Source organism: Pseudomonas sp. WS 5146 (assembly GCF_012985495.1).
Lineage (GTDB): Bacteria > Pseudomonadota > Gammaproteobacteria > Pseudomonadales > Pseudomonadaceae > Aquipseudomonas > Aquipseudomonas edaphica.
This window is the reverse complement of record NZ_JAAQWL010000008.1, coordinates 1-113,831: the sequence shown is the minus strand read 5'-3', so window position 1 is coordinate 113,831 and position 113,831 is coordinate 1. Positions and strand designations below refer to the sequence as shown.

Below are 113,831 nucleotides of genomic sequence, written 5' to 3'. Positions count from 1 at the left end.
ACCGGCGTGTGCCTCACCGTCAACCCGGCCCGTGCCGGTGGCGCTTACGGCTACGTCGACATGGGCGACTGGACCGGCGGCCAGGCCGAATACGTGCTGGTGCCGTATGCCGACTTCAACCTGCTGAAACTGCCGGACCGCGACAAGGCCATGGAGAAAATCCGTGACCTGACCTGCCTCTCCGACATCCTGCCGACCGGCTACCACGGCGCCGTCACTGCCGGCGTTGGCCCAGGCAGCACCGTCTACATCGCAGGCGCCGGCCCTGTTGGCCTGGCCGCTGCCGCCTCCGCCCGTCTGCTCGGCGCAGCGGTAGTGATCATCGGCGACGTCAACCCGATCCGCCTGGCCCACGCCAAGGCCCAGGGTTTTGAAATTGCCGACCTGTCCAAAGACACCCCACTGCACGAACAAATCGCCGCCTTGCTGGGCGAGCCGGAAGTGGACTGCGCGGTAGACGCCGTAGGCTTCGAAGCCCGTGGCCACGGCCATGAAGGCGCCAAGGCCGAAGCACCGGCCACCGTGCTCAACTCGCTGATGGGCGTGGTGCGTGTGGCGGGCAAAATCGGTATCCCTGGGCTGTACGTTACCGAAGACCCAGGTGCTGTTGATGCTGCCGCGAAAATGGGCAGCCTGAGCATTCGCTTTGGGCTGGGCTGGGCCAAATCCCACAGCTTCCACACCGGGCAAACGCCGGTGATGAAGTACAACCGCGCACTGATGCAGGCGATCATGTGGGATCGCATCAACATTGCTGAGATCGTCGGTGTACAGGTGATCAGCCTGGATGACGCGCCGCGTGGGTACGGCGAATTTGATGCGGGCGTGCCGAAGAAGTTTGTGATTGATCCGCATAAGATGTTTAGCGCGGCGTAAGGCGATAGATAAGGGCGGCCCTGGGGTCGCCCTTTTTTTATCGCGAATCAGTCTGTGATAAATAACCAGCTGATAAACATACCGGCAAAGGATAGGTAGGTAACGAGTGTCGGTACGACCATCCAGCACTTGAGGTGCAGGGGGATTTTTTCAACGTCCTCAACAAGCACCATCCCTCGCCACTGAACCACTTTTGGGATAAGGATGACAAGGCCCATGGAAAATACGCGTTGAGGCCTTCCTTCAAAATGAGTATTCCGAAACGTGTGCCTGCATCCGACGATAAAGCTGCTGTACTGCAGGTAACTTTCTGCTGCGTCGAGCCTTGTGTACATGGCGCAAAAGGTGAGTGGAAAACTGAGAAACATCAAGAGGAGTGAGCCCATACCAAGGTAGCCCCAGAACATTTAATTACTCACAGTCTTATAGATAAAGTTGCCTGCGTCTTCGGCTAGCCCGCCCCCCAGCGCGCCCCCGGCAAGCCCGCCTGCGGCACCACCGATGATGGCACATGCCAAGGCTCCGGCGCCTGCCGTCGGTATACCAAAAACAATCATGCAGGAGCCAATCCCGATAGCTGCCCCTGCTTTACCCCCCCAATATGAGCCACCCATGGCACCCACCAGTTTGGCGCCGTCAACATATTTCGCTTTCGTGCACTCCTGTTCACGCCCAGTGGAGCATGCCTCCGTTATTTCCAGCGCTGCCGCCCCTACATCCAGCGCGATGCCAATGTAAGTACCTTTCTTCAATAGCTGGGAGGCCTTGGCTACACGCTTGACGGTCTCCTCGTACTTGCGAATCTCTCCATGATGCCAATAGCTCTTAGTGGAAATTCCCAGCATTTTCTTGATTGAACCTTCACTCTTCAACCCCGTACCAAAGCGCGCCATCCCCGAGAGTTGGGTATCGAGCCTCGCAAACAACGCCCTGCGTTTAACCAGAAAGTCATTCCTCGCACTCGCGGTGCCCTTCCTCAGGTACTGCCTATGCAGCTCATCGACTTCCTTGAGGGTGGCCTCGACTTGCGCCAGATGTTTGCTCCAGGCGCTACTGGCACTGCCAATGCCCAGGGACGCATGGGCCATGATGGCCTGTAACTGATCGTAGTTTTTGATCAGGAAATGATCCGTCGCGGAGTGTGCGAACAAAGCCTGTTTGATGTTCTGCGCCGAGCGCATCAGTTGGGCCTCTTCCGTCGTGCAAGACGCTGTACGAGCATCTGGAATGATCACCAACTGCCCTGGCAGTACCACGACGTTGCGAATGTGTTGGTTGAGGCTGTCGAACTTGGTTTGAATGTGAGGGTTGAGTGAAAGGTCGAGTTTAAGCAGCGGATAAGGCTGCGGTCGTACATTAATAAATGCGTAGGGTCCCTGCATAGCGTGCACCTCCAAGTGACTGAGGCGCACGACTATAAGAAGGCGCTACAGGCGAGGTAAGACGCGTGCAGGGCCGTTTTTGACGTTTCAGAAAGGGACTACGCAAGTCCCGGCAGACGCTGACATGTTTGATTCATTTGAGCTTTGTAAGTCGCAGGTACGGGTCGGCCACTTCGCCGTTTTTTATCACCCGCTTGCCGCCGTAGTCGCAGTGAGTTTTACCGTTGCTTCACATGTAGGAAAGGGCAACAGGGCGCTGCCCTTCTTTGAATCGGGTGTTTAAGCCTGCAAGCGCCGGCTGATCACATCCAGCAGATCACAGCCATCGCGCAATGGAATGGCGCAGAGCAGGGCGAAGTCCTGGAGGACGAGGTTATCGGTGTTCAGGCCTTCGCGAAACGCCAGGTTTTCCATGACTTGGGTGACCGCGCGGATGCGGTAGACGGCGGCGTCGTGGAGCACGTCGAGCGGCACTTGGGTGTCGATGAGCAGGGAGGGAGTGGTGGCGTCGTGGCCGGTGAGCGGCATGTATCGGTTCATGTTCAGAGAGTGAGGCTACCACTCACACGTCGCCAAACGAATGGGTGGCAGCTGTACGCAGGTTGGCGAACCGGTGAAATAAAGCAAAGGCCGGCAGACCCGAAGGTCTCCCGCGCACAGCCGCCATAAAGCAGCCTTACGCGTGCAAAAGCACCAGCAAAGGAGCAGGTGCTTTTGCATGCATTATTTCAATCGAGTCGCCAAACCCGTGTCGCCATATGGACGACCGCCGAACTATAAGCGCCATCCTCCGCCGGGAGCAAGTCGCTCGGCCAATGAAGCTCAAATGTGGGAGCTGGCTTGCCTGCGATAGCGGCGGGCCAGTCAACTTATCCTTGGCTGAGCCACCGCCATCGCAGGCAAGCCAGCTCCCACATTGATTGAGTTGTGTCAGCGAGTGGCCAGGGCACCTTGGTACAGCACGGGGCCGGTGGGTTGTCCGGTGGGTGAGCCGCCTTGTGGCTCCAGGCTGACGGCGAGGGTCGCGGGTGCAGTCAACAGCGCCTGCTGTTCCTTGCTCAGCTGGATTCGGCCTTTACCCGAGCTCGGCACCAAGCCCAGGGAGACGGGTTTGCCACCGGCCGCAATGACCCACAGTTCCAGGGCACGCGTCGGCTCTACAGCCGCCAACGTCAGCGGCTCCACTTGCAGGTGATCGCCAAACGCCTGGACCTGCAACGCCGGTTGCTGGTTGGCCGCGACCAGCGTGGCGTTGTATTCGGCGCCGATATCACGCTGATACAGCACGCCCACCAGCACTGCGACAACTACCGCACAGGCAGCGGCCAGCAGGCGAAAACTCATCCAGAACGGTTTCTTCGCTGGCACGTGCAGCACTTGCGGCTCAATGCGTGCCTTGATGCCTGCCCACACATGATCCGGCACCGGCCGCTCGGGCACGGCGCCAGTCAGGCTGGCGAGGGCATCCTGCCAATGGCCGAGTTCGACGCGCAGCGCGGCATCGTCCAGCAGCAGGTTTTCAAAGCGCCGACGGGCAGTGGCGGGCATCAGCCCGATGGCGTAATCGGCAGCGAGGGCTCGGCGCAGGGTGGTGGTTTGGTAGTTCATGATTCAAGGCACCTGCGCAGGCGCTCCATGCCGCGGCGAATCCAGGATTTGACCGAGCCCAGGGGCGCCGCCAAGTGGTCGGCCAGTTCCGAGCACGACAGGCCCTGGAAGTAAGCCACGCTGATTGATTGGCGCTGCATACCGTCGAGGGTGTCGAGGCAGCGGTTGAGGGCGCGGGCTTCGCGCTCACTGTCGAGCTGTTCGTAGGCGCTGGGGCTGTCGTCGAGCATGGCGTCTTGCTGGCCCTCAGCTAATGGCTGTTCGCGGTGTTTGCGCAATTGGTCGATGGCCAAGTTGCGGGTGATGTTGACCATCCAGGTCATCGGCGCGGCCAAATGGGCCTCGTAGCGCGAAGCGTTGTACCAGATACGCACAAAGGCCTCCTGCAGCACTTCTTCGGCCAGGTCTGCGCGCCCCATGAAACGAAACGCGACACCGTGCAGCCGTGGCGAAACACTGCGGTAAAGGGTCTCGAACGCCTGTCGGTTGCCCAGGGCACATTGGGCCAGCAAGGGCTGCAACGGGTCAGCATCATGAATGGAAATAGGGCTTCTCCAGGCTCTCGTTCGAGGGCGACGGGACTGCGCACGGTAGGCAGAGGGTAGTCCAGCTTGAGCATTCATTCCATCCGACTCCGGGCGGCGCTTGTGGGATATACGCGCGCGGCGAACATTTGGATGCAGATTTTTCTGAACTAATCTGCAGGTGGGAACATTCCTTCGGGACTGTCAGTCAAACGCCTGCTTTTAGCTCCTACATTCAGAGGTTGTCTTGATGAAGATTTCACGCGGTTTTGCCCTGTCCTGCCTGTTGACCGTGGCCGCCAGCCCGGTGTTTGCCGCAGGTTTCAGCCTCGGTGACGTGGCCAATGCCGTCTCCGGTGCCCAGGGCAGCAACAACAAGGCGGCGGCTGCGGCGCCTAGCTCTGAGACCGCCGGCCTGCTGAGCGCCTTGACCTCGCAACTGAACATCACCCCCGAACAAGCCGTGGGCGGTACTGGCGCCATGCTGGGCCTGGCCAAGAACAAACTGAGCGGTACCGACTACTCGCAACTGGGCAAGAGTGTGCCGGGCCTGGATCAACTCTCGGGCAGCAACTCCCTGGGCAGCCTCGGCGCGTTGAGCGGGATGCTCGGCCAGAGCGGCGGCAGCAAGACCAGCGGCCTGGACGGTTTGTTGGGTAACGTGAAGAGCACCAACGACCTGAACACCGCCTTCAGCGCGTTGGGCATGGACAGCGGCATGGTCAGCCAATTTGCCCCGGTGATCCTCAAGTACCTGGGCGGCCAGGGCGCCAGCGAATCGGTGCTGGGCAAACTGGCTTCGGCCTGGGGTACTGGCAGCTAAAGCGACTCTGCGCGCAGTTGTGCGATGCGCGCATCCTTCTCCATCCAGAGCTGGTTCACCCAGTTCTGGACGGTCTGGCGAAACGCCGGATCATTCTCGTAATCCCCTTGCCACAACGCCGGGTCCAGCTCACGGGTGCGGATATCAATGATCACCTTCGGCACTGTGCCGCAGATCAAGTCCCAGAACCCCGGGATCTTCTGCTGCGGGTAGACCACCGTCACGTCGAGGACCGCGTCCAATTGCTCACCCATGGCCGCCAGCACAAACGCCACGCCACCCGCTTTGGGCTTGAGTAAGCGGGCAAATGGCGAATCCTGCTGCTTGCGCTTGGCCTCGCTGAACCGTGTGCCCTCCAGATAATTGACCACCGTCACCGGTTGGCGCTTGAACAGCTCGCACGCCTGCTTGGTGATCTTCAAATCCTGGCCCGCCAGTTCCGGGTGTTTGGCCAGAAAGGCCTTGGTGTAGCGCTTCATGAACGGGTAATCCAGCGCCCACCAGGCCAGGCCCAGGAAGGGCACCCAGATCAGCTCTTTTTTCAGGAAGAATTTGAAGAACGGCGTACGCCGGTTGAGTGCCTGGATCAGTGCGGGAATATCGACCCAGGATTGGTGATTGCTGATCACCAGGTAAGACGTATCGCCGCGCAGTTCGTCGCCGCCACGAATGTCCCATTGGGTGGGGATGCACAGCGCGAAAATCAGTTTGTCGATCTCGGCCCAGGTCTCGGCGATCCACATCACGGCCCAAGAGGCGTAGTCGCGAAAGCGGCCGGGCGCTGCCAGCTTGAGCAGGGCAAACACCATCAACGGGCCGAACAGCACCAGGGTGTTGAGCAATAACAGCAGTGTGACAAAACAGCCGGTGAGCAGGCGGCGCATAAGTAACTCTTGGAGTCGGGTGGACGGGCCATGATAAGCAAGCTGAGTCTAGAGGCCAAATCGCAAATTGCCGCACGAATGTGAGCTGACGCGGAGCGTCCAGAGCTGCATTGCCACGCAGAGCGTGGGAACGATCTAACTAAACAACGCTTTTGCGGTCTAGAATCCGCCTACTTCTTTCCAAGGAAATCACTTCGTGAAACTGCTCCTTGCCTTACTCGCCCTGGCTGCCGTGCCTGTCATGGCCGCCGAACCGACCCTCTACGGTCGCTACGAATACATCCAACTGCCGGAAATCGGCCAAACCTTCAAGGCCAAGATGGACACTGGCGCGCTGACCGCTTCGCTGTCGGCCCGCGATATCGAAACCTTCCAGCGCGATGGCGACGACTGGGTGCGCTTCCGTCTCGGCGGCAAGGACGCCAGCGACAAGGTTTTTGAACACAAAGTCTCGCGCATCAGCAAAATCAAAAGCCGCGCCGATGAAGACGAGGACAAGGACGAAGCCACCGTGGCCAAGCGCCCGGTGATCGACCTGGAAATGTGCCTGGGCAACGTCAAGCGCACCGTCGAGGTCAACCTCACTGACCGCAGCAGTTTCAACTACCCGTTGCTGATCGGCGCCAAGGCCCTGCGTGAGTTCGGCGCAGCGGTGAACCCGGCCCGTCGTTACACTGCCGACAAACCGGACTGCTGATCGAGCCTATGCCGCACATCCTGATTGTCGAAGACGAAGCGGCGATAGCCGACACGCTGATCTTTGCCCTGCAAGGCGAGGGGTTCACCACTACCTGGCTGAGCCTTGGCCAGGAGGCGCTGGCGCATCAACGCCAGACGCCTGCCGACCTGATCATCCTCGACATCGGCCTGCCGGACATCACCGGCTTTGAGACGTGCAAGCAACTGCGCCGCTTCAGTGAAGTGCCGGTGATGTTCCTCAGTGCGCGCGACGGCGAGATTGACCGGGTGGTGGGCCTGGAGATCGGCGCCGACGATTATGTGGTCAAGCCGTTCAGCCCACGGGAAGTGGCGGCGCGGGTTCGGGCGATTCTCAAACGCGTCAGCCCAGGTGCCGCGCCGGCCGTGTTTCAGGTCGACCTGGAGCGCATGCAGATCAGTTATCGCGGCCAGGCTTTGAGCCTTACGCGGCATGAATTTCGCCTGCTGCAAAGCCTGCTGGAGCAGCCCGAACGGGTGTTCAGCCGCGAGCAATTGCTCGACGCGGTGGGCGTGCCGGCCGATGCCGGCTACGAGCGCAATATCGACAGCCATATTAAAAGCCTGCGCAGCAAACTGCGGGGCATTGCGGCGGATGCCGAGCCGATCCAGACCCATCGTGGCCTCGGCTACAGCTACAGCCCGAGCCACAGCTGATGCGCCTGGGGCTGCGGATCTTCCTGGTGTATGCGCTGTTTATCGGCCTCACCGGTTACTTTGTGCTCAACACGGTGATGAAGGAAATCCGCCCCGGCGTGCGCCAGTCCACCGAAGAAACTTTGGTGGACACGGCGAACCTGCTGGCTGAGATCCTGCGCGATGACGTAAAAAATCATACCCTCGGCCAAAGCCACTGGCCTGAGTTGCTCAAGGCCTACGGCAATCGCCAGCCCGGCGCGACCATCTGGGGCCTGCCGAAAAACCAGGTTAACCACCGCATCTACGTGACCGACGCCAACGGCATCGTGCTGCTCGATTCCACGGGCGAAGCGGTGGGGCAGGACTATTCACGGTGGAACGACGTGTACCTCACCTTGCGGGGTGAGTACGGCGCCCGTTCCACCCGCAGCGAGCTGGACGATCCCACTTCGTCGGTGATGCACGTGGGCGCGCCGATCCGCGACAACGGGCAAATCATCGGCGTGGTAACGGTGGCCAAGCCCAACAGCTCGTTGCAGCCTTATGTGGATCGCACCGAGAACCGCTTGCTCTGGTACGGCGCCGGGTTGGTGGTGTTGGGCCTGCTGTTGGGCGCATTGCTGTCGTGGTGGCTGAGTGTGGCGCTGCATCGGCTCACGGCGTATGCGCAGGCGGTGAGCGAAGGGCGCCGGGCCGAGTTGCCGCATTACCGTGGCGGCGAACTCAAACAGCTGTCCACCGCTGTGGAGCACATGCGCACGCAGCTGGAAGGCAAGGCCTACGTCGAGCATTACGTGCACACCCTGACCCACGAATTGAAAAGCCCGCTGGCCGCCATTCGCGGCGCGGCGGAATTGTTGCAGGGCGATATGAGCCGCGAGCAGCAGCAGCGTTTTATCGGCAATATCGACAGCGAAAGTGCGCGCTTGCAGCAGTTGATCGAGCGATTGCTTAACCTTGCCCAGGTGGAGCAGCGCCAGGGTTTGGAAGAACAGACCCGCATGCCGTTGGCGGCCCTGGTCGACGAGGTACTCAAGGCGCAATGTGCGCGAATCGAAGGCGCCGGCCTGCAGGTCGAACAGACGATAGCGGCGGATGTGAAGGTGTTCGGTGAGCCTTTCCTGTTGCGCCAGGCACTGGGCAACCTGCTCGATAACGCCTTGGACTTCACACCGCCCGGCGGCACCTTGCGATTCAGCGCACAGGCGCAGCATAACGACGTGCAGGTCAGCCTGTTCAATCAGGCTGCGCCGATTCCCGACTACGCCTTGCCACGTCTGAGCGAGCGCTTCTACTCGTTGCCGCGCCCGGTCAGTGGGCGCAAAAGCACCGGCCTGGGCCTCAATTTTGTCGAAGAAGTGATGAAGCTGCACGGCGGCGCATTGCAGATCGGCAATGTGCAAGGCGGCGTGCAGGTGGTGCTGCATCTCCACACAGTCTCCACAGTGCCCACATAAATCTCCCACAGGCGCGGTTCACGCTCTGCCCCATCAAAACAGGGAGAGCCCCATGAACCGAAGCCTGCTGTTCAAACTTGGCGCCATTGCGCTGCTGATGCTGCTGTTGCTGATTCCACTGCTGATGATCAACGGCATCATCAGCGACCGCCAGCAACTGCGCGACGGCGTATTGATGGACATCGCCCGCAGCTCCAGCTACAGCCAACGCATTACCGGCCCGGTCATGGTAGTGCCCTATCGCAAGACCGTGCGCGAGTGGAAACTCAATGAAAAGCTCAACAAACGCTACGAGGAAACCCGTGAAGAGCGCGGCCGCCTGTATTTTTTGCCGGACCGCTTTGAACTCGACGGCAAGGTGCAAACCGAACTGCGATCGCGTGGCATCTACCAGGCGCGACTGTTCCATGCAGACAACCGCATCAGTGGGCGTTTCGAGTTGCCAGCGCAGTTGGGCATTACAGAAAACTTTGCCGATTACCGTTTTGAGCCTGCGTTTCTGGCGGTGGGTATCAGCGATATTCGTGGCATCGAAAACGCCCTGAAGCTTGAGCTGGGCAGCCAGCGCCTGGCGTTCTCGCCAGGCTCGCAAGTGGACTGGTTGGGCGAGGGCGTGCATGTGACGCTGCCCGCGCAGGACAGCAAACAACCGAGCGTGGTGGACTTCGCTTTTGACCTGCGCCTGCAGGGCACCGAACAGTTGCAAGTGGTGCCGGTGGGCAAGACCAGCCAGGTGTCACTCGCGTCCAACTGGCCGCACCCCAGTTTTATCGGCAACTTCCTGCCGGCGCAGCGAGAGGTCACTGACAAGGGCTTCAGCGCCAATTGGCAGACTTCGTTTTTCTCCACCAACCTCGAACAAGCCCTGCAAACCTGCCTGGACCGCCAGGGCTGTGAAGACTTCACCAACCGCAGCTTTGGCGTGAACTTCATCGACCCGGTGGACCAGTACCTCAAGAGCGACCGCGCGATCAAATACGCGCTGCTGTTTATCGCCCTGACGTTTGCCGGTTTCTTCCTCTTCGAAGTACTGAAGAACCTCGCGGTACACCCGATTCAGTACGCGTTGGTGGGCTTCGCGTTGGCGTTCTTTTACCTGCTGCTGTTGTCGTTGTCCGAACACCTGGGCTTTGCGTTGGCCTACCTGATCTCGGCGAGTGCCTGTGTATTGTTGATCGGCTTTTATGTGTGCCATGTGCTGCGCAGTGTTGTGCATGGCCTGGGCTTTTCGGCGGGGTTGGCGGCGTTGTATGGCTTGTTGTACGGGCTGCTGAGCGCTGAAGATTACGCGCTGCTGATGGGCTCGCTGCTGCTGTTCGGGCTGCTGGGTACGGTGATGGTGCTGACGCGCAAACTGGATTGGTATGGCGTGGGCAAGCGCAAAGGTCGGGAGGTGGCGCAATGATTGGGTTGCGTGAAGATCAGCAGGTGCGCGCGCAATTGGTGGCCGGGATTGCCACCTTCCTCAGCAACACCACTCTTCAATGTGGGAGCGGGCTTGCCCGCGAATGCGGTGGGTCAGAAACCAATGTGCTGAATGACATGCCGCCATCGCGGGCAAGCCCGCTCCCACACTGGATGGGTGTGAATGTCACACCGGTGGCTGGGTCTCAAGCATCGAAGGCCGTTGGCTGACCCCGGCATACCAGTCGGCAAGCTTGGGGTTGCTGGCGCGCCATTGCAGGTCGGGGTGGCGAAAGTCCAGGTAACCCAGGGCGCAGGCCACGCTGATGGCGGCGATGTCGAAGTGGCTGGCCAGTTCGGCAATCGCATCGCTTTCCAGCTCGGCGAGGGTGCGGTGGATCTTGTTGCGCTGCTCCTCCAGCCATTGGTCCCAGTGTTTTTCTGCCGGGCGCATGGCGGTCTCGTAACGCACCAGCACGGCGGCATCCATGATGCCGTCGGCCATCGAGGCGAGGGTGAGGCGGCGCCAGCGGGCCGAGCCGTCACGCGGGATCAGCGGGTTGCCGACGTGCTGGTGGTCGAAGTAATCGAGGATCACCCGGCTGTCGTGCAGCACCGAGCCATCGGCCAGGCGCAGGGCCGGGATCTTGCCAACGGGGTTGTCCTGCACCACCTGTGCGTCGGGGTTGACCGGCGTCGGCATGCAGCCATGCAGGGCCACGCGGTCCAGTTGGCCAGTCTCGATCAGCAGCACGCGGACTTTGCGAACAAAGGGTGAAGCGGGGTTGTGAAACAAGGTCATGCTGGGCGCGGACATGGGCATTCCTCGGAAATGGCAGGGCTAGCCTAGTAGGATTGTGGTTGTTTTTGAAGGCCCTATCGCAGCGGTGCGACGACTCGACAAGCCAGCTCCCACACTTGACTGCGTACACACATCAACCTGTGGGAGCTGGCTTGCCTGCGATGAGGCCTTCAGCCACGCCGCTTAAGCAAGGCCCAAGCCCCAATGGCAGCAGGAACACCCAGCCCCACCCAACTCAACGAATCCCACAGCCCGTCACCCAACAGCGCCGCAAACAACCCGGCAGCGCTGAGCAGGCCAATCCCCAGCGGAATGCCAAACACCTTCCAGAAACTCGATTGGCGCGGCTTCATGACTTGGCCGCCTTGCGCCGCACAATCCACAGGTAAACACCGCTGCCCAACACGATGATGGTCAGTACATCCAGCACCGCCCAGAGGATCTTCATCGGCAGGCCGCCATAGTCGCCAAAGTGCAGCGGCTGGGACATGCCCATGGCGTCCATGTACCACGGCCGTTCGGCGATGGCGGTGACGGCCAGGGTGCTGGCGTCGATCAGCACCGGCGTGAGCAGGTGTGAGGTCAGATGCGTGCTGCCCTTCATGAACACCGCGTAGTGGTGTTCGCTGGAAAAGCGCGTACCGGGGAAGGCGATAAAGTCCGGCTCCATGCCGGGCGCGGCCTTGGCGGCGATGCTCAGCAGTTCGGTGGCCGGTGCGCGTTGGGTCAGCGGCGGCGCGTTTTTGTACGGCTCGATCATGGCGCTGAGGCTGTCCTGGCGCCAGGCGGCGATGATCAAATCGGCGCAGGCGCTGATCACGCCGGTGACGCCCACCACCAGCGCCCAGGTCAGCGTGACCACGCCGATCAGGTTGTGCAGGTCGAGCCAGCGCAGACGGGTGGATTTGTCTTTACGCACGGTGGCGAACTTCAACCGGCGCATAAACGGCAGGTACAGCACCGTACCCGAGACAATTGCCACCACAAACAGAATGCCCATGAACGCCAGCAGCAACTTGCCTGGCAGCCCGGCGAACATATCCACGTGCAAGCGCAGCAGGAACAGGGTCAACCCGCCATTGGCCGCCGGGGTTTCCACGGTCTCACCGGTGCGCGCATCCAGCATGAAGGTGTGGGACGAGTTGGGCTCGGTGCCGGCCGTGGCAGCCATGATCGCGATCACACCGTTTTTGTCGTCTTCGTCCCACGCCAGGTACTGCATGGCCTCGCCGGGGCGATGAGCCTGGGCTTTGGCCACCAACTGCTCAAGGTTCAGCTGCGGCGTGTCGGCGGTCATCTGTGCCAGTTCCGGCTCGTTGCCCAGCAGGTGGTCGATCTCGTGGTGAAACACCAACGGCAGGCCGGTGAGGGCGAGCAGCAGCAGGAATACCGTGCAGATCAGGCTGGTCCAGGTGTGGATGAAGGACCAGCGGCGGATGGTTTTGCTTTTCATTTTCTAGCCTTCAGACACACCGAAGCCGCCCACAGGGGCGGCCCGGTTGTTAACTCAGCCGATTACCACTGATAGGTGGCGCTGGCGACGACGCTGCGTTGGTCGCCGTAGTAGCAGTAGGACCCGTCACACGTGGAGATGTAGTCCTTGTTGAACAGGTTGGTGGCGTTGAGTTTCACCGAGGCGCCTTTGAGGCTGTTATCAAGCCGGCCAAGGTCGTAATGCACGGCGCCGTCGAACACGGTGTAGGCGTTGGACTTGCCCAGCCACGTGTTGCCTTGGTCACCGTAGGTGTTGCCGGTGTAGCGGGCGCCAAAGCCAATGCCAAAACCATCGAGCACGCCGTTGTGCCAGGTGTAGTCAGTCCACAGCGAGGCTTGCTGGTTGGGCATCAACTGCAGGCGGTTGCCTTCGAAGTTGCCTTTTTGCACTTCGGATTTGGCCAGGGTGTACGCGGCGATCACCTTAAGGTTTTCGGTCACGTCAGACACCGCTTCCAGCTCCAGGCCTTTGACTTTGACTTCACCGGTCTGGTCGGTGACCGACTGGCCGCCTGCGCCGGTGCTGGTGACGAGCACGTTTTTCTGGGTCAGGTCATACACTGCCGCACTCAGCAAGGTGTTGGAGCCGGGCGGTTGGTATTTGATACCCAGTTCCCATTGCTTGCCTTCGGTGGGCTTGTACGACTGGAGTGGGTCGACGCTGGCGTTGCTGGCTGGTTGGAATGACTCGGCGTAGGACAGGTAGGGCACAAAGCCTGAGTCGAACACATAGCTCAGTGCTGCATTGCCACTGAAGTTCTTGCTACGGTCGGTATTGGTCACATCGTTCTTATTGAAGTAGGTTGTGCCTTGATGCACCCAGTCCTCACGCCCGCCCACGGTCAGGCGCCATTTGTCCAAAGCCATCTGGTCTTGTGCATAGAGGCCGGTCTGCACGGTTTTCTGGTTGTAGTCGTAGTACGCGGTGGAGCGGGCCGGACGCACGACCGGCGTGGTGTTGACAGGGTTGAAGATGTTCACGCGCCCCGCGCTATCGTAGATCGACAGGTATGAGGTATCGGTGCGCTGGTGGTCCAGGCCCAGCAGCAAGGTGTGGGTGACGTCACTGGTAGCGAAGTCGGCCTGGAAGTTGTTGTCGACCGCGAATTGGCCAATGTTCTCGTCAACGTTGGTGGAGGTGCGGTCGATATTGCCGGCAGCGTCAACCGGATAGTAGGCATAGGCGCCGACTGTCAATTGCTGGAATGACAACTCCGACTTGGTGTAGCGCAGATTCTGCTTGAACTGCCAGGTATCGTTGAAACGATGCTCGAAGGCATAGCCCAACGCGTAGTAGGTGCGGTCGTAGTACTCGTAATCCGGGTCGCCCAGGTTTTTGTGGTGGGAGACTTTGCCCAGTGGAGAGTCGATTTTGGTGCCAACAATCGGCAAAAACTGGCTGGTGGCACCGGTATCGTCACGGGTGAACTGCGACAGGAAAGTCAGCTTGGTATCCGGGTCGATATTCCAGGTCAGGCTGGGCGCAATGTTGTAGCGCTTGTTGTCGATGTGATCGATCTGAGTGCCGGCATCGCGCACCACGCCACTGAGGCCATACAGAAACTGCCCTTCATCATCGATCTTGCCGGTGCTGGCGAAGTTGATCTGGCGGTAGTTGTCACTGCCGTATTGCACCTGGATGGCGCTGCTTTGTTCTGCGCTGGGACGGCGGCTGACCATGTCCAGCAGGCCGCCCGGCGGCGTTTGGCCGTAGACCGACGAGGCCGGGCCACGCAGCAGGGCGAGGCGGTCGAGGTTCCAGGTTTCGGCTTTGGGGTTGGCGTACACGCCGCGTGGCAGTGGCAGTCCGTCGAGGAATTGCGTGGGTTCGAAGCCGCGCACGCGCATCCAGTCATAGCGGGTGTCGCTGCCGTAGCTGGCGGACACGATGCCGGGCATGTATTTAACCGCGTCATCCAGGTTCTGGACGTTGCGGTCCTGCATCTGCTCACGGGTGGCGACGGAGATCGAGCGCGGGGCTTCGACCAGCGCGGTGTCGGTCTTGGTGCCGGCGGCGGTGCGCTTGGCCAGGTAGCCGTCGATTGGCCCCCAAGCGCTTTCATCGCTGCCCTGGGCAATGATGCTGGTCTCTGGCAACGCCACGACACCTTCCGGGACAGGCACCAGCGTAAACGTCCCGGCACTGCTTTGCTCCAATTGCAACCCGGTGCCACGCAACGCCTCGCGCAACGCGCCCTGGGCATCGAATTGGCCTTTGACCGGTGCTGAGGTCTTGCCCGCTGCCAGCGAAGGGTTCAGCGTCAGCGCCAGGCCCGACTGGCTGGCGATCTGGTTCAGGGTGCTCGCCAATGGCGCAGCCGGCAGGTTGTAGGCGCGCACGTTGCTAGCCTGTTCGGCGGCGATCAGCGCGGTGCTCGTCAGCGGGGCGCTGAGGGCAATGGCCATGGCTAACAGGCTGGGGCGCAACAAGGTGTCTAGCGTGCGGGACATGGGGCGGCTCCTGAATGAAAATATTTCTCAATTGCCTAGGTGCCGGATGAGAATCAGAAAGTGATAGGGCTGGGTGAAAATATTTTTTTGAGGTGGCTTTGAGGGCCTCATCGCAGGCAAGCCAGCTCCCACCTTTAACGGTGTTCACAATTCCAAAGTTGGGAGCTGGCTTGCCTGCGAAGGCGATCGGCCAGGCACTGAAAAACCTAAGGCTTAGCCTTCACGGTCACCCACCACGGCGTGTGCTGCTCGATCTGCACCGGCAAGGTCGGCAGCAGGGCATTCAGCGCCAGGGTGGTGTTGTGCAGCGGGAAGCTGCCGGTGATGCGCAGGTCGGCCACGGTTTTATCCACGCCCAGGTAGCCGGTGCGGTAACGACTCAGCTCGGCAACCACATCGCCCAGGCGCGCGTTGTCGACCACCAGCATGCCGCGTGTCCAGGCGTCTGCGGCGGGCTCGACCACCCGCGCAGGGCCGAGGCCGTCGCTGCGCATCAGCACTTGCTGGCCTTGCTTGAAAATCTGCTCCTGATGCAGCGCCTCAGGCTGGGCGGCCACGGCAGACTGCAGCACGCTCAGGCGCGTGGCGTCGTCTTCGCGCTTGACGATAAACCGCGTACCCAGGGCTCGCAGGCTGCCATCACGGGTTTTCACATAGAACGGTCGGGCATCGTTGTGGCCGGTTTCGACCAGGATTTCGCCTTCCTGCAACACGATCAGCCGGCGTTTTTCATCGAAGCGCACGTCAATGGCGCTGTGGGTGTTGAGGTTGATCAGCGTGCCGTCGGCCAGCTTAAGCGTGCGTTGCTCGCCGGTCGCTGTGCGCTGGTCGGCCAGCCAATAGTGGATCGGCACGTAACGCTCACCGGTAAACAGCGCCAGGCCGATCACCAGCGCGATGCTGGCCAAACCGCCGCCCAACTTGCGCACGCGCTGGCGAATGCCTTGGCGTGACTGCAACAGCGCCGCCCGCGCCGGGCCAGAAGCTACGCTGAAGCGCTGGTCGAGCATGCCCAGCTGACGCCAGGCGCGTGCGTGTTCTTCATCACTGGCCAGCCATTTGGCGAACTCTTCCTGTGCAACCAGGCTGCCGTCGCCTGAGCCCAGCGAGAGTTGCCAGGCAATCGCCGCATCCAGCACACGGGCCGTGACCGGTTTGGAGCCTGTCACAGCGGCTCGCCATACAGTGCGATGTAGCACTGGCGAATGCCTTGGGCCAGGTACTGGCGCACACGTGGCACCGACACACCCAGGCGCTGGGCGATTTCGGCGTGGCCCAGGCCGTCGAGGCGGTTATAGAGGAAGGCAGCGCGGGCCTTGCTCGACAGCTTGCCGAGCAGGCGGTCGATGGCCTTGAGGTCTTCGAGGATCAGTTGCTGTGCTTCGGGCGAGGGGTGTTCGCTTTCCGGGATCAGCATCAGCTCGCTGAGGTACGCCTGCTCCAGCGCCGCGCGGCGGAAGTAGTCGAACAGCAAGCCTTTGGCGATGGCCACCAGAAACGCACGTGGCTCGCGCGGTTCGCGCAGCTCGTCCCGGCCCAGCAGGCGTATGAAGGTGTCCTGGCTCAAGTCTTCGGCGCGGCTCGGGCAGGCCACATTGCGTCGCAGCCACGCCAACAGCCAGCCACGATGGTCGCGATACAACGCGCCAACAAGCTCACTGTGTGGGGTTTGGACCGACGACAAGGCATCACCGAATAAACAAGGGGTTTAAACTAACGAGAATTATTCGCGATTGTGTCAGAGGCAGGGAGTGGGCGCAATTGGCGTCTGTCGGGCGATCGTTCCCACGCTCTGCGTGGTAATGCCTCCTGGGACGCTCAGCGTCCCCTAGAAAGAGGGCGCTTGTTTGCGACGTGTCCATTGGCTCAAGCGCTCTTGCAGCACCTGTGGGCTGTCGATTCCCTGTTGGCGCGCACGGCTGAACAGGATGAGCATCAGCTCTGCCGTGGCCAACGCATCGGCACTGGCGTGATGGCGTTCGCCCACGTGCAGCTTGAAGTGGTTGATCCAGTCGTCGAGCCCGGCCTCGCGAATATTCGCGTCGGGGCACAGCAGCGGGGCGATGTCGGCTACATCGAGGAACGGATGGGCCAGCCGATAGCCCAGGCTGCTCTTAAGCGCCCGGCACAGCATGTGTTGGTCGAACGGCGCATGGAACGCCAGCAACGGGCTGTCGCCGACAAAGGCCATAAAATCCAGCAAGGCTTGCGCCGGGTCGCTGCCGGCGGCAATTGCACTGGGGCCGAGGCCATGGATCAGCACGCTGGGGCTGAGCTTGGTGTTGGGCTGTTGCAGGGTGCGTTCGAACATCTGTGAAAAATCCACCGCGCCATCCTCGATCACCACCGCGCCGATGGACAGCACTTGGTCGCGGTTGAGGTTCAGGCCGCTGGTTTCCAGGTCGACCACCACCCAACGTTGGCTGCGTAACGACCCGTCGCCCAGCAATGCGGGCTTGGGCAATTGTGCCAGTCGCTGCTGCTGAGCCGCGTCGAGCCCGGGCTTGTTCTTGCGCAGCCAACTGAACAGGCTCACAGCTGATACCGCAGCGTCAGGCTGCTTTGCAGGCGTTGGGCCTGGCGCAGGGATTCACGCAGGATGCGCCGGTCCAGGTGGTTGAGGCTGTCGGGGTCGACGCGGTTGGAGTACGGCAGGTTCTCACGGGTTTGCAGCTGATGCTGCTGCATGCGGGTTTGCTGGATAAAGTGATAGGCCTCCTCATAGGCGGCGCCATCCAGCGGCTCAATGACCTCCTTGACCACCAGTTGGCGCAGGCGCTCCAAGGTATTGTTGGCGTGGATACCGTTGGCCAGGGCCAACAGGCGCGCGCCATCGACAAAGGGCGTAAGGCCCTGCACCTTGAGGTCGAGCGTGGCCTTTTCGGCGCCTTTGCGCGTCAGCACAAAGTCGCGGAAACGCCCGACCGGCGGGCGCTGACGCAAGGCGTTCTCGGCCAGCATGCGTTGGAATAAGCGGTTATCGGCCACCTGATCCAGAATGCCCTGGCGCAGTTGCTCGCAACCGCGCTCGTCACCCCACACCACGCGCATATCGAAATAGATGCTCGACCCGAGCAGGTTCTCCGGCGTGGCCTCGCGAATAAATGCACCGAAGCGTCGCGCCCATTCGGCCCGTGACAGGCACAGCTCGGGGTTGCCGGCCATGATATTGCCCTTGCACAGGCTGAAGCCGCACAACGCCAGGCTTTGGTTGATCTGCTGCGCCAGGGGCAGCAGCCGGCCGCGGATCTCGGCGGCTTCGGCGGCGTCCTTGGCTTCAAACAGGATGCCGTTGTCCTGGTCGGTAAACAGTGTTTGCTCGCGGCGCCCTTCGCTGCCGAAACACAGCCAGCTGAAGGGCACGTCAGGGTCACCTTTCTCGGCCAGAGTCAGCTCGATCACTCGGCACACGGTGTGGTCGTTGAGCAGGGTAATGATGTGGGTGATCTGGGTGGACGACGCACCATGGGCCAGCATGCGTTCCACCAGTTGACCGATCTCGCCGCGAATCACCACCAGGTTTTCCACCCGGGGCGCGTTGCGGATGGTGCGGGCCAGGTGCACCAGGTCGACCCGTTGCAGGGAAAACAGGTCGCGCTCGGACACCACGCCACACAGGCGCTGGTCTTTTACCAGGCACACATGGGCGATGTGTCGCTCGGTCATGGCGATGGCGGCGTCGAAGGCGCTGTGGTCCGGGCTTAAAAAGAACGGCGCCTGGGTCATATGGCCGGCGATGGCTTGATTGAAATCGCCGGTGCCATCGGCGACCACCTGGCGCAGGTCGCGCAAGGTGAAAATCCCCAGCGGCGCCTTGTGCTCGTCGACGATCACGATGCTGCCCACTTGTTGCTCATGCATCAGCGTCACCGCTTCGCGCAGCTGCGTGGTCGGGCTGCAGGTGACCGGGTGGCGCATGGCCAATTCACCCAGGCGGGTGTTCAGCGAATACTGGGTGCCGAGGGTTTCCACGGCCTTTTGCTGCACCTGCTGGTTGACCTGATCCAACAGGCTGCTGACTCCGCGCAGGGCAAAATCGCGAAACGGGCTGGAAAGGGCGAACAGCTTGATAAACGCCGGCTTGTTCAGTTGCAGGCAGAAGGTGTCTTCGGCGGCTTTGTGCTCGGTGCGTGTCGCACGCTCACCCAGCAACGCGGCAAGAGGGAAGCACTCGCCGGTGGTGATCTCGAAGGTGGCTTGCGTCGAGTCCGGCCGCTCGCCGACTACGCGGCCCTGCTTGACGATATAGAAGTGCTCCACCGGCCCGCCGGACGGTTTGAGAATGCTGTCGCCGGGGCCGTAGAAACGCAGCTGGCACTGTTCGACCAAGAACGCCAGGTGGGCGTTTTCCATCTGGTTGAACGGTGGGAAGCGTTGCAGGAATTGCAGGGTGCCGTGGATGTTCTGCAACACGGCGGTTTTTCCCGCGTGCGTGAAAGCATCAGCTTTACTCATAACAGTGACCGCAGTTTTTTTGTCGTTATCGTCCTGCATGGTCGACTCCCGCGCGGCGGGTGCCCATTGGACGTAAGTCTAGGTCTGGGCAAAACCATTCACGACTAGGGAAAAACCTTACATGACTATCGTCCAAACCCCGTAGAACGCCCACTAGGCAAACTTTCCGACGAAGTGCACATTGTTCGCCCTTCCGCAGATGTCTGACGAGTGTGCTGGGAGATTGAATAGAACTGCTGAGAAACGTATGTCCGACCACGATATTTTGAGTGATGCCGAGCGCGAGGCGCTGAGCGCCGTAATGCTGGAACCCGATTTGCCGCCACAGCGGGTGTTGATTGTCGACGACGACAAGGACGCTCGTGAATTGCTTGCGGAGATCCTGGGTCTGGACGGCATTCGCTGCATGACCGCCGACAGCGGCGAGACAGCGTGGGATTTGTTGAGCTCCAGCAGTTCCATCGGTTTGCTGATCACCGATTTGCGCATGGCGCCGAGCAACGGCCTGCAATTGATTCGCAAAGTGCGCGAGTCAACCCGGGCGGCGTTGCCGATCATCATCATGTCGGGGGACGCGGAAGCGCCGGATGTGATTGATGCGATGCATTTGAGCGTGGTGGATTTTTTGCTCAAACCGATCGATAGCGTGAAGTTGGCGAAGATGGTCAAGCGGGAATTGGGGATGGCGCAGTAGCTACCGCTGGTCGGACTTCTGTAAGAACTGTCAACTTTGACAGTAGCGGTGGTGTGAGCATCGCTGTTCACTTGGTTTGAGGGCGGTCGGAATCACCGCCTCAACTTACTAGAGAACAGAGGCCAGTCATGAGCACAAATGGAAGTTACACCACTGCCAATTTTATGAAGCTGGAAATCACCAAGAAAGGCAGCGTTTATAAAAGTTTTGATTCTCACGATGTTAAAGTTGAAATTGCGGGCGAAGACTCCGGGCTCTACAGCTATCGGGGGGTTGATACCTTCTCTGTGCTTTTTAAGCCTCAAACTGAGGATGGGGTCGCTACTTATAAATTTGAAAGCAAGGATGAAAAATTTATTTGGACCTTGAAGGACGGTATTAGCAATAAATATTTTTTTATGAGCGGTACTTTGAAGGAAACTGTCACCCACTCCGCGAGCAAACGGTTGTATGAGCTGAATGGGATGTTTGCAGATAAGGGTGGGGTCGACTATAAAGTTGTAGGCACTGCTGAGTGGAATGATGATTTGTAATTGATTGAGTTGTTCTGTAAATATTCCAGGTTTTTTGGAATGCGGGTATCTGCGGTTTTACTGCGATAGACAGCACTTTGTAAGTGCGCGAGAGGGGGCTCATTGTGACGATTGATTAATGAGCCTTGATGAAGATAGATGTCAGACAGTTATGTTTTTTCGAACGGCAGTCCCATCGTTTAACTCATTGCATGAAGTGCAATGGCTAAAACAGTAAAGCCCTGATCTTGCGATCAGGGCTTTTTTTATTTACAGGCCGTTTTTAGCCTTGAACTCACGACGCCGACGATGCAACACCGGCTCCGTATACCCATTCGGCTGCTTAGTCCCTTCAATCACCAACTCCACCGCCGCCTGGAACGCGATGTTGCTGTCGAAATCCGGTGCCAGCGGGCGATACAGCGCATCCCCGGCATTCTGACGGTCCACCACCGGCGCCATGCGCTTGAGGCTTTCCATCACTTGGGCTTCGTTGACGATGCCGTGGCGCAACCAGTTGGCGATGTGCTGGCTGGAGATGCGCAGGGTGGCGCGGTCTTCCATCAGGCCCACATCGTTGATGTCCGGCACTTTCGAGCAGCCGACGCCCTGGTCGATCCAACGGACCACATAGCCGAGGATGCCCTGGGCGTTGTTATCCAGTTCGTTGCGGATTTCTTCGTCAGACCAATCGGTGTTGCTGGCCAGAGGAATGGTCAGGATATCGTCTACCGAAGCGCGCTCGCGCTTGGCCAGTTCGGTCTGGCGGGCGAACACATCAACCTTGTGGTAGTGCAGCGCATGCAGCGCAGCCGCCGTCGGCGATGGCACCCAGGCGGTGTTGGCGCCGGCCAGTGGGTGAGCGATTTTCTGTTCGAGCATCGCCGCCATCAGGTCGGGCATGGCCCACATGCCTTTACCGATCTGTGCACGACCTTGCAGGCCGGTGCTCAAGCCGATATCGACGTTCCAGTTTTCGTAGGCACCGATCCATTTTTCCGCCTTCATGGCGGCCTTGCGCACCATCGCGCCAGCTTCCATGGAGGTGTGGATTTCATCGCCGGTGCGGTCGAGGAAGCCAGTGTTGATAAACACCACGCGCTCGCTGGCCGCCTTGATGCAGGCCTTGAGGTTGACCGTGGTGCGGCGCTCCTCGTCCATGATCCCGACTTTCAGCGTATTACGCGGCAGGTTCAACACGTCTTCGATGCGGCCGAACAGCTCATTGGTAAACGCTGCTTCTTCGGGGCCGTGCATCTTCGGTTTTACGATATAGACGGAACCGGTGCGGCTGTTCTTGCGGCTGCTGTTGCCGTTGAGGCTGTGGATCGCCGCCAGGCTGGTGAGCAGGCCGTCGAGGATACCTTCCGGTACTTCGTTGCCGTCTTTATCCAGGATCGCGTCGATGGTCATCAAGTGGCCAACGTTACGCACGAACAGCAGCGAACGGCCGTGCAGGGTCACGTCCTGGCCATCCACGCCGGTGTAGACGCGGTCGGCGTTCATGGTGCGGGTGAAGGTCTTGCCGCCCTTGGCCACTTCTTCGGCCAGGTCGCCTTTCATCAGGCCGAGCCAGTTGCGGTAGATCACCACTTTGTCATCGGCATCCACGGCGGCGACGGAGTCTTCGCAGTCCATGATGGTGGTCAGCGCGGCTTCCATCAGCACGTCTTTGACGCCGGCGGCGTCGGTCTGGCCGACCGGGGTGCTGGCGTCGATCTGGATTTCGAAGTGCAGGCCGTTGTGTTTAAGCAGGATCGCAATCGGCTCGGCCGCAGGGCCCTGGAAACCGATCAGTTGTGCGTCGTCGCGCAGGCCACTGTTGCTGCCGCCCTTGAGGCTGACGATGAGCTTGCCATCCACCATCTTGTAACCGGTGGAATCGACGTGGCTGCCGGCGGTGAGCGGCGCGGCTTCGTCGAGGAAAGCACGGGCGAAGGCAATTACCTTGTCGCCACGCACTTTGTTGTAACCCTTGCCCTTCTCGGCGCCGTCGGCTTCGCTGATGGCATCGGTGCCATACAGCGCGTCGTACAGCGAGCCCCAGCGTGCATTGGAGGCGTTGAGGGCGAAGCGGGCATTCATGACCGGCACCACCAGCTGCGGGCCGGCCATGCGGGCAATTTCGTCATCGACATTTTGGGTCGAGGCCTGGAAATCTGCAGCTTCTGGCAGCAGGTAGCCGATATCTTGCAGGAAGGCTTTGTAGGCCACTGGGTCGTGGGCTTTGCCTGCGTGGGTCTGGTGCCAGGTGTCGATCCGCGCCTGGAAATCATCGCGTTTGGCGAGTAGGGCTTTGTTCTTCGGTGCCAGGTCGTGGATGACCTTGTCGGCGCCGGCCCAGAACTGGTCGGCAGTGATGCCGGTGCCGGGAATGGCTTCGTTGTTCACGAAGTCGAACAGGACTTTGGCGACCTGCAGGCCACCGACTTGAACGTGTTCAGTCATTGCTTGCCTCACTCTGCGGAGCTTATGCGCTGTTTCAGATTTTCATTATGTAGTGCACGGTTGGGCATACTACATGATGACTTGCGGTTGTGAAAATTAGACTAAATACGTCGTTTAGCGACTCATTTTGGTCGTACGGTCACAGCGGAGAATCGGATGTTCTCAAAAAACTATTGGATTGTTCCAGATAAATATAAAAATGGTACACGATTTGTTTTTGACCACTTCTGTAGGAATTGGCTTTGTGTGGGAGCGGGCTTGCCCGCGATAGCAATACATCGCCCACGGATGTGTAACTGACACGCCCCCCATCGCGGGCAAGCCCGCTCCCACAGGGTGTGTGCCTATAATCGATGATCAACCCACCGAGGGCTTCGCCATGGACCATCTTGTACTCACTATTATCGCCGCCGACAAACCCGGCCTGGTTGAACGCATTGCGCAGAACATTGCCGCCCACGGCGGTAACTGGCTGGAAAGCCGCATGGCGCACATGGCCGGGCAGTTTGCCGGGATTTTGCGGGTTAGCGTGCCGACGGAACAGCGTCAAGCCCTGGTCGGCGCGCTGGAGGACTTATCCACACATGGCATTCGTGTGCTGGTGGGCGAGGGCAGCAGCGGGCAGGCCTCGGCGTCCAAATCGATCATGATGACGTTGGTGGGCAATGACCGCGCAGGCATCGTGCGCGAAATCACGGCGCTATTGAGCAAACAAGGCGTGAACCTGGCGAGCCTGAGCACGGATGTGCGTCCGGCGCCCATGAGCGGTGATCCCTTGTTTAGCGCCGAAGCGTTGTTGCAGGTGCCGGCCGCGTTGTCCCTGGATACCTTGCAGCTGTCCCTGGAAACCTTGGCCGATGATTTGATGGTGGAACTGCACCACGAGGAATAATCGGTCCACAAGGTTATGCATGGAAATCTTGCATGGGCCTGTGGATAACCTGTAGAGACCCGGCGCCAGGCCATGCCGGCCGGGCTTCTTCGTCGATTGAGCAAAAAACGAGCAGTTTCAATGGCTTGTGCACAAATGGCGGGGATCAGGGTGTGGATAACCTTGGGGTGAATGCCTGCAAGCCACGTGCACTGTGGCTTGCAGAGGTTTGTACGTTATTTGATCAGCGTTTGCGCACCGTCAGCCATGCATCCAGGCTGTAAACCACCAGGCCCGCCCAGATAAATGCGAAAGCAATCAGCGTGCTGGTCGCCAGGTGTTCACCGAACAGCAGCACCGCTTCCAACAGCACCAGCGTCGGCGCCACGTATTGCAAAAAGCCCAGTGCGGTGTAGGGCAAATGCCGTGCGGCGGCGTTGAAACACACCAGCGGAATCAGCGTAACCGGGCCTGCGGCCACCAGCCACCAGGCTTCGGAGGTGCTCCAAAATTCAAGCTGCGCACTATGGGCCGATGGGTTGAACAACAACCAGGCGACGGCGATCGGCACCAGCATCCAGGTTTCCACCACCAGCCCTGGCAGCGCCTTGACCGGCGCCTGTTTGCGGATCAAACCGTAAAAGCCGAAGGTCAGTGCCAGCACCAGCGACACCCACGGCAGACTGCCGACTTGCCACACTTGCTGCGCCACACCCACCGCCGCCAGCCCGACGGCGATCCATTGCAGGCGGCGCAGGCGCTCGCCCAGGATCAGCATGCCCAGCAGCACATTCACCAACGGGTTGATGTAGTAACCCAGGCTCGCTTCCAGCATGCGCCCGCTGTTCACCGACCACACATAGGTCAGCCAGTTGGCCGCAATCAACGAACCACTGAGTGCCAGGATCGCCAGGCGCTTGGGGTTGTCGCGCAGTTCACGGAACCAGCCGGGGTGCTTCCACACCATCAACAGCAAACCGCCGAACAGCGCTGACCACAAGACGCGGTGCACGATGATTTCGGCGGCGGGAACACTGGCGATGGCTTTGAAATAAAGTGGGAAAAGACCCCAGATGACATAGGCACTCAGGCCCAGGATGTACCCTTTGCGGGGGTTGGCGGCGTGCATTGCAGAATCCTTGCTCAGGCAGCTTACAAAGCGCGATTGTAAGGATTTTTGTCAGGCAAGGCAGGGGCTTTTCTGTGGGAGCTGGCTTGCCTGCGATGAAATCACCTTAGTACCACTGATACACCGAGTTGTCTGAATCGCAGGCAAGCCAGCTCCCACACCGGTGGTGTACTGCTCTTTAGAAGAGTTTGAGGGGTTCTTCATTGAGCGCCGACAGTTGCTCACGCAACGCCAACACCTGGTCGCCCCAATACCGCTCGCTGCCAAACCACGGAAAGCTGTGGGGGAATGCCGGGTCATCCCAGCGCCGGGCCAGCCAGGCGCTGTAGTGCATCAGGCGCAAGGCGCGCAGGGGTTCGATCAAGGCCAGTTCGCGTGGGTCGAAGTCGTGGAACTCCTGGTAGCCGTCCATCAATTCCGACAGCTGGCCCAGGCATTCCTGACGGTCGCCCGCGAGCATCATCCACAGGTCCTGCACGGCCGGGCCCATGCGGCAGTCGTCCAGGTCGACGATGTGGAACATCTCGTCGCGGCACATCATGTTGCCGGGGTGGCAGTCGCCGTGCATGCGGATGTTCTTGTGCGGTGTGGCCTTGTACACCTCTTCCACGCGCTTGAGCAGGTCGCGCGCGACAGACTCGTAAGCGGGCAGCAGGCTTTTGGGAATGAAATTGCCTTCAAGCAAGGTGTTGAGGGAATCGTGACCGAAGTTCTTCACACCCAAGGCTTCGCGGTGTTCAAACGGGCGGGTGGACCCCACCGCGTGTAAACGGCCGAGCAATTGCCCGAGGCGATACAGCTGATCCAGGTTGCCCGGCTCCGGCGCCCGACCGCCACGGCGTGGGAACAGGGTGAAGCGAAAGCCCGCGTGTTCGAACAGGCTTTCGCCGTTATGCACCAGCGGTGCAACCACCGGCACTTCGCACTCGGCCAGTTCGAAGGTGAAGCGGTGTTCTTCCAGGATCGCTTCGTTGGTCCAGCGCTGCGGGCGGTAGAATTTGGCGATCAGCGGCTCGGAGTCTTCGATGCCCACCTGATACACGCGGTTTTCGTAGCTGTTAAGCGCCAACACGCGCGCGTCGCTGAGAAAGCCGATGCTTTCGACGGCGTCGAGTACTAAATCGGGGGTGAGTGTTTCAAACGGGTGGGCCATGCGAACTCCTGCGCGCAGCAGGGCGCCGCGTCCGGCCGGGTATGGTAACGCACCAACGCTGAGATAGGTGGCGACTGTGCCATTGCCATCGCAGGCAAGCCAGCTCCCACACTTGAGCGTGGAATGCGCTCAAAGGTGGGAGCTGGCTTGCCTGCGATGAGGCCCTGTCAGGCGCCGACTATCCCACCATCATCCCGCCGAATCGCCATCACCGACGAGCGCGGCTTGCCGTTTGGCAGATGCTCCGGCCAGGTCGAACCCCCGGTTTCCCCCGGATGCTGAATCCCCACAAACAGGGTCTTCTGGTCCGGCGAGAAGCTGATGCCTGTAACCTCGCACGCCACCGGCCCGACCATGAAGCGGCGGATTTCCCCGGTGTTGGGGTCGGCGCAGAGCATCTGGTTATTGCCCATGCCGGCGAAGTCGCCCTTGTTGCTGTAGTCGCCGTCGGTGAGGATCCACAGGCGCCCTGCCTTGTCGAACCCCAGGCCGTCGGGACTGTTGAACATGTTTTGCGGGTTGATGTTGGACGAGCCGCCTTTTGGCGTACCGGCATGCACACCGGGGTTGCCGGCCACCACAAACAAATCCCAGGTGAAGGTGTTGGCGCCGTGGTTATCCGCGTCGGCTTTCCAGCGCAGGATCTGGCCATACACGTTTTTCTCACGCGGATTCGGCCCGCCCACCGGCTGGCCGTCTTCACCGCGTTTGGCGTTGTTGGTGAGCGTGCAATACACCTGGCCGTCGGTGGGGCTGACCACGATCCATTCCGGGCGGTCCATGCGTGTGGCTTTCACCACACTGGCGGCCAGGCGCGCGTGGATCAGCACTTCGGCCTGGCTGGCAAACCCCGAGCTGGCGTCGATGCCGTTTTTGCCGTGGGTGAGTTCGACCCATTCGCCTTTGCCCTTGGGGTGGTCGGCATTGCCGTCGCCGGCATCGAAAATCGCCACGTACAGGGTGCCGTGGTCGAGCAGGTTCTTGTTGGCTTTGGGGTTGTGGTGGTTGATCGGATCGCGGCTGACGAACTTGTAGATGAACTCGCCACGCTCGTCGTCGCCCATGTACACCACGGCGCGGCCATCACGGGTTTCTGCCAGTGCGGCGTTTTCGTGTTTGAAGCGGCCCAGGGCAGTGCGCTTGACCGGTGTGGATTGCGGGTCGAACGGGTCGATTTCCACCACCCAGCCGTGGCGATTGAGTTCGTTGGGGTTCTTGGCCATGTCGAAGCGCGGGTCGTGCAGGTGCCAATTGATCTCACGGCTGGCGGCCACCACGCCGTAGCGCTTTTGCCCGGCGTCGAAGCTTTGTTGCGGGTTGCTGCTGCCAAAGCAGTCGGTGAAGTTCTCTTCGCAGGTCAGGTAGGTGCCCCATGGCGTCTTGCCGTTGGCGCAGTTCTGGAAGGTGCCAAGGGCTTTTTTGCCGGTTTTGTCGGCGCTGGTTTTCAGCCAGGCATGGCCGGCAGCGGGGCCACCCAGGCGGATCGGCGAGTTACCGTGGATGCGGCGGTTGTAGCGCGAGTCCTGCACGAACTGCCAGGTGTCGCCCTTGCGCCGCACCTCTATCACCGACACACCTTCGCTGGCCTGGGCCTTGCGCACGTCTTCAGCCGATTGCGGCGCGCCGCCATGGGCGTAGAGGTAGCGGTAGTTGGTGTATTCGTTGTTGATGGCCATCAGCGCACGGTTGTTGTCACCGGGGAAGGCGAACAGGCTCATGCCGTCGTTGTTGTCACCGAACTGCTGTTCCTGGGCCTTGGCAGTGCCATTGCCGGACGGGTCGAAGGCTGGCGCGTTCTTGTGCAGCGGCTGGCCCCAACTGATCAGTACCGAGGCGGAGTAACCCGGCGGCAAGGTGATGGCGTCGCTGGTGGCCGCAGCGATGCTGGCAAAGCCCAGCAAGGGGCTGGCGGTGGCAGCGTTCACGGCCATTGCGCTGCGCGTGAGCAGGTTGCCACCCAGGAACATCGCGGCACCGCACAGGGCGCCGGCGCCGATAAAACGGCGGCGGGTGAGGCCGACCATCTGTTCAAGGTCGGTGGCTTGGTTTTCTTCTAATAGGCTCATTTCAGGCTCCCTGCGGTTTTTGCAGACACCTTAAGGAGCGCTCGTGACGAATTTGTTGCAGCTTAAAGATGGCGGGCGCCTAAACCGGTGTGCCGAGCAGCACATTGTTGGGTGAGAATTGCACCTGGACTTGGCCGCCTTCGACGACACCCAGTACCTGGAGCGCGGCGGGCTGCGCCAGGGCGCATAAAACCTGGCCGTTGGGCAGGGTGATGCGCACTTCGCTGGGGCCGTCATCGGCGTCGAGAATCGTCTCGATCACACCGCTCACGCAATTGTGTCCAGGTGTTGCAGCCTGCCCGATGGCGAGCAATTCCAGCCATCCGGCCTTGATCAAGGCGACCACTTCAACGCCGGTTTCCAGCTCCAGCCGCTGCGTGCTGTCGTGAGTGATCTGCGCACTCAGGCTCAAGCCGCCCGAGAGTTGCAGGCGAATCAAGTCATTGCGGCCCTGGTGTTCGATGGCGCTGACCTGGCCGTGCAGTTGGTTGCGCGCGCTGGTGCGCAACATCAGGCGGCCGAGCAGGTTGAAGTCGCTCGCGTCCTCATCCGAACCCAGCACCTCGGCCTGCAACACTTGCAGGCGTTGGTACAGGCGCAGCACGCGCTCACCTTCGGCCGTCAGCTTGGCGCCGCCGCCGCCTTTGCCGCCGACGCTGCGCTCCACCAGCGGCTTTTTCGCCAGGTTGTTCAACTCGTCGATCGCATCCCACGCGGCCTTGTAACTCAGGCCAGCGCTCTTGGCTGCGCGGGTGATCGAACCCTGCTCGGCAATATGCGCCAACAGGGCGATGCGCTGGGGGCGGCGGATGATGTGTTGGCTGAGGGAGGTCGGCAGAGACATGTGGATACGCTTCGATAAGGTCAGCGGACGTTGCAGGCGCGGCGCACGCGAGTCAAGTCATGAGCCTGGTTTTGGCGTGCGGGCCAGACAGTACACATCGACCTGACGAGCGCCGGCGTCCATCAATAGGCGGGCCAGGCTGTGGGCGGTGGCGCCGGTGGTGAGTACGTCGTCCACCAGCGCAAAGTGGCGGCCCTGCACCTGGGCGCCGGGTGCCAGCGCAAACGCGGTGAGCAGGTTGCGTTGGCGGGTCTTGGCGTCGAGGGCTTGTTGCGCGACGGTTTCATGGGGGCGTAACAACAGGTGTTCATCGTGTGGGAGGTCGAGGTCTTCGCTGAGCCAGCGGGCCAACATCAACGATTGGTTGAAGCCGCGCTCACGCAGACGCTTGCGCGCCATGGGCACCGGCAGCAGGCAGTCGGGGCGGGTGAGTGCGGTGTTGTCGAAACGGTGTTGCAGATACTGGCCCAGCAAGTGTGCGAGCAGATGACCCAGTGGCCAGCGCGACTGGTGTTTGAAGCGGCTGATAAGGGTGTCGACGGGGAAACCGTAGGTCCAGGGTGCGATCACCTGTTTATAGGCAGGCGGCTTTTTTTGACAGGGGCCGCAAATCAAACCCTCCATCGGCAGGGGCAGGGCGCACACCTCGCAATGCTCCAGCAGCCAGGGCAGCTCGGTTTCGCAGGCGTTGCACACAGTGTGGTTGGAGTTTGTTGCTTCATCGCAAATTAAACAGGTCTGGTTGTTTTCTAACCAGATGTAAACCTGATGTTTGTATCTGAGTTGACAGTGCATGAATCTTCCTTAAATATGCCGAGCATCCGTGTCGTGACTGACTGTGGGTATTGCGGGTATTGCCGGTATTGCCCTTCCCACAGCGTAAGCCCAAGCATAATCAAGGAATCGCCCATGAGCGCCAGCACCTCTGCCACCCTGCGTCACGATTGGTCTTTAGCCGAAGTCAAAGCGCTGTTTGTGCAACCCTTCAACGACCTGTTGTTCCAGGCGCAGACCGTGCACCGCGCGCATTTCGACGCCAACCGCGTGCAGGTCTCGACCTTGCTGTCGATCAAAACCGGCGCCTGCCCGGAAGATTGCAAATATTGTCCGCAGTCGGGCCACTACAACACCGGTCTGGAAAAAGAAAAGCTGATGGAGGTGCAGAAGGTCCTCGAAGAGGCCGCTCGCGCCAAAGCCATCGGTTCGACGCGCTTCTGCATGGGCGCCGCCTGGAAGCACCCGTCGGCCAAAGACATGCCCTACGTGCTGCAGATGGTCAAGGGCGTGAAGGCCATGGGCCTGGAAACCTGCATGACCCTCGGCCGTCTCGACCAGGACCAGACCGAAGCCCTGGCCCAGGCCGGCCTGGACTACTACAACCACAACCTCGACACCTCGCCTGAGTTTTACGGCAGCATCATCACCACCCGCACCTACGGAGAGCGCCTGCAAACCCTGGCCTACGTGCGTGATTCGGGGATGAAGATCTGCTCGGGCGGCATCCTCGGCATGGGCGAGTCCCTCGACGACCGCGCCAACCTGCTGATCCAACTGGCCAACCTGCCGGAGCATCCGGAGTCGGTGCCGATCAACATGCTGGTGAAAGTCGCCGGTACGCCGCTGGAAAACGCCGAAGACATCGACCCGTTTGACTTTATCCGCATGCTCGCCGTGGCGCGCATCCTGATGCCGCAATCCCATGTGCGCTTGTCGGCCGGCCGTGAAGCGATGAACGAGCAGATGCAGGCCCTGGCGTTTTTCGCCGGTGCCAACTCGATCTTCTACGGCGACAAGTTGCTGACCACCGCCAACCCGCAGGCCGACAAGGACATGCAACTGTTCTCGCGCCTGGGGATCTTGCCGGAGGCGCGTGAAGAGCACGCCGATGAAGTGCATCAGGCAGCGATTGAGCAGGCGTTGGTGGAGCAAAAGAGCAGCGAGCAGTTCTATAACGCGGTGGTTTAACGCCTCTCTCCACATTTGAAACGCAATCCAACTGTGGGAGCTGGCTTGCCTGCGATAGCGGTCTTCCAGGCATATTGATACTGAATGTGCTGCCGTCATCGCAGGCAAGCCAGCTCCCACATTGGATCGGGTTCAACCTGATCTGCCGAGGCCTGCATGTCTTTTGATCTCGCCGCGCGCCTCGCTGCCCGCCGGGCCGAACACCTTTATCGCCAACGCCCTTTGCTTGAGAGCCCGCAAGGCCCGCAAGTGGTGGTGGATGGCCAACCGCTGCTGGCATTCTGCAATAACGACTACCTGGGCCTGGCCAATCACCCGCAAGTGATCGAAGCCTGGCGCGCCGGGGCGTCCCGCTGGGGCGTGGGCGGTGGCGCTTCGCACCTGGTGATCGGCCATGCCACGCCGCACCATGAACTCGAGGAAGCACTGGCCGACCTCACAGGGCGCCCGCGTGCACTGCTGTTTACGACCGGCTATATGGCCAACCTGGGCGCGGTCACCGCGTTGGTGGGGCAGGGCGATACGGTGCTGGAGGACCGGCTCAACCACGCCTCGCTGCTGGACGCCGGGCTGTTGTCCGGGGCGCGTTTCAACCGCTATCTGCATAACGACGCCAGCAGCCTGGCCAAACGCCTGGAGAAGGCGACCGGCAATACGCTGGTGGTCACCGATGGTGTGTTCAGCATGGACGGCAATCTGGCCGACCTGCCTGCGCTGGCCCGTGAGGCACGCGCCAAAGGCGCCTGGTTGATGGTTGATGACGCCCATGGCTTCGGACCGTTAGGTGCTACGGGCGGCGGCATCGTCGAGCATTTCGGCTTGAGCCAGGAAGACGTGCCGGTATTGGTCGGCACCCTCGGTAAAGCGTTCGGCACCGCCGGAGCGTTTGTGGCGGGCAGTGAAGAGCTGATCGAAAGCCTGATCCAGTTCGCCCGGCCCTACATCTACACCACCAGCCAGCCACCGGCATTGGCCTGCGCCACTTTGAAAAGCCTGGAGCTGCTGCGCACCGAGCACTGGCGGCGTGAGCACCTCAATGGTCTGATCCGCCAGTTCCGCCAGGGCGCCGAGCAGCTTGGCCTGCGGTTGATGGACAGCTTCACGCCGATCCAGCCGATCCTGATTGGCGACAGCGCCACCGCCATGCGCCTGTCGCAGATGCTGCGCGAGCGCGGCCTGATGGTGACAGCCATCCGCCCACCGACTGTGCCGGCCGGCAGTGCGCGTTTGCGCGTGACACTGACAGCGGCCCACAGCGCGGCCCAGGTGCAGCTATTGTTAAGCGCATTGGATGAGTGTTTCCGGTTGTTAAGTATTACGGAGCCCGACCATGCGTGATCGACTGGTATTACTGCCCGGTTGGGGGCTCGGCGTTTCACCGCTGGAGCCTTTGGCTGGCGCCTTGCAGGGTTTGGACGAACACCTGCAAGTGCATATCGAACCGTTGCCGGTGCTGGCTTCCAGCGATCTGGATGAATGGCTCGACGAACTCGACGCCACACTGCCGGACAACGCCTGGTTGGGCGGCTGGTCCCTGGGCGGCATGCTCGCTTCCGAGTTGGCGGCGCGGCGCGGCGAGCGCTGCTGCGGGCTGCTGACATTGGCGAGCAACCCGTGTTTTGTCGCCCATCAAGGCTGGCCCAGTGCGATGCCTGCCGAGACGTTCGATGCGTTCCTCGCGGGTTGCCATGCCGATTCTCAGGTCACGCTCAAACGCTTTGGCCTGCTGTGTGCCAAGGGCGCTGCCGACCCGCGCGGGCTGTCGCGCCTGTTGGTCAGTGGGGCGCCGAATACGTTGTCGAGTGTGTTGATGCCGGGCCTGGAACTGCTTGCTCAACTGGATACCCGCGCCGCTTTGCAAGCGTTTCGTGGCCCGCAACTGCACCTGTTTGCGGGGTTGGACGGTTTAGTGCCCGCTGAAGCCGCGGGTGATCTATTGGCCCTGCTGCCCGATGTAGAAATCGGCCTGATTGAACAGGCCGGTCACGCTTTTCTTCTGGAAGACCCTCACGGTGTAGCGGGGGCCATCCAGGCTTTTTTGCATGAGTGTGTTGATGACTGATTTATCCCAGCCCCCACTGCCGGGCGGTTTGCCGGACAAGCGCCAGGTGGCGGCCTCGTTTTCCCGCGCAGCAGCCAGCTACGACAGCGTCGCCGAGTTGCAGCGCGCAGTCGGGCATGAGCTGTTGTCTCGCTTGCCAGCTGCCATCGCGGCCAGACGTTGGCTGGATGTGGGCTGCGGCACGGGTTATTTCAGCCGTGCACTGGGCGAACTGTTGCCTGCAAGCCAAGGCGTAGCGCTGGATATTGCCGAGGGCATGCTCAACCATGCGCGGCCTTTAGGGGGCGCGCAGCACTTTATTGCGGGGGATGCAGAACGCTTGCCGCTTGCAACTGAGAGCTTCCAGCTGCTGTTCTCCAGCCTGGCGGTGCAGTGGTGCGCGAATTTCGACGCGGTGCTCAGTGAGGCCTGTCGTGTGCTGCAACCCGGGGGCGTCTTCGCATTTGCGAGCCTGTGCGTGGGCACCCTGGACGAGTTGCGCCAAAGCTGGCGTGCGGCGGATGGCCTGGTTCACGTCAACCGCTTTCGCACCTTCGAGGCTTACCAACAGCTGTGTGCTGCCAGCGGTTTGCGGGTGCTGAGCCTGGAGCGCCAGCCTCACGTGTTGCACTACCCGGATGTGCGCAGCCTGACCCACGAACTCAAGGCGTTGGGCGCGCATAACCTCAACCCCGGTCGCCCGGGAGGGTTGACGGGGCGCGCGCGGATTGTTGCACTGGTGCACGCTTACGAGCAGTTCCGCCAGGCCCAGGGCCTGCCCGCCACGTACCAAGTGGTGTATGCCGTACTGGAGAAACCGTTATGAGCGCCGCTTATTTCATCACCGGCACCGACACCGATGTGGGCAAAACCACCATCGCCGCCGGGCTGCTGCATGCCGCGCGGCTGGCGGGTAAAAGCACCGCCGCCGGAAAACCGGTGGCCTCAGGCTGCCAGCTCACCCCAAAAGGTTTGCGCAACGCCGACGCCTTGGCACTGCTGGCCGAATGTTCGCTGCCGTTGACCTATGCCGAGGTCAACCCGGTGGCCTTTGAACCCGCGATTGCGCCGCACCTGGCCGCGCGGGAGGCGGGTGTGGCGCTCACGGTGCAATCACTGTTGAAACCGATGCAGCACATACTCGCGCAACACGCCGATTTCACCTTGATCGAAGGCGCAGGCGGCTGGCGGGTGCCGTTGGCCGATCAGGACAACCTGTCGGACCTGGCCATGGCGCTCAAGCTGCCGGTGATCCTGGTGGTGGGCGTGCGTCTGGGCTGTATCAGCCATGCGCTGCTCACCGCCGAAGCCATCGCGCGGGACGGTTTGCCGTTGGCGGGTTGGGTGGCAAATATCATCGACCCCAAGACCTCTCGTCTGGAAGAGAACCTCGCAACCCTGGCTGAGCGGTTGCCTGCGCCGTGCCTGGGGCGGGTGCCAAAGCTCAAGCAGGCCAGCGCGAAAGTGGTGGCCGAGTACCTGGAATTGGACCTGCTTGACTGATTTTGGCTATCGCTAAGGCATTATGCCATTAGTGTTTTTGACGGGCGTTTTGCCAGGATGTCTGCTTCAATTCAAGTTCACGATTCTCTAAAGGCAGGCTTACGCCATGGAAATCTCTGGAAGCAGCGCGTTTTATTCGGGGCTGAGCACTATTCAGGCCGGGCAGAACCGCGTCGACCAGGCCGCCGGCAAAATTGCCGGCGCCGCGACGACCCAGCCCTCGGATGCACAAAGTGATCGTCTACAAGCCAACGATCGCGCCCAGCCGTCCAACTCGGCGAGCAACATGGTCGAAATGGCCCAAGGCAAGTTTCAAGTGGAGCTGGGCGCGAAAGTTGCCAAGGCTTCGGATGAAATGCTTGGCACGTTGATCGATACCTACGCTTAACTTTCTATCGGCACACGCCGGCTCTTCTGTGGGAGCTGGCTTGCCTGCGATAGCATCGACTCAATCTTCCTGATATACCGCGGCGCCTGTATCGCAGGCAAGCCAGCTCCCACACAAGCCAGCTCCCACATTGTCCTGTGTCATCTCGTTGAACTTCTAAACTCCTTTTAAGCGTGGCATCCCGCCGCAGGCCTTGCCGTGCGTGGCATTGATGCGCGTCATGACAAACGGCTTCGGCGCGATGCTTGACAACCTCAGGTCGTAAACGTATGTTTCAAACACCTGTTTGACCGCCATAACAAATCCACGCGGTTGTTCATCCCAGATACATCAGCAGAGGTTTATCGCTATGCCTGACTACAAGGCCCCCTTGCGTGATATTCGCTTCGTTCGTGACGAACTGCTCGGTTATGAAGCGCACTATCAGAGCCTGCCGGCTTGCCAGGACGCTACTCCGGACATGGTTGACGCCATTCTTGAGGAAGGCGCCAAGTTCTGTGAGCAAGTGCTGGCACCGTTGAACCGCGTGGGTGACATCGAAGGGTGTACCTGGAGCGAGTCAGGCGTAAAAACCCCTACTGGTTTCAAAGAAGCCTACAAGCAGTTCGTCGAAGGCGGCTGGCCAAGCCTGGCCCACGACGTGGAGCACGGTGGCCAAGGCCTGCCGGAATCCCTGGGCCTGGCCGTGAGCGAGATGGTCGGCGCCGCCAACTGGTCGTGGGGCATGTACCCTGGCCTGTCCCACGGTGCGATGAACACCATCTCCGAGCACGGCACCCCGCAACAGCAAGACGCTTACCTGACCAAGCTGGTTTCGGGTGAGTGGACCGGCACCATGTGCCTGACCGAGCCGCACTGCGGCACCGACCTGGGCATGCTGCGCACCAAGGCCGAACCTCAGGCTGATGGTTCCTACAAAGTCTCCGGCACCAAGATCTTCATCTCGGCCGGTGAACACGACATGGCCGACAACATCGTCCATATCGTACTGGCCCGCCTGCCGGACGCACCGGCCGGCACCAAGGGTATTTCGCTGTTCATCGTGCCTAAATTCCTGCCGAACGCAGACGGCTCGATCGGCGAGCGCAACGCGGTGACCTGTGGTTCCCTGGAACACAAGATGGGCATCCACGGTAACGCCACCTGCGTGATGAACTTCGACGCGGCCACCGGTTTCCTGATCGGCCCGGCGAACAAAGGCCTGAACTGCATGTTCACCTTTATGAACACCGCTCGCCTGGGCACCGCGCTGCAAGGCTTGTCCCACGCCGAGATCGGCTTCCAGGGCGGCCTGAAATACGCTCGCGACCGTCTGCAAATGCGCTCGCTGACTGGCCCGAAAGCGCCGGACAAAGCCGCTGACCCGATCATCGTGCACCCTGATGTGCGCCGTATGCTGCTGACCATGAAAGCCTTCGCTGAAGGCAACCGGGCGATGGTGTACTTCACCGCCAAGCAAGTGGACATCGTCAAGTACGGCACCGACGACGAAGCCAAGAAGCAAGCCGACGGCCTGCTGGCGTTCATGACCCCAATCGCCAAGGCGTTCATGACCGAAGTCGGTTTTGAATCGGCCAACCACGGCGTGCAGATCTACGGCGGCCACGGCTTTATCGCCGAGTGGGGTATGGAGCAGAACGTTCGTGACAGCCGCATTTCGATGCTGTACGAAGGCACCACCGGCATCCAGGCACTCGACTTGCTGGGCCGTAAAGTGCTGATGACTCAAGGCGAAGCGCTCAAGGGCTTCACCAAGATCGTGCACAAGTTCTGCCAGGCCAACGAAGGCAACGAAGCCGTCAAAGAATTCGTTGCACCGCTGGCGGCACTGAACAAAGAGTGGGGCGAGTTGACCATGAAGGTCGGTATGGCCGCGATGAAAGACCGTGAAGAAGTCGGTGCCGCCTCGGTGGACTACCTGATGTACTCCGGCTACGCGTGCCTGGCTTACTTCTGGGCCGACATGGCACGCCTGGCTGCTGAAAAACTGGCTGCCGGCACCACCGAAGAGGCGTTCTACACCGCCAAGCTGCAGACGGCGCGCTTCTACTTCCAGCGCATCCTGCCGCGTACCCAGACCCATAAGGTCACCATGCTGTCGGGCGCCAACAACCTGATGGACATGAAAGAAGAAGACTTCGGCCTGGCTTACTAAGCCCTGCCGGTCTCCTGAAAACCGCCGCTTCTTTTGGAAGCGGCGGTTTTTTTATGTGCGGCGATAAAAAACACAGCACAGCACTCAGGGATTGCGCGTGGCTGCCGTTACAGTGATGGCAATGTGATACAGGTCACATTGAATGTGCTTAACTGTGCTCAGTGAAGGCACTGTGCCATCTTTCTGGGCGGGTCGGAGCTTTACCCTTGTCACGCGTGTCCGCTGTACGGTTCAGTCATTTTCTCCCTTCGTTGCTGCTGTTGCTGGCCGGGCTCTCGGCTGCGTATGTCAAAGACCTCAGCGTGTTCTTTACCTCGCTGTTCAATGTGCTGCCGACCTTGGTGCTGTTGCTCGGCGGCGCGTACTGCGCGGTGTATCGGCGCCAGCGTGAGCTGTTTCTGATGATCACGGTGTACGTCGTTTACTTCCTGCTCGACACCCAGACCGATTATTACCGCGATAACGGCCGCGTCCGTGAAGACGCCGCGGTGGTGTTCCATCTGTGTTGCTTGCTGTTGCCGTTGCTGTTCAGCATTTACGCGCTGTGGCAGGAGAAAACCCACCTGTTCCGCGACTTTGTGGCGCGCTGCGCCGTGCTTTTTGCGTTTGGCAGCGTAGCCCTGGCGCTTGAGCAGAGTTTCCCCCAAGCCTTGCTGAACTGGCTGGCGGAGATTCGCTGGCCGGCGCTGCATGGCAGCTGGATGAGCCTGATCCAGCTGTCGTACCCGATGTTCCTGATTGGTTTTGTCACCCTGGCGGCGCAGTACTGGTATCAGCCGCGGCCCTTGCACGCGGCGCAACTGGTGGGTTTGCTGGGGCTGTTCTGGATGTTGCCGCAAACCTTTATCCTGCCGTTCACGCTGAACATCATGTGCAGCCAGGTAATGCTGATGATTGCCGCCGGCGTGGCGCACGAGGCTTATCAGATGGCCTTTCGCGATGAACTCACCGGCTTGCCGGGGCGGCGCGCGCTCAATGAGCGCATGCAACGGTTGGGGCGCAATTATGTGTTGGCAATGAGCGACGTCGATCACTTCAAGCGCTTTAACGACACCCACGGCCACGATGTCGGTGACCAAGTGCTGCGGCTGGTGGCCAGCAAATTGTCGAAGGTCAATGGCGGTGGGCGTGCCTATCGTTATGGCGGGGAAGAGTTTGCCGTGGTGTTCGCCGGCAAGACGTTGGACGAGTGCATGCCGCACCTGGAAGAGATTCGCGAGATCATCGCCAACTACGCCATCAAGCTGCGCAACCCGGACCGTCCCCACGACGACCAGCAGGGCCGCCAACGCCGGGTGGGCAGTGGCGCCTCGAGTGTGTCGGTGACGGTCAGCATCGGCGTGGCCGAGCGCCAGGTCGAGCAGCGCACGCCTGAAGAAGTGCTCAAGTCCGCCGATCAGGCGCTCTACGCGGCCAAGGGCGCGGGGCGTAACTGCGTGGTCGCTGCCGGGCAAACCCGGCGCGGCGCGGTGCGCATGGAGAGCGCTGCCGGTTGAGTGATGGCGGTGTATTCAGCGGTTCTACAGTGATTGTTCGAGGCGATGACCGGCAGTAGGTTGAAAGTATCTGCTGCCGGAGACATTGCCATGCCTGAGTACAAAGCTCCCCTGCGCGACATGCGCTTTCTGATCGACAACGTGTTTGATTTTCACGGCCACTACGCCGCCTTGGGCGCCACCGACGCGAGCCCGGATATGGTCAGCGCGATTCTCGAAGAAGGCGCCAAATTCTGCGAAAACGTGCTGTCGCCGCTCAATCGCAGTGGCGATGAAGAAGGCTGCCACTTCGACAATGGCGTGGTCACCACGCCCAAGGGCTTCAAGGAAGCTTTCGCCCACTACGTGGAAGGCGGCTGGCATGGCGTGGCGGCTGACCCGGCTTACGGGGGCCAGGGCTTGCCGCTGTCCCTGGGCCTGGTGCTCAGCGAAATGATCGGCTCCAGCAACACCTCCTGGGGCATGTACCCGGGTCTCACCCACGGTGCAATGTCGGCGATTCACGCCCACGGCACTGAAGAACAGAAAGCCACCTACCTGACCAAACTCACCGCCGGCGAATGGACCGGCACCATGTGCCTCACCGAAGCCCATTGCGGCACTGACCTGGGGTTGATCAAGACCCGCGCCGTGCTCCAGGCGGACGGCAGTTACGCGGTCACCGGCAGCAAGATCTTTATCTCGGCCGGCGAGCACGACATGAGCGCCAATATCATTCACTTGGTGCTGGCCAAACTGCCGGACGCCCCGGCGGGCACCAAAGGTATCTCGTTGTTTATCGTGCCCAAGTTCCATGCCGATTCAGGCGAGCGCAACGCGGTGCACTGTGGTTCCATCGAGCACAAGATGGGCATCAAGGCCTCGGCCACCTGCGTGCTGAACTTTGACGGCGCCAAGGGCTTTTTGATTGGCGAGGCGAACAAGGGCCTCAATTGCATGTTCACCATGATGAACCACGCGCGCCTGGGCACTGGCATGCAGGGTTTGTGCAATGGTGAGGCGAGTTTCCAGGGCGCGATCAAATACGCCAACGACCGCCTGCAAATGCGCTCGCTGACCGGCGCCAAGGCCCCGGATAAAGCCGCCGACCCGATCATCGTGCACGCCGACGTGCGGCGCATGTTGCTGACCATGAAGGCCTTCAACGAAGGCAATCGGGCGCTGACCTACTTCACTGCCCAACTGCTCGACACCGCGCACTTGAGCAGTGACGCCGCCCAACGCCAGGAGGCCGAAGACCTGTTGGCGTTCCTCACGCCTATCTGCAAAGCCTTTATGACCGAAACCGGGCTGGAGGTGACCAACCACGGTATGCAGGTGTTCGGCGGCCATGGCTACATTCGCGAATGGGGCATGGAGCAACTGGCGCGTGATGCGCGGATTGCGCCGATCTATGAAGGCACTAATGGCATCCAGGCGCTCGACTTGCTGGGCCGTAAGGTCCTGGGCAGCCAGGGCAAGTTGCTGCGCGGGTTTACCAAACTTGTGCATAAGTTCTGCGCGGCGAATGCCGAGCACCCGCAGCTCAAGGCCCAGGTTGAGCAGCTCAACCAACTGAACCAGCAATGGGGCGAGCTGACGATGAAGGTCGGCGTGGCTGCCATGAAAAACCCGGATGAAGTGGGCGCGGCGGCGGTGGATTACTTGATGTACAGCGGTTACATCATTCTGGCGTACCTGTGGTTGCGCATGGCCATTACGGCCCAATCGCATGACGACGCAGCGTTCGCCCAAGCTAAATTGGCCACCTGCGATTTCTACTTCAAGCGCTTGTTGCCGCGCACTGCAACGCACCGCGCCGCTGTGGAGGCGGGCAGTGAGTGCTTGATGAGCTTGCCTGCGCAGTTGTTTGCGCTTTAGGCGCGATTGATTCACTGCGGTCAAAATGTGGGGCTGGCTTGCCTGCGATGGCATCAACTCGGTGTAACTGATAAACCGAGGTGCCGGCATAGCAGGCAAGCCAGCTCCCACAGAAGTCCATATTGGATTCGTGATATGACCATTAAATACCTAATGGTCACTAACGGACCCTATGTGTCTCAAATGTTGTTCGGTTACACTCGAAGCCTGTAAAACCGATCCTATCGAATCACTTTTCCTGTTCTCACGAGGTTTGCCATGGCTGATTACAAAGCGCCGCTGCGTGATATGCGCTTCGTCCTCAACGAAGTTTTTGAGGTCGCCAACACCTGGGCCCAATTGCCGGCATTGGCAGACACCGTAGATGCCGAAACCGTTGAGGCGATCCTTGAAGAAGCCGGCAAGGTCACGGCCAAATCCATCGCGCCGCTCAGCCGTAATGGCGACGAGCAAGGTTGCCGTTGGGCGGACACTGCCGTCAGCACGCCGGATGGTTTCCCACAGGCTTATAAGACCTACGCCGAAGGTGGCTGGGTGGGCGTCGGCGGCGACCCGATCTTCGGCGGCATGGGCATGCCCAAGGCCGTCTCGGCGCAAGTTGAAGAGATGATCAACTCATCGAGCCTGGCGTTTGGCCTTTACCCGATGCTGACCTCCGGCGCCTGCGTCTCCATCAACACCCACGCCAGCGAAGCGCTCAAGGCTACCTACCTGCCGAAAATGTATTCGGGTGAGTGGGCAGGTTCCATGTGCCTGACGGAAGCGCACGCCGGGACTGACCTGGGCATTATCCGCACCAAGGCTGAGCCTCAGGCGGACGGGTCCTACACCATCAGTGGCACCAAGATCTTTATCACCGGCGGCGAGCATGACCTCACCGACAACATCATCCACCTGGTGCTGGCCAAACTGCCGGATGCACCGGCCGGGCCAAAGGGCATTTCGCTGTTTCTGGTGCCGAAGTTCATGGTCAATGCCGACGGCAGCCTGGGCGCGCGCAACCCGGTGAGTTGCGGCTCCATCGAACACAAGATGGGCATCCAGGCATCCGCGACCTGCGTGATGAACTTCGATGCAGCCGTGGGTTACCTGGTGGGCGAGCCGAACCGTGGGTTGGCGGCGATGTTCACCATGATGAACTACGAGCGTTTGGGTGTGGGTATCCAGGGCCTGGCGTCGGGTGAGCGCTCTTATCAAAACGCGATTGAATACGCGCGCGACCGTCTGCAAAGCCGCTCGCCGACCGGCGCCCAGGCCAAGGACAAAGTGGCCGACCCGATCATCGTGCACCCGGATGTGCGCCGCATGTTGCTGACCATGAAAGCCTCGAACGAAGGCGGTCGTGCGTTCTCCACCTATGTGGCCACGCAATTGGACATCGCCAAGTTCAGTGAAGATGCCGCCGCTCGCGAACGTGCAGACAACCTGGTGGCGCTGCTGACACCTGTTGCCAAGGCCTTCCTCAGCGACCTTGGCCTGGAAACCACCGTGCTCGGCCAGCAGATCTTTGGCGGCCACGGCTACATCCGCGAGTGGGGCCAGGAGCAGTTGGTGCGGGATGTGCGCATCACGCAGATCTACGAAGGCACCAACGGCATTCAAGCGCTGGACTTGATGGGGCGCAAGATCGTTGGCAGTGGCGGGGCGTTCTACACCTTGTTCGCTGACGAGATCCGCCAGTTCATCGCGGCTTCAGGCGCCGAGTTGAGCGAGTTCACCCAACCGCTCAGCGCTGCCGTGGATAACCTGGATGAGTTGACCGCCTGGGTGCTGGACCGCGCCAAGACCAACCCGAATGAAATCGGCGCGGCTTCGGTTGAGTACCTGCACGCCTTTGGCTACATGGCCTATGCCTATATGTGGGCGCGCATGGCCAAGGCCGCGCTGGGCAAAGAGGCTGAGGAAGACTTCTACGCCAGCAAGCTGGGTACCGCGCGCTTCTACTTTGCCCGCCTGCTGCCGCGCATTCATTCACTGAGTGCGTCGGTAAAAGCCGGTAGTGAATCATTGTTTTTGCTGGATGAAGCACTGTTCTAAGGGCTTGGAGGGCGTGTAAGCATTCTCTTACATGACGTGCTGCTATTCGTCCTCTATCGCCAAATTGGATCCACGGATAATCTACTTCACATGGACGTCGCGCAGGAAGCGCAAAGCAACAACACGGACACGTAGGATTCTGCCAGGATGGCGGAGTGAAATGGATGTCAGGGAAACAGTCTGCAAAGCCCCGCTTCGGCGGGGTTTTCTTTTGCCCGCGAAAAAGTCAGGCGCCTGCCTGTGGGGCATTCATTACGTCTTCGAGCAGGGTGCGCAATAACGCCACCGTCGCTTGTTGGCGCTGCACATCGCGGCACACCAACCCCACTTTCAGCGGCACCCTGGGTTCACTCAAGGGCTTCCACAGCAGTGCCTTGCTGTTGTGTTCATCCTGGGAGCGCCCCGGCAATACGGTGGCGAGCTGGGTATGAGGCAGGCTATCGAGAATCCCTGCCATCGTATTCAACTCCGCCTGCACTTGTGGCCGTCGTCCTAAATTGGATAACTGGCCTTGCCAGATCTGGCGCACCTGAAACTCTTCCCCCAACAGCAGCATCGGCAACTCCGCCGCCTGTTTCAGCGAGACTTTCTTGAATTCCCGCAATGGGTGGTCTTCGGGGATGACGACCTTCAGTTCATCTTCGTACAGCAACACGCCGGTTAACCCCGGCTGACGGGGAGGCAAGTAGCTGATGCCGATATCCAGCGAACCGTTGAGCAAACGCCGCTCAATTTCAATCCCGGTCAACTCATAGATCTGCACCACCAGATGCGGTTGGGCTTTGCGCACGCGCTCGAGCATCTGCGGGACCAGGCTGGTGTGCACGGTTTGCAGCACGCCAATGGCCAAGGTGCGCATCGCCTGGCCCTTGAAGTTGCGCAAGGCCTCGACGGCTTGCTGCATGCCGTCGATCAGCGGCAAGGCGTGGTTGTACAAGGTGTGTGCCGCCAGTGTCGGCAACAGGCGCTTGCTGCTGCGCTCGAACAGGCTGACATCCAGGTTCTGCTCCAGCTGGCGAATCTGTTGCGACAAGGCCGGTTGCGAGATCGACAAACGCTCGGCGGCACGGCCCACGTGGCCTTCCTCATACACCGCGACGAAATAACGCAGTTGCTTGAAATCCATAAGACTTACTTATCGAAAAAGCTGGAAAATCGAAATGGCCGATGGCCCCTCGGACGCCTAGTCTAGCGCCTATTCGCAGGGCTTACAGGGCCGGATCGGGCAATGAACAGCGTTTATGTTGATAGCATTTACATAGGCAAGGCAAAAAACCTCAAGGGTGTGTTTGTACGGGGCGTCGACCAAGGCCCGGTTGCTATTGGGGGTGAGCTGTGAATCTGTTTCGTCGCCCTGCGCCGAGCCTGGACGATTTGATCGTGAACGCGCGCCATGACGGCTTCAGTAAATCCCTGATGCCGACTGTGGCAAGGCCCGCGCAGGTGTTTGTGCGTGGCCAGGGCTCCTGGCTCTGGGACAGCGACGAGCGCGCCTATCTGGATTTCAGCCAGGGCAGCGCCGCCAACAGCCTCGGTCATAGCCCGCAGGTATTGATCAAAGCCCTGGCCGATCAGACTCATATGCTGATCAACCCTGGCAACGGCCTGCACAACCGCGCCCAACTGAACCTCGTCGATCGGCTGTGCGATCACACCGGCAGCGACCAGGGTTACCTGCTCAACAGCGGCTCGGAAGCCTGTGAAGCCGCGATCAAACTGGCGCGTAAATGGGGCCAGCTGTATCGCGGTGGTGCCTATCGCATTATCAGCGCCAGCGGCGGCTGTCATGGGCGAAGCTTTGCGGCACTGGCAGCCTCGGCGAGTGCCGGCGGCAACCGTTTTGAGCCGCAACTGCCGGGTTTCAGCCATGTGCCCTTCAACGACTTGCCGGCGCTGCACGCCGCCGTCGATGCCCAAACGGTTGCCATCATGTTGGAGCCGATCCAGGGTGAAGCTGGCGTTATTCCTGCTACCGAGCACTATTTGAAGGGCGTCGAGCGCCTGTGCCGCGAACTGGGGATCCTGCTGATCCTCGATGAAGTGCAAACCGGCATTGGCCGTTGCGGCAGCCTGCTGGCTGAACAACAGTACGGCGTGCGTGCCGACATCATCACCCTCGGCAAAGGCTTGGGCGGCGGTGTGCCGTTGGCGGCGTTGCTGGCGCGCGGCAAGGCTTGTTGTTTCGAAGCGGGGGAACTGGAGGGTACGCATCACGGCAATGCTTTGATGGCGTCTGCCGGTACAGCCGTACTCGACGTCGTGTTGGAAAGCGGTTTTCTCGAACAGGTACGCGAATCCGGCCTGTACCTGGGAGAAGGCCTTGCCCGGCTGGCCTATCGATACGGCCATGGGCAACTACGCGGCAACGGACTCCTGTGGGGCCTGACGCTGTCAGATGATTCTGCGGATGCCGTGGTAAAGGCCGCATTGCACGAAGACCTGATCCTTATCGCCCCGCAACCCGACTGTTTGCGTTTTACTCCAGCCTTGAACGTCAGCAAAAGCCACATCGACGAAATGCTCCTGCGCCTGGCGCGCGCGTTCTCCCGCGTGCGTACCGCCCAACTGCAATGTCGCAAGGGCATCGCCGTTTAACCTCTTATTCCTGAACCGTCTCGCGGCATACGCGGCGCCTCCAGCCTGATTCTTTTGGCTGGGGGCGTTTTTTTGTTCGTGAAATTTTTGGATTGAAAACGTTGATTGAGCATCCGTGAAAACAATGGCTTTATCAGTCAAAAAGATTTGATTTGGTTTCGGGCGATGGCAAAAACTTATGAAAGCTTAAACGACACACAAGTCCAGCAATTACTGGATTTAAGGGAGTTTGTGGAGATTCATCATGATCAAAAAATATGAAAGTGAAGCGCTGGAGTCGATTCATAAATCTGCCGTAGCACTTCATTCAATTGGAGCAATCAGCAAAACCACCCTCCGAGAATATGACGAAGCGTGCTTATCGGCCGTCCCTGAACAAATTCCGGCCGAGCAGATCAAGCAGCTGCGTGAAAGCAGTCATGTCAGTCAGCCCGTTTTCGCTCGCTACCTCAACACCAGCGCCTCCACCGTGAAAAAGTGGGAGTCCGGCGAAAAACAACCCAGCGGCATGGCGCTCAAGTTACTGAGCATCGTACAGAAACACGGCCTGGAGATTCTGGCCTGAAGATGGCCCAATGCCAGATCCCACTGAACCCTCACGAACGCCCAAGGTCGATTAGCTACACGGCTCACACGAGCCGATTTTTTGGAGCTTACCCATGGACATCATTCGTATCATCATCGCTATCCTGCTGCCGCCATTGGGTGTGTTCCTGCAAGTGGGTTTCGGCGGCGCGTTCTGGCTGAACATCCTGCTGACCCTGTGCGGTTACTTCCCCGGTATCATCCACGCGGTGTACATCATCGCCAAGCGCTGAGGCCGTCAGCCTTTTGCGATGAGCCGTGAATTGCGCTCGTTGCGAAAGGCCAACTGCTCGATGGTCTGGGTGGCATGCTCGGCTTCTTCCCGCGCCTTGAGGATGATGCCGTGCTGCTCGGACTTGCTGCACACCGGGTCGGCATTGCTCGCATCGCCCGTGAGCATGAACGCCTGGCAACGGCAGCCGCCGAAGTCCTTTTCCTTTTCATCGCATGAACGGCACGGCTCGGGCATCCAGTCGTAGCCGCGAAAGCGGTTGAAGCCAAACGAGTCGTACCAGATGTGCTGCATGCTGTGGTCGCGCACATTGGGAAATTGCACCGGCATCTGTCGGGCGCCGTGGCAAGGCAGGGCGGTGCCGTCCGGCGTCACTGTCAGAAAGATGCTGCCCCAGCCGTTCATGCAGGCTTTCGGGCGTTCCTCGTAGTAATCCGGTGTCACGAATATCAGCTTGCACGGGTGGCCTTCGGCTTCGAGCTTGGCGCGGTATTCGTTGGTGATGCGTTCGGCGCGTACCAGTTGTTCCTGGGTCGGCAGCAAGCCCACACGGTTGAGTTGCGCCCAGCCGTAGAACTGGCAGGTGGCAAGCTCGACGAAATCTGCCTCCAGTGCGATGCACAGCTCGATAATGCGGTCGATCTTGTCGATATTGTGCCGATGGGTAACGAAATTCAGCACCATCGGATAGCCGTGGGCCTTCACCGCGCGGGCCATTTCCAGCTTTTGCGCGAAGGCTTTTTTCGAGCCGGCGAGCAGGTTGTTCACCTGTTCATCGCTGGCCTGGAAGCTGATCTGGATGTGGTCCAGGCCCGCCTTCTTGAAGTCGCTGATCTTCTGCTCGGTGAGACCGATGCCCGAGGTGATCAGGTTAGTGTAGAAACCCAGCTTGCGCGCCTCGGCGATCAGTTCGGCAAGGTCCTGGCGCACCAGCGGTTCACCGCCGGAAAACCCCAGTTGCGCGGCGCCCATTTCCCGCGCTTCGCGAAACACCTTGATCCACTGCTCAGTGCTCAGCTCTTTACCCTGCTCGGCAAAATCCAGCGGGTTGGAGCAATACGGGCACTGCAACGGGCAGCGGTAAGTCAGCTCGGCGAGCAGCCACAGTGGCAGGCCGATCGGTGGCTTTTCAGGCAAGTTCGATCCAGTGCTCAGCACGGGCGACCTCCATGAAATCCTCAATGTCTTTACCGAGTTCAGGCACGCCGGGGAATTGTTTATCCAGCTCGGCGATGATGGCGGCCACGTCGCGCTCGCCGTCGATCAGCCCGCCGATCAAGGCGGCGCTGTCGTTGAGCTTGATCATGCCTTCGGGGTAGAGCAACACGTGGCCTTTTTGCGCGGGCTCGTACTGGAAACGATAGCCCTGGCGCCAGGTTGGTGTTTTGCTGCGATCAAAGCTCATAGGGTGATCCCTTTATGCCAGACCCGCTGCTCGGTCACGCTGTGATACGGCGGGCGTTTGAGTTCGTAGGCCATGCTCATGGCATCCAGCATGCTCCACAGGATGTCGAGTTTGAACTGCAGGATTTCCAGCATGCGTTCCTGGCCTTCGCGGGTGGTGTAGTGCTGCAGCGTGATCGCCAAACCATGCTCTACGTCGCGACGGGCCTGGCCCAGGCGGGTGCGGAAATACTCGTAACCGGCCGGGTCGATCCACGGGTAGTGCTGCGGCCAGCTGTCGAGGCGCGACTGGTGGATCTGCGGCGCGAACAGTTCGGTCAGCGAGCTGCTGGCAGCTTCCTGCCAGCTGGCGCGGCGGGCAAAGTTGACATAGGCATCCACCGCAAACCGTACGCCGGGCAGTACCAGTTCCTGGGAGCGCAACTGGTCGGGGTCGAGGCCGACGGCCTGGCCCAGGCGCAGCCAGGCTTCAATACCGCCGTCTTCACCGGGCGCGCCGTCGTGGTCGAGCAGACGCTGGATCCACTCACGGCGGATCTCGCGGTCCGGGCAGTTGGCCAGGATCGCGGCGTCTTTGAGCGGGATGTTCACCTGATAGTAGAAACGGTTGGCGACCCAGCCCTGGATCTGCTCGCGGGTGGCGCGGCCTTCATACATCGCCACGTGGTACGGGTGATGGATATGGTAGAAGGCGCCTTTGGCCCGCAGGGCGGCTTCGAACTCGGCGGTGGTCAACGGTGTGTCAGTCACTTCGTCTGCTCCTACAATTCAATGCTCATGCCGTCGTAAGCCACTTCGACATTGCGCCGCACCAGCTCGGCGCGCTCGGGGGAGTCTTCGTCGAGGATCGGGTTGGTGTTGTTGATGTGGATAAGCACCTTGCGCTGCTTGGGTAGCTGCTCCAGTACTTCGAGCATGCCGCCAGGGCCGTTCTGCGCCAGGTGGCCCATCTCGCGGCCGGTGCGGGTGCCGACGCCGCGGCGCTGCATTTCATCGTCGTCCCACATCGTGCCGTCCACCAGCAGGCAGTCGCTGCCCGCCATGATTTCCAGCAGCGGCGCGTCGACTTTGCCCAGGCCTGGGGCGTAGAACAATTTACCGCCAGTGCGCAGGTCCTCGACGATCAGGCCGATGTTATCGCCTGGGTGCGGGTCAAAGCGGTGCGGCGAGTAGGGCGGCGCGGCGCTACGCAAGGGCAGCGGGGTGAAGCGCAGATTCGGGCAGGCCGGGATGGTGAAGCTGGCGTCCAGCTCGATACGGTTCCACGCCAGGCCGCCGTTCCAGTGGGTCAACATGGTGAACAGCGGGAAACCGGTGCTGAGGTCTTCATGGACCATGTCGGTGCACCACACCTGATGCGGGCAACCTTCGCGCAAGCTCAACAGGCCGGTGGTGTGGTCGATCTGACTGTCCATCAGGATAATTGCGCTGATGCCGGTATCGCGCAGGGCACGGCCGGGTTGCATCGGCGCAAAGCCTTGCAGTTGCGCACGGATATCCGGCGAAGCATTGCACAGCACCCAGTTCACGCCATCGTCGGAGATCGCGATGGACGACTGGGTACGCGCCTGGGCGCGCAGGCTGCCGTCGCGAAAGCCTGCGCAGTTCACGCAGTTGCAGTTCCACTGCGGGAAGCCACCGCCGGCGGCGGAACCTAGAATCTGGACAAACATGATTGCTCCATCACGCAAAGCTCAAAACAAAAACGCCCCGGGCGAACCGAGGCGTTGTATTACTCAGCCAATCAACGGCTGGCGAAGTACATGGTGACTTCGAAACCGATACGCAGATCAGTGTAAGCGGGTTTGGACCAGGTCATATTCATACTCCTACCAAGGGATGGGACGTTCACTACCAAGTAATACATATAGTCCACCTCCTATTGGAGATGTTCAGATATTGCGTATGAATATTACGCAATTCTTTTCAAGTTAGCGCTGTCTTGACGGAAAAAGCCTGTTGCAGGGTTGGCAATGATCAGCCTGCCGGTTGCCAGGAGTCGTTGATTCGCGGGCCGTTGGCCACGCAACGCCAGCCGCCTGAGGCATCGTTGAGTTGCTGGGCGGCGCGCTGCAGATCCTCGCGTGTGCGGTTTTGTATCAACTGTTGTAGCAGGTCCAGGTAACCCGACGGATGGCCCGCCAAGTAAGCCTGCCACAGCAGTTCGGCGGCTTGGTTGAGCGGCAGTTGCTGGGCACTGAATTGCTGCGCCAGGGTCTGGTTGCCCAGGTCTGGGCTGCTGTCGATTAACGACGGTAATTGCTTCAGAAAGGTCTGCAGGTGATCGACGATCCCGCTCAGTGAAACGCTGGGGGACTGCACACCAAACAGCAGCCCGGTTTGCCCGTTGACCTGTCGGATGCCGCTGAAGACCGCGTAGCCGATTTGCAGATCAACCCGCAGGCACTGGTAAAACGGCCCGTGCAGCAGATGCCCAAGCAGTCGCCAGGCGGCTTCGTCGGCCAAGGCTGGCGTCGGTGCTGGGCAAAACAGCAGTAAAGCGGCTTCATTGGAGTCTGTATTTATCGCGTGCCAGAGCTTCCGGCCGTCGAGGGTTGGCGGTGTGTGTTCAATGCTTGCCGCCTGCCCAGGCAGCCGCGCTGCGGCGATTTTGATCGCGGCTTCACAAGCGGCCGGCAATCCAAAGCCGAGCCCATGCCATCGAGCCGTAGCCCATGAAGCTGGCCCGGAGTGAGTGTCGGTGCAGCAAACGGGCAGCGCCTTGAGCAACGCTCGGATGGCGATCATCGGTGTCGCGGCGGGTGCGGCGTCTTGTGGCAGGCTTAAGCTTTGCGCCAATACGTCCAGAACAGCCGGCATGGGCTGATGAAGACCGACCATTTTCACCAGGAAATCATTGCCGATCGTTTCGAAAGACAACTCAACTCCGGCCTGCCGGGCATTCTCGCGCAATGGCTGTAATGTATTTTCCAACCCCACGGGCGCGGCGTTATCAAACTGCCATTGCAGATACAGCGCGCCTTCATCGGTGTCATCCGCCAATGCCTGGCTGAATGTCAGCGCCGACACCTCACGACGGCCCCGGGAGCGGTCTTGCGCGAAGGTGCGCAAACCACGATGGGCGCTGGTCTGGCCGCGGATCAGCTCGGCGCGTTGTTCTTTGGCCGGCGGAAGCAGGAATGGGTTGTTCGGCGGCAACTGCCAAGCCTGTCTGGCCGGTTTGAGGTGCAGTGAATCCAGCAGTTTTTTGAGTGCGACGACGCCCTGTTCCGACAGGTCTTCACTTTCGTTTCGCACCCATGCCAAGGCACTTTGGGTCTGTTGCTGGCGAGCGTTCAGCAAGGCGAACTCTTCGCGTAAAGGTGTCCAATCGCTGTGTGCGAAAAAGCTCAGCCAGTCGTGCAGCAACGCTTCGATTTGCGTAGCCGAATCGTCTTGAGTATCGAGGGTAAAGTCGATATCCAATACGGCTTGCCCGGCAAACGCATAAAGCACGGTCGCCTGCATGGCATTGGCCAGTTTTCGCGCTTTCAGCTCAGCCAGTAAACCACCCGGCGCCGTAGCATTGAGCCAGGTGCAGAGAAACGCCAGGGCTTGGCGAGGCGCGTCACAGGTGATGACATGGTGCAGGTGGTTATCGGCGATGTATTGAAAGCCCTGGGCGTGGCCGAGCATCAGCGCAGGCGGCGCAGCCTGTGGGTGCTGAGGGCCAGTGGCCAATTCGTCGCTGAAACGCTGGGCCAACGCTTGCAGTTCTTCCAATGGTTGCGGGCCGGCAAGGTTTAATGTCATCTGCCCGCTCTGATAGAACCTGGTATGGAATTCCTTCAATGCCTGCTGAAACGCCTCACGCTCAACCGGCAGGCTATCCCGATTACCGGCATGAAAACCGCGCAGCGGATGGTCCGCCGCCAAGCCTTCCAGCAGCGCAACCTGCTGCTGCGCCTTGGCATCCTGGGACCAGGCCACAAACTCCGCTTGCAGCACTTCGCGCTCACGCAGTTGGTCTTCAATCGTCAGGCGCGGATGGGTGAGCATATCCGCCAGCCGCTCCAGCCCATCGGCAAAGGTTGGCACCGGCAATTCAAAGAAAAAGTCCGTGGTGCGCTCGCGGGTGCTGGCGTTGACCTGCCCACCCTGGCGCTGCACGTAGGCCATCAAGCCTTCGCTTGTGGGAAAACGCGCAGTGCCGAGAAACAGCAAATGCTCAAGAAAATGCGCCAAGCCCGGCCACGCGAGTGGCACGTCATGGCTGCCGGCGGCCACGCGCAACATCGCGGCGCAACGCTTCAAGCGTGGCGCATGGCGCAAGGAAACCCGCAGGCCGTTGGCCAGGGTCAAGTCAAGGTGATGAGGGTGGGCCGGCGCAGGCATGGGCACTTCCGAAACGTAGGATGTGCCTATGCTAACAAACCGTCTGGCTCAGGGCTTGTGCAGCGCGCCGTACAACTCTGGGCGACGGTCTTGCAGGTAGTGATTGGCCGCGCGGGCATCCAGGATCGACTGGCGATCCAGCGTACCGACGATCAACGATTCATCCAGCCCCGCCTGGGCGATTCGCTGGCCATTGGGCGCAGCAATACTGCTTTGCCCGCAGTACTGAATCTCGCCTTCGTGCCCGCAGTAGTTGGCGTAGGCCACATAGCACTGGTTTTCAAAGGCCCGCGCCCGCACGGTCACGTCGGCAACAAAGTCGAACGGCACCATATTGGCCGTCGGCACCAGGATCACCTCGGCGCCGGCCAGGGCCAGGCGGCGGGTGTTTTCCGGGAACTCCAGGTCGTAGCAGATCAGAAACCCGAGCTTCCAGCCGTTAAGCTCCACCAGTGGGAAATCATCTTCCCCGGCGCTGAACATCGAGTGGTCCAGGTCGCCAAACAGATGAGTCTTGCGATAGTTGCACAGGCGCTGGCCGTGGGCATCGATCAACTGCACGGCGTTGTAGATCTGCCCGTCCTCAGCCCGCTCCGGGTAACCGTAGAGAATGGCCAGTCCGGCGCTTTTGGCCAGCTCGGCAATCGCCTGAGCCGACGGCCCATCCTGGGCTTCGGCGAGTGCGCCCACCGCTTCCGCGCCAATGTTGTAGCCGCTGAGGAACATCTCCGGCAGCACCAGCACGTCGGCACCGGTCGCCTCATGCGCCAATTGATGCAGGCGCTTGAGGTTGCCGGCCACATCCAGCGGCAGCGGTGGGCATTGGTACAGGGCGACACGCATGCTCAACTCCTTAATCGGCCAGGGCGATCGGGCCGATTTCGTCAAAGACATCACCTGGGCCCGGGTTTTCGGGGTGAGTGCTGCCGCCGAAGTGGGTCATGATGCCCCATACCGCATTCAGCGAGGTTTGCACCGCGCCCTCGACCCAAGCAGGCGTCCAGGATACGTCGTCACCGGCGATAAAAATCCCACGCTGTTCGGCGGGCATGTCCTTCTGCATAAAGTGCGCATACATGCGCTGGTTGTAGCGATAGTGGCCGGGCAACGCGCCTTTGAAGGCGCCGAGGAAATGCGGGTCGGCTTCCCAGGACACGGTGATCGGGTCGCCGATGATGCGCGCCTTGATATCGACTTTCGGGTAGATCTTTTTCAGCGCGTCGAGCGCCAGTTTCACGCGCTTGTCGATGGGTTGCGGGAGCATTTTCAGCGCGTCGCTCATCCACGAGTACGACAGGCAAATCACGCCTGGCTTGTCGTCACCGTTGTCGAACAGATAGGTGCCACGGGTGAGGCGATCGGTGAGGGTCATGCTCATCAGGTCGCGGCCGGTCTCCGGGTCCTTGTCTTTCCAGAACGGGCGGTCGACCATCACGAAGGTTTTCGACGATTGCATGTAGCGTGTGCGGTCCAGAGCCATCCACATTTTTTGCGAGAACAGGGTTTCGTCGCATTCGATCTGGGTGGTCAGCAGCCAGCTTTGACAGGTAGTCAGCACGGCGGCGTATTCGCGGGTGTCACCGTAGTTGTCGGTGACCGCAAAGCGGCCATCGGCAGCGTGGGCAATGCGTTTTACCCCTGCCCGTGGCGCGCCGCGATGCAAAGAGCTGAGGCTGGTGCCGGCGGGCCAATGGGCGCAACGCTCCGGCACATGGCGCCAGATGCCCATGGGCACTTGCGCTACGCCGCCAACCACCAGGTGTTGGTGATCGTCGCAGTTGGTCATCACCACGCGGAAGATTTCCAGCATCGAGTTGGGGAAATCCGAGTCCCAGCCGCCAGTGCCGAAACCCACTTGGCCAAACACTTCGCGGTGCGCGAACGACAGTTTGGCGAACGCCTTGGACGTGGCGACGAAGTCATAGAAGGTGCGGTCGTCCCACAGCGGTACCAGCTTGTTCCACAGCGCCTTGAGGCGTGGCACGTCGCGATCGCGAATGGCTTGCTGGATATCACCGAACTGCGAGCCGGCCTCCAGCGCATCCGCCCAGGCATCGGCAACTTCCTGGAACAGCACCGGCAGGTCCGAGAGTTTTTGTGCGTAGTGGGTCTGGCCTTCGAGGTCGACCACGGTGCTGCCGGAAGCCGGTGTCAGTGGGTTGGGAAAAGGTTTGGTCTCCAGGCCCAGCTTGTCCACATAGTGGTAGAACGCAGTGGACGATACCGGAAAACGCATGCCGCCCAGCTCGGCGATGATGCCTTCGGCGCCTTCAAAGGCCTGGGAGCGCAAACGCCCGCCCATCTTCGAGGCCTCGTATACCACCGGCTTGAGGCCCAGCTTCATCAGCTCGTAAGCCGCCACCAGCCCTGCGATCCCGGCTCCCACAATCGCCACTTCCGCGCCATGGTTGGCCGCGGGAATACTGCCCAGGCCAGCCGGATGTTCGATCCAGTCATCAAAGGCAAACGGAAAATCCGGGCCAAAGATGGTGATAGGTTTTTTACCGTCGGCGGGATGGCGATTGGTCTTGCTGATGGTGCTGGACGGAATGCTCATGGCTGACCTTACTGACGACTCGCGGGATTCGGCCCGTTGAGTATAGGAAAAGATGGCAGCCAGTTTAGGGAGCGTAGCGTTCGTTATTAAGACGCAATGTGTCGTCGGATTGAATTGTTTTTAGTCAGAATGACGAAGTGGCTGGTCAAACTGGCTGACCACGGTCCAATTTGTTACTGAGGATGATCGACGTGGTGGTTTTCTCTACGCCATCGACACTGCCGATCTGGTCCAGCAATTGGTCCAACTGTTCCGGCGAATCGGTGCGCAGCCAGGCCACGTAATCGAACTCGCCGCTTACCGCACACAACTGCTGCACCTGCGCCATGGCGCTCAGCCGGCGCAACACTTCCTTGCCCGAGCGCGCTTGAACGGTGATGCCGACATACGCCTGCAAACCTCCATCGACCACACGCTGCCCGAGGCGCACGCCATAGCCGGTGATCACCTGGGTTTTCTCCAGGCGCGCCAGGCGCGAGGTCACCGTGGTGCGCGCAATGCCCAACTGCCGGGCAAGCATGGCCACGCTTTCGCGGGCGTTGATCTGCAAGGCGGCGATCAGTTGGCGATCGATTTCATCGAGGACGGGCAAGGGTGGGCTCCGGTGCGAGGGCAATGAGGCGGTATGTTACAGACTTCCAGACACGAAAAAGCCGCGCAGTGCGCGGCTTTCTTGTTTGGTGGGCCCAGTAGGACTCGAACCTACGACCAAAGGATTATGAGTCCTCTGCTCTAACCAACTGAGCTATAGGCCCTCAGTAGGACGCGGATTATAGCGACGGTTTCCGTGCTGTGCCATCCGAAAAGTCTGAAACCCGCATATGAAGAAAAGTCTCGGCAAAAAGCTCCGGCGGCAGCGGCAGGCTGACGATGTAGCCTTGCATCTGTTCGCAGCCTTCGGCGGCCAGGAAGGCTTGTTGTGCGGGGTTTTCCACGCCTTCGGCAATGATGGTGAATTGCATGCTGTGGCCCAGGGCGATGATGGCGCGCACGATGGCGGCGTCGTGGGGGTCGTCGGGCAGGCCGCGCACGAAAGACTGGTCGATCTTGAGGAAGTCCAGTGGCAGGCGCTTGAGGTAACTGAGTGAAGAATAGCCGGTGCCGAAGTCATCGATGGCCAGTTGCACGCCCAGGTGCTTGAGTTGGTGCAGCACTTCTAGGGCTTCTTCGGCCTGGCTCATGATGAAGTTTTCGGTGATCTCCAGTTGCAGGCAACCGGGCTCCAAGTGGTAGTCGTGCAACAGTTGTTCGATGCGCGCGAGCAGGTTGGGGTGACGCAGTTGTGCGCCGGCGAGGTTGACTGACAGCGAGCCGAAATCGTTGAAGGCGTGTTTCCAGGTGTGCATCTGACGGCAGGCCTGTTCCAGTACCCAGTCGCCAATCTGCAGGATCGTGCCGTTCTCCTCGGCCAGGGAGATGAAGTGTTCCGGCGGCACGTCGCCAAAGGTCGGGTGGTGCCAGCGAATCAATGCTTCGGCGCCGATCAGTTCCTGGGTGACCAGGCTGAGCTTCGGTTGGTAGTACAGAAACAGCTCTTCACGCTCGATGGCACGGCGCAGTTCGTGCTCGAGGGCCACGCGTTCGTTGGCCTGGGCGGTGAGGTCGCGAGTGTAGCTCTCGACACGGTTGCGGCCTTTGGCCTTGGAGCGGTACATCGCGGCATCGGCGTTTTTGACCAGGGTAGCGACGTCGGTACCGTCCTGTGGATAGAGGCTGGTGCCGATGCTGGCGCTGATAAAGAACTCATGCTCGCCGGCCTGGAACGGCGGGGTGAAGCAGGCGAGCAGTTTATTGGCCAGGTGTTCGGCATCGCTGGCTTGTTGCAGGCCGGGCAGCAGGATGATGAATTCGTCGCCGCCCAGGCGTGCCACGGTGTCGATGTCGCGCAGTTGCTCCTTGAGGCGCACGGCGATGTCCTTGAGCAGCAGGTCGCCGACGGGGTGGCCGAGGCTGTCGTTGATATGCTTGAACCGGTCCAGGTCGAGGAACAGCACGGCGCCTTGGTGACCGGTTTCTTCCTGGCTGGTGAGGGCGGCTTGCAGTCGGCTTTCAAACAGGGTGCGGTTGGGCAGGCCGGTCAGTGGGTCGTGGTGTGCCTGATAATCGAGGCGAGCCTGGGCGTGCTTGAGACTGGAGATGTCGGCAAACACGGCAACAAAGTGTGTGATCAACTGGTCGCGGTTACGCACGGCGCTGATGGTCAGCCAGCTGGGGTATAGCTCGCCGTTTTTGCGGCGGTTGGAAATCTCGCCCTGCCAGTGGCCGTGAGCCGTCAATTGATGCCACATCGCCGCATAGAACGCGCTGTCATGCAGGCCGGAAGCGAGCAGGCGCGGCGTGCTACCAAGGGCTTCGGCTTCGCTGTAGCCGGTGATTTCGCTGAAAGCACGGTTGACGGCGCTGATGTTCTGCCGGGTGTCGGTGATCAATACCCCTTCGGCCGTGCTCTCGAACACCGTGGCGGCCTGTTGCAGTTTTTCCTGCATCACTTGGCGTTCGGTGATGTCACGGGCGATGGTCAGCATGCAGTCATCCTCGCCGATGGGCAGCGGCCGGCTGGACACTTCGCACAGGCGAATCAAGCCGTCGGCGCGGCGGATATGGCAGACGAAGTCACGCACAAAACCGTCGCGTTGCATCAGTTCCAGCATGTGCTTGCGTTCGTTGAGGTCGACCCAGATGCCCAGGTCCAGGGTCGACTGGTCGAGCGAGTTCGCACTGCTAAAGCCCGTCAGGCGGGTGAAGCCTTCGTTCACTTCAATCAAAAGCCCATCGCGTTGGCGGCTGAGCAGCAAACCGTCGGGTGAGGCGTGGAAGGCCTTGGCGAATTTCTCTTCGGAGGTTTGCAGCAGTTGCTGGGTTTCCTTGAGTTGGGTGATGTCACGCACCACCACCACCAAGGCTTCTGTGGTGTCGAGTTGGAACGGTTCGGCGGAGATCAGCCCGGTAAATGCCTGGCCATTGCTGCGCAGAAATGGCATTTCCAGGTTGCGGATGCTGGTGGTCTGCACACGTTGCAGCAGGTCGGGGCCGACGCCTTGAATGCCCCAGATGTTCAGCTCGGTGGCGGTCTTGCCCACGACTTGTTCGGCGCTCAGCCCAATCTGGTCCTCGAATGCCTTGTTCACCTCCAGCAGGCAGCCATCAGAGAGGCGGGCGATGACCAGGATGTCCGGGCATTGCTGAAACACCGAGGCAAACTTCTCTTCGGAAAGCTGCAAAGCCTCCTCTGTGCGCTTGGCTTCGCTGATATCGATCATCAAACCGCGCAACACCGGCTCATGGCCGTGCTCGATCAGGCTGACGATATCGCGCACCCACAAGCAACGGCCGTCGGCGGTAATCACTCGATAATCGAGGCTGTGATCGCGGTTGGCGCGGGTTTCCTGGAAGCAGAATGCCTCCGCTCGGGTCAGGTCGGCAGGGTGGATGATGTTGCGCCAGAAGCCTGGAATCAGCCAATGGGCGCGGGGATAGCCCAGCAGGTCTTCGGCGTGGGGCGAAACGTAGCTGTAGGTGAAGTCGGTGATGCTGGCTTCCCAGGCAATCGCGGACAGGCTCTCGACCAGGCCGCGATAGTGGTATTCGCTGCTGCGCAACTCTTGCTCAAGGGCGACTCGCCGGGCAATTTCCGAGCTGAGCCGGCGGTTGATGCGAATCACGATGGCCAACACGGTGCTCAGCAGCAGCACCGCCGGCAGGCCGTACATCAGCAAGTCGGCCCAGAAGGTGCGGTGATCGGTGAAGCTGCCGACCCAGTGTTGCTGGATCGCGTCGGTTTCGTCGGAGCTGAGGTCAGCGAGGACTTTGTCCAGGATGCCCACCAGTGTTTTCTGGTCGCGCGGTACGCCCATCGCCAACTGGTATCGATAGGGCGTTTCGCCGCTGACGTATAAACCATCCAGCTTGAGCTGGCGCAGGCTCCAGACGCTGGAGGCGAGGTCGCCGACAACCGCATCCACTTCATCGGTGGCCAGGGCTTGCAGCGTCGAGCTGACGTTCGGCATGGCCACCAGGTTTAGGTCGGGATGGTGGGTGCGCAGTAATTCGTGCGGCGCGTAGTTTTCCACCACGGCGATCTTCAGGCCGTACAGGTCTTTAAGGTTGCGCGGTTTCGCGCCGCCCTCATGGGCGAGGATGACGATCGGGAAATCCAGGTACGGACGTGTAAAGCCCAGGTAATTCTGGCGTTCGGGCGTCGACATGATGCCGGGCAACAGGTCGAGCTGATTGTTTTTCGCCTGTTCGAGCACGGCGGTCCAGTTTTCCGGCTCGATGAGCTTGATCCGCACGCCCAGGCGGTCCTGGATCAGGCGTACATAGTCGGCTGCGAGGCCTTGATAACGGCCATTTTCATCACGGTATTCGAAGGGCGGCCAAGAAGCGTCCACCCCCAGGCGCAGCTCCTGATGGTCCGCCAGCCAGCCACGCTCATCATCAGTAAGAGTCAACGCGCCAGCCGTTGCGGTCCAGGCGAGCAGCGACAGCAGTATCACGGTCGGCAGTCTGGGCATAACGGTCTCGTTATGGCACGGGGAATGTTTCGAGTGTAGACGGGCATTGCGGGGGAGGGGGTGTTGCGGGGGAAGTTAATCCATAGAAAGTAATCTATGGAAAACAAAACCCCCGGCCTGGGCCGGGGGTTCTGGTATCACTCGTCGAGGAAGGAGCGCAGATGCTCGCTTCGCGTCGGGTGGCGCAACTTGCGCAGTGCCTTGGCTTCGATCTGACGGATCCGCTCGCGGGTCACGTCAAACTGCTTACCGACTTCCTCAAGGGTGTGGTCGGTATTCATGTCGATGCCGAAACGCATGCGCAGTACCTTGGCTTCACGGGCAGTGAGGCCGGACAGTACGTCGCGAGTCGCTTCTTTAAGGCTCTCAACAGTGGCGACATCGATTGGCGACTGCATGGTCGAGTCTTCGATGAAGTCACCCAGGTGGGAGTCTTCGTCATCACCAATCGGCGTTTCCATGGAGATCGGCTCTTTAGCGATCTTCAATACCTTGCGGATTTTATCCTCAGGCATTTCCATGCGTTCGCCCAGCTCTTCCGGGGTCGGTTCGCGACCCATTTCCTGCAACATCTGCCGGGAAATACGGTTGAGCTTGTTGATCGTCTCGATCATGTGCACCGGAATACGGATGGTGCGAGCCTGGTCGGCGATCGAGCGAGTGATCGCCTGACGGATCCACCAGGTGGCATAAGTCGAGAACTTGTAGCCGCGACGGTATTCGAACTTGTCCACCGCCTTCATCAAGCCGATGTTGCCTTCCTGGATCAGATCGAGGAATTGCAGACCACGGTTGGTGTACTTCTTGGCGATCGAGATCACCAGACGCAAGTTCGCTTCAACCATCTCTTTCTTCGCGCGGCGGGCCTTGGCCTCACCGATCGACATGCGACGGTTGATGTCTTTGATTTCAGCAATCGTCAGACCGGTTTCGGTCTCAAGCGCGGTCAGCTTCTGCTGGCAACGGATGATGTCCGGCTGCAGGCGACCAATGGCTTCGGCGTATTTCGCCTTGCCTTTGGCCAGTGCGTCGGTCCAGCTTTCGTCTACTTCGTTGCCCGGGAACTGGCGCAGGAAGTCAGCCCGCGGCATACGTGCATCACGTACACACAGCTGCATGATTGCGCGTTCTTGCGCACGCAGACGTTCAAGGGCACTGCGAACACGCTCAACCAAGCCTTCGAATTGCTTCGGTACCAGCTTGATCGGCATGAACAGCTCAGCCAGGGCCACCAGCTCGGCAATCGCCAGCTTGTTGGAGCGACCGTGCTTTTTCAGGGCCTTGCGGGTGATTTCCATTTGATCGGAAACCGCACCGAAACGCTGGGCTGCGATGATCGGGTCCGGGCCGCTTTCAACTTCATCTTCGTCGTCGCTGCTGGCTTCAGCATCGTCGTCTTCGGTGTCGTCGTCAGCCTTCGCGGCTTTCGCATCGACGGGCGGCGGTACTTCGGCGGCAGGCGGCGCAATGCCGTCGTCCGGGTCGATGTAGCCGCTCAGAACGTCAGACAGGCGGCCACCTTCGGTGGTGACGCGAGTGTACTCGGAGAGAATGTGGTCAACCGTGCCAGGGAAGTGCGCGATTGCGCCCATCACTTCACGGATACCCTCTTCAATACGTTTGGCGATTTCGATTTCGCCTTCACGTGTCAGCAGCTCGACGGTACCCATTTCACGCATATACATGCGCACAGGGTCAGTCGTACGACCGATGTCGGTCTCCACCGCTGCCAGCGCAGCAGCCGCTTCTTCAGCAGCTGCCTCGTCGGTATCGGAGTCGGCCAACATAAGGGCGTCCGCATCCGGAGCACTCTCGTGTACGGGGATCCCCATGTCATTAATCATGCGGATGATGTCTTCCACCTGCTCAGGATCTGAAATATCCTCAGGCAGGTGATCGTTGACCTCTGCGTAAGTCAGATATTTCTGCTCACGACCAAGGGTGATCAACTCTTTAATACGAGACTGTTGTTGCGCTTTTCCGGACATAACACCCTATCCACTGAAGGTCTTGGCGGGCAAAAAACAAGCCGAGGATTATACCCGAGCTATGACCTCACACGCCAGCTGAGGTCGGGTTAGATGTACAAACATTCTGTTTTAAGAGGTCGCGCATCTGTTTTGCTATCTGAATTTGCTCTTCAGCCGACAATCCCGGCTGCCTTGCACGCTTGATCAGCTCATCCAGGGTCTGCGTGTGCTGACCTGCGGATAACCTAGTAATGGTGTCTAAAAACTGTTGTTCAAGGTTGTCGCCGTCAATTAGCCACTCCTTTTCCGCCAGTGCTTTAAGCAAGCGTCCTTGTTCGGTGCCGTGCCAACGAGCCATCAATTGAATTGAGTTTAGCTTAGGATTTTTCTGTACCGCCTCAATCAAGGCGATCAGTACCTGAGCATACGTGTTGCTCTCGTTGGCAAAGTGATCGGCGCTCTCAACTTTTTTTGCCAATTGCGGGTGGTGAATAAGTGTTCGCAGCGCAATGAGCGTTGGAGCTTCGACGGCGACAGGAGTTCGCGGCGCGTATGCCTCGTCGCGGTCACCGCGTTTGCCGTTCTTGTTCCAGGGTTTCTTGTCCCATTTTTTACCGCCGGCGCCGGGTTTCTTCGGTGTCCACTCCTGCTGGGGCGCATAGGCCTCCTGCGGTTGGTGGAAGTCGGAATAGTCCGGCATGGCGTCGTAATCCATGCCTGGGTCGTAGGCCGGTGGCGCTTCCTGCGGTGCGCTATGCACCAGCTGGCTGACGGCCTCGCCACTCAGGCCGGTGATTTCCAGCAGGCGCATGCGCATCAGTGACTTCAGGTTGGCGCCTGGCACTTTGTCGATCAGCGGCGCTGCGAGGGTGGCCATGTGGGCCTTGCCTTCGAGGGAGCGCGGGTCGGCTTCTTCGGTTAACTGCTGGAAGAAATAGTCCGCCAGCGGCTGTGCGTGTTGATTGATGCGGGCGCGGAAGGCGTCGGTGCCTTCGGAGCGCACCAGGGTGTCCGGGTCTTCGCCTTCGGGCAGGAACAGAAAGCGCGCGCGGCGCCCGTCCTGCAGGCTCGACAGCGTGGCTTCGAGCGCACGCCAAGCGGCGTTACGGCCGGCCTGGTCGCCGTCAAAACAGAACAGCACGCTGGGCACCACGCGAAAGAGACGCTTCATGTGTTCTTCGCTGGTGGCGGTGCCCAGGGTAGCGACGGCATTGCGCAGGCCTTGCTGCGCCAGGGCAATGACGTCCATGTAGCCTTCCACCACGATGATTTCATCGAGGTTGCGATTGTTTTTGCGCGCTTCAAACAGGCCGTAGAGTTCCTGGCCCTTGTGAAATACCGGCGTTTCCGGGGAGTTCAGGTATTTAGGCTTGTCGTCCCCGAGCACGCGGCCACCAAAAGCGATGATGCGGCCACGGCTGTCGCGGATCGGAAACATCACGCGGTCGCGGAAGCGGTCATAGCGCTTGCCGGTCTCGGCGTTTTCCACGAGTAGACCGGCATCGATCATGGCCTTCTGCTGCAGCGTATCGCTGCTCAGATGCTTGTACAGGTTGTCCCAGCCCGGCGGGGCGAAGCCCAGGCCAAAATCCCGGGCGATCTCACCGGTGAGGCCGCGACCCTTGAGGTACTCGACGGCGGCCTTGCGCTGCGGATGGCTTTTAAGCGCCTGACGGTAGAAGTCGGCAGCGGCCGTCAGCAGCGGGTACAGCGGCGAATCAGTGGGTTGACGCGGTTTGTGCGAGCGGCCACTTTCTTCGCGGGGGATTTCCATGCCGGCGGCTTTGGCCAGTTCCTCGACAGCCTGGGGGAAGTCCAGGTTGTCGTGGTCCATGATAAAGCCGAGGGCATTGCCGCCCGCGCCGCAACCGAAGCAGTAGTAGAACTGCTTGTCGGGGCTGACGCTGAATGACGGGGTTTTTTCTTTGTGGAACGGGCAGCAGGCGGTGTAGTTCTTGCCGGCCTTCTTCATTTGCACGCGCGAGCTGACAACATCGACGATGTCGGTGCGGTTAAGAAGGTCGTCAATAAAACTCTGGGGAATCAGCCCGGCCATGGCGTTCTCGTCATCACTGCGTGTAAATGAGGGCCCGTGAAGTGATCAAGCGCACGTATCGAGTGCTCGAACATCTATCGTTTGCATGGGGAGTGTATCTGCCGAGCATTCACTGACGTTAGTTTGTATCAGTCTTCGGCTTGGAAATGTTGCCCTGGCGTCCGGTGTTGGCCAATAGCAGCCTCGGAAAAGCCTTGATGGGCACAGCCGACACAGTTGATCGTCTGTTTGTAGAATCTGTGTTGCAAGAAAAAGGGGTGTGCTCGTCAGTAGCCTTGTTAGGCTCGTCAGAAGAGACGCGCACCGCTGGCAGAAGAGCCAGTCCTGACGTGTGAAGCAGTGTCTCGGTCGCGTGTGCGGCGTCGACGGTGAAGCATCAAGCGATATCCGCAAATGCCAACAGCCCGGCTGAGGGCCGGGCTTGGCAGAAGCTTGCTACGTAAGTCTGTGTATTAGTACAGACGAACGGCGCGGCGCTGTTCGCGCTGAACTTTCTTGGCGTGACGCTTAACAGCGGCTGCTGCTTTACGCTTACGCTCAGAAGTTGGCTTCTCATAAAATTCGCGGCTACGAACTTCAGCCAGAACACCGGCTTTTTCGCAGGAGCGCTTGAAACGACGCAGAGCTACGTCGAAGGGTTCGTTCTCTTTTACTTTGACGGCTGGCATCCAGAGCTACCTTCTTTCATTACCGGGAATCAACGTTCTCGTCGCAAAAAATTCGCGGCTGAGGTCGTCGGTTTTTAAGGGTTGCGGATGTTAACCCCTCATTGACCGGAATGCAAAGCCTCTGATCGAAAACCGCTAGTCGGGAGGGGGAGTGGCGACTATTATGCGCGCCTTCGAATTCAGCCTCTACAAGGCGCAAACCCATGCTAGTACTGGGACTTGAAACCTCCTGCGACGAAACCGGTGTCGCACTTTACGACAGTGAACGCGGGCTTTTGGCCGATGCACTGTTCAGTCAGATCGACCTGCACCGCGCCTATGGCGGGGTGGTGCCGGAGCTGGCCAGCCGAGATCACGTCAAGCGCATGCTGCCCTTGATTCGCCAGGTGTTGGACGAGGCCGGCTGCGTGCCGACCGAGATCGACGCGATCGCCTATACCGCAGGCCCAGGATTGGTTGGAGCCCTTCTGGTTGGGGCCTCTTGCGCCCAGGCGCTGGCATTTGCCTGGGGTATTCCAGCCCTCGGCGTGCACCATATGGAAGGCCATTTACTGGCACCGATGCTGGAAAAAACACCGCCGCAGTTCCCGTTCGTCGCTTTGTTGGTTTCCGGTGGCCACACGCAGTTGGTTCAGGTGGATGGAATCGGCCAATACACGCTTTTGGGTGAGTCGCTGGACGACGCCGCCGGCGAAGCTTTCGACAAAACCGCGAAGATGATGGGCCTCAATTATCCCGGTGGCCCGGAAATCGCGCGGCTGGCCGAAAAAGGTGTGCCGGGCCGCTACACCTTCCCGCGCCCGATGTGCGACCGCCCAGGCCTGATGTTCAGTTTCAGCGGCTTGAAAACCTCCGCACTGAACACCTGGCAGCAAAGCGTCAGCGCCGGGGACGACAGTGAACAAGCCCGTTGCGACATCGCGCTGGCGTTCCAGCAGGCCGTGGTGGAGACTTTGACCATCAAGTGCAAGCGCGCCCTGAAACAGGCGGGCATGCAGCGTCTGGTGATCGCAGGCGGCGTCAGCGCCAACAAGGCGCTGCGTACCTCGCTGGAAAAAATGCTCGGCGACATGAAGGGTGACGTGTTCTACGCGCGCCCTGAGTTTTGCACCGACAACGGCGCAATGATTGCCTACGCCGGTTGCCAGCGCTTGCAGGCCGGGCAGCACGAAAGCCTGGCGATCAGCGTGCAGGCACGCTGGCCGATGGAGCAGCTTTCACCGCTTTAAGTGGCTTGGCTTGCGCGGGGCTCATCAACGGTATTTAAAAATGCCGTTCGCGCCCGGCAAACAGGTCGCGTAAATTGCCGCGGTGGCGCCACACGATCAGCAGTGTCAGTACGCTCATCGGCAGCAACGCCGCCGGTGCCTGCCAGGCGAGCAGCGGCAGGGTGAGTGGCGTGGCGATCAGTGCGGCCAGCGAGCTGGTGCGGGTCAGGTAGAACGTCAGCAGCCAGGCCAGCACGGCCAGCAGCGCTGCCGGAGGGTAAACCCCCAGCAGCATGCCGGCCGCGGTCGCGACGCCTTTGCCGCCGCGAAAACGGAAGTACAGCGGAAACAGATGGCCCAGGACGGCGCACACGCCCACCCAGGCCTGCTGTTGCAAGGTAAGACCGGCGAAGCTGGCGATCAGTACGGGCAACAAGCCCTTGCAGAGGTCGCCCAGCAGCGTCAGTACGGCGAGTTTCTTGCCGGCCAGGCGCAACATATTGGTGGCGCCGGCATTGCCTGAGCCACTCATTCGCGGGTCGGGATTTCCCGTCAGGCGGCTGAGCAAAATGGCGAAGGACAGCGAGCCGAGCAGGTAGGCGAGAATCGCCAGTAACCAAAACATGCTAACTATTCCGGGCGAGGACGCCCTGATTCTAACCGGGGCAATGCGCCCTTGTCGTGCTGCGGAGAAGAGCTTGGACAGAGTGTTTATCGAAGGCCTGGAAGTCGACACCGTAATCGGGGCCTACGACTGGGAGCGCGGCATCAAGCAATGCCTGCGCCTGGACCTTAGCTTCGCCTGGGACAATCGCCCGGCGGCTGCCGGTGACGACCTGACCCTGGCGCTGGATTACGCCAGTGTGTCCACGCGTATCCAGGCCTTTGCCGAGCAATCCCAATACCAGTTGGTGGAAACCTTTGCCGAGCGGTTGGCCGAAGTGCTGATGAACGAATTCCAGATTCCCTGGCTGCACCTCAAATTGACCAAGCCCGGCGCCGTACCGGCTGCCAAAGGCGTGGGCGTGGAGATCGAGCGCGGATGTCGCTAACTCAGGTTTACCTTGGCCTTGGCAGCAATATCGAGCGCGAGCCGCACCTGTGTGCCGGCTTGAACGCGTTGGCGAGTTTCTTGACCGATGTACGCTGCTCCGCGGTGTTTGAAAGCCAGCCGGTGGGCATCAAGAGCGGGCCATTCTTCAACCTTGTTGTGTCGGCGTATACCGACCTGCCGTTGATGGAGCTGGATCGTCGGTTGAAATTCATCGAGGCTGACAATGGTCGTTATGCCCCGGACCGCAAAGGGCTGCCGTTGGATATCGACGTGCTGCTGTACGGTGACCTGGTGGGGAATTTCGATGGTTTGATCCTGCCCCGCGCAGAGATCCTGAAGAATGCTTTTGTGCTGTGGCCGTTGTCGTTGATGGCGCCCGATCGTGTCCACCCTGAAGTCGATAAGACCATGGCCGAGTTATGGCGCGATGCGCAGATCGACCAGGTGCTGGCGCCAGTTGCGTTTGAATGGCGGGGCCAGCAGTTGACCCCGGCGGATCTACTGTAGCCGCCGATGCGCCTGGCTTGACCGGATTCAACTGTGGGAGCGGGCTTGCCCGCGAAAGCGGTGGGTCAGTCAGCATCAATGTTTACTGTGCCGACGTCTTCGCGGGCGAGCCCGCTCCCACACGTTTTGCGCTTAACTGAATGGCATTGATGCAAACCCGTCTGCCACAAAGAGTAACGACTACAGGTTGTATTGCTCTTTGTAGGCCTTGAGCACCTTAAGCCGCTCACGCTTGAGCGCCTCGCCCAGCTCCGGGCCTTTGAAACCTTTCTCCAGCAAGGGCGCCACCGGTACTTCGCGAGCGGCCTTGGCTGCGCCGCGTAAATAATCCGCCTGTGGATAACTTCTCTGCTCCAGGCCCTTGCGGCCCCGGGCGTCCATTTCGCAACTCACTACAAACTCTTCAAAGCGCTGCGGCCGGCGATACACGTCAAAACTTTGCAGCAACTCCAGCAGCGTCGAGGCTTTCAGCTCCAGCGCACGGTGGCCGTGGGTGTGGTATTGGCCGACCAGCAGGGCCAGTTCCTGGCAATCCTTCGGCACCTTGAAGCGTTCATTGACCGCCTTGATCAGCTTCAAGCCCGTGTGTTCGTGGGTAATATGCTGCGGCAACTTATCCACAGGCGTCAGGCCTTTGCCCAGGTCGTGCAGCAGGCAGGCCCAGCGCACGGTCAGCGGCTGCTGATGCAAGGCGGCTTGCTCGAGCACGCTAAGGGTATGGATGCCGGTGTCGATTTCCGGGTGATGGGCCTCGGGTTGTGGCACGCCAAACAGTGCATTCACTTCGGGCATCAGGGTTTTCAGCGCGTTGCAGTCGCGCAGTACCTGAATAAACACCTGCGGCTGATCCTCCATCAGCGCCCTGGAAATTTCTTTCCAACTGCGTTCCGGGGTCAAGGCTTGCAGTTCGCCGGACTCGCTGAGTTGGCGCATCAGTTCCAGGGTTTGCGGGGCGACGGTAAAGCCCAAGTGAGCGTAACGCGCAGCAAAGCGTGCAACACGCAGCACTCGCAGGGGATCTTCGGCGAACGCGGGAGAAACGTGACGCAGAATCCGTGCTTCAAGGTCGCTCTGGCCGCCATAGGGATCGGTCAGGTTGCCGTCATCATCCTCGGCCATGGCGTTGATGGTCAGGTCACGGCGAATCAGGTCTTCTTCCAGCGTGACCTCGGGGCTTGCGTGAAACACAAAGCCGCCATAACCCCGGCCACTCTTGCGTTCGGTGCGGGCGAGGGCGTATTCGTCGCCGTTCTTTGGGTCCAGGAATACCGGGAAGTCAGCACCGACTGGCTTGTAGCCTTTAGCGAGCATTTCTTCAGTGGTCGCACCGACCACGACGCGGTCGATATCGGTGACCTTGAGGCCGAGCAGGCGATCACGCACCGCACCGCCGACTGTGTAGATTTTCATGAAAAAGCCTCCATTAGCGGCACAGGATACCGCCTGAGCCGGACCAATGGAGGCTTTGCTGTTTCAGAGATGTACGACGGCCAGGTCCAGGCGGCCGTAGTCGTTATCGTTGTGGTCGGTGCGTGGCGGCACGTGGTGGGTTTTCATCACCTGATCGCCCTGCAGGGTTTCCAGGTGAATGTCGAAGCCCCACAGCCGGTGCAGGTGTTTGAGCACTTCCTCGGTGGACTCGCCCAAAGGTTTGCGGTCGTGCTGCTGGTGACGCAAGGTCAGCGAACGGTCGCCGCGCACATCAATGCTGTAGATCTGCACGTTTGGCTCACGGTTGCCCAGGTTGTACTGCGCTGCCAGGGTTTCACGGATGGTGCGGTAGCCGGGCTCATCGTGGATGGCAGGCACCACCAGATCATCCTTGAGGTCGTCATCGAGAATGCTGAACAGCTTCAGGTCGCGAATCACCTGGGGTGACAGGTACTGCAGGATGAAACTCTCATCCTTGAAGCTGCTCATGGCGAACTTGATGGTCGACAACCAGTCGCTGCCGGCGATTTCCGGGAACCAGCGGCGGTCTTCTTCGGTGGGGTGTTCACACATGCGCCGGATGTCGCGGTACATGGCAAAGCCCAGCGCGTAGGGGTTGATGCCGCTGTAATACGGGCTGTCAAAACCGGGCTGGAACACCACGCTGGTATGGGAGGTGAGGAACTCCATCATGAAACCGTCGGTGACCAGGCCTTCGTCGTACAGGTCATTCATCAAGGTGTAGTGCCAGAACGTTGCCCAGCCTTCGTTCATCACCTGGGTTTGGCGCTGTGGATAAAAATACTGTGCGATCTTGCGCACAATGCGCACGATTTCTCGCTGCCACGGCTCCAGCAACGGCGCGTGTTTTTCCAGGAAATACAGGATGTTTTCCTGAGGTTCGGCGGGGAAGCGTGCATTGTCCTTGTCGCTGTTTTTGCCGGCCTTTTTAGGAATCGTGCGCCACAGGTCGTTGATCTGCTTTTGCAGGTGCTCCTCACGCTCCTTCTGGCGCAGGCGTTCTTCCTCGGCGGAAATCGGATACGGGCGTTTGTAACGGTCGACGCCGTAGTTCATCAGCGCGTGGCAAGAGTCGAGCAAGTCCTCTACCGCATCGATGCCATGGCGTTCCTCGCATTGCATGATGTACTGCTTGGCGAACACCAGGTAATCGATGATCGAGCTGGCATCGGTCCAGGTGCGGAACAGGTAGTTGCCCTTGAAAAAACTGTTATGCCCGTAGCACGCGTGGGCCACCACCAGCGCCTGCATGCAGATGGTGTTTTCTTCCATCAGGTAGGCGATGCACGGGTCGGAGTTGATCACGATCTCGTAGGCCAGGCCCATCTGCCCACGGGTGTAGGACTTCTCGGTGCTGAGGAAGTGTTTGCCATAGGACCAATGGTGATAGCCCAAGGGCATGCCGACCGAGGCGTAGGCATCCATCATCTGTTCGGCGGTGATCACTTCAATCTGGTTGGGGTAGGTGTCCAGGGCATAACCCGCCGCGATACGGCTGATTTCCCGGTCATAGGCCTGGATCAGTTCAAAGGTCCACTCGGAGCCAGTGGAAATGGGTTGGCGCTTATGCTCTTTTTTGGCGGTCATGTCACTAACCTGCGCTGGAAGAGTTCACGGAAGACCGGGTAGATATCGCCGGCCGAGACCAGTTGCTGCTGGGCGAACGTATCGGCAAAGGCTTCACCGATGCGCTCGTATTCGAACCACAGTGCCTGGTGCTCACGAGGGGTAATTTCAACGTAGGTGTAGTACTGCACGAACGGCATGATCTGGTTGATCAGGATGTCGCGGCAGATCGGCGAGTCATCGTTCCAGTTATCGCCGTCGGAGGCTTGCGCGGCGTAGATGTTCCACTCATTGGCAGGGTAGCGCTCGGCCATGATTTCCTGCATCAGCTTTAACGCGCTGGACACGATGGTGCCGCCGGTTTCCCGCGAGTAGAAGAACTCTTCTTCGTCCACTTCCCGGGCGCTGGTGTGATGGCGGATGAACACCACGTCGATCTTGTCGTAGTTACGCTTCAGGAACAGGTACAGCAGGATGAAAAAGCGCTTGGCAATGTCCTTGGTGGCCTGGGTCATGGAGCCGGACACGTCCATCAGGCAGAACATCACCGCCTTGGAGCTGGGGTTGGGTTGTTTCACCAGCAAGTTGTATTTGAGGTCGAAGGTGTCGAGGAACGGCACGCGGTGAATGCGCGCACTGAGTTTCTCGATTTCGGCCTCTATTTGCTGGATATCACCGAAGTTATCCGGCTCTTCGCGCTTTAAGCGCGCCAGTTCTTCCTTGGCCTCCTTCAGTTTGGCGCGGCTGCTACCGGACAGTGCGATACGGCGTGCATGGGCCGAGCGCAGCGTGCGAATGATATTGATGCGGGACGGGTTGCCCTCGTTACTGATCCCTGCGCGCACGGTCTTGAAGGTGTCGGTGCCGGTCAGGTTGCGTTTGACCAGGTTGGGCAATTCCAGGTCTTCAAACATGAATTCCAGGAATTCTTCCTGGGTGATCTGGAACACGAACTCGTCCATGCCCTCGCCGGAGTTGCCGGCTTTGCCGGGGCCTTTACCGCCACCACCGCCTTGGGGGCGCTGGATATGCTCGCCGGTGGTGAATTCCTTGTTGCCGGGGTGCACGACGGTCTGTTTGCCGCCCCGGCCGTGGTGCAGCACCGGTTCGTCGATGTCGCGTCCGGGAATGCTGATTTGCTCGCCATGCTCCATGTCAGTAATGGAGCGGCGGCTGACGGCCTCTTCAACGGCCTTTTTGATGTGGTCACGGTAACGCCGCAGGAAACGCTGACGGTTTACCGTGCTCTTGTTCTTGCCATTGAGGCGTCGGTCGATCACATAGCTCATGGGGAGCCCTCCGGGCAGCTTCACGTTACAAGCTTCAAGCCGCGAGCTGGAAGCTTAGAGACAAGCGGTCGGCTGCCGGGCCAGAAGCCCGGCAGCACGCGCCTGTCGCTGCCTTACTGTGATTTACGCACCCGCAGGTACCACTCGGAAAGCAGGCGTACCTGTTTGTCGGTGTAGCCGCGTTCGACCATGCGCGTAACAAAGTCGTTGTGTTTTTGCTGGTCCTCCTTGCTGGCCTTGGCGTTGAAGCTGATAACCGGCAGCAGGTCCTCGGTGTTGGAGAACATTTTTTTCTCGATGACCACCCGCAGCTTCTCGTAGCTGAGCCAGGTAGGGTTCTTGCCGTTGTTGTTGGCACGGGCGCGCAGCACGAAGTTGACGATTTCGTTGCGGAAATCCTTCGGATTGCTGATGCCGGCCGGTTTTTCGATCTTCTCCAGTTCCTCGTTGAGGGCCACGCGGTTGAGGATCTCGCCGGTTTCCGGGTCGCGGTATTCCTGGTCCTGAATCCAGAAGTCGGCGTACAGCACGTAGCGGTCAAAGATGTTCTGGCCGTACTCGCTGTAGGACTCCAGGTATGCAGTCTGGATTTCCTTGCCGATGAACTCGATGTAGCGCGGCGCCAGGTATTCCTTGAGGAAGCGCAGGTAGCGTTCGCGGGTTTCGGCCTGGAATTGCTCCTGTTCGATCTGCTGTTCCAGCACATAGAGCAGATGCACCGGGTTGGCGGCGATCTCGTGCGGGTCGAAGTTAAAGACCTTGGAGAGGATCTTGAACGCGAAACGGGTGGAAAGGCCGTTCATGCCCTCATCCACGCCCGCCGTGTCGCGATATTCCTGGATCGACTTGGCTTTGGGGTCGGTGTCCTTGAGGTTTTCGCCGTCGTACACGCGCATTTTCGAGTAGATGTTCGAGTTTTCCGGCTCCTTGAGTCGCGAGAGCACGGTGAATTGCGCAAGCATCTTCAGGGTGTCAGGCGCGCAATGGGCCTTGGCCAGGGAGCTGTTGAACAGCAGCTTGTCGTAAATCTTGATTTCATCACTGACCCGCAGGCAGTACGGCACCTTGACGATGTAGATCCGGTCGATGAAGGCTTCGTTGTTCTTGTTGTTGCGGAAGGTATGCCATTCCGATTCGTTGGAGTGAGCCAGCAGGATCCCGGTGAACGGAATCGCGCCCAGGCCTTCGGTACTGTTGTAGTTGCCTTCCTGGGTGGCGGTAAGCAGTGGGTGCAGCACCTTGATCGGCGCTTTGAACATTTCCACGAACTCCATCAGGCCCTGGTTGGCCCGGCACAGTGCGCCCGAGTAGCTGTAGGCGTCGGCGTCGTTCTGTGGGAATTCCTCGAGTTTGCGGATATCGACCTTGCCCACCAGCGCCGAGATGTCCTGGTTGTTCTCGTCACCTGGCTCGGTCTTGGCCACGCCGATCTGGTTGAGGATCGACGGGTAGAGTTTCACCACGCGGAACTGGCTGATGTCGCCGCCAAACTCCGACAGCCGTTTGGTGGCCCACGGCGACATGATGGTATTGAGGTAGCGGCGTGGGATGCCGAAGTCTTCTTCGAGGATCGCGCCATCTTCCGTGGCGTTGAACAACCCCAAAGGCGACTCGAACACCGGCGAGCCCTTGATGGCGTAGAAGGGCACCTTCTCGATCAGTTGTTTGAGCTTTTCCGCCAGGGACGACTTACCGCCGCCGACCGGGCCGAGCAGGTAGAGGATCTGTTTCTTCTCTTCCAGGCCTTGGGCGGCGTGGCGGAAGTAGGAGACGATCTGGTCGATGCATTCTTCCATGCCGTGGAAGTCTTCAAAGGCCGGGTAGCGCCGGATCACCTTGTTGGAGAATATTCGCGACAGGCGCGAATTGTTCGAGGTGTCTACCAGCTCCGGCTCACCAATCGCCAGCAGCAGGCGTTCGGCGGCAGATGCGTAGGTGCTGCGGTCCTTTTTGCACAGCTCGAGATACTCCTGCAGGGTGAGTTCTTCCTGCTGGGTGGACTCGAAGCGTTGTTGGAAGTGGCTAAAGATACTCATGACGTCGTCACCTCGCTCGATACGTGGAGCCGACGCCGGATCAATCAGTCGATGCTGGCAGCCATTGGCGATCGCCACTGGCTGTTTTCCCCCCAGAACACCCTGAAACGCTACCGATGACCCGCACGCCGGTGTACCGGCTCTCCCCTGATTCGGATGGCCTGCGCTTAAGGATAGTTCGGAATCCGGGAGGTCAAGGCGCGATGCGCAATTAGTTTGGCTACGCCGTTCGTCAGAAACGGCGCAAGCCCAAGCGTCACGCGGGGTGGCGGGGTGTGAAAAAAATTATTGCGAATTGTCGGAGGCAATTTCTGCAGGATAGGTCGTACGCCACAGCTCGAAGCCACCGTCCAGGCTATAGACGTCGGAGAAGCCCTGGCTGATCAGATAGGCCGCTGCGCTCTGGCTGGAGTTGCCGTGGTAGCAGGCCACGATCACCGGTGCATCGAGGTCGGCGGCACGGATGAAGTCTTGGATGTTGTGGTTGTCCAGATGCTGCGCGCCGCTGATGTGGCCTGCTGCATAGGTCGGCTGGTCGCGGATGTCGACCACCACGGCGCCTTGCTCGCGCAGGGCCTGGGCTTGTTCGGGAGGGATACGTTTGAATTCGCTCATGGCGGGCTCCTAGGGCTTGGCGCCCGGCAGTGTTACAGAAGGGGGAGGTTCACACTGGCAGCTCAGGCGCTCGCCGGTGTCGATGTTCATCAGGGTCATGGCGCCGCCCCACACGCAACCGGTGTCGAGGGCGAACACGCCAGGTTCTTCGCATTTGCCTTCCAGGGCCGCCCAGTGACCGAAGATGATCTTCATGTCACGGGTCTTGCGTTCCTTGTGGGCAAACCATGGCTTATAACCGGGCAGCGCAGTGTCGGCGCCTTCCTTGCTCTTGAGGTCCAGCTTGCCTTCGGCGGTGCAGAAGCGCATGCGTGTGAAGTAGTTGGTGATCACGCGCAGGCGGGCCACGCCGGTGAGGTCATTGTCCCACTTGACCGGCTCGTTGCCGTACATGCCGTCGAGGTAGGCGGTGTACAGGTTGTCATCGGCCAGGGCGCTTTCGACTTCGGCGGCGCCCTTGAGGGCTTTCTTCAGCGTCCATTGGGGCGGGATGCCGGCATGCACCAAGGCCATGTTGCGGCCTTCGTCGTAATGCATGAGCTTTTGGCGGCGCAGCCAGTCCAGTAATTCAGTCCTGTCCGGAGCTTCCAGGATCTCGCGCAGGGTGTCGCCTTTTTTCAGGCGTTCGATGTTATTGCCGGCCGCCAGCAGGTGCAGGTCATGGTTGCCCAGCACGCACACCAATGAATCGCGCATCTTATAAAGAAAGCGCAGTGTCTCCAGGGACTCGGGGCCGCGATTGACCAGGTCGCCGACCAGCCACAAGCGGTCGCTCGCCGGGTTGAAGGCTACGCGCTCCAGCAGGCATTTGAGGGGTTCCAGGCAGCCTTGCAGGTCACCGACTGCGTACGTCGTCATCAGTGCAGGGCTCCGGGCACTGCGAGGCGAAACGGCGCGATGATGGCGTCGAACAGTTTTCCGTCGCTGGCTTTCATCTGATACGAGCCCTGCATGGTGCCGACTTTGGAGGTCATCACCGTGCCGCTGCTGTAAGTATGGCTGGCGCCGATGTCGATCAACGGCTGCTGGCCAACCACGCCGGCACCACGCACTTCCTCGACCTGGCCGTCGCCATCGGTAATTACCCAGTGGCGCGACAGCAGTTTGGCCGGCACCTGCCCGTTGTTCTTCACCGTGATGGTGTAGGCGAAGGCATAACGGTCGTGTTCAGGTTGCGATTGGTCCGCGAGGAAGCGGGTGACGACGCTGACGTCGATCTGGTAGCGAGGATCGGACATGCAAGAGGCCTTAAGAGCAAAAGCGGAGGACAGCAGATGCGGATCAGTCTAGGCCATGAGCGGGGCACTAGGCCAGACATGTGTCGGGCAGGCGGCAAGCGCTATCGGTATAACGCGGAGCAACTGTGGGGGCGGGCTTACTCGCGAATGCAGTGTGTCAGTCACTGAATGTGTCACTGATGCACCGCCATCGCGGGCAAGCCCGCTCCCACAGTTGTATCGAGTTACAGCTTATTCCACGGTCGGCGCAGGCTGGATCGCAAGCTGATCAGCCAGGCGCACGAATGCGGCCAGGTCCAGTTGCTCGGGGCGCAGGCCACCGTCGACACCGGCGGCTTCGATCTCGGCGTTGCTCAGCAGCGCCTTGAGCGTGTTGCGTAGGGTCTTGCGGCGTTGGTTGAACGCTTCGCGTACCACGCGCTCCAGCAACTTGTGGTCCTTGGCCGGATGCGGCAGCACCGCGTGCGGCACCAGGCGCACGATGGCCGAGTCGACCTTCGGCGGCGGGTTGAAGGCGCCAGGGCCGACGTTGAACAGGTGCTCTACGCGGCAATGGTACTGAACCATGATCGACAGACGGCCCCAATCACCACCGCCTGGGCCTGCGGCCAAACGCTCAACCACTTCTTTTTGCAGCATGAAGTGCATGTCGCGGATGATCCCGGCATTGTTCAGCAGGTGAAAAATCAGCGGCGTAGAGATGTTGTACGGCAGGTTGCCGACCACCCGCAGGCTGTTGGGCGCGGCGTTGAGGCTGTTGAAGTCAAACTTCAGCGCATCGCCCTGGTGCAGGTTGAAGTTGGGCATACCGGCGAACTGCTGGTTGAGGATCGGGATCAGGTCCTTGTCCAACTCCACCACGTCCAACTGGCCGCCACTGTTGAGCAGGCCTTGGGTCAATGCGCCCTGGCCCGGGCCGATTTCCAGCAAGCGGTCTTCTGGCTTGGCATGGATGGAACGCAGAATTCGGTCGATCACGCCAGCGTCGTGCAGGAAGTTTTGCCCGAAGCGCTTGCGCGCCCGGTGTTGGTAATGCTCAGTCATATACGGGTCTCGGCCATCTGATAGGCGGTTTCCAGGGCCACGTGCAGGCTGCCGGTATCGATCTTGCCGCTGCCCGCCAGGTCCAGGGCAGTGCCATGGTCGACGGAGGTGCGGATGATCGGCAGGCCCAGTGTCACGTTGACTGCGGCGCCGAAGCCTTTGTACTTCAGCACGGGCAGCCCTTGGTCGTGGTACATCGCCAGCACTGCGTCGCAGTGCTCCAGATATTTGGGGGTAAACAGAGTGTCTGCAGGCAATGGGCCGCGCAGGTCCATGCCTTCTTGGCGCAGACGCTCTAATGTCGGTTCAATGATGTCGATTTCTTCATGGCCCAAATGACCGCCTTCACCGGCATGCGGGTTGAGCCCACAAACCAGGATGCGTGGTTGGGCAATGCCGAATTTCTGTTGCAGGTCGGTGTGCAGGATGCGTGTAACGCGCTCCACACGCTCGGCAGTGATGGCGTCGGCGATATCGCGCAACGGCAAGTGCGTGGTCACCAGCGCTACCCGAAGGCCGCGAGTGGCCAGCATCATCACCACTTGTTCGGTATGGGTTAGTTCGGCGAGGAATTCGGTATGGCCGGAAAAGGCAATGCCGGACTCGTTGATCACGCCCTTGTGCACCGGGGCGGTGATCATACCGGCGAAGTCGCCGTCGATGCAGCCTTGGCCTGCGCGTGTCAGGGTTTCCAGCACAAACGCGGCATTGGCCTTGTTCAGTCGCCCGGCAACCACCTTGGCTGCCAGCGGGGTGTCCCACACATACAGGCTGCCGGCCGGGGCGGGCAGGTCGGGCCAGTTGCCCGGCGCCACGTCCAGCAAGGTGACAGCCACACCCAGCTGCGCGGCCCGCTCAAGGAGCAGGTCGCGACTGGTAATGGCAATCAGGGGGTGTGGCTGAGGGTGCGAGGCGAGCAGCAGGCACAGGTCTGGACCAATGCCGGCCGGCTCGCCGGGTGTTACCGCGAAACGCTGGGGTTTCACTGTGCTGCCTGGTCGGTGCCTGTTTGCTCGGCGCCTGGCAGCTTGTTCTCTACGTAGGCTTCGTCACGGATCTGACGCAACCAGGTTTGCAGCTCTTCGTCGTACTTGCGGTTACGCAGCACGGTCAGGGCTTGTTGCTCGCGGGCCTGGGTGGTGTTGTCGGTGGCGCGGCGGCCAAGGACTTCCAGGACGTGCCAGCCATATTGGGTCTTGAACGGCTTGGACAGAACGCCTTGCGGGGTCTTGGCCATGACGTCCTGGAACTCCGGCACCAGCGCTTTCGGGTCGATCCAGTTCAGGTCGCCACCGTTGAGGGCGGAACCCGGGTCTTCCGAGAAGCTCTTGGCCAGGGTGGCGAAGTCTTCACCGCCTTCGATGCGGTCATAGATCTTCTGGGCCAGCTCCTTGGTTTGCGCCTCGGTGCGGATTTCGCTTGGTTTGACCAGGATATGACGAACATGCACTTCGTCTTTCAGCGAGGTCTCGCCGCCGCGTTTGCCGAGCAACTTGAGGATGATGAAGCCGCCTGGCGTACGCGCTGGCTGGGTGATTTCACCCACATTCATGGCGCTCAGCTCACGGTCGAACGGAGGTGGCAGTTGCGCGGCTTTACGCCAGCCCATGTCACCGCCGTCCAGGGCGTTGTCGCTGCCGGACATGGCAATGGCCGTTTGGGCAAAGTCAGCACCGGCTTTCAGGCGATCATAGATAGCCTGGGTTTTCGCCGCAGCGGCATTGAGCTGCTCGGAGCTGGCGCTGTCTGGGGTTGGAACCAGGATATTGGCCAGGTGCAGTTCTTCGGAGAGCTGCATCTTGCCGAGGTCCGAGGCCAGGAAGTTCTTCACTTCCTGCTCAGACACCTGAACGCGCTCCGCTACACGGCGCTGACGCACACGGCTGATGATCATTTCACGCTTGATCTGGTCACGGGCGTCTTCATAAGACAAACCATCGTGGGCCAGGGCAGCCTTGAACTGGTCAATGCTCATGTTATTGCGCTGAGCGATGGTGCCGACGGCCTGGTTCAGTTCTTCGTCCGAAATACGGATGCCGGAGCGCTCGCCGATCTGCAGTTGCAGGTTTTCGACGATCAGGCGCTCAAGTACCTGTGGGTCCAGCACGCTGGTAGGCGGTACGCCGCCGCCACGCTTGGCGATGGTTTGCTGAACTTCCTTGACCCGTTGGTCGAGTTGGCTCTGCATGATCACGTCGTTATCGACGATGGCCACTACCTTGTCCAGCTGTTGAACCGCAGCGTGTGCCGATGCGGCCCCCAGGAACAGCGCGCCCAGCACTAGCGGGCGCAAGCAATCAGAAAGCTTGGTCTTCACGTTCACGATAACCTTCAATGCCTTTGTCGAGGAAGCTCTCTACCTTGGCGCCGGTCAGGCCGCCGAGTCCTTTGAGGACGATCTGGAAGAAGAGCCCGTGGTCACCCTTTTCGTTAAGCGGGGCGATCTGGCTGTATTCGTCGTTGGAAACCCAGTAACGGTTGATGACGCGCAGTTTCCAGCAGCAGTTGTCGTACTCGAAACCACCGAAGGCTTCCAGGGTACGGTTGCGGGCATAGTCATACTGCCAGCGGGTGATCAGGTTCCACTGCGGAATGATCGGCCACATCATCGAGAAGTCGTGTTGCTGGATTTTGTAGTAATCCTTCACGAAGTTCGGGTCGCCTGGTTGCCCGTAGTCACCACCGAACTGCCATTTGCCGGTCAGCTGGTTGTAGACAACCTGGTCGTTACGATAGCGATAACCGACGTTGATGATCTTGTTCGGGTTGTCTTCCGGCTGGTAGTGAAGCATTGCACTGCCGGAGCGGGTGCTGTGTTCTTCGGTGTCCCAGTTGAAGTCAGCTGTGGCGCGCCAATCGCGGTTGTAGCGGTATTCGTATTCCAGGGCAACAGGCGACACGTCGGACTGTGCGTCGGAGCGGTCGGAAGCAAGGACACCCGGCAATTGAACCTGGCGATCCTTGAAGTACACCGCCTGACCCACGGACACGCGCTGACGTTCGAAGCCGTTGTCTTCAATCCAGCGGCTGGTTACGCCCAGGGACAGCTTGTTCTCGTCGCCGATCCGGTCGTTGCCGCTGAAGCGGTTATCGCGGAACAGCGAGGAGTAGCTGAACGAGTATTCACTGGTGTCGAATACCGGAATATCGCTCTGGTCCTTGTTAGGCACATAGAGGTAAAACGCGCGCGGTTCCAGGGTCTGGCGATAGTCTTTGCCGAACCAGTTGGTATTGCGGTCGAAATACAAGCCGCTGTCGATACTGGCGATTGGAATAGCGCGGTCCTGGGAACTCTTGAAGTTGCCACCAGCATAGGGATTAGCTGCCGTCGCTGCCGCCTGTTGCGCGATGATCTGGTTCTTGCCAGTGCTGTCCAGGTCAAGATCGTACTTGGTGTACACGTACTTGAGCTTCGGCGTAATAAAACCGTAGGTCCAGTTCATCGGGTAATCAACAGCTGGCGCGACGTTCAGGCGAGTACCGTTCGCACGGGTCAGACCCGTAACAAACGTGTCGAGGCGAGGCGAAACCAGGTTGTTTTCATCGGTAAAGTTGCCATTTTCCAGGTCACGATCAAACCGAACCGCTTCAGTTTCATAGGTGAAGTTCACACCGCCTGGATGATACGGCAGCGCCCCATTAAAGGTGATCTGCGGTAACCGGTTATACGGGGTGATCTGGGAAATCGTCGCAAGCTGGTAAGCCTGCAGGTTCAGGCGCGCCTGATAGGAGTCACCGCGATAAGTCACGGAACCCTGCTGGTTCACAAAGTCGCGAGGCTGAATACCTTCTTCGTAGGTCTTGAGGTCCTGGAAGAAGTAAGGGTCGCTGATGTTGGTGTAGTCAACCTGAGTTGAAACACGCGAATCCAACCCGCCCTTATGCTGCCAATTGAGCATGTAACGGGTTTTTTCGTAATCAGTCTGATTCTTGCGCTCGTCGCTGTCGTCGTTCAGGTACGCGCCGCCGAACTGCCCTTCGCTGGACTTGGTGAGGTAGCGGAATTCGCCCTCAACCATCATGCCGCGCTTGGTCATGTATTGCGGGTACAACGTGGCGTCGTAGTTTGGCGCCAGGTTGAAGTAGTACGGCGTAACCAGTGTGAAGCCGGTTTCGCTGCCGGTGCTGAAGCTTGGCGGCAGGAAGCCGGATTGACGACGGTCGTCGATCGGGAAGTAGATGTACGGGGTGTAGAGGATCGGGATGTTCTTGATCCGCAACGTCGCGTTGGTGGCCGTACCGAAACCGGTGGCCGGGTTCAACGTGATGTTGTTGCCCTTGAGCTGCCAGGCGTTGCTGTCCGGCTCGCAGGTGGTGTACGTACCGTCCTTGAGACGGATGATCGCGTTTTCGGCACGCTTGGCGTACAGGGCGTTACCGCGAATGCGCGACTTGTGCAGCACGTATTCGGCATTGTCGATCTGGGCCGCGCCGGTATCGAGCTGGACCTCGGCGTGGTCGCCGACGATCAGGGCGCCGTTGTCGCGCAGACGCACATCGCCGTTCAGCTCGCCACGGTTCTCGGCCTGGTACAGGCTGGCTTCCTGAGCCTCCATCTGCATGCTGCCCTGGCGCATGACGACGTCACCGGCCAGGGTCGCAACCTGCTGTTCCTGCTCGTAACGAGACACCTTGGCACCGATGAAGGTCGGCGAATCGCTTTTGTCCGTCTTGTCGTTCATGCCAGGACGGGTCGGCTCGATGTACGCGCCGGAGCAATACGGGCCGGTCTCAGCCAGTTGGGCTGCGGTCAGCTTGTCGCGAGGCACCCAGTCCAGGTGGCTGTAGTCGGCACTGCGCGAACGCAGGCCACGGCCCTTGGACTCGGTGACCAGGGTGGTCTTCGGCTCGGCCGCAGCGGTGCCGCCAGCATCGGCTTGCGCCGTGCTGCCAGCGGCGCTGACGGCTGCACCGTCGTGCACCGGGCGCGGTGGTAACGGGGCTGCGGCGGTTTTTGGCGCGCAATCCCAGGCACCCGAAGCAGAGACTGAGCAGTCATACTGTTCCGCGGCGACCACGAATGAGGTGGCGAAAGGTTGCATGGCCAGCAGACTGCCGGTTACCAGCAACGGAAATTTTCTACGAAACGCGGGGGATTTCAATGCCATCTTATTAGTCCGGGCTTCCTGCGTGCCATCTGCCCGCGGTTTGGGCCGCACGCCTCTCGATGGTCTGAAAAAGATGCGTGATAATAAAGCATGACCCGCTTGACGGCTAGCGCCGTCGGAGACCCTTGTAATGCCCGAGCAAGATCTACGTTTACAACAGCTGAAAGTTTGGCTGGATGAGCAGTTGCCGATCCTTTTCAACGCTCAGGACTGGGGTGTCGTACCTCCGGCCACATTGACCGCGGCCAGCAGCGACGCGAGTTTCAGGCGTTATTTCCGGTGGGAGGGCGGCGGTCGCACGTTCGTCGTCATGGACGCTCCACCGCCCCAGGAAAACTGCAAACCTTTCGTCGATATCGCTGATTTACTCGCGAAATCGGGAATAAATGTGCCAAAAATTTATGCAGAAGATTTGCCGCGCGGGTTTCTTTTGCTCAATGACCTGGGCAGAAAAACCTATCTGGACGTGATTGACGCGCAAAACGCCGATCAATTGTTTGCCGATGCCATCGACGCGTTGCTGGCTTTTCAGCAATTGCCGATGGACGCGCCGCTGCCCAGCTATGACGTGGCCTTGTTGCGCCGTGAGCTGGAATTGTTTCCGGAGTGGTACGTGCGCCGGCATTTGGGTATCGAATTCGACACCCGGCAGCAGGCCTTATGGCAACGCGTCAGCGATCACCTGATCGACAGCGCCCTGGCCCAGCCCAAAGTGCTGGTGCATCGCGACTATATGCCGCGCAACCTGATGATCAGCGCGCCGAACCCCGGCGTGCTGGACTTCCAGGACGCGGTCTACGGCCCGGTCACCTATGACATCACCTGCCTGTTCAAGGATGCGTTTCTCAGCTGGCCCAAGGCGCGTGTGCGGGCGTGGCAACGCGGCTACTGGGAACGTGCTGGCGCTTTGGGCATCCCGGTGCAGGCGGATTTCAACGAGTTCCTGCGGGCCAGTGACCTGATGGGCGTGCAGCGTCACCTCAAGGTCATCGGCATTTTTGCACGCATCTGCCATCGCGATGGCAAGCCACGCTACCTGGCCGATGTGCCGCGTTTCTTTGCTTATATAGAAGCGGTACTGGCCGACCGGCCGGAGCTGGACGAGTTGGGCGAGCTGCTCGCCAGCCTGCGTGAACCAACCGAGGCGCGCGTATGAAGGCGATGATCCTGGCAGCAGGCAAAGGTGAGCGGATGCGCCCGCTCACGTTGCACACGCCCAAACCACTGGTGCAGGCGGGCGGCAAGCGTTTGATCGAGTATCACCTTGAAGCGCTGGCCAAGGCCGGCTTCACCGATATCGTGATCAACCATGCCTGGCTCGGCCAGCAGATTGAAAGCTACCTGGGTGATGGTGCGCAGTTTGGCTTGCGCATTCAGTACTCGCCCGAGGGCGAGCCGCTGGAAACCGGTGGCGGAATTTTCCAGGCGCTGCCGTTGTTGGGCGAGGAGCCTTTTCTGGTGGTCAATGGTGATATCTGGACCGACTACGACTTCAATCTCCTCAAGCAACCGCTCAAGGGCCTGGCTCACCTGGTGATGGTCGATAACCCGGCGCATCACCCTTCTGGCGGCGATTTCTACCTGGACGAAGGTCTGCTTCATGATGCCGCGCCCGGTGCCGATAACCTGACCTTCAGTGGCATTTCAGTTCTCGACCCGAAGTTGTTCGCGGGTTGCAGCGCCGGTGCCTTCAAACTGGCGCCGCTGTTGCGGGAGGCCATGGCCAAAGGTCTGGTAACGGGAGAGCACATGACAGGACGCTGGATTGATGTCGGCACGCTGGAGCGTCTGGCGCAGGTTGAAACCTTGCTGACTGCGGGGCAATAAGATGTTGTGGCCAGGGACACTGATCGGTGCCGGGGCTGGCTTTGCCATTGCCAGTATTCCGGGGGCCTTGTTGGGCGCATTGCTGGGGCAGGCACTGGATCGCCGCCTGCAGTTGCACAGCTGGGCGCAATTGCGCGAGCGCCTGGGCGGGCGCCCGGCGTTGCGCAACGACGAATTGCTGTTTGTTTTGTTGGGGCGCCTGGCCAAGAGTAATGGCCGGGTGGTGGATGGGCATATTCAGCAGGCGCGCCAGGAGATGCGCTCGCTGGACATGAGCGAGCCGGCCCAGCGCCGGGCGATTACCGCGTTCAATCGTGGCAAGTCGGGATCCGACCGAGTGCGCAATTACCTGCGCGTACTCAAAGCCCAACCCCATGCGGCAGAAGGTGTATTGCGTGCATGCTGGCGCATGGCCTGGGCGGACGGCAGGGCCGATGACGCCGAGCGCGACCTGATTGACCTATGGGGCAAGTGGCTGGGGTGGACGCCGCAACAGCTGCAGGCGCTGGCGTCTGATTACGCCCCCGAACGCAAGCCATTGGCCAGTCGTGGCGGGGCGTATCAGGAGGCGTTGCGGATTCTGGGGGTGACGTCCACCAGCGAACCGGCGGCGATCAAACGTGCCTATCGCCGCCTGCTCAGCCGCCATCACCCGGACAAGATCGCCGGCAGTGGCGCGAGCCTGGCGCAAGTGCGTGAGGCCACCGAGCGTACCCGCGAGTTGCACAATGCCTATGCGTTGATTCGTGAGCGGCGGGATTTCAGGTAGCCACCACCATTTGGAAGTGACAACCCAATCAGTGTGGGAGCTGGCTTGCCTGCGATAGCGATGTGTCAGTAACACAGATGTCACTGACAGTCCGCTATCGCAGGCAAGCCAGCTCCCACAGTTGATCGGCTTGCCAGGCTGGATTAGTTGGAGGCCGGCTCCGGGCTCAACCACCCGCGAACCCGCCGATACAGCTGCTCTTGCTCAGCCGCACTGTTGCCCGGCAAGGTCTTGAGTGACACCTGTTTATAGCTGTCATTCTTCGCCCGCTTGGCGGCCTGCATGCGTTCCCGGGCGTTTTTGCGCTCTTGAGCGCCGTCCTGGTAATACACATCCGCCGTCGGCACCTTCAGCGCCGGTGCCAGTTTTTGCAGGTCCGGCTGCCTGGCCGCTGGCGTCTTGCCATCCACCATCACCAACTTCTGCACTTGGGACGGCTGTTTCTCGCTCAGGTAGCGCGCAGCCCACCAGGCGCCGGTGCCGTGGCCGAGCAGTACCACACTGCGGGCGCTCTGGGTTTGGGCAAAGGCAACGGCGGCGTCAATGCGATCAAAGATGCGCTTGGCGTCGGTCTTGTCTTGTTCATCAGCACCAGGCACCACCGCCGGGTCAGTGCCTTCGGCTTCGGCGCTGGCGGCTTGTTCGATCGGTTTGGCGGCCGTGCTGCCGTCTTTGCTGCTGGTGTCGACGGCGGCTTTAGGTGGCTCCATGACCCGTGGCGGCAAGGTGTCGAGGTTCACATCCGGCAGCGACAGACTGAGGGTGCCCCAATTGGCATCGGGCAGCTTGCGCCGTAAGGGCGCGATTGCTTGCGGCCAGTCAGCACTTTCCCCTGCGCCCGGTACGATAATCACCACCCCTTCGGGCTCGGCGCTGTTGGCAGGTTTCCACAGCGCCAGGAATGAGTCGGTGCCGGCCTGCAACTGTTGTTGTTCCTGGCGTGGAAGTTGTCGCTCAAGGGCGTTGGCTTCTTCCTGGCTGCGCTCGGGCAGGGCTTGGCGTTCAGCCGGTTTTTCGGCGGTGGGCGCAGGCGCGTCGGCGGCGTGAACAGAAAAGGCGCTGGTAAATAGCAGCGATAGGCACAATGCTGGCAGTGCCGAACGGTGGGTAAAGGGCATCGTTAATTCCCGGCCAGAAGTGATTCCAGCAGCCTAATGGGTTGGTCAGTGTTTGTCAGTGATGTGAGACGTGGATCATGGGTTTTCGCTGTCTGCTGGTTATCGGCTGTGTGTGCTTTGCCTTGATGGCGAATGCCGCGCCTGCGCCTATCGCGCCGCAGGCGCAGCTCAATGCTCAGCAGCGTGAATGGCTGGCGCAGCACCCGCAGTTGCGCGTGGGCCTGGTATTGCAGGCACCGTACGCCCAATACGATCGGCGCCTGCAGCGCCTGTCCGGGGCGAATGTCGAATTGATGCAATGGCTGGCCAAAGCGCTGAATATCGACCTGACCTGGCGCAATTTCCCCAGCCAGGAGCAATTGGAAGCCGCCGTGCGCGATGGCGAGGTGGATATCGCCCCGGGCCTGCAGCAAACCCCGGCGGGTTTGCGTCTGTGGTTATTCAGCGACCCTTACATGCGCGTGCCTCAGCATATCGTCGGCATTCGCGAGGGCGGCGGCGCGGTGGAGCTGGAAAAGCTTGACGAGCTGTCCCGCGTCGCCGTGCGCATGCCCAGCGCTGTCGCCGATTACCTGCGTAGCAATTATCCCAACCTCAACCTGCAAGGCGTCCCTTTGGAGCGTCAGGCCTTGCAATTGTTGGTGAGCCAGCAGGCGCGTTATGCCGTGGTGGATGAGGCGCAATTGAGCCGATTGTCCGGCGAGGCGGAGTTTGCCGGGCTGGCGGTGGTTGGCGATATCGGCCTGCCGCAATTGCTGCGTGTGGCCACGCGCCGTGAGTGGCCGGAGCTGGCGAGCATCATGCAAAGTGCCTTGCGCGCGATACCCGCCCGCGACCTCGACCAATTGCACAGCCGCTGGCTGCAACCCAAATACCCACGGCTGACGGAATCGCCGGGCCTGTGGCAAAACCTCAGCCTGCTCTTGGCGATGTTCCTGCTCGCCAGCCTCGCCGTGGTGGTTTGGCAGCGCCGCCACCAGCGAGTGCTGGAACACAGCTTACTGGCCGCCCGAGAAGAAAGCGCCGCGCGTGCGGCGGGTGCCGAAGCGTTGCGGCTGACGCAGTTCTCCATCGATCAAAGTACGGTCGGCATTCTTTGGGTCAATTGGGACAGCCATGTGCGTTACGCCAACCGCGCCGCCGAAACCATGCTGGGCTACGCCGCGGGCGCGCTGATCGAGCGACCGCTGATCGATTTTGACCCGACCTTGAACATGGACCGCTGGCTCGACGTATGGAAGCGTGCGCGTGCCAGCGAAGAAGGCCCGCAGACCTTCGCCGCCGATTGCGTGCGCGCTGACGGCAGCATCCTGCCGGCGGATGTGTCGTTGAGCTTCCTGCGCTTTGCCGAGGGCGAATACCTGGTGGTTTATCTCAACGACGTCACCGAGCGCCGTCGTTACGTGGCCGCCTTGCAGCAAAGCGAAACACAGCTGCGCGAGCTCTCTGCCCACCTTGAAACCGTGCGCGAAGAGGAAAAGGCGCGTATCGCCCGTGAAGTGCATGACGAGTTGGGTCAGATGCTCACGGTGCTCAAGCTGGAGACCTCGATGTGCGAGCTGGCCTATGCGCAATTGGACCCGGGCTTGACCGAGCGCCTGAACAGCATGAAACGCCTGATCGCCCAGCTGTTCCAGCTTGTCCGGGATGTGGCGACCGCGCTACGCCCGCCGATTCTCGACGCTGGCATCGCCTCGGCGATTGAATGGCAAGCCCGCCGCTTCGAAGCGCGCACGAACATTCCCTGTCTGGTACAAGTCCCGGATAACCTGCCGGCCCTCAGCGATGCCAAGGCAATTGGCCTGTTCCGCATCCTGCAGGAGGCGCTGACCAATGTGATGCGTCATGCCCAGGCGCATACTGTCGAACTGACCCTGACAGTGGAAAGCGCCGACTTGCGGCTGACCATCAGCGATGACGGCGTCGGTTTCGTCGAGAACCCCGGCCGCCCGGTATCCTTTGGCGTAGTCGGCATGCGTGAGCGGGTGCTGATGATGGGCGGGCAATTGAGCCTGCACAGCGAACTTGGGGAGGGCACCACCTTGAGTGTCACGGTGCCGTTGGATGCATAACGATAGGAGCAAGCCCCTGTGATTCGCGTATTGGTAGCCGAAGACCACACCATTGTTCGTGAAGGCATCAAGCAATTGATTGGCCTGGCCAAAGACCTGCTGGTGGTCGGCGAGGCCAGCAATGGCGAGCAGTTGCTGGAGACCTTGCGCCATATCGCCTGTGAGGTGGTGTTGCTGGATATCTCGATGCCGGGCGTAAATGGCCTGGAAGCGATTGCGCGCATCCGTGCATTGAGTAACCCGCCCGCGATTCTGGTGCTGTCGATGCACGATGAAGCGCAAATGGCTGCCCGCGCCCTGAAAGTCGGGGCGGCGGGGTATGCCACCAAGGACAGTGACCCGGCGCTGTTGCTGACGGCGATTCGCAAGGTGGCGGCGGGCGGGCGTTACATCGACCCGGACCTGGCGGACCGCATGGTCTTTGAGGTCGGCCTCACCGATACGCGGCCGTTGCACTCGTTACTGTCGGAGCGCGAGTTCTCAGTGTTCGAGCGCCTGGCCCAGGGCGCCAACGTCAATGACATCGCCCAGCAACTGGCGCTGAGCAGCAAGACCATCAGCACCCACAAGGCGCGGTTGATGCAAAAGCTCCATATCACCTCCCTGGCCGAACTGGTGAAGTACGCCATGGAACACAAACTCTTGTAACCCCCTCGATCGTTCCCACGCTCCGCGTGGTAACACCTCTTGTGACGCTCTGCGTCACGCTTTAGGACGCAGAGCGTCCTGGGCTGCATTCCCACGCGGAGCGAGGGAACGATCAAGCCGGGCTCCTCCAGGTGCGCGTATCTGTTTACGACATAGGCTTTGCCGGCAGACGCTGACGATTGCCGCCGCACTGTTCTCTGCCCGCCATCCGTGTAGGGCAATCCCTACCCCCAATCTTCCATCCTGCTGATGTGATTCTCTCCTCGCCCCCGATTTCCGGGGGCTCGCGCCTGGACTACGCTTTGTGCCACAGCAGTCCAAAACAAAAGGTGCGGGTATGAGCGAGGTGGATTCAAATGATGTGCTGGTCAGCTTTCGTGGCGTGCAGAAGAGCTACGACGGCGAGAACCTGATCGTCAAAGACCTCAACCTGGAGATTCGCAAGGGCGAGTTCCTCACCCTGCTCGGGCCGTCGGGTTCGGGCAAGACCACCAGCCTGATGATGCTCGCCGGTTTCGAGACGCCGACCGCCGGGGAAATCCTGCTCGCCGGGCGCGCTATCAACAACGTGCCGCCGCACAAGCGCGACATCGGCATGGTGTTCCAGAACTACGCGCTGTTCCCGCACATGACGGTGGCAGAGAACCTGGCGTTCCCGTTGTCGGTGCGCGGCTTGAGCAAGACCGATATCAGCGAGCGGGTCAAACGCGTGCTGAGCATGGTCCAGCTGGATGCCTTCGCCCAGCGTTACCCGGCGCAACTCTCCGGCGGTCAGCAACAGCGCGTGGCCTTGGCCCGCGCGCTGGTGTTCGAACCGCAGCTGGTGTTGATGGACGAACCCCTCGGCGCCCTCGATAAACAACTGCGCGAACACATGCAGATGGAGATCAAGCACCTGCACCAGCGCCTCGGCGTGACCGTGGTGTACGTGACCCACGACCAGGGCGAAGCCTTGACCATGTCCGACCGCGTGGCGGTGTTCCACCAGGGCGAGATCCAGCAGATCGCCGCGCCGCGCACGCTGTACGAAGAGCCAAAAAACACGTTCGTCGCCAACTTCATCGGCGAGAACAACCGACTCAATGGCCGCTTGCACAGCCACACCGGCGAACGCTGTGTGGTGGAGTTGGCGCGCGGTGAAAAGGTCGAGGCGCTGGCAGTGAATGTCGGCCAGCTCGGCGGCCCGGTGACCCTGTCAGTACGCCCGGAGCGCGTCAGCCTCAATGGCTCCAGTGAGTCCTGCGTCAACCGCTTCTCTGGGCGGGTGGCGGAATTTATCTACCTGGGCGACCACGTGCGTGTGCGCCTGGAAGTCTGCGGCAAGGCCGATTTTTTTGTGAAACAACCGATCGCTGAGCTGGACCCAGCGCTTGCGGTCGGCGACGTGGTACCGATTGGCTGGCAAGTCGAGCACGTTCGCGCACTCGACCCACTTCTAGAGGCGAATTAATCGCCCCATGGCTTCACCAACCCTGCACGTGGAGAGAACAACAATGTTGAGATCCCTTAAATATTCCGCCTTGGCCATCGGCTTGATGGGCGCGACACAGGCCATGGCAGGCCCGGACCTGACGGTCGTATCCTTCGGTGGCGCGAACAAGGCGGCTCAGGTCAAAGCCTTTTACGCACCGTGGGAAAGCGCGGGTAATGGCAAGATCGTCGCCGGTGAGTACAACGGTGAAATGGCCAAGGTCAAAGCCATGGTCGATACCAAGAGCGTGTCGTGGGACTTGGTGGAAGTGGAGTCGCCGGAACTGTCCCGTGGCTGTGACGAAGACATGTTCGAACCGCTCGACCCGAAACTGTTCGGCAATAGCGCCGATTACGTGAAAGGCGCGATTCAGCCCTGCGGCGTGGGCTTCTTTGTGTGGTCCACCGTGCTGGCGTACAACGCCGACAAGCTTGCCACTGCACCGACCAGTTGGGCGGACTTTTGGGATACCAAGAAATTCCCAGGCAAGCGCGGCTTGCGCAAAGGCGCCAAGTACACCCTGGAATTCGCCTTGATGGCGGACGGCGTGGCCCCCAAAGACGTGTACAAAGTGCTGGCTGGCAAAGACGGCCAGGATCGCGCGTTCAAGAAACTCGACGAACTCAAACCGTCGATCCAGTGGTGGGAAGCCGGCGCACAACCGCCGCAGTACCTGGCCTCGGGTGATGTGGTCATGAGCTCGGCCTACAACGGCCGCATCGCTGCCGTGCAAAAAGAAAGCAACCTGAAAGTGGTGTGGAACGGCGGCATCTACGACTTTGACGCCTGGGCCATCCCTAAAGGCCTGGCCAAGGACCGTGCCGAAGCGGCGAAGAAATTCATCGCCTTCTCGGTGCAGCCGCAACAGCAGAAGACCTACTCGGAAAACATCGCCTACGGCCCGGCCAATACCCAGGCTGTGCCGTTGCTGGCCAAGGATGTGCTGAAAGACATGCCGACCACCCCGGAAAACATCGCCAACCAGGTGCAGATCGATGTGAGCTTCTGGGCGGATAACGGCGAGCAGCTCGAGCAGCGCTTCAATTCCTGGGCGGCCAAGTAACACCGCATATTCCTCTGTGAAAGCAGGCTGGTGTGGGAGCAGGCAAGCCAGCTCCCACAAAAAAGCACCGCTCACAGGGAACTCTTAGAAGATTTCCGGAGTTTGCCATGGTTATCGCCATTCCCAGCCCCACCCTCAAGCAGCGCCTGGCGCGTGCCGAGCGGCTCAATCGCTGGAAGGCCCAGGCCTTGATTGCGCCGCTGGTGCTGTTTTTGCTGCTGGTGTTCCTGGTGCCGATTGTTGCGCTGCTTTACAAAAGCGTCGGCAACCCGGAAGTGGTGGGCGGTTTGCCGCGTACCGTGGTGGCGGTCAAGACCTGGGACGGTCGCGGCCTGCCGGGTGAGCCGGTGTATCAGGCGCTCAGCGAAGACCTGGGTGAAGCGCGTAAAAACCAGACGCTGGGCGACTTGTCCAAACGCTTGAACATGGAACTGGCCGGCTACCGCAGCCTGTTGACCAAAACCGCGCGGGCGCTGCCGTTTACCGAAGCGCCCGCCTCTTATAAGGAAGCGTTGGAAAACCTCGACGAACGCTGGGGCGACCCGGCGTACTGGCAGGCGATCCGGCGTAATACCAGCAGCCTCACGCCGTACTACCTGCTGGCGGCTGTCGATCACCGTATCAATGACCTTGGCGAAGTGGCCCCGGCCACGCCTGACCAGGCCATCTACCTGGACATCTTCGCCCGCACGTTCTGGATGGGCTTGGTAATAACCTTCATCTGCCTGCTGCTGGCCTACCCGTTGGCCTATTTGCTGGCCAACCTGCCGGCACGCAAAAGTAACCTGCTGATGATTCTGGTATTGCTGCCGTTCTGGACCTCAATCCTGGTAAGGGTGGCGGCGTGGATTGTACTGCTGCAGTCCGGTGGGTTGATCAACAGCGCATTGATGGGCATGGGGCTGATCGATAAACCCATGGAGCTGGTGTTTAACCGCACCGGGGTTTACATCTCGATGGTGCACATCCTGTTGCCCTTCATGATTTTGCCGATTTACAGCGTGATGAAAGGCATCTCGCCCACGTATATGCGTGCAGCGATTTCCCTGGGTTGCCACCCGTTTGCCAGTTTCTGGCGTGTGTACTTCCCGCAGACTTATGCCGGTGTCGGCGCCGGTTGCCTGCTGGTGTTTATCCTGGCGATTGGTTACTACATCACCCCGGCGCTGCTCGGCAGCCCGAACGACCAGATGGTCAGCTATTTCGTCGCGTTCTACACCAACACCAGCATCAATTGGGGTATGGCCACGGCGCTGGGCGGCTTGCTGCTGCTGGCGACCGTCGTGCTGTACCTGATCTACAACCGTCTGGTCGGCGCCAGTCGCCTGCGCCTGAGCTGAGGAGAGTTGGCGATGCTGAGCCCTTATATGTCACCCGTGGAGCGGGTGTGGTTCTACAGCTTGCGGATCCTGTGTGGCTTGATCCTGCTGTTCCTGATCTTGCCGGTGCTGGTGATTATCCCGCTGTCGTTCAACAGCGGCAGTTTCCTGGTGTACCCGCTGCAAGGCTTCTCGTTGCACTGGTATCAGGACTTCTTCGCCTCGGCCGAGTGGATGCGTGCATTGAAGAACAGCATCATTGTGGCCCCGGCGGCCACGGTGCTGGCGATGGTGTTCGGTACGCTGGCGGCGATTGGCCTGACGCGCGGCAACTTCCCCGGCAAGGCGTTGGTCATGGCCTTGGTGATTTCGCCGATGGTGGTGCCTGTGGTGATCATTGGCGTGGCCAGCTATCTGTTCTTTGCTCCACTGGGGCTGGGCAACAGCTTCCTCTCGCTGATTGTGGTACATTCCGTGCTGGGTGTGCCGTTTGTGATCATCACCGTGTCGGCGACGTTGCAGGGCTTCAACCACAACCTGGTGCGGGCGGCGGCCAGCCTGGGCGCCTCGCCGCTGACCGCGTTTCGCCGTGTGACCTTGCCGTTGATCGCGCCGGGGGTGATTTCCGGGGCATTGTTTGCCTTCTCGACGTCCTTTGATGAAGTGGTAGTGACGCTGTTTCTCGCCGGCCCCGAGCAAGCGACTTTGCCGCGCCAGATGTTCAGCGGCATCCGCGAAAATTTAAGCCCGACGATTGCCGCAGCGGCAACCTTGCTGATTGCGTTCTCGGTGCTGCTGTTGCTGACCCTTGAATGGCTGCGAGGCCGCAGCGAGAAACTGCGCACCGCGCAAGTCTAAAGGTCGAAACCGGATCAAATGTGGGAGCTGGCTTGCCTGCGATAGCATCAACTCGGTATGTCAGGAAAACCGAGGCGGTCGCATCGCAGGCAAGCCAGCTCCCACACCGACCGAGCCATTCAGTGCGTGAATGCTGGGCAACCTGAAATACCCGGCTATTCTTGTGCCAGCCCATCATTAATAAGAGGCCGCGCACATGAGTACTTCCTCATTCAAGATCGCCCACAAACTGCTGACCGGCGCTGGCGCCATCGAACAACTGGCCGCCGAGCTCACGCGTCTTGATGTGGATAACCCGTTGATCGTTACCGATGCCGCGCTGGTCAAGTCCGGCACCGTGGCGCTGGCGCTCGAGCACCTGGGCGAGCGCACTTATGAGATTTTCGACCGTGTGCTGCCCGACCCGGAAATCGCGATCGTCGAGGACTGCATGCGCGTGTACCGCGAGGGCGGGCATGACGGCCTGATCGGCGTGGGCGGTGGCAGTGCCATCGACATCGCCAAGAGTGTCGCGGCCTATGCCGGTTACCACGGCGCGCTGGCGGACTTGTTCGGCGTCGACCAGGTGCCGCGCAAAGGCCCGCCGCTGATCGCCATCCCGACCACGGCCGGCACCGGTTCGGAGGTGACCAATGTGGCGATTCTCTCCGACAAGGCCGCACAACTGAAAAAAGGCATCGTCAGCGATTACTTATTGCCGGATGTTGCGCTGATCAGCCCGCAAATGACCCTCACGTGCCCGCGCAGTGTCACCGCCGCCAGTGGCGTGGATGCGCTGGTGCATGCCATCGAGTCCTACCTGTCGCTGAATGCCTCGCCGATCACTGACGCGCTGGCCATCGGCGCGATCAAGCTGATCGCCAATGCGCTGCCCAAGGCCTACGCCAACCCTGCCAACCTGCAGGCCCGCGATGATATGGCCACCGCCAGCCTGATGGCCGGCATGGCGTTCGGCAATGCTGGCGTCGGCGCAGTGCATGCCTTGGCGTACCCGCTGGGCGGGCGATTCAATATTGCTCACGGCGTGAGCAATGCGCTGTTGCTGCCTTACGTGATGCACTGGAACAAACTGGCCTGCGTGGAGCGCATGCAGGACATTGCCCAAGCCATGGGCGTGAATACCGCCGGGCTCAGCGTCAACGACGCCGCGGACCAGGCGGTCGAGGCGATGACGCGGCTGTGTGCCGCCGTGGAAATCCCGGCAGGGCTGCGCAGCTTTGGTGTGCCGGAAGACGCGATCCCCGCCATGGCGACGGAAGCCGCGGGCATTGAGCGCCTGATGCGCAACAACCCGCGCAAGCTCAGCGCAGCGGATATCGAGAAAATCTACCGGGCGGCTTACTGACCATTGAGTTAGGTCACGGTGTGCTGGGTAAAGCATGAGGTATACAATGCGCGCCATCGTGATTTAGCTCAAAAAGGTGCGTCATGCAGCCCTTCGTTATCGCTCCATCGATTCTCTCCGCCGACTTCGCCCGCCTGGGTGAGGAAGTGGACAAGGTATTGGCCGCCGGTGCCGACTTCGTGCACTTCGATGTCATGGACAACCACTATGTGCCCAACCTGACCATCGGCCCGATGGTCTGCGCGGCACTGCGCAAGTACGGCATTACTGCGCCGATCGATGCGCACCTGATGGTCAGCCCGGTGGACCGCATCGTCGGTGACTTCATCGAGGCCGGCGCCACCTACATTACCTTCCATCCGGAAGCCACGCTGCACGTCGACCGCACCCTGCAACTGATCCGTGAAGGCGGTTGCAAGGCCGGCCTGGTGTTCAACCCGGCCACGCCGTTGAGCGTGCTGGAGTACGTGATGGACAAGGTCGACATGGTCTTGCTGATGAGCGTCAACCCGGGCTTCGGCGGGCAGAAGTTCATCCCCGGCACGCTGAACAAGCTGCGCGAAGCCCGTGCGCTGATCGATGCGTCGGGCCGTGATATCCGCCTGGAAATCGACGGTGGGGTCAACGTCAACAATATTCGCGAAATCGCCGCCGCTGGCGCTGACACCTTTGTGGCTGGCTCGGCGATCTTCAACGCCCCCAACTACCAGGAAGTCATCGACAAGATGCGGGCCGAACTGGCGCTGGCGCGTCCATGAGCGGTTTTGAGCAGTTGTTCCCCGGCAAACTGCCACGGCTGGTGATGTTCGATCTGGACGGTACGTTGATCGATTCGGTGCCAGACCTGGCGGCGGCGGTGGACGAGATGCTGCTCAAGCTGGGGCGAAAGCCGGCGGGCATCGAGGCGGTGCGTGAGTGGGTCGGCAACGGCGCGCAGATGCTGGTGCGTCGGGCCTTGGCCAACCATATTGATGCCGAAGGTGTGGATGAGGTTGAGGCCGAGCACGCCCTGGAACTCTTCAATGTTGCCTATGAAAGCAGCCATGAGCTCACCGTGGTTTACCCAGGCGTGCGCGACACGCTCAAGTGGCTGCACAAGCAAGGCGTGGAGATGGCGCTGATCACCAACAAGCCGGAGCGCTTTGTCGCGCCGCTGTTGGACCAGATGAAAATCGGCCGGTATTTCCGCTGGATCATCGGCGGCGACACCTTGCCGCAGAAAAAGCCTGACCCGGCGGCGCTGTTCTTTGTGATGAAAATGGCCAATATTCCGGCCTCGCAATCGTTGTTTGTCGGCGATTCGCGCAGTGATGTGCAAGCCGCCAAAGCCGCTGGCGTGCAGTGTGTGGCGCTGAGCTACGGCTACAACCACGGCCGACCGATCGCCGAGGAGTCGCCGGCGCTGGTGATTGATGATCTGCGACTGCTAATCCCCGGTTGCTTGGGAGCGGGCGCTGAGATAACGTTGCCCGACATCGAATCAACCCCTTCTGGAAATTCCATCGTGGTGGTCACTCGCAAACTCTGGATGAAAGTCATCAAGGCCCTGGCCCGCTGGCGTTGGCGCGCCTGACTGATCCTGGCCGCGTTGCGGCACGTTTGCACACCTGACCGTTTGACCCTCAAGCCACGAGGCACCTCATGATCCGCGAAGAATTCCTGCGTTTGGCCACTGCCGGCTATAACCGTATCCCCATGGCCTGCGAAACCCTGGCTGACTTCGATACGCCGCTGTCGATCTACCTCAAACTGGCCGACAAGCCCAATTCCTACCTGCTCGAATCGGTGCAGGGCGGCGAGAAGTGGGGCCGTTACTCGATCATCGGCCTGCCGTGCCGCACCGTGCTGCGTGTGCATGACCACCATGTGAGCATCACCCATGATGGCGTCGAGATCGAAAGCCATGACGTGGAAGACCCGCTGGCGTTCGTCGAAACCTTCAAGGCGCGCTACAACGTGCCGACCATTCCCGGTCTGCCGCGTTTCAACGGTGGCCTGGTGGGGTATTTCGGCTACGACTGCGTGCGCTACGTGGAAAAACGCCTGGGCAAATGTCCGAACCCGGACCCGCTGGGCGTGCCGGACATTCTGCTGATGGTCTCCGACGCGGTGGTGGTGTTCGACAACCTCGCCGGCAAGATGCACGCGATTGTCCTCGCCGACCCGTCCCAGGCCGATGCCTTCGAGCAAGGCCAGGCCAGCCTTGAGGCGCTGCTGGAGAAACTGCGTCAGCCGATCACTCCACGCCGTGGCCTGGACCTCAGCCGTCCGCCGGCCGCCGACCCGATCTTTCGTTCAAGCTTTACCCAGGATGACTACGAGCGCGCGGTCGACACCATCAAGGAATACATCCTTGCCGGTGACTGCATGCAGGTGGTGCCGTCGCAACGCATGTCCATCGACTTCAAGGCGGCGCCAATTGATCTGTACCGCGCGCTGCGGTGCTTCAACCCGACGCCGTACATGTACTTCTTCAACTTCGGCGACTTCCACGTCGTGGGTAGCTCGCCGGAAGTGCTGGTGCGGGTCGAAGACAACCTCATCACCGTGCGCCCGATAGCCGGCACACGCCCGCGTGGCGCGACCGAAGAGGCCGACCTGGCGCTGGAAGAAGACCTGCTGAGTGACGACAAGGAAATTGCCGAACACTTGATGCTGATCGACCTGGGCCGCAACGACACCGGGCGGGTTTCGGAAATCGGTTCGGTGAAGCTCACCGAGAAGATGGTCATCGAGCGGTATTCCAACGTGATGCACATTGTGTCCAACGTCACCGGCGAGCTGAAAGCCGGGTTGACCGCGATGGACGCACTGCGGGCGATTCTGCCGGCGGGCACTTTGTCGGGCGCGCCGAAGATTCGCGCGATGGAGATCATCGACGAACTGGAGCCGGTCAAGCGTGGTGTGTATGGCGGCGCCGTGGGATATTTCGCCTGGAACGGCAATATGGACACTGCGATTGCGATCCGCACCGCCGTGATCAAGGACGGCGAGCTGCATGTGCAGGCGGGTGGCGGGATTGTGGCTGACTCGGTGCCGGCCCTGGAATGGGAAGAAACCCTGAACAAACGCCGCGCGATGTTCCGGGCTGTGGCGTTGGCAGAGCAAACGCCGCAAAGCTAAAGTCAGACATTGGACAACCTGTGGGAGCAGGCAAGCCAGCTCCCACAGTTGTTTTGTGGGATGTTTAAGATCCGCTTAGAAATCCAGACTCACCCCAACACTGACGCCTTGCTGGGTAAAGCTGTCATCCTTCCTCACGTTATACGCCGCCCGTAGCGCCAGCTCCTGAGTCAGCTTGTGGCTGACCCCCAGACTCAATCGGTCCGAATTGCTGCGCGGCGTGTAGCCGTCCAGCTTGAAGTCGATGCCTGGCACGCTGTTGAGCGACATCTTTACCTTCTGGGTGTCGTTTTCGAACTCATGCTCGTGGGCCACTTCGCCAAACACTTGGGTTTGCGGCGTAATCCGGTAGCTGCCCTGCAGGCCGACGCCCAGGCGTTTGGAATCGCGTTGCTGGTCATCGAAGGTCAGCGCGGTGGAGCGGTTGCCCTTTTCCGAATAACCATCGACTTCGACCCGCGAATAGTCCGCGCTGATGAACGGTGACAAATGCCAATCGCTGCCGGCGCCGGCAATGTCGTAGCCCAAGCGGCCGCTCAAGGCCCAGAGCCAGCCGTCGGTGTCGCCTTTTTCGGCGCCTTCGCTGACGCCCAGGGCGAACTTGCGCTTGAGGCTGTCGAAGTCCAGCTTGCCGCCGGTCAACGCCGCATCGGCCCACCAATGGTTTTGCTGATATTGCGCAAAGGCCGTGCCCATGTAGCTGTTGAGCTTGTAGTCCGAATCGCGGGCGCCGGCTTCGAGTGTCTGGCGATACAAGCCGGCGGCCACGCCGACGCGCCAGTTTTCGTCGAGGCGATAGCTGCCGCCGACGTTCACGTTGTAGCCACTGCCGTCGCCGCTGGCCGAACTGCGTTGATCATCAAAGTCCAAATGCTGGCCACCACCGGCGACAATCGCGCGCCATTGGCCGACGGCCTGCCAGTTGCCATTGTCGGCTTGCCACTGGTTGCGCAGCTCATCCTGGTGGGCGCGCAAGGTGCCCTGGGCCATCTCCGGCAGCAAGGTCACTTCCCACGGCGCGGCGAGCAGCGAGTAGGCGTAGTCGGCGATCAACTGTTGCCCGGCGATGGTGGGGTGCACCGAGTCGTTATAGATCAGCTTGGTCGGGTCCGGGGTGGCGCCGCCAATGCCATACACCGGGTTGGCGGTGCAGCCGTTGCCGCTGAAGCAGGTGCCTGTGAGGTTTTGCCCGGTGGCCAGGCCAAAGCGCGCAGGGTTGGCGAAGGTTTCATTGAGCAGTAACGGGATGTTCAGCGGGATGACCTGGGCGTCGATCTGCGACAGGCGCTGCACCAGCGCCTGGTTGAAAATGCTGCTCAGGGCCGAGCTGGCGCCTTGCGCGGGCGTGCCGTTGATGGCGGGTGTCAAGCCCAGGTCGGGCAGCATCCACACCATGATGTAGCGCGCGCCGGCCTGTTGCAGGGCTTGGGCGCTGTCGGCCAGGCGCCCGCCGGCGGCCACGGCCTGGCCCGGGCTGAGGACGCGTCCTTGCAGAAAGTCATTGCCGCCACCGGATAGGAAATACAACGCGTTCGGGTCAGCCCGCCCGCCGTTGGCCGGCAGATAACCCTGACGGCTGCGCAGTACGGTGCCACCACCGGCGTTGCCGGGCGGGATCGCCGCATTGGAGACCGAGGTGATGGAGTCCAGGATATTGTCGGTACGGTAGCCGCCGACCGCCCAGTTATTACCATCCGGCAAACCTTGGGCGGCACGTACCGGCGAGGTTGAGGCGTTCAGGTCGTTGGGTGCCACGCCCAGCTTGCCGCCCAAAAGCGTAGATGACACCAGGCCATAATCGCCCTGGAATGTCGGCCCGGTGCGGTTGGTAAAGCGCAAGGTGGCGCCGGCCGAGCCATCGGGGAACTGGCCGGCGTCGGCCAGGCTGTCGCCGAACACGACCATGGTTGAGTAAGGTGAAGGTGCTGCAAACGCCTGCGCGCAGGCCAGTGACAGGAGGCAGCCGGCAAGGGGCGCAAAAAACGGTGGTCTGAGCATGCGAAATTCCATTTAGTTGTTTTTGTGTCGGAAGCGAAACACTAGCAATGTAGTGAGGGTTTTATTCGAAGAAAACAGTTTTTTCTTACAAATACTCGGTGGTGACCCCCGGAATCGCTGCTCCATATTGCACCGCTGGCGAGGCTACGTTACTGTGCCTGAACGTATGAATGAGACCCTCCCCGTGTTGATCATCAGCAAACTCTTGATGCGAGTAGTCAAGGCACACGCCCGTTGGCGTTGGCGCGCCTGACATTTTTCTCTGCCGGCTCGGCCGGACCTGTACCGATTTGCCTTCTTCACCCTTTGTTTGACGCCCCTTGCCGGCTCACCCCGGCAACCGGAACGTGCGTCTGGCAGCGGGACACTCTCTTGGAAGGCGGTCATTCGAAATCAGTGAATTCAAGAGGTTTGAACCCACATGTTGCTGATGATTGATAACTACGATTCCTTTACCTACAACGTTGTGCAGTACCTGGGCGAGCTGGGTGCCGAGGTTAAGGTGGTGCGCAACGACGAACTGACGGTCGCCGAAATCGCCGCCCTGAACCCGGAGCGCATCGTGGTTTCGCCTGGCCCGTGCACGCCGACCGAAGCGGGCATTTCCCTCGAAGCGATCAAATATTTCGCCGGTAAATTGCCGATCCTGGGCGTGTGTCTGGGCCATCAGTCCATCGGCCAGGCGTTTGGTGGTGACGTGGTACGTGCGCGCCAAGTGATGCATGGCAAAACCAGCCCGGTGTTCCATAAAGACCTCGGCGTATTCCACGGCCTCAACCTGCCGGTGACAGTCACTCGCTACCACTCGTTGGTGGTCAAGCGTGAAACCCTGCCCGAGTGCCTGGAGCTGACCGCCTGGACTCAGCTGGAAGACGGCTCGGTCGACGAGATCATGGGCCTGCGTCACAAGACACTGAATATCGAAGGGGTGCAATTTCACCCCGAATCAATCCTGACCGAGCAGGGCTACGAGCTGTTCGCCAACTTTCTCAAGCAGAGCGGCGGCACGCGCTAAGGACTTTCCATGGATATCAAGACTGCCCTGAGCCGTATCGTCGGCCATCTGGACCTGAGCACCGCTGAAATGAGCGACGTGATGCGCGAGATCATGACTGGCCAATGCACTGACGCGCAGATCGGCGCGTTCATGATGGCGATGCGCATGAAGAGCGAGAGCATCGACGAAATCGTCGGCGCCGTGTCAGTGATGCGTGAGCTGGCCGACAAGGTTGAGCTCAAGACCCTCGACGGCGTGGTCGATGTGGTCGGCACCGGCGGCGACGGTGCGAATATTTTCAACGTGTCGACGGCTTCCTCCTTTGTGGTGGCGGCAGCCGGTTGCACCGTGGCCAAGCACGGTAACCGTGCGGTGTCGGGCAAAAGCGGCAGCGCCGACTTGCTGGAGGCGGCTGGTATTTATCTGAACCTGACGCCGGTGCAAGTGGCGCGCTGCATCGACAGCGTGGGCATTGGCTTCATGTTTGCCCAGTCCCACCACGGCGCCATGAAACACGCCGCCGGCCCGCGCAAGGACCTTGGCCTGCGCACCCTGTTCAACATGCTCGGCCCGCTTACGAATCCGGCCGGCGTGAAACATCAGGTGGTCGGTGTGTTCAGCCAGGCGCTGTGCCGGCCGTTGGCCGAAGTGTTGCAGCGTCTGGGCAGCAAGCACGTGCTGGTGGTGCATTCCAAGGATGGCCTGGACGAATTCAGCCTGGCGGCACCGACCTTCGTGGCGGAGCTGAAGAATGACCAGGTCAGCGAATATTGGGTCGAGCCCGAAGACCTCGGCATGAGAAGCCAAAGCTTGCATGGCCTGTCGGTGGAAAGCCCGGCGGCCTCGCTGGAGTTGATCCGTGATGCCTTGGGGCGCCGTAAGACAGAAAACGGCCAGAAAGCCGCAGAAATGATTGTTCTGAATGCTGGCGCGGCACTTTACGCGGCGGACCACGCCTATAGTCTTAAGGAAGGTGTCGCCTTGGCCCACGATGCGTTGCACACCGGTCTGGCTCGCGAAAAGCTCGAAGAACTGGGAGCCTTTACCGCTGTGTTCAAAATGGAGAATGAAGGATGAGTGTCCCGACCGTTCTGGAAAAAATCCTCGCGCGCAAGGCTGAAGAGGTGGCCGAGCGCCGTGCCCGTGTGAGCCTGGCTGAGCTGGAGGGCTTGGCAAAAAGCGCCGACGCGCCGCGTGGTTTTGCCGCTGCGCTGATCAAGCAGGCGAAGGAAAAACAGCCTGCCGTGATTGCCGAGATCAAAAAAGCTTCGCCCAGCAAAGGCGTGATTCGCGAAGTTTTCATTCCTGAAGACATTGCCAAGAGCTATGAGAAGGGCGGCGCAACCTGCCTGTCCGTGTTGACCGATATCGACTTCTTCCAGGGTTCCGACCTGTTCCTGCAACAGGCCCGCGCCGCGTGCAAGTTGCCGGTGATCCGCAAGGACTTCATGGTTGACCCGTACCAGATCGTCGAAGCCCGCGCCTTGGGCGCCGATTGCGTGCTGCTGATCGTCTCCGCGCTGGACGACGTGAAGATGGCCGAGCTGGCGGCCGTGGCCAAAAGCGTAGGCCTGGACGTACTGGTAGAAGTGCACGATGGCGATGAGCTGGAGCGCGCGCTGAAAACCCTCGACACGCCGTTGGTGGGGGTTAATAACCGTAACCTGCACACCTTTGAAGTCAGCCTGGAAAATACCCTCGACCTGTTGCCGCGTATTCCGCGTGATCGGTTGGTGATTACCGAGAGCGGCATCGTCAACCGCGCCGACGTAGAGCTGATGGAAATCAGCGGTGTGTTTTCGTTCCTGGTGGGTGAGACATTTATGCGCGCCGAGAACCCAGGTGCGGAATTGCAGCGTCTGTTCTTTCCGGAGCGTGGCGTAGCGGTGAGTGGTTCGACCCTCGACTGATTTGAAATACGGTCAAAAATGTGGGAGCTGGCTTGTGTGGGAGCTGGCTTGCCTGCGATACAGACACCTCGGTGTACCTGATGTACCGAGGTGTCTGTATCGCAGGCAAGCCAGCTCCCACATTTGATTTGTGTCTATTTAGAGAAGTAGGTGTCCGATGATCGAGCCGGTGTCGATGACAGTTGAAGCAGGACTTGCCGCCGAGCAAGACTTGCTCGCGGCCGTTTGCGCCGGTGAACAGGAATTCGGGCTACTGTTCTGGCAGCCAAATGACCAGGCTTTGGTGATGCCGCGCCGTTTGAGCCGCTTGCCGGCTTTTGACGCGGCCAGCCAGGTTTCGGCTGCTGCCGGTTGGCCGGTGCTACTGCGCGAGACCGGCGGAGAGCCGGTGCCGCAGTCGGCCGCCACGGTCAATATCGCGCTGGTTTACGCGCCGCCACGCAGCGAAGGTGATCAAGGCCGCATCGAAACCGGTTATCAGCGTTTGTGCCAGCCGATCTGTGATTTGCTGATTGAGTTGGGCGGTGACGCTTCTGTTGGCGAAATCGACGGCGCCTTCTGCGACGGTCGCTATAACGTCAACCTCAACGGCCGCAAGATGGTCGGCACTGCCCAGCGCTGGCGACAAAGTGGCGGCCGCCCGGTAGGTTTGGTGCACGGTGCATTGTTGCTGGATAACGACCGCGATGAGCTGATTGCGGCGGTCAATCGTTTCAATGAGGCCTGCGGCCTCGATCAGCGGGTGCGTGCCGACAGCCATATCGCGTTGCACGAAGCCTTTCCCGCACCGGATGCCATCACCCGACTGGACGCGTTGTACCGTCAGATGCTGGCCGGATTCCTGCCGGCTTAACGCGTACCGAACACCACCATCGTCTTGCCTTTGACGTGTACCAGGTTGCGTTCTTCCAGGTCCTTGAGCACACGACCGACCATTTCCCGCGAGCACCCGACGATGCGTCCGATCTCCTGGCGCGTGACCTTGATCTGCATGCCGTCGGGGTGAGTCATGGCGTCGGGCTGTTTGCACAGTTCCAGCAGGCAACGGGCTACGCGGCCGGTGACATCAAAGAACGCCAGGTCACCCACTTTGCGCGTGGTGTCGCGCAAGCGCTGGGCAATCTGACCGCTTAAGGCGTAGAGAATGTCGGGATCATGTTGGGCCAGTTCGCGAAACTTGGCATAGCTGATCTCGGCGACTTCACACTCAACCTTGGCCCTCACCCAGGCACTGCGCTCCTGCTCTTTGCCCGCTTGTTCAAACAGCCCCAGCTCACCGAAGAAATCCCCGGTATTGAGGTACGCGATGATCATCTCGCGGCCGTCTTCATCTTCAATCAGGATGGTGACCGAGCCCTTGATAATGAAGAACAGCGTCTCGGAGCGTTCGCCTGCGCAAATGATGTTGTGCTTGGCCGGGTAACGCCGGCGCAGGCAATGCATCAACAATTTGTCGAGGTTCTTGATCTTGGGTGTGGGAGCAAGAGCAACCATGGTTGTATCCCGAAAAGACTGCACGGTGTGGTTGGAATTATTTTTATCCAGCGGTAATGGCATTGATACACGCTGTACAAAGGATGGCAATGCGCCATTGAATTGGCGCCAGCTTAACAGACACATTCTGCCTCGATTAAGGAATTTAGCGGGCAAACGTTGTCATTGATCGTTTTCATACCGGGCGCTGCGGGTTCAAGACCCTGTGCTAAGCTGGCGACCCTTTTTTAGCAGTGGAGTCTGGGCGATGAAGGCACGCATCCAATGGGCGGGCGAGGCCATGTTCCTCGGTGAGTCGGGCAGTGGCCATGTGGTAGTTATGGACGGCCCGCCGGACGCCGGTGGCCGTAACCTGGGTGTACGCCCGATGGAAATGCTCCTGCTCGGTGTTGGCGGTTGCAGCAATTTCGACGTGGTCAGCATCTTGAAGAAGTCCCGCCAGGCCGTCGAAAGCTGCGAAGCCTTCCTGGAAGCGGAGCGGGCCACTGAAGACCCCAAGGTGTTTACCAAGATCCACATGCATTTCGTGGTCAAGGGCCGGGCGTTGAAGGAAGCTCAGGTCAAGCGTGCCATCGAGCTGTCGGCCGAGAAGTATTGCTCTGCATCGATCATGCTTGGCGCGGCTGGTGTGGCCATCACCCATGATTACGAGATTATCGAGCTGGGTTGATTGCCAGTCGGCAATAGAAAAGGGCGCCTGTTGAGGGCGCCCTTTTTTGTGCGGCATTGTTTAAATTCGATAGGTGCTTTTGGTCATGACCTTGGCCAGTACGCTCATGCCGAACCTCACGGGCGCCGGGAAGCGGAAGCCGCCTGCATCCAGTGCGCTTTCTGCGTGGTGTTCTTCATCAATGCGCATCTGTTCAAGAATCGCCCGCGACTTTTCGTCTTCGGCCGGCAGTTGCTCCAGGTGTTCATCCAGGTGTTTGCACACCTGATGCTCGGTCGCAGCCACAAAACCGAGGCTGACCTTGTCGCTGATCAGGCCGGCAGCGGCGCCGATACCGAACGACAAACCATAAAACAGTGGGTTGAGCACGCTGGGATGGCTACCGAGCTGGCGAATGCGCTGCTCGCACCAGGCCAGGTGGTCGATTTCTTCTTCGGCCGCATGTTCCATCGCTGCGCGTACTTGCGGCAGCTTGGCGGTCAGCGCCTGGCCTTGATACAGCGCCTGGGCACAGACTTCACCGGTGTGGTTGATGCGCATCAGGCCGGCGACGTGGCGGGTGTCGGTCTCGCTCATCTGCGCGTCGGGCTGCACGATGGCGGGCGAAGGCCGGTACGGTTGGCCGCTGAAGGGCAGCAGTGTGCGCATGGCCATGTCGGCTTGCAGCAACAGACGGTCAATCGGCGAGTAGTGACGTTGGGTAGTCATGCTGACCTCCGGGAAGAATCTCGGCGGCCAGTTTACCGCAAGAGAAGGCGATGCGTTTGCGCTGTGTCAATTTGCCCCTGTGGCGAGGGAGCTTGCTCCCGCCCGACGGCGTAGCCGTCGCAAACTCCCCGCAACAATCAGCCCGGCGGCCAGTTCATCTGGCGCTGACCCAGCACGTGCATATGGATGTGATAAACAGTCTGCCCGCCATCCTCGTTGCAGTTCATCACCACGCGAAAGCCCTTCTCGCAGCCTTGCTCTACGGCCAGCCGTTGAGCGGTGAACAGAATATGGCCAGCGAGGGCTTTGTCTTCTTCGGTGAGGTCGTTGAGGGTACGGATCGGCTTTTTCGGAATGACCAGAAAATGCACGGGTGCCATTGGGGCAATATCGTGGAAGGCGAGGACTTGGTCATCTTCATAGATGATCTTCGCAGGTATTTCTCTGTTGATGATCTTGGTGAACAGAGTATCCACAGCTGTTTCTCCATTATGAAAGTGTAGAACGAGTGTACCGAGGCCGTCAGCGCGGGCAATAGGCCTTGTTGATGGCGCCGGCAATCTTGCGGGTCAGCCAGCGTGGGCTCAAGCGCGGGCTGAAGGCCAGCCAGCGGTTGCGTCGCCCGGGAATAATGATGGCTTTGTTCTTTTCCAGCGCGCGCACGGTGTAGAGCGCCACTTCTTCCGGGCTCATCAGTTGACCGCTGCGGTCGAGCTTGGCGGTGTCCATTTGCGCGGTGCCGAAAAATGCCGTGCGCGTGGGGCCGGGACACAGCACCGAGACCTTGATACCGCAGGTCTTCAACTCTTCGCGCAAGCCTTCGGAGAAGTGCAGCACATACGCCTTGCTGGCGTAATAGCTGCTCATCCAGGGGCCGGGCTGGAAGGCTGCGACCGAGGCCACGTTGAGAATCTGCCCGCCGCCATGCAGCGCCATGGCGTTGCCTAGGGCGTGGCACATGCGGGTGAGGGCCAGGATGTTGACTTCGATCAGGTCCTGCTCGGTCATCCAGTCCTGGGCAAGGAACGGCCCGCTGGTGCCCATGCCGGCACAGTTGACCAGCAGGTCGATCTGCCGCTCGCCTTCTTCAAGTTCCAGCAGGAACCCGGACAAACGCAGGGGTTCGCCCAGGTCGCAGGCACGAAACAGCACCTCGACGCCGAAGCGCTGAGTCAATTCAATTGCAATGCTTTCCAACTGATCACGCTGGCGGGCCACCAGAATCAAGCTGCGGCCGCGACGGGCCAGTGCTTCGGCCAAAGCCAGGCCGATGCCACTGGAGGCGCCGGTGATCAGAGCGTAACGGGTCATGCCTTTCTCCATCGCAACGCCGCCGAGCCTGTGACAGAGGCATCACAGGCGGCGTGGCGTTTCTTCACTGTTCTGGAGAGTCTACAGGTTCGGCTGCGTCCTCAGCACTTTGCACGCTTTCTTCTTCATCTACGGTGACGCTTTGATCGGTGGCGTCATCGGCGGTGATGGAGCTGCTTTCGTAGCTGCTGTCCATATTGGCTTCGAGTTGGTTCAGGTAGCCGTTCATGCCCAGCGTCACCACAATGGCGAGCATCACCGGAATAAACGCCAGCCACAGGGTCGCCAACACTTTGACTGCCGTGGAGTTGCGCGGCGGCGGCGGGCCATATTGGTTGGCGCCTGCATTGCCCGGCAATACCAGCAGCAAGATTGGGAAGATGCTGTTGACCACTGGCACAAGGTTGAGGAAGTACAGCCAGCCGGACCAGCCCAGGTCGTGCAGGCGTTGCACACCGATTTGCACGCTCACCCACACCAGTGCAACAAACAAGGCCAAGCCCAGCAGCACCCCGAGGATGGTGCCGGCAGTCGGCGAGGCGGTTGCCACGGCGAAGCTCGCGGTACTGATGATGCCACCGGCCACCAACAGCGCCAGGGTCAATACCAGCGTCCAGGCCAGATAACGCAAGCGGCCGATGCGACCGTGGATGGTGAACACTTTAAGGGTTGAGTATTCCTCGGTGTACTCACCCACGGCAGCACGCGGTGGTGCATAGGGCGAAGCCGCAGGGCGCGAGAAGTCTGCAGTGCTGGCGTCGGTTTCGTGGGTTTCGGCCAGGTTGAAGGTTACCGGCTGCTCGGCTTCGATACGTGCATCGATGCCGGCGTTTTTCAGCGCTGTAAGGTAGGTTTCGGCATCGGCACGGGAAAGGTCGCGCTTGAGTGCGACCGGGCGGCCGGTGAAAAGCTTTTCGATGGCTGCCACATCACTTTTGAACAGCTCGGCGAGGTTCAGCTTGGCGGTGGTGCTTTCGACACCCGGGAGCAGGGCTCCGTCAAACACAATCTTGAAACGGCTGTCGCTCATGCGGGCATCCTTGTCACTTGTTCAGGGAGGGGGTTTGCAGGCCTGCACACATGGGCAGGCCTGCTATTGAGTTTAACGGGGCCAGCGCAACTGCGCTGCCTTCTCGCGTGCCTTGCGGTATTCGGCATCCAGGCGGGCAATCAGTTCATCGACGCTGGGCAAATCATCAATCTGGCCGACACCTTGGCCGGCTGACCATACGGTTTTCCAGGCCTTGGCCTCATCGCTTAACGGCTTGAGCTTGGAGCCGAAGTTGACTTCGCCTTTGCCCTGCAGGGCGGCGAGGTCGAAACCGGCGTTTTCCAAACTCTGGCGCATGAAGCTTGCGGGTACGCCGGACACCTCAGGAGTGTGCACGATGTCGGCGGCGCGCGATGTGAGCAGCATCTCTTTATAGGCGTCCGGGGCGTGGCTTTCGGTGGTGCCGATAAAGCGCGTGCCGAAATACGCCAGGTCTGCGCCCAGCAGTTGGGCTGCGAGTATCTCATGCCCATGGTTGAGGCAGCCGGCCAACAGCAGGGTTTTATCAAAGAACTGGCGAATCTCGGCGATCAGCGCGAACGGGCTCCAGGTACCGGCATGGCCACCGGCGCCCGCTGCCACGGCGATCAGGCCGTCAACACCGGCTTCTGCGGCTTTCTCGGCATGCCGGCGGGTGGTGACGTCGTGAAACACCAGGCCACCGTAGCTGTGGACCGCATCCACCAGCTCCTTGACCGCGCCCAGGCTGGTGATGACGATCGGCACCTTGTGCTCGACGCAGATCGCCAGGTCGGCCTCAAGCCTTGGGTTGCTGTTGTGCACGATCAGGTTGACGGCATAGGGCGCGGGGTTGTCCAGCTGTGCCAGGCCCGCTTCGATTTCCTCCAGCCAGGCCTTGAAACCGCTGCTTTCGCGCTGGTTAAGTGCCGGGAAACTCCCAACCACGCCATTGCGACAGCACGCCAGCACGAGTTGCGGGTTGGAAATCAGAAACATCGGCGCAGCCACCACGGGTAGGCGCAGACGTTGTTCGAGCGAAGCGGGCAGTGACATTGGAGGTTCCCCGAGTAATTGAAATTAGAACGGTTTGACCACGACCAAAATTACGATAGCCAGCAATATCAGAACCGGCACTTCATTGAACCAGCGATAAAAGACATGGCTGCGGGTATTTTCGCCACGGGCGAAACGTTTTACTTGGGCGCCGCACATATGGTGGTAGCCGATCAGCAGCACCACCAGGGTAAGTTTGGCGTGGATCCAGGCACCGGATTGAAAAATGGCCGGGTTCAGGTAGATCAGCCAGCCGCCGAATATCAGGGTAGCGATCATTGCCGGCCCCATGATGCCGCGGTACAGCTTGCGCTCCATGACGCTGAAGCGTTCTTTGCTGACGGTGTCCTCACTTTGCGCGTGGTAGACGAACAGGCGTGGCAGGTAAAACAGCCCGGCAAACCAGCAGACGATACTGACGATATGGAAGGCTTTGATCCATAGATAGAGCATTTCTAGTTATTCCCAGGTTCACGGTAACTGAAGATAGTAGTGGCTCATGCGCCTGTACGTCACGTTGACGGTTGTCGCAGGACGATACGGCCCCTATTATCGACGGCTTTCCAGTGGGTTCGTTGAGGGCAGGTTTATGGTCAAGGTCGGTATCGTCGGCGGCACGGGTTACACCGGTGTCGAATTGCTGCGTCTGTTGGCTCAGCATCCGCAAGCTGAGGTGGTGGTCATCACTTCCCGATCCGAGGCCGGGTTGGCCGTGGCCGATATGTACCCGAACCTGCGAGGCCACTATGACGGCCTGGCGTTCAGCGTGCCGGACATCAAGACCCTGGGCGCGTGCGATGTGGTGTTCTTCGCCACGCCTCACGGGGTTGCGCATGCACTGGCCGGCGAATTGCTGGCGGCGGGTACCAAGGTCATCGACCTGTCAGCCGACTTCCGCTTGCAGGACGCCGATGAGTGGGCCAAGTGGTACGGCCAGCCACACGGCGCGCCTGAGTTGCTGGAAGAGGCGGTGTACGGTCTGCCGGAAGTCAATCGTGAGCAAATCAAGCAAGCACGCCTGATTGCCGTGCCAGGTTGCTATCCGACCGCAACGCAGCTGGGGTTCCTGCCGTTGCTGGAAGCGGGTCTGGCCGACACTTCGCGCTTGATCGCCGACTGCAAGTCGGGTGTGAGTGGCGCCGGCCGTGGTGCAGCTGTAGGTTCGCTGTACTCCGAGACGTCGGAAAGCATGAAGGCCTACGCGGTTAAAGGGCATCGTCACTTGCCGGAAATTCGCCAGGGGCTGCGCCGCGCGGCCGGTAAAGACGTGGGCCTGACCTTCGTGCCGCACCTGACGCCGATGATTCGTGGCATTCACTCCACGCTCTACGCCACTGTTGTCGACCGTTCGGTAGACCTGCAGGCGCTGTTCGAAAAGCGTTATGCCAATGAACCGTTCGTCGATGTGATGCCGGCCGGCAGCCACCCGGAAACCCGTAGCGTGCGCGGTGCGAACGTATGTCGCATTGCCGTGCACCGTCCACAGGATGGCGATTTGGTGGTGGTGTTGTCGGTAATCGATAACCTGGTCAAGGGCGCGTCGGGCCAGGCGGTGCAGAACCTGAACATCCTTTTCGGCCTGGACGAGAAGCTGGGCCTGTCCCACGCGGGCATGCTGCCTTAAGGCGGTTTAGCGGTTAAGCAAAAGGCCCGTTGATCGGGCCTTTTGTGTTTTTAATGGCGGCAGCGCAGATTGATATACCGTAACAATAGTTGACCGCTTTTCTAGGAGAAGCGGATAATGCTCGCCATTACGCATATGGCGGCGCTACGCCGGGAGATTATCAGCATGAGCGTTGAATCCTTCACCCCCACGGCTTTGCAATTCACCCACGGTGCTGCGCACAAGGTGAAGAGCCTGGTCGATGAAGAGGGTAATGATCGCTTGAAGCTGCGCGTATTCGTTACGGGCGGCGGTTGTTCAGGGTTTCAGTACGGTTTTACCTTCGATGAAGATGTGGCCGACGATGACACCATCGTCGAGCGCGAGGGCGTCAGCCTGGTCGTGGACCCGATGAGCTTCCAATACCTGGCGGGTGCCGAGGTGGATTATCAGGAAGGTCTGGAAGGGTCGCGTTTCGTGATCAAGAACCCTAATGCCACCACGACCTGTGGTTGCGGGTCTTCGTTCTCGATCTGATCAGCAGCCTGATCTTCAGCAAATAAAAAAACGCCGCTTGGCTTTGATAGGCCAAGCGGCGTTTTGCTGCCTGCAGGTTTACGCTGGATAGATCGCGCCTAATACCCGAAGCCCACGCGCGCCAGTGACACTTGGGCGGTTGGCGGCGATGCCCTCAAGGCAGCAATGGGCCAGCCAGGCGAAGGCCATGGCTTCAACCCAATCGGGGTCCACGCCGTAAGTGGCGGTGCTGCTGACCTGAGTGGACGGCAACAACGCTGCCAAGCGCTTCATCAGCGTGGCGTTATGCGCGCCGCCGCCACAGACCAGCAGGGTTTCGGTGTCGGTTTGTGCGGATTGCAGGGACTCGACGATGGTCAACGCGGTCAGTTCAAGCAGGGTCGCTTGCACATTCTCTGCCTGAAACGCTGGCAATCTGGCCAGGTGGTGTTGCAGCCATCCCAGGTTGAATACTTCGCGGCCAGTGCTTTTCGGGCCTTTGGTCAGGAAGAACGGGTCGCTGAGCAGAGCGTTGAGTAGTGCAGGCTCGACCTGGCCACCGGCCGCCCATTGGCCATCGCGATCAAAGTGCTCGCCACGCTGATTGTGGATCCACGCATCCAGCAGCACGTTGCCCGGGCCGCAATCGAAGCCAGCTACGGGCTTGTCGGTCTCGATCAGGCTGAGATTGCTGAAGCCGCCGACATTCAGCACGGCGCGGTTGCCGGCACGTTCGCCGAACAAGGCTTCATGAAAGGCGGGCACCAAGGGGGCGCCTTGACCGCCGGCGGCCACATCGCGGCTGCGGAAATCACTGACGACGGTAATGCTCGTCAGCTCTGTGAGCAGGGCAGGGTTGCCGATTTGAACGGTAAAGCCTCGAGCGGGTTCATGGCGGATCGTCTGGCCGTGGCTGCCGATCGCGCGTATGTCCTGAGGCTTGAGGGCGTGTTGTTCCAGTAAGGCATGGATGCCTTTGGCCGCCAGTGTCACCCAGTGTTGCTGGGCGAGCGCCGAACGGGCGATCTCATCCGGGCCGCTGGCGCACAGGCTTAACAGCTCAGTGCGCAGATCGTCCGGCATGGGGATGTAGTGCGTGCCGATCAAGTTGATCGCCGGGTTCTGTTCGATCAGGGCGATATCCAGGCCATCAAGACTGGTCCCGGACATCACACCTATATAGAGCGCCATACCTTAGCGCTTCGCCGAGGCCAGCAGGGTGGAGCGCTCCTGGTCCATGCGTGCCATCAATGGCTGGCTTTGTTGCAGGAAGCGCGCGCGCTCGGCTTTGGCTATCGGGTCGGCCATTGGCAGCTTTTGGCCCAGTGGGTCGACGTGGACGCCGTTCACCTGGAACTCATAGTGCAAATGCGGGCCGGTGGACAGGCCGGTGGTGCCGATATAGCCGATAACCTGGCCCTGCTTCACGTTGCTGCCGGTCGAAACGCCTTTGGCGAACCCCTGCATGTGGCCATAGAGGGTACGGTAGGTATTGCCGTGCTGGATGATCACGGTATTGCCGTAGCCACCGCGGCGGCCGGCGAGCAACACTTTGCCATCACCGGCGGCCTTGATGGGCGTACCGCGAGGGGCGGCATAGTCGACGCCTTTGTGGGCGCGGATCTTGTTGAGGATCGGGTGCTTGCGGCCCATGGAGAAGCGCGAACTGATGCGGGCAAAGTCCACCGGCGTGCGGATGAAGGCTTTGCGCATGCTGTTGCCATCGGCGGTGTAGTAGCTGGTGTTGCCTTGTTTGTTGGTGTAGCGCACTGCGGTGTAGGTCTTGCCACGGTTGGTAAACCGCGCAGATAGAATCGCACCGGTCCCGACGACTTTGCCGTTGGCGACTTTCTGCTCGTAAATCACGTCAAATTCGTCACCCTGACGGATGTCCTGAGCGAAGTCGATGTCGTAGCCAAACACGCTGGCCATGTCCATGGTCATGCTGTGGGACAAGCCGGCACGCGCAGCCGACTGTGACAGCGAACTGTTGATGACGCCATGCACGTAGGCGGAGCGCGTCACCGGCTTGGTGGTGATGCGGTTGAACGCAAAGCCTTTGGTGCCTTTAGTCAGGGCAATGCTTTCTAGGTCGCTGACAGTGCTATGCAGGCTTTTCAGCTGACCGTCGGCAGCCAATTCGAATTCAAGCTTCTGGCCATGTTTGAGCTGGGTGAATTGTTTGGCTTGTTTATCGCTGGCCAACACCTCATTAACCGTAGCAGCGGGCAGACCAACCTTTTCAAACAGCGTTGAAAGGGTGTCGCCTTTGGCGACGGTCACTTCGCGGTGCAGCGGATTTTTTGGAGTGACTGGCGCAGGCGGCTCCTGAGTCGCCTGCCGGGTGTCTTCCGGGGTGGTTTCTATCTGTGCAAATGGAGATTCTGTCGGTGCGTTTGTGGCTTGTTGTGCGTCGGAAGCGTCTTGATCTTGTGTCAGTTGTTCAACTGGACTTTCCAGGTCAAGGCTCAGGGATGTTCGTTTGGCTTCTACGTCACTGGAAGGGAATACCAGGAGTGCCAGGCTGAGAAGGGCGGCGATACCACTTGCGGCGAGCAGGTGGGTCTTCGGGTAAAGCGGCGGCGCTTTAGACGGTTCTGTGGTCATAGGTAATTTTGACTTTGAAGATGAAATGGAAAAGATGAATGACATGATGAAGATGAAATAACTGTATAAAATATAACCAAATCATCTGTGGCGCAAGCTCGCGAACGCTGGGCTTGCTGAACGGTGTCCGTGCGCGGGACAAAACTTGTAATTAGTCCCTGATCTTGTATGGTTGGTTCCCTTTTGAATCTGAGCCTTGCGGGTCTGTTATGAAGTCGGTTGAAGAGCAGCTAGCGCTGATAAAACGTGGTGCGGAAGAACTGTTGGTCGAGGCCGAGCTGATCGAAAAGCTCAAGCGTGGCCAACCCCTGCGTATTAAGGCTGGCTTCGATCCGACCGCGCCGGATCTGCACCTGGGTCATACCGTGCTTATTAATAAGCTGCGCCAGTTCCAGGAGCTGGGGCATCAAGTCATCTTCCTTATAGGTGACTTCACCGGGATGATCGGTGATCCGAGCGGCAAAAGCGCAACGCGTCCGCCGCTGACCCGTGAGCAGGTTCTCGATAATGCCGAGACCTACAAGACTCAAGTGTTCAAGATTCTTGATCCGGCCAAGACCGAGGTGGCGTTCAACTCCACCTGGATGGATCAGATGGGGCCGGCCGACTTCATTCGCCTGACTTCCCAATACACAGTGGCACGCATGCTTGAGCGTGATGACTTCGATAAGCGTTATTCCACCAATCAGCCGATCGCGATTCACGAGTTCCTCTACCCGCTGGTGCAGGGCTATGACTCGGTGGCATTGCGCGCGGACGTCGAGCTGGGCGGCACTGACCAGAAGTTCAACCTGCTGATGGGGCGCGAGCTGCAGCGTGCGTATGGGCAAGAAGCTCAGTGCATTCTGACCATGCCGTTGCTGGAAGGGTTGGATGGCGTCAAGAAGATGTCCAAGTCCCTGGGTAACTACGTCGGTATCCAGGAAGCGCCGGGTGTGATGTACGGCAAGCTTGTGTCGATTCCTGATGCGCTGATGTGGCGTTATTTCGAGCTGTTGAGCTTCCGCTCGATGGATGAGATCAATGCGTTGCGCGCTGAAGTCGAGGCGGGTGCGAACCCTCGTGACGTGAAGATCAAGTTGGCGGAAGAGATCGTCGCGCGCTTCCATGGTGAAGAGGCTGCGGCCAGTGCTCACCGCGCGGCCGGTAACCGCATGAAGGATGGCGAGCTGCCGGATGATCTGCCAGAGATCGAATTGGCTGCGTCTGAGGCGATGCCGATTGCTGCTGTACTTAATAAGGCGGGCCTGGTTAAGAACTCCGCGGTCGCGCGCGACCTGTTGGGTTCCGGTGGTGTGCGTATAGATGGTGAGGTTGTCGATCGCACCTTTATCTACGAGCTGGGCGCTACCCACGTTTGTCAGGCTGGAAAGAAGGCATTTGCGCGTATTACGCTCAAAGCCGAATAAAACTGAAATGAGGGATTGACGGCGTTTTATATCTGTCTATAATTCGCCCCACTTCCGGCGCAGTCGAAACGGAAAACTCATTGGTAAACAAAGAGTTACGAAGTTTTCGGCAGCAAGTTGCTTCAGTTCATCGAAGCCAAAAGGAAGTTGAAAAAGAGGTGTTGACAGCAGCGTGTAACGCTGTAGAATTCGCCTCCCGCTAACGAGAGATCGTAAGCG

103 protein-coding genes and 1 tRNA gene (1 of these 104 running past the window's edge) are annotated in these 113,831 nt (G+C 60.2%); 47 read left to right on the top strand and 57 right to left on the bottom strand.

The window, feature by feature from the left end; all coding sequences use genetic code 11:
- Window positions 1-876, top strand: partial view of a formaldehyde dehydrogenase, glutathione-independent gene (fdhA, locus tag HBO41_RS20420; RefSeq protein ID WP_017137993.1) — the 3' portion only. Its footprint begins 324 nt before the window's first position; the window shows 876 of its 1,200 coding nt (coding positions 325-1,200); its start codon lies off the left edge, out of view; its stop codon occupies window positions 874-876.
- Between the two features lie 407 nt (window positions 877-1,283).
- On the opposite strand, the gene HBO41_RS20415 is transcribed toward fdhA, so the two are convergent.
- The 4 genes from HBO41_RS20415 to HBO41_RS20400 all read right to left on the bottom strand — a co-directional run bounded on the left by HBO41_RS20415 (window position 1,284) and on the right by HBO41_RS20400 (window position 4,489).
- The gene (locus tag HBO41_RS20415) at window positions 1,284-2,258 is read right to left on the bottom strand and encodes a hypothetical protein (RefSeq protein WP_169987516.1); all 975 of its coding nucleotides are present in this window, start codon (window positions 2,256-2,258) and stop codon (window positions 1,284-1,286) included.
- A gap of 279 nt (window positions 2,259-2,537) precedes the next feature.
- The gene (locus HBO41_RS20410; RefSeq protein ID WP_032865770.1) at window positions 2,538-2,786 is read right to left on the bottom strand and encodes a hypothetical protein; all 249 of its coding nucleotides are present in this window, start codon (window positions 2,784-2,786) and stop codon (window positions 2,538-2,540) included.
- A 402-nt stretch (window positions 2,787-3,188) separates the two neighbouring features.
- Window positions 3,189-3,866: an anti-sigma factor domain-containing protein gene (locus HBO41_RS20405; RefSeq protein ID WP_017137998.1), complete on the bottom strand. Its 678-nt coding sequence runs from the start codon at window positions 3,864-3,866 to the stop codon at window positions 3,189-3,191.
- A complete protein-coding gene (locus HBO41_RS20400) occupies window positions 3,863-4,489 on the bottom strand; it encodes a sigma-70 family RNA polymerase sigma factor (RefSeq protein ID WP_236460401.1) in 627 nt (208 codons plus the stop codon). Before HBO41_RS20400 ends, HBO41_RS20405 begins: the two co-directional genes overlap by 4 nt.
- A 151-nt stretch (window positions 4,490-4,640) precedes the next feature.
- Here HBO41_RS20400 and HBO41_RS20395 point away from each other — a divergent pair, with 151 nt between their 5' ends.
- Window positions 4,641-5,213, top strand: a complete 573-nt coding sequence (locus HBO41_RS20395; protein WP_017138000.1) for a DUF2780 domain-containing protein — start codon at window positions 4,641-4,643, stop codon at window positions 5,211-5,213.
- Here HBO41_RS20395 and HBO41_RS20390 read toward each other — a convergent pair.
- Window positions 5,210-6,097 carry an acyltransferase gene (locus HBO41_RS20390; RefSeq protein WP_169987514.1) on the bottom strand — a complete coding sequence of 296 codons (888 nt, stop codon included), beginning with the start codon at window positions 6,095-6,097 and terminating at the stop codon, window positions 5,210-5,212. The two genes, HBO41_RS20395 and HBO41_RS20390, sit on opposite strands and share 4 nt — an antisense overlap.
- A 196-nt stretch (window positions 6,098-6,293) precedes the next feature.
- Between HBO41_RS20390 and HBO41_RS20385 the strand changes: the two genes are divergently transcribed.
- From HBO41_RS20385 to creD, 4 genes are read left to right on the top strand one after another with little or no spacing between them, the layout of a single operon-like run.
- Window positions 6,294-6,794, top strand: coding sequence for an ATP-dependent zinc protease (locus tag HBO41_RS20385; protein ID WP_017138002.1), 501 nt, complete (start codon window positions 6,294-6,296; stop codon window positions 6,792-6,794).
- Window positions 6,795-6,802: 8 nt separating this feature from the next.
- Entirely contained in the window at window positions 6,803-7,471 is a 669-nt protein-coding gene (creB, locus tag HBO41_RS20380; protein ID WP_017138003.1) for a two-component system response regulator CreB, read from the top strand.
- On the top strand, window positions 7,471-8,910 hold the full coding sequence (gene creC / locus HBO41_RS20375; RefSeq protein ID WP_017138004.1) for a two-component system sensor histidine kinase CreC: 1,440 nt from the start codon (window positions 7,471-7,473) through the stop codon (window positions 8,908-8,910). The genes creB and creC overlap by 1 nt, the downstream gene beginning before the upstream one ends.
- Before the next feature lie 52 nt (window positions 8,911-8,962).
- Window positions 8,963-10,315, top strand: a complete 1,353-nt coding sequence (creD, locus tag HBO41_RS20370) for a cell envelope integrity protein CreD (protein WP_099550394.1) — start codon at window positions 8,963-8,965, stop codon at window positions 10,313-10,315.
- A 186-nt stretch (window positions 10,316-10,501) separates the two neighbouring features.
- On the opposite strand, the gene HBO41_RS20365 is transcribed toward creD, so the two are convergent.
- The 8 genes from HBO41_RS20365 to HBO41_RS20330 form a co-directional block, all read right to left on the bottom strand.
- On the bottom strand, window positions 10,502-11,131 hold the full coding sequence (locus HBO41_RS20365; protein WP_169987513.1) for a glutathione S-transferase: 630 nt from the start codon (window positions 11,129-11,131) through the stop codon (window positions 10,502-10,504).
- Between the two features lie 155 nt (window positions 11,132-11,286).
- A complete protein-coding gene (locus HBO41_RS20360) occupies window positions 11,287-11,469 on the bottom strand; it encodes a hypothetical protein (protein ID WP_017138007.1) in 183 nt (60 codons plus the stop codon).
- Entirely contained in the window at window positions 11,466-12,569 is a 1,104-nt protein-coding gene (locus HBO41_RS20355) for a PepSY domain-containing protein (RefSeq protein ID WP_169987511.1), read from the bottom strand. Before HBO41_RS20355 ends, HBO41_RS20360 begins: the two co-directional genes overlap by 4 nt.
- A gap of 62 nt (window positions 12,570-12,631) precedes the next feature.
- Window positions 12,632-15,061: a TonB-dependent siderophore receptor gene (locus HBO41_RS20350; RefSeq protein ID WP_169987509.1), complete on the bottom strand. Its 2,430-nt coding sequence runs from the start codon at window positions 15,059-15,061 to the stop codon at window positions 12,632-12,634.
- A 206-nt stretch (window positions 15,062-15,267) separates the two neighbouring features.
- Window positions 15,268-16,230, bottom strand: coding sequence for a FecR family protein (locus HBO41_RS20345; RefSeq protein WP_169987507.1), 963 nt, complete (start codon window positions 16,228-16,230; stop codon window positions 15,268-15,270).
- A complete protein-coding gene (locus HBO41_RS20340; RefSeq protein WP_017138011.1) occupies window positions 16,227-16,745 on the bottom strand; it encodes an RNA polymerase sigma factor in 519 nt (172 codons plus the stop codon). The genes HBO41_RS20345 and HBO41_RS20340 overlap by 4 nt, the downstream gene beginning before the upstream one ends.
- A 144-nt stretch (window positions 16,746-16,889) precedes the next feature.
- Window positions 16,890-17,597, bottom strand: coding sequence for a PolC-type DNA polymerase III (locus HBO41_RS20335; protein ID WP_099550399.1), 708 nt, complete (start codon window positions 17,595-17,597; stop codon window positions 16,890-16,892).
- On the bottom strand, window positions 17,594-19,516 hold the full coding sequence (locus HBO41_RS20330; protein ID WP_169987505.1) for a putative nucleotidyltransferase substrate binding domain-containing protein: 1,923 nt from the start codon (window positions 19,514-19,516) through the stop codon (window positions 17,594-17,596). The genes HBO41_RS20335 and HBO41_RS20330 overlap by 4 nt, the downstream gene beginning before the upstream one ends.
- Before the next feature lie 247 nt (window positions 19,517-19,763).
- Here HBO41_RS20330 and HBO41_RS20325 point away from each other — a divergent pair, with 247 nt between their 5' ends.
- On the top strand, window positions 19,764-20,210 hold the full coding sequence (locus tag HBO41_RS20325; protein ID WP_017138015.1) for a response regulator: 447 nt from the start codon (window positions 19,764-19,766) through the stop codon (window positions 20,208-20,210).
- Window positions 20,211-20,338: 128 nt separating this feature from the next.
- Window positions 20,339-20,743, top strand: a complete 405-nt coding sequence (locus HBO41_RS20320) for a hypothetical protein (protein WP_169987503.1) — start codon at window positions 20,339-20,341, stop codon at window positions 20,741-20,743.
- A gap of 249 nt (window positions 20,744-20,992) precedes the next feature.
- On the opposite strand, the gene HBO41_RS20315 is transcribed toward HBO41_RS20320, so the two are convergent.
- Complete coding sequence (locus HBO41_RS20315; RefSeq protein ID WP_138450363.1) at window positions 20,993-23,170, bottom strand: malate synthase G; 2,178 nt, start codon at window positions 23,168-23,170, stop codon at window positions 20,993-20,995.
- Window positions 23,171-23,549: 379 nt separating this feature from the next.
- Between HBO41_RS20315 and HBO41_RS20310 the strand changes: the two genes are divergently transcribed.
- Window positions 23,550-24,062 carry a glycine cleavage system protein R gene (locus HBO41_RS20310; protein ID WP_017138018.1) on the top strand — a complete coding sequence of 171 codons (513 nt, stop codon included), beginning with the start codon at window positions 23,550-23,552 and terminating at the stop codon, window positions 24,060-24,062.
- A gap of 223 nt (window positions 24,063-24,285) precedes the next feature.
- On the opposite strand, the gene rarD is transcribed toward HBO41_RS20310, so the two are convergent.
- From rarD to HBO41_RS20285, 5 genes are all read right to left on the bottom strand, one after another.
- The gene (gene rarD / locus HBO41_RS20305) at window positions 24,286-25,170 is read right to left on the bottom strand and encodes an EamA family transporter RarD (protein WP_017138019.1); all 885 of its coding nucleotides are present in this window, start codon (window positions 25,168-25,170) and stop codon (window positions 24,286-24,288) included.
- 178 nt (window positions 25,171-25,348) lie between these two features.
- Window positions 25,349-26,323 (bottom strand): serine/threonine protein kinase, encoded by a 975-nt coding sequence (locus HBO41_RS20300; protein ID WP_056857817.1) that lies wholly within the window; start codon window positions 26,321-26,323, stop codon window positions 25,349-25,351.
- 167 nt (window positions 26,324-26,490) lie between these two features.
- Window positions 26,491-28,389 carry a PhoX family phosphatase gene (locus HBO41_RS20295; RefSeq protein ID WP_017138021.1) on the bottom strand — a complete coding sequence of 633 codons (1,899 nt, stop codon included), beginning with the start codon at window positions 28,387-28,389 and terminating at the stop codon, window positions 26,491-26,493.
- A 79-nt stretch (window positions 28,390-28,468) separates the two neighbouring features.
- A complete protein-coding gene (locus HBO41_RS20290; RefSeq protein WP_169987501.1) occupies window positions 28,469-29,233 on the bottom strand; it encodes a TOBE domain-containing protein in 765 nt (254 codons plus the stop codon).
- A 57-nt stretch (window positions 29,234-29,290) separates the two neighbouring features.
- Window positions 29,291-30,028 (bottom strand): ComF family protein, encoded by a 738-nt coding sequence (locus HBO41_RS20285; protein WP_138451640.1) that lies wholly within the window; start codon window positions 30,026-30,028, stop codon window positions 29,291-29,293.
- A gap of 114 nt (window positions 30,029-30,142) precedes the next feature.
- Here HBO41_RS20285 and bioB point away from each other — a divergent pair, with 114 nt between their 5' ends.
- From bioB to HBO41_RS20235, 10 genes are all read left to right on the top strand, one after another.
- On the top strand, window positions 30,143-31,198 hold the full coding sequence (bioB, locus tag HBO41_RS20280; protein ID WP_017138024.1) for a biotin synthase BioB: 1,056 nt from the start codon (window positions 30,143-30,145) through the stop codon (window positions 31,196-31,198).
- Window positions 31,199-31,354: 156 nt separating this feature from the next.
- Window positions 31,355-32,536 (top strand): 8-amino-7-oxononanoate synthase, encoded by a 1,182-nt coding sequence (gene bioF, locus HBO41_RS20275; protein WP_169987499.1) that lies wholly within the window; start codon window positions 31,355-31,357, stop codon window positions 32,534-32,536.
- Window positions 32,529-33,260 (top strand): alpha/beta fold hydrolase, encoded by a 732-nt coding sequence (locus tag HBO41_RS20270; RefSeq protein ID WP_017138026.1) that lies wholly within the window; start codon window positions 32,529-32,531, stop codon window positions 33,258-33,260. Before bioF ends, HBO41_RS20270 begins: the two co-directional genes overlap by 8 nt.
- A complete protein-coding gene (bioC, locus tag HBO41_RS20265; protein ID WP_017138027.1) occupies window positions 33,253-34,065 on the top strand; it encodes a malonyl-ACP O-methyltransferase BioC in 813 nt (270 codons plus the stop codon). The genes HBO41_RS20270 and bioC overlap by 8 nt, the downstream gene beginning before the upstream one ends.
- A complete protein-coding gene (gene bioD / locus HBO41_RS20260) occupies window positions 34,062-34,742 on the top strand; it encodes a dethiobiotin synthase (RefSeq protein ID WP_017138028.1) in 681 nt (226 codons plus the stop codon). The genes bioC and bioD overlap by 4 nt, the downstream gene beginning before the upstream one ends.
- Window positions 34,743-34,848: 106 nt before the next feature.
- Entirely contained in the window at window positions 34,849-35,130 is a 282-nt protein-coding gene (locus HBO41_RS20255) for a hypothetical protein (RefSeq protein ID WP_017138029.1), read from the top strand.
- A 349-nt stretch (window positions 35,131-35,479) separates the two neighbouring features.
- A complete protein-coding gene (locus HBO41_RS20250) occupies window positions 35,480-37,285 on the top strand; it encodes a phenylacyl-CoA dehydrogenase (protein WP_017138032.1) in 1,806 nt (601 codons plus the stop codon).
- Between the two features lie 206 nt (window positions 37,286-37,491).
- Window positions 37,492-38,781, top strand: a complete 1,290-nt coding sequence (locus HBO41_RS20245) for a diguanylate cyclase (protein ID WP_017138033.1) — start codon at window positions 37,492-37,494, stop codon at window positions 38,779-38,781.
- 90 nt (window positions 38,782-38,871) lie between these two features.
- Window positions 38,872-40,641 carry an acyl-CoA dehydrogenase C-terminal domain-containing protein gene (locus tag HBO41_RS20240; protein WP_169987497.1) on the top strand — a complete coding sequence of 590 codons (1,770 nt, stop codon included), beginning with the start codon at window positions 38,872-38,874 and terminating at the stop codon, window positions 40,639-40,641.
- Window positions 40,642-40,899: 258 nt separating this feature from the next.
- The gene (locus tag HBO41_RS20235) at window positions 40,900-42,678 is read left to right on the top strand and encodes an acyl-CoA dehydrogenase C-terminal domain-containing protein (RefSeq protein WP_169987495.1); all 1,779 of its coding nucleotides are present in this window, start codon (window positions 40,900-40,902) and stop codon (window positions 42,676-42,678) included.
- Between the two features lie 226 nt (window positions 42,679-42,904).
- Here HBO41_RS20235 and HBO41_RS20230 read toward each other — a convergent pair whose 3' ends face one another.
- Window positions 42,905-43,804 carry a LysR family transcriptional regulator gene (locus HBO41_RS20230; protein WP_017138036.1) on the bottom strand — a complete coding sequence of 300 codons (900 nt, stop codon included), beginning with the start codon at window positions 43,802-43,804 and terminating at the stop codon, window positions 42,905-42,907.
- A 209-nt stretch (window positions 43,805-44,013) separates the two neighbouring features.
- Between HBO41_RS20230 and HBO41_RS20225 the strand changes: the two genes are divergently transcribed.
- The 4 genes from HBO41_RS20225 (at window position 44,014) to HBO41_RS20210 (ending at window position 46,091) form a co-directional block, all read left to right on the top strand.
- A complete protein-coding gene (locus tag HBO41_RS20225; protein ID WP_169987492.1) occupies window positions 44,014-45,273 on the top strand; it encodes an aminotransferase class III-fold pyridoxal phosphate-dependent enzyme in 1,260 nt (419 codons plus the stop codon).
- 105 nt (window positions 45,274-45,378) lie between these two features.
- Window positions 45,379-45,534, top strand: a complete 156-nt coding sequence (locus HBO41_RS20220) for a hypothetical protein (protein ID WP_157786506.1) — start codon at window positions 45,379-45,381, stop codon at window positions 45,532-45,534.
- On the top strand, window positions 45,518-45,838 hold the full coding sequence (locus HBO41_RS20215; RefSeq protein ID WP_017138039.1) for a DNA-binding transcriptional regulator: 321 nt from the start codon (window positions 45,518-45,520) through the stop codon (window positions 45,836-45,838). Before HBO41_RS20220 ends, HBO41_RS20215 begins: the two co-directional genes overlap by 17 nt.
- Before the next feature lie 94 nt (window positions 45,839-45,932).
- Window positions 45,933-46,091 (top strand): YqaE/Pmp3 family membrane protein, encoded by a 159-nt coding sequence (locus HBO41_RS20210; protein ID WP_003194776.1) that lies wholly within the window; start codon window positions 45,933-45,935, stop codon window positions 46,089-46,091.
- Window positions 46,092-46,096: 5 nt separating this feature from the next.
- Here HBO41_RS20210 and pqqE read toward each other — a convergent pair whose 3' ends face one another.
- The 14 genes from pqqE to rpsU all read right to left on the bottom strand — a co-directional run bounded on the left by pqqE (window position 46,097) and on the right by rpsU (window position 63,594).
- Entirely contained in the window at window positions 46,097-47,227 is a 1,131-nt protein-coding gene (gene pqqE / locus HBO41_RS20205; protein ID WP_017138040.1) for a pyrroloquinoline quinone biosynthesis protein PqqE, read from the bottom strand.
- Window positions 47,220-47,495 carry a pyrroloquinoline quinone biosynthesis peptide chaperone PqqD gene (pqqD, locus tag HBO41_RS20200; protein ID WP_099550412.1) on the bottom strand — a complete coding sequence of 92 codons (276 nt, stop codon included), beginning with the start codon at window positions 47,493-47,495 and terminating at the stop codon, window positions 47,220-47,222. Before pqqD ends, pqqE begins: the two co-directional genes overlap by 8 nt.
- Complete coding sequence (pqqC, locus tag HBO41_RS20195) at window positions 47,492-48,244, bottom strand: pyrroloquinoline-quinone synthase PqqC (RefSeq protein WP_017138042.1); 753 nt, start codon at window positions 48,242-48,244, stop codon at window positions 47,492-47,494. Before pqqC ends, pqqD begins: the two co-directional genes overlap by 4 nt.
- Window positions 48,245-48,255: 11 nt before the next feature.
- Window positions 48,256-49,167: a pyrroloquinoline quinone biosynthesis protein PqqB gene (gene pqqB / locus HBO41_RS20190; protein ID WP_010207003.1), complete on the bottom strand. Its 912-nt coding sequence runs from the start codon at window positions 49,165-49,167 to the stop codon at window positions 48,256-48,258.
- 71 nt (window positions 49,168-49,238) lie between these two features.
- On the bottom strand, window positions 49,239-49,313 hold the full coding sequence (pqqA, locus tag HBO41_RS20185) for a pyrroloquinoline quinone precursor peptide PqqA (RefSeq protein WP_003194766.1): 75 nt from the start codon (window positions 49,311-49,313) through the stop codon (window positions 49,239-49,241).
- A gap of 158 nt (window positions 49,314-49,471) precedes the next feature.
- Window positions 49,472-51,829 (bottom strand): pyrroloquinoline quinone biosynthesis protein PqqF, encoded by a 2,358-nt coding sequence (pqqF, locus tag HBO41_RS20180; RefSeq protein WP_169987490.1) that lies wholly within the window; start codon window positions 51,827-51,829, stop codon window positions 49,472-49,474.
- Window positions 51,830-51,877: 48 nt separating this feature from the next.
- A complete protein-coding gene (locus HBO41_RS20175; RefSeq protein WP_017138045.1) occupies window positions 51,878-52,672 on the bottom strand; it encodes a carbon-nitrogen hydrolase family protein in 795 nt (264 codons plus the stop codon).
- Between the two features lie 10 nt (window positions 52,673-52,682).
- Window positions 52,683-54,365 (bottom strand): NAD(P)/FAD-dependent oxidoreductase, encoded by a 1,683-nt coding sequence (locus HBO41_RS20170; protein WP_065929487.1) that lies wholly within the window; start codon window positions 54,363-54,365, stop codon window positions 52,683-52,685.
- A 166-nt stretch (window positions 54,366-54,531) separates the two neighbouring features.
- Window positions 54,532-54,978, bottom strand: a complete 447-nt coding sequence (locus HBO41_RS20165; RefSeq protein ID WP_106575534.1) for an Lrp/AsnC family transcriptional regulator — start codon at window positions 54,976-54,978, stop codon at window positions 54,532-54,534.
- A gap of 86 nt (window positions 54,979-55,064) precedes the next feature.
- Window positions 55,065-55,141, bottom strand: a tRNA-Ile gene (locus tag HBO41_RS20160).
- A gap of 15 nt (window positions 55,142-55,156) precedes the next feature.
- A complete protein-coding gene (locus HBO41_RS20155) occupies window positions 55,157-58,900 on the bottom strand; it encodes an EAL domain-containing protein (protein WP_169987488.1) in 3,744 nt (1,247 codons plus the stop codon).
- A 137-nt stretch (window positions 58,901-59,037) separates the two neighbouring features.
- Window positions 59,038-60,888 carry an RNA polymerase sigma factor RpoD gene (gene rpoD, locus HBO41_RS20150; RefSeq protein ID WP_017138049.1) on the bottom strand — a complete coding sequence of 617 codons (1,851 nt, stop codon included), beginning with the start codon at window positions 60,886-60,888 and terminating at the stop codon, window positions 59,038-59,040.
- Window positions 60,889-60,955: 67 nt separating this feature from the next.
- Window positions 60,956-62,926, bottom strand: a complete 1,971-nt coding sequence (gene dnaG / locus HBO41_RS20145) for a DNA primase (protein WP_017138050.1) — start codon at window positions 62,924-62,926, stop codon at window positions 60,956-60,958.
- Window positions 62,927-63,378: 452 nt separating this feature from the next.
- Complete coding sequence (gene rpsU / locus HBO41_RS20140; protein ID WP_002551877.1) at window positions 63,379-63,594, bottom strand: 30S ribosomal protein S21; 216 nt, start codon at window positions 63,592-63,594, stop codon at window positions 63,379-63,381.
- 203 nt (window positions 63,595-63,797) lie between these two features.
- Here rpsU and tsaD point away from each other — a divergent pair, with 203 nt between their 5' ends.
- Entirely contained in the window at window positions 63,798-64,823 is a 1,026-nt protein-coding gene (gene tsaD / locus HBO41_RS20135) for a tRNA (adenosine(37)-N6)-threonylcarbamoyltransferase complex transferase subunit TsaD (protein ID WP_017138051.1), read from the top strand.
- Window positions 64,824-64,857: 34 nt separating this feature from the next.
- On the opposite strand, the gene plsY is transcribed toward tsaD, so the two are convergent.
- On the bottom strand, window positions 64,858-65,427 hold the full coding sequence (plsY, locus tag HBO41_RS20130; protein WP_056857845.1) for a glycerol-3-phosphate 1-O-acyltransferase PlsY: 570 nt from the start codon (window positions 65,425-65,427) through the stop codon (window positions 64,858-64,860).
- Between the two features lie 73 nt (window positions 65,428-65,500).
- On the opposite strand from plsY, the gene folB reads away from it, so the two are divergent.
- Both folB and folK read left to right on the top strand, forming a co-directional pair.
- Complete coding sequence (gene folB, locus HBO41_RS20125; RefSeq protein ID WP_017138053.1) at window positions 65,501-65,854, top strand: dihydroneopterin aldolase; 354 nt, start codon at window positions 65,501-65,503, stop codon at window positions 65,852-65,854.
- Window positions 65,845-66,363, top strand: a complete 519-nt coding sequence (gene folK / locus HBO41_RS20120; protein ID WP_017138054.1) for a 2-amino-4-hydroxy-6-hydroxymethyldihydropteridine diphosphokinase — start codon at window positions 65,845-65,847, stop codon at window positions 66,361-66,363. The genes folB and folK overlap by 10 nt, the downstream gene beginning before the upstream one ends.
- Before the next feature lie 180 nt (window positions 66,364-66,543).
- Here the strand turns inward: folK and HBO41_RS20115 are convergent, their stop codons facing one another.
- The 11 genes from HBO41_RS20115 to HBO41_RS20065 all read right to left on the bottom strand — a co-directional run bounded on the left by HBO41_RS20115 (window position 66,544) and on the right by HBO41_RS20065 (window position 80,711).
- Window positions 66,544-67,773, bottom strand: a complete 1,230-nt coding sequence (locus HBO41_RS20115; protein ID WP_169987485.1) for a multifunctional CCA addition/repair protein — start codon at window positions 67,771-67,773, stop codon at window positions 66,544-66,546.
- A 63-nt stretch (window positions 67,774-67,836) separates the two neighbouring features.
- The gene (locus HBO41_RS20110; protein WP_017138056.1) at window positions 67,837-69,402 is read right to left on the bottom strand and encodes a SpoVR family protein; all 1,566 of its coding nucleotides are present in this window, start codon (window positions 69,400-69,402) and stop codon (window positions 67,837-67,839) included.
- Window positions 69,399-70,670 carry a YeaH/YhbH family protein gene (locus tag HBO41_RS20105; RefSeq protein WP_017138057.1) on the bottom strand — a complete coding sequence of 424 codons (1,272 nt, stop codon included), beginning with the start codon at window positions 70,668-70,670 and terminating at the stop codon, window positions 69,399-69,401. Before HBO41_RS20105 ends, HBO41_RS20110 begins: the two co-directional genes overlap by 4 nt.
- Window positions 70,671-70,783: 113 nt before the next feature.
- Window positions 70,784-72,706: a PrkA family serine protein kinase gene (locus HBO41_RS20100; protein ID WP_026013778.1), complete on the bottom strand. Its 1,923-nt coding sequence runs from the start codon at window positions 72,704-72,706 to the stop codon at window positions 70,784-70,786.
- A gap of 285 nt (window positions 72,707-72,991) precedes the next feature.
- Complete coding sequence (glpE, locus tag HBO41_RS20095; RefSeq protein WP_017138059.1) at window positions 72,992-73,321, bottom strand: thiosulfate sulfurtransferase GlpE; 330 nt, start codon at window positions 73,319-73,321, stop codon at window positions 72,992-72,994.
- 9 nt (window positions 73,322-73,330) lie between these two features.
- Window positions 73,331-74,179 (bottom strand): symmetrical bis(5'-nucleosyl)-tetraphosphatase, encoded by an 849-nt coding sequence (locus tag HBO41_RS20090; RefSeq protein WP_099550419.1) that lies wholly within the window; start codon window positions 74,177-74,179, stop codon window positions 73,331-73,333.
- Window positions 74,179-74,559 carry a Co2+/Mg2+ efflux protein ApaG gene (gene apaG / locus HBO41_RS20085; RefSeq protein ID WP_169987482.1) on the bottom strand — a complete coding sequence of 127 codons (381 nt, stop codon included), beginning with the start codon at window positions 74,557-74,559 and terminating at the stop codon, window positions 74,179-74,181. Before apaG ends, HBO41_RS20090 begins: the two co-directional genes overlap by 1 nt.
- Window positions 74,560-74,790: 231 nt before the next feature.
- Window positions 74,791-75,603 carry a 16S rRNA (adenine(1518)-N(6)/adenine(1519)-N(6))-dimethyltransferase RsmA gene (gene rsmA / locus HBO41_RS20080; RefSeq protein ID WP_056857851.1) on the bottom strand — a complete coding sequence of 271 codons (813 nt, stop codon included), beginning with the start codon at window positions 75,601-75,603 and terminating at the stop codon, window positions 74,791-74,793.
- The gene (gene pdxA / locus HBO41_RS20075; protein ID WP_169987480.1) at window positions 75,600-76,589 is read right to left on the bottom strand and encodes a 4-hydroxythreonine-4-phosphate dehydrogenase PdxA; all 990 of its coding nucleotides are present in this window, start codon (window positions 76,587-76,589) and stop codon (window positions 75,600-75,602) included. The genes rsmA and pdxA overlap by 4 nt, the downstream gene beginning before the upstream one ends.
- On the bottom strand, window positions 76,586-77,926 hold the full coding sequence (locus HBO41_RS20070) for a peptidylprolyl isomerase (RefSeq protein WP_017138064.1): 1,341 nt from the start codon (window positions 77,924-77,926) through the stop codon (window positions 76,586-76,588). The genes pdxA and HBO41_RS20070 overlap by 4 nt, the downstream gene beginning before the upstream one ends.
- Window positions 77,901-80,711, bottom strand: coding sequence for an LPS-assembly protein LptD (locus tag HBO41_RS20065; protein ID WP_169987477.1), 2,811 nt, complete (start codon window positions 80,709-80,711; stop codon window positions 77,901-77,903). The genes HBO41_RS20070 and HBO41_RS20065 overlap by 26 nt, the downstream gene beginning before the upstream one ends.
- Before the next feature lie 130 nt (window positions 80,712-80,841).
- Between HBO41_RS20065 and HBO41_RS20060 the strand changes: the two genes are divergently transcribed.
- From HBO41_RS20060 to HBO41_RS20050, 3 genes are read left to right on the top strand one after another with little or no spacing between them, the layout of a single operon-like run.
- Window positions 80,842-81,867: an aminoglycoside phosphotransferase family protein gene (locus HBO41_RS20060; protein ID WP_169987475.1), complete on the top strand. Its 1,026-nt coding sequence runs from the start codon at window positions 80,842-80,844 to the stop codon at window positions 81,865-81,867.
- On the top strand, window positions 81,864-82,538 hold the full coding sequence (gene murU, locus HBO41_RS20055; RefSeq protein ID WP_017138067.1) for an N-acetylmuramate alpha-1-phosphate uridylyltransferase MurU: 675 nt from the start codon (window positions 81,864-81,866) through the stop codon (window positions 82,536-82,538). The genes HBO41_RS20060 and murU overlap by 4 nt, the downstream gene beginning before the upstream one ends.
- A gap of 1 nt (window position 82,539) precedes the next feature.
- Window positions 82,540-83,307 (top strand): TerB family tellurite resistance protein, encoded by a 768-nt coding sequence (locus HBO41_RS20050; protein WP_169987473.1) that lies wholly within the window; start codon window positions 82,540-82,542, stop codon window positions 83,305-83,307.
- 143 nt (window positions 83,308-83,450) lie between these two features.
- Here the strand turns inward: HBO41_RS20050 and HBO41_RS20045 are convergent, their stop codons facing one another.
- Window positions 83,451-84,425, bottom strand: a complete 975-nt coding sequence (locus HBO41_RS20045; protein ID WP_169987470.1) for an alpha/beta hydrolase family protein — start codon at window positions 84,423-84,425, stop codon at window positions 83,451-83,453.
- Between the two features lie 77 nt (window positions 84,426-84,502).
- Between HBO41_RS20045 and HBO41_RS20040 the strand changes: the two genes are divergently transcribed.
- From HBO41_RS20040 to trpE, 10 genes are all read left to right on the top strand, one after another.
- Window positions 84,503-86,497, top strand: a complete 1,995-nt coding sequence (locus HBO41_RS20040) for a histidine kinase (RefSeq protein WP_169987468.1) — start codon at window positions 84,503-84,505, stop codon at window positions 86,495-86,497.
- 18 nt (window positions 86,498-86,515) lie between these two features.
- Window positions 86,516-87,145 (top strand): response regulator transcription factor, encoded by a 630-nt coding sequence (locus tag HBO41_RS20035; RefSeq protein ID WP_017138071.1) that lies wholly within the window; start codon window positions 86,516-86,518, stop codon window positions 87,143-87,145.
- Between the two features lie 337 nt (window positions 87,146-87,482).
- Window positions 87,483-88,595, top strand: a complete 1,113-nt coding sequence (locus HBO41_RS20030) for an ABC transporter ATP-binding protein (RefSeq protein ID WP_017138072.1) — start codon at window positions 87,483-87,485, stop codon at window positions 88,593-88,595.
- A 43-nt stretch (window positions 88,596-88,638) separates the two neighbouring features.
- Entirely contained in the window at window positions 88,639-89,679 is a 1,041-nt protein-coding gene (locus tag HBO41_RS20025; protein WP_169987466.1) for an ABC transporter substrate-binding protein, read from the top strand.
- 107 nt (window positions 89,680-89,786) lie between these two features.
- The gene (locus HBO41_RS20020; RefSeq protein WP_017138074.1) at window positions 89,787-91,019 is read left to right on the top strand and encodes an ABC transporter permease; all 1,233 of its coding nucleotides are present in this window, start codon (window positions 89,787-89,789) and stop codon (window positions 91,017-91,019) included.
- A 12-nt stretch (window positions 91,020-91,031) separates the two neighbouring features.
- Window positions 91,032-91,856: an ABC transporter permease gene (locus HBO41_RS20015; RefSeq protein ID WP_169987463.1), complete on the top strand. Its 825-nt coding sequence runs from the start codon at window positions 91,032-91,034 to the stop codon at window positions 91,854-91,856.
- Window positions 91,857-92,052: 196 nt separating this feature from the next.
- Window positions 92,053-93,201, top strand: coding sequence for an iron-containing alcohol dehydrogenase (locus HBO41_RS20010; RefSeq protein ID WP_017138076.1), 1,149 nt, complete (start codon window positions 92,053-92,055; stop codon window positions 93,199-93,201).
- 83 nt (window positions 93,202-93,284) lie between these two features.
- On the top strand, window positions 93,285-93,959 hold the full coding sequence (gene rpe / locus HBO41_RS20005) for a ribulose-phosphate 3-epimerase (RefSeq protein WP_017138077.1): 675 nt from the start codon (window positions 93,285-93,287) through the stop codon (window positions 93,957-93,959).
- A complete protein-coding gene (locus tag HBO41_RS20000) occupies window positions 93,956-94,774 on the top strand; it encodes a phosphoglycolate phosphatase (protein WP_017138078.1) in 819 nt (272 codons plus the stop codon). The genes rpe and HBO41_RS20000 overlap by 4 nt, the downstream gene beginning before the upstream one ends.
- 68 nt (window positions 94,775-94,842) lie before the next feature.
- Entirely contained in the window at window positions 94,843-96,324 is a 1,482-nt protein-coding gene (gene trpE / locus HBO41_RS19995; RefSeq protein ID WP_017138079.1) for an anthranilate synthase component I, read from the top strand.
- A 75-nt stretch (window positions 96,325-96,399) separates the two neighbouring features.
- Here the strand turns inward: trpE and estP are convergent, their stop codons facing one another.
- Window positions 96,400-98,322 carry an esterase EstP gene (estP, locus tag HBO41_RS19990; RefSeq protein ID WP_169987460.1) on the bottom strand — a complete coding sequence of 641 codons (1,923 nt, stop codon included), beginning with the start codon at window positions 98,320-98,322 and terminating at the stop codon, window positions 96,400-96,402.
- Between the two features lie 421 nt (window positions 98,323-98,743).
- Between estP and HBO41_RS19985 the strand changes: the two genes are divergently transcribed.
- The 4 genes from HBO41_RS19985 to HBO41_RS19970 all read left to right on the top strand — a co-directional run bounded on the left by HBO41_RS19985 (window position 98,744) and on the right by HBO41_RS19970 (window position 102,082).
- Window positions 98,744-99,337: an aminodeoxychorismate/anthranilate synthase component II gene (locus HBO41_RS19985; protein ID WP_017138081.1), complete on the top strand. Its 594-nt coding sequence runs from the start codon at window positions 98,744-98,746 to the stop codon at window positions 99,335-99,337.
- A gap of 9 nt (window positions 99,338-99,346) precedes the next feature.
- Window positions 99,347-100,396: an anthranilate phosphoribosyltransferase gene (gene trpD / locus HBO41_RS19980; protein ID WP_017138082.1), complete on the top strand. Its 1,050-nt coding sequence runs from the start codon at window positions 99,347-99,349 to the stop codon at window positions 100,394-100,396.
- Entirely contained in the window at window positions 100,393-101,229 is an 837-nt protein-coding gene (trpC, locus tag HBO41_RS19975; protein WP_017138083.1) for an indole-3-glycerol phosphate synthase TrpC, read from the top strand. Before trpD ends, trpC begins: the two co-directional genes overlap by 4 nt.
- Before the next feature lie 157 nt (window positions 101,230-101,386).
- Window positions 101,387-102,082 (top strand): lipoyl protein ligase domain-containing protein, encoded by a 696-nt coding sequence (locus HBO41_RS19970; RefSeq protein ID WP_099550430.1) that lies wholly within the window; start codon window positions 101,387-101,389, stop codon window positions 102,080-102,082.
- Here the strand turns inward: HBO41_RS19970 and crp are convergent.
- Window positions 102,079-102,723 carry a cAMP-activated global transcriptional regulator CRP gene (gene crp / locus HBO41_RS19965; RefSeq protein ID WP_138449313.1) on the bottom strand — a complete coding sequence of 215 codons (645 nt, stop codon included), beginning with the start codon at window positions 102,721-102,723 and terminating at the stop codon, window positions 102,079-102,081. The two genes, HBO41_RS19970 and crp, sit on opposite strands and share 4 nt — an antisense overlap.
- Before the next feature lie 247 nt (window positions 102,724-102,970).
- Here crp and HBO41_RS19960 point away from each other — a divergent pair, with 247 nt between their 5' ends.
- Complete coding sequence (locus HBO41_RS19960; protein WP_017138086.1) at window positions 102,971-103,393, top strand: OsmC family protein; 423 nt, start codon at window positions 102,971-102,973, stop codon at window positions 103,391-103,393.
- Window positions 103,394-103,453: 60 nt separating this feature from the next.
- Here the strand turns inward: HBO41_RS19960 and coq7 are convergent, their stop codons facing one another.
- From coq7 to hemJ, 6 genes are all read right to left on the bottom strand, one after another.
- Window positions 103,454-104,101, bottom strand: coding sequence for a 2-polyprenyl-3-methyl-6-methoxy-1,4-benzoquinone monooxygenase (coq7, locus tag HBO41_RS19955; protein ID WP_017138087.1), 648 nt, complete (start codon window positions 104,099-104,101; stop codon window positions 103,454-103,456).
- A 137-nt stretch (window positions 104,102-104,238) separates the two neighbouring features.
- Window positions 104,239-104,577, bottom strand: coding sequence for a histidine triad nucleotide-binding protein (locus HBO41_RS19950; RefSeq protein WP_003210943.1), 339 nt, complete (start codon window positions 104,575-104,577; stop codon window positions 104,239-104,241).
- Between the two features lie 46 nt (window positions 104,578-104,623).
- Window positions 104,624-105,412, bottom strand: coding sequence for an SDR family oxidoreductase (locus HBO41_RS19945; RefSeq protein ID WP_017138088.1), 789 nt, complete (start codon window positions 105,410-105,412; stop codon window positions 104,624-104,626).
- Between the two features lie 64 nt (window positions 105,413-105,476).
- Window positions 105,477-106,442, bottom strand: a complete 966-nt coding sequence (locus HBO41_RS19940) for a DUF805 domain-containing protein (protein WP_138449317.1) — start codon at window positions 106,440-106,442, stop codon at window positions 105,477-105,479.
- Window positions 106,443-106,514: 72 nt separating this feature from the next.
- Entirely contained in the window at window positions 106,515-107,477 is a 963-nt protein-coding gene (locus HBO41_RS19935) for a nitronate monooxygenase family protein (protein ID WP_169987457.1), read from the bottom strand.
- 24 nt (window positions 107,478-107,501) lie between these two features.
- Entirely contained in the window at window positions 107,502-107,930 is a 429-nt protein-coding gene (gene hemJ / locus HBO41_RS19930) for a protoporphyrinogen oxidase HemJ (RefSeq protein ID WP_017138091.1), read from the bottom strand.
- A gap of 136 nt (window positions 107,931-108,066) precedes the next feature.
- Between hemJ and argC the strand changes: the two genes are divergently transcribed.
- Window positions 108,067-109,101 (top strand): N-acetyl-gamma-glutamyl-phosphate reductase, encoded by a 1,035-nt coding sequence (argC, locus tag HBO41_RS19925; RefSeq protein ID WP_017138092.1) that lies wholly within the window; start codon window positions 108,067-108,069, stop codon window positions 109,099-109,101.
- Between the two features lie 165 nt (window positions 109,102-109,266).
- Window positions 109,267-109,617 carry an iron-sulfur cluster insertion protein ErpA gene (erpA, locus tag HBO41_RS19920; protein ID WP_003176443.1) on the top strand — a complete coding sequence of 117 codons (351 nt, stop codon included), beginning with the start codon at window positions 109,267-109,269 and terminating at the stop codon, window positions 109,615-109,617.
- Window positions 109,618-109,695: 78 nt separating this feature from the next.
- On the opposite strand, the gene HBO41_RS19915 is transcribed toward erpA, so the two are convergent.
- Together HBO41_RS19915 and HBO41_RS19910 are read right to left on the bottom strand one after the other, a co-directional pair.
- On the bottom strand, window positions 109,696-110,787 hold the full coding sequence (locus HBO41_RS19915; RefSeq protein WP_138449321.1) for an anhydro-N-acetylmuramic acid kinase: 1,092 nt from the start codon (window positions 110,785-110,787) through the stop codon (window positions 109,696-109,698).
- Window positions 110,788-110,790: 3 nt separating this feature from the next.
- Window positions 110,791-112,203 (bottom strand): peptidoglycan DD-metalloendopeptidase family protein, encoded by a 1,413-nt coding sequence (locus tag HBO41_RS19910; RefSeq protein WP_017138095.1) that lies wholly within the window; start codon window positions 112,201-112,203, stop codon window positions 110,791-110,793.
- Window positions 112,204-112,412: 209 nt separating this feature from the next.
- Here HBO41_RS19910 and tyrS point away from each other — a divergent pair, with 209 nt between their 5' ends.
- Window positions 112,413-113,612 carry a tyrosine--tRNA ligase gene (gene tyrS / locus HBO41_RS19905; RefSeq protein WP_017138096.1) on the top strand — a complete coding sequence of 400 codons (1,200 nt, stop codon included), beginning with the start codon at window positions 112,413-112,415 and terminating at the stop codon, window positions 113,610-113,612.
- The last annotated feature ends 219 nt before the right edge of the window (window positions 113,613-113,831 follow it).

Excerpts from the sequence above, each read along its gene's own strand:
- HBO41_RS20215 (WP_017138039.1), top strand. The coding sequence starts at position 45,518 with ATGATCAAAAAATATGAAAGTGAAGCGCTGGAGTCGATTCATAAATCT.
- tsaD (WP_017138051.1), top strand. The coding sequence starts at position 63,798 with ATGCTAGTACTGGGACTTGAAACCTCCTGCGACGAAACCGGTGTCGCA.
- HBO41_RS20400 (WP_236460401.1), bottom strand. The coding sequence starts at position 4,489 with ATGAATGCTCAAGCTGGACTACCCTCTGCCTACCGTGCGCAGTCCCGT.
- HBO41_RS20040 (WP_169987468.1), top strand. The coding sequence starts at position 84,503 with ATGGGTTTTCGCTGTCTGCTGGTTATCGGCTGTGTGTGCTTTGCCTTG.
- HBO41_RS20390 (WP_169987514.1), bottom strand. The coding sequence starts at position 6,097 with ATGCGCCGCCTGCTCACCGGCTGTTTTGTCACACTGCTGTTATTGCTC.
- HBO41_RS20020 (WP_017138074.1), top strand. The coding sequence starts at position 89,787 with ATGGTTATCGCCATTCCCAGCCCCACCCTCAAGCAGCGCCTGGCGCGT.
- plsY (WP_056857845.1), bottom strand. The coding sequence starts at position 65,427 with ATGTTTTGGTTACTGGCGATTCTCGCCTACCTGCTCGGCTCGCTGTCC.
- HBO41_RS20235 (WP_169987495.1), top strand. The coding sequence starts at position 40,900 with ATGGCTGATTACAAAGCGCCGCTGCGTGATATGCGCTTCGTCCTCAAC.
- bioF (WP_169987499.1), top strand. The coding sequence starts at position 31,355 with ATGTCTTTTGATCTCGCCGCGCGCCTCGCTGCCCGCCGGGCCGAACAC.
- creD (WP_099550394.1), top strand. The coding sequence starts at position 8,963 with ATGAACCGAAGCCTGCTGTTCAAACTTGGCGCCATTGCGCTGCTGATG.
- HBO41_RS20250 (WP_017138032.1), top strand. The coding sequence starts at position 35,480 with ATGCCTGACTACAAGGCCCCCTTGCGTGATATTCGCTTCGTTCGTGAC.
- HBO41_RS20285 (WP_138451640.1), bottom strand. The coding sequence starts at position 30,028 with ATGCACTGTCAACTCAGATACAAACATCAGGTTTACATCTGGTTAGAA.
- HBO41_RS20325 (WP_017138015.1), top strand. The coding sequence starts at position 19,764 with ATGTCCGACCACGATATTTTGAGTGATGCCGAGCGCGAGGCGCTGAGC.
- rpsU (WP_002551877.1), bottom strand. The coding sequence starts at position 63,594 with ATGCCAGCCGTCAAAGTAAAAGAGAACGAACCCTTCGACGTAGCTCTG.
- rsmA (WP_056857851.1), bottom strand. The coding sequence starts at position 75,603 with ATGACTGAGCATTACCAACACCGGGCGCGCAAGCGCTTCGGGCAAAAC.
- HBO41_RS19910 (WP_017138095.1), bottom strand. The coding sequence starts at position 112,203 with ATGACCACAGAACCGTCTAAAGCGCCGCCGCTTTACCCGAAGACCCAC.
- HBO41_RS20320 (WP_169987503.1), top strand. The coding sequence starts at position 20,339 with ATGAGCACAAATGGAAGTTACACCACTGCCAATTTTATGAAGCTGGAA.
- HBO41_RS20155 (WP_169987488.1), bottom strand. The coding sequence starts at position 58,900 with ATGCCCAGACTGCCGACCGTGATACTGCTGTCGCTGCTCGCCTGGACC.
- HBO41_RS20210 (WP_003194776.1), top strand. The coding sequence starts at position 45,933 with ATGGACATCATTCGTATCATCATCGCTATCCTGCTGCCGCCATTGGGT.
- HBO41_RS20015 (WP_169987463.1), top strand. The coding sequence starts at position 91,032 with ATGCTGAGCCCTTATATGTCACCCGTGGAGCGGGTGTGGTTCTACAGC.
- dnaG (WP_017138050.1), bottom strand. The coding sequence starts at position 62,926 with ATGGCCGGGCTGATTCCCCAGAGTTTTATTGACGACCTTCTTAACCGC.
- HBO41_RS20060 (WP_169987475.1), top strand. The coding sequence starts at position 80,842 with ATGCCCGAGCAAGATCTACGTTTACAACAGCTGAAAGTTTGGCTGGAT.
- estP (WP_169987460.1), bottom strand. The coding sequence starts at position 98,322 with ATGCTCAGACCACCGTTTTTTGCGCCCCTTGCCGGCTGCCTCCTGTCA.
- trpD (WP_017138082.1), top strand. The coding sequence starts at position 99,347 with ATGGATATCAAGACTGCCCTGAGCCGTATCGTCGGCCATCTGGACCTG.
- HBO41_RS20415 (WP_169987516.1), bottom strand. The coding sequence starts at position 2,258 with ATGCAGGGACCCTACGCATTTATTAATGTACGACCGCAGCCTTATCCG.
- creB (WP_017138003.1), top strand. The coding sequence starts at position 6,803 with ATGCCGCACATCCTGATTGTCGAAGACGAAGCGGCGATAGCCGACACG.
- glpE (WP_017138059.1), bottom strand. The coding sequence starts at position 73,321 with ATGAGCGAATTCAAACGTATCCCTCCCGAACAAGCCCAGGCCCTGCGC.
- HBO41_RS20360 (WP_017138007.1), bottom strand. The coding sequence starts at position 11,469 with ATGAAGCCGCGCCAATCGAGTTTCTGGAAGGTGTTTGGCATTCCGCTG.
- trpE (WP_017138079.1), top strand. The coding sequence starts at position 94,843 with ATGATCCGCGAAGAATTCCTGCGTTTGGCCACTGCCGGCTATAACCGT.
- HBO41_RS20010 (WP_017138076.1), top strand. The coding sequence starts at position 92,053 with ATGAGTACTTCCTCATTCAAGATCGCCCACAAACTGCTGACCGGCGCT.
- bioB (WP_017138024.1), top strand. The coding sequence starts at position 30,143 with ATGAGCGCCAGCACCTCTGCCACCCTGCGTCACGATTGGTCTTTAGCC.
- crp (WP_138449313.1), bottom strand. The coding sequence starts at position 102,723 with ATGGTTGCTCTTGCTCCCACACCCAAGATCAAGAACCTCGACAAATTG.
- HBO41_RS19970 (WP_099550430.1), top strand. The coding sequence starts at position 101,387 with ATGATCGAGCCGGTGTCGATGACAGTTGAAGCAGGACTTGCCGCCGAG.
- murU (WP_017138067.1), top strand. The coding sequence starts at position 81,864 with ATGAAGGCGATGATCCTGGCAGCAGGCAAAGGTGAGCGGATGCGCCCG.
- HBO41_RS20270 (WP_017138026.1), top strand. The coding sequence starts at position 32,529 with ATGCGTGATCGACTGGTATTACTGCCCGGTTGGGGGCTCGGCGTTTCA.
- HBO41_RS20230 (WP_017138036.1), bottom strand. The coding sequence starts at position 43,804 with ATGGATTTCAAGCAACTGCGTTATTTCGTCGCGGTGTATGAGGAAGGC.
- pqqF (WP_169987490.1), bottom strand. The coding sequence starts at position 51,829 with ATGCCTGCGCCGGCCCACCCTCATCACCTTGACTTGACCCTGGCCAAC.
- HBO41_RS20255 (WP_017138029.1), top strand. The coding sequence starts at position 34,849 with ATGGAAATCTCTGGAAGCAGCGCGTTTTATTCGGGGCTGAGCACTATT.
- HBO41_RS20355 (WP_169987511.1), bottom strand. The coding sequence starts at position 12,569 with ATGAAAAGCAAAACCATCCGCCGCTGGTCCTTCATCCACACCTGGACC.
- HBO41_RS20295 (WP_017138021.1), bottom strand. The coding sequence starts at position 28,389 with ATGAGCCTATTAGAAGAAAACCAAGCCACCGACCTTGAACAGATGGTC.
- HBO41_RS20290 (WP_169987501.1), bottom strand. The coding sequence starts at position 29,233 with ATGTCTCTGCCGACCTCCCTCAGCCAACACATCATCCGCCGCCCCCAG.
- HBO41_RS20045 (WP_169987470.1), bottom strand. The coding sequence starts at position 84,425 with ATGCCCTTTACCCACCGTTCGGCACTGCCAGCATTGTGCCTATCGCTG.
- HBO41_RS19915 (WP_138449321.1), bottom strand. The coding sequence starts at position 110,787 with ATGGCGCTCTATATAGGTGTGATGTCCGGGACCAGTCTTGATGGCCTG.
- hemJ (WP_017138091.1), bottom strand. The coding sequence starts at position 107,930 with ATGCTCTATCTATGGATCAAAGCCTTCCATATCGTCAGTATCGTCTGC.
- HBO41_RS20030 (WP_017138072.1), top strand. The coding sequence starts at position 87,483 with ATGAGCGAGGTGGATTCAAATGATGTGCTGGTCAGCTTTCGTGGCGTG.
- HBO41_RS20000 (WP_017138078.1), top strand. The coding sequence starts at position 93,956 with ATGAGCGGTTTTGAGCAGTTGTTCCCCGGCAAACTGCCACGGCTGGTG.
- HBO41_RS19960 (WP_017138086.1), top strand. The coding sequence starts at position 102,971 with ATGAAGGCACGCATCCAATGGGCGGGCGAGGCCATGTTCCTCGGTGAG.
- bioC (WP_017138027.1), top strand. The coding sequence starts at position 33,253 with ATGACTGATTTATCCCAGCCCCCACTGCCGGGCGGTTTGCCGGACAAG.
- HBO41_RS19945 (WP_017138088.1), bottom strand. The coding sequence starts at position 105,412 with ATGACCCGTTACGCTCTGATCACCGGCGCCTCCAGTGGCATCGGCCTG.
- apaG (WP_169987482.1), bottom strand. The coding sequence starts at position 74,559 with ATGTCCGATCCTCGCTACCAGATCGACGTCAGCGTCGTCACCCGCTTC.
- HBO41_RS20090 (WP_099550419.1), bottom strand. The coding sequence starts at position 74,179 with ATGACGACGTACGCAGTCGGTGACCTGCAAGGCTGCCTGGAACCCCTC.
- HBO41_RS20310 (WP_017138018.1), top strand. The coding sequence starts at position 23,550 with ATGGACCATCTTGTACTCACTATTATCGCCGCCGACAAACCCGGCCTG.
- HBO41_RS20110 (WP_017138056.1), bottom strand. The coding sequence starts at position 69,402 with ATGACCGCCAAAAAAGAGCATAAGCGCCAACCCATTTCCACTGGCTCC.
- HBO41_RS20365 (WP_169987513.1), bottom strand. The coding sequence starts at position 11,131 with ATGTCCGCGCCCAGCATGACCTTGTTTCACAACCCCGCTTCACCCTTT.
- erpA (WP_003176443.1), top strand. The coding sequence starts at position 109,267 with ATGAGCGTTGAATCCTTCACCCCCACGGCTTTGCAATTCACCCACGGT.
- HBO41_RS20050 (WP_169987473.1), top strand. The coding sequence starts at position 82,540 with ATGTTGTGGCCAGGGACACTGATCGGTGCCGGGGCTGGCTTTGCCATT.
- HBO41_RS20405 (WP_017137998.1), bottom strand. The coding sequence starts at position 3,866 with ATGAACTACCAAACCACCACCCTGCGCCGAGCCCTCGCTGCCGATTAC.
- trpC (WP_017138083.1), top strand. The coding sequence starts at position 100,393 with ATGAGTGTCCCGACCGTTCTGGAAAAAATCCTCGCGCGCAAGGCTGAA.
- HBO41_RS20100 (WP_026013778.1), bottom strand. The coding sequence starts at position 72,706 with ATGAGTATCTTTAGCCACTTCCAACAACGCTTCGAGTCCACCCAGCAG.
- HBO41_RS20300 (WP_056857817.1), bottom strand. The coding sequence starts at position 26,323 with ATGGCCCACCCGTTTGAAACACTCACCCCCGATTTAGTACTCGACGCC.
- HBO41_RS19985 (WP_017138081.1), top strand. The coding sequence starts at position 98,744 with ATGTTGCTGATGATTGATAACTACGATTCCTTTACCTACAACGTTGTG.
- pqqD (WP_099550412.1), bottom strand. The coding sequence starts at position 47,495 with ATGAGCTTTGATCGCAGCAAAACACCAACCTGGCGCCAGGGCTATCGT.
- HBO41_RS20065 (WP_169987477.1), bottom strand. The coding sequence starts at position 80,711 with ATGGCATTGAAATCCCCCGCGTTTCGTAGAAAATTTCCGTTGCTGGTA.
- HBO41_RS20105 (WP_017138057.1), bottom strand. The coding sequence starts at position 70,670 with ATGAGCTATGTGATCGACCGACGCCTCAATGGCAAGAACAAGAGCACG.
- HBO41_RS20175 (WP_017138045.1), bottom strand. The coding sequence starts at position 52,672 with ATGCGTGTCGCCCTGTACCAATGCCCACCGCTGCCGCTGGATGTGGCC.
- rpoD (WP_017138049.1), bottom strand. The coding sequence starts at position 60,888 with ATGTCCGGAAAAGCGCAACAACAGTCTCGTATTAAAGAGTTGATCACC.
- HBO41_RS20410 (WP_032865770.1), bottom strand. The coding sequence starts at position 2,786 with ATGCCGCTCACCGGCCACGACGCCACCACTCCCTCCCTGCTCATCGAC.
- folK (WP_017138054.1), top strand. The coding sequence starts at position 65,845 with ATGTCGCTAACTCAGGTTTACCTTGGCCTTGGCAGCAATATCGAGCGC.
- argC (WP_017138092.1), top strand. The coding sequence starts at position 108,067 with ATGGTCAAGGTCGGTATCGTCGGCGGCACGGGTTACACCGGTGTCGAA.
- bioD (WP_017138028.1), top strand. The coding sequence starts at position 34,062 with ATGAGCGCCGCTTATTTCATCACCGGCACCGACACCGATGTGGGCAAA.
- creC (WP_017138004.1), top strand. The coding sequence starts at position 7,471 with ATGCGCCTGGGGCTGCGGATCTTCCTGGTGTATGCGCTGTTTATCGGC.
- HBO41_RS20115 (WP_169987485.1), bottom strand. The coding sequence starts at position 67,773 with ATGAAAATCTACACAGTCGGCGGTGCGGTGCGTGATCGCCTGCTCGGC.
- pqqB (WP_010207003.1), bottom strand. The coding sequence starts at position 49,167 with ATGTTTGTCCAGATTCTAGGTTCCGCCGCCGGCGGTGGCTTCCCGCAG.
- HBO41_RS19935 (WP_169987457.1), bottom strand. The coding sequence starts at position 107,477 with ATGTCACTGCCCGCTTCGCTCGAACAACGTCTGCGCCTACCCGTGGTG.
- HBO41_RS20395 (WP_017138000.1), top strand. The coding sequence starts at position 4,641 with ATGAAGATTTCACGCGGTTTTGCCCTGTCCTGCCTGTTGACCGTGGCC.
- HBO41_RS20330 (WP_169987505.1), bottom strand. The coding sequence starts at position 19,516 with ATGAGTAAAGCTGATGCTTTCACGCACGCGGGAAAAACCGCCGTGTTG.
- HBO41_RS20025 (WP_169987466.1), top strand. The coding sequence starts at position 88,639 with ATGTTGAGATCCCTTAAATATTCCGCCTTGGCCATCGGCTTGATGGGC.
- HBO41_RS20350 (WP_169987509.1), bottom strand. The coding sequence starts at position 15,061 with ATGTCCCGCACGCTAGACACCTTGTTGCGCCCCAGCCTGTTAGCCATG.
- HBO41_RS20315 (WP_138450363.1), bottom strand. The coding sequence starts at position 23,170 with ATGACTGAACACGTTCAAGTCGGTGGCCTGCAGGTCGCCAAAGTCCTG.
- HBO41_RS20240 (WP_169987497.1), top strand. The coding sequence starts at position 38,872 with ATGCCTGAGTACAAAGCTCCCCTGCGCGACATGCGCTTTCTGATCGAC.
- rpe (WP_017138077.1), top strand. The coding sequence starts at position 93,285 with ATGCAGCCCTTCGTTATCGCTCCATCGATTCTCTCCGCCGACTTCGCC.
- coq7 (WP_017138087.1), bottom strand. The coding sequence starts at position 104,101 with ATGACTACCCAACGTCACTACTCGCCGATTGACCGTCTGTTGCTGCAA.
- rarD (WP_017138019.1), bottom strand. The coding sequence starts at position 25,170 with ATGCACGCCGCCAACCCCCGCAAAGGGTACATCCTGGGCCTGAGTGCC.
- HBO41_RS19940 (WP_138449317.1), bottom strand. The coding sequence starts at position 106,442 with ATGAGCGACAGCCGTTTCAAGATTGTGTTTGACGGAGCCCTGCTCCCG.
- tyrS (WP_017138096.1), top strand. The coding sequence starts at position 112,413 with ATGAAGTCGGTTGAAGAGCAGCTAGCGCTGATAAAACGTGGTGCGGAA.